Origin of the sequence: Novosphingobium sp. NDB2Meth1, assembly GCF_900117425.1 — a bacterium.
GTDB lineage: Bacteria > Pseudomonadota > Alphaproteobacteria > Sphingomonadales > Sphingomonadaceae > Novosphingobium.
Window position 1 is genome coordinate 1 of record NZ_FPEH01000014.1, and the last position, 108,053, is coordinate 108,053.

At 66.5% G+C, this 108,053-nt stretch carries 113 protein-coding genes, 2 tRNA genes and 1 other RNA gene (1 of these 116 running past the window's edge); 44 read left to right on the forward strand and 72 right to left on the reverse strand.

What is annotated here, in order from left to right; genetic code table 11:
- Positions 1–188 precede the first annotated feature (188 nt).
- Genes NDB2M1_RS06950 through arsH form a run of 4 tightly spaced genes read left to right on the forward strand, consistent with a single transcriptional unit; the run spans position 189 to position 2,443 of the window.
- Positions 189–548, forward strand: coding sequence for an ArsR/SmtB family transcription factor (locus NDB2M1_RS06950; RefSeq protein ID WP_054122184.1), 360 nt, complete (start codon positions 189–191; stop codon positions 546–548).
- On the forward strand, positions 541–1,047 hold the full coding sequence (locus NDB2M1_RS06955) for an arsenate reductase ArsC (RefSeq protein WP_072380873.1): 507 nt from the start codon (positions 541–543) through the stop codon (positions 1,045–1,047). Before NDB2M1_RS06950 ends, NDB2M1_RS06955 begins: the two co-directional genes overlap by 8 nt.
- On the forward strand, positions 1,044–1,706 hold the full coding sequence (locus NDB2M1_RS06960; protein ID WP_072380875.1) for an aquaporin: 663 nt from the start codon (positions 1,044–1,046) through the stop codon (positions 1,704–1,706). Before NDB2M1_RS06955 ends, NDB2M1_RS06960 begins: the two co-directional genes overlap by 4 nt.
- Positions 1,703–2,443, forward strand: coding sequence for an arsenical resistance protein ArsH (gene arsH, locus NDB2M1_RS06965; RefSeq protein WP_371328192.1), 741 nt, complete (start codon positions 1,703–1,705; stop codon positions 2,441–2,443). Before NDB2M1_RS06960 ends, arsH begins: the two co-directional genes overlap by 4 nt.
- A gap of 330 nt (positions 2,444–2,773) precedes the next feature.
- Here the strand turns inward: arsH and NDB2M1_RS22595 are convergent, their stop codons facing one another.
- Both NDB2M1_RS22595 and NDB2M1_RS06970 read right to left on the reverse strand, forming a co-directional pair.
- A complete protein-coding gene (locus NDB2M1_RS22595; protein ID WP_171955340.1) occupies positions 2,774–2,929 on the reverse strand; it encodes a hypothetical protein in 156 nt (51 codons plus the stop codon).
- 690 nt (positions 2,930–3,619) lie between these two features.
- Positions 3,620–3,706: transfer RNA gene (locus NDB2M1_RS06970), tRNA-Leu, on the reverse strand.
- 172 nt (positions 3,707–3,878) lie between these two features.
- Here NDB2M1_RS06970 and NDB2M1_RS06975 point away from each other — a divergent pair.
- The gene (locus NDB2M1_RS06975) at positions 3,879–4,844 is read left to right on the forward strand and encodes a complex I NDUFA9 subunit family protein (RefSeq protein WP_072380878.1); all 966 of its coding nucleotides are present in this window, start codon (positions 3,879–3,881) and stop codon (positions 4,842–4,844) included.
- 307 nt (positions 4,845–5,151) lie between these two features.
- Here NDB2M1_RS06975 and NDB2M1_RS06980 read toward each other — a convergent pair whose 3' ends face one another.
- The 3 genes from NDB2M1_RS06980 to NDB2M1_RS06990 all read right to left on the reverse strand — a co-directional run bounded on the left by NDB2M1_RS06980 (position 5,152) and on the right by NDB2M1_RS06990 (position 8,516).
- On the reverse strand, positions 5,152–6,756 hold the full coding sequence (locus tag NDB2M1_RS06980) for a DNA methyltransferase (RefSeq protein ID WP_072380880.1): 1,605 nt from the start codon (positions 6,754–6,756) through the stop codon (positions 5,152–5,154).
- Between the two features lie 456 nt (positions 6,757–7,212).
- Complete coding sequence (locus NDB2M1_RS06985) at positions 7,213–7,821, reverse strand: DUF3237 domain-containing protein (RefSeq protein ID WP_072380882.1); 609 nt, start codon at positions 7,819–7,821, stop codon at positions 7,213–7,215.
- 23 nt (positions 7,822–7,844) lie between these two features.
- A complete protein-coding gene (locus NDB2M1_RS06990) occupies positions 7,845–8,516 on the reverse strand; it encodes a glutathione S-transferase family protein (RefSeq protein ID WP_072380884.1) in 672 nt (223 codons plus the stop codon).
- A 122-nt stretch (positions 8,517–8,638) separates the two neighbouring features.
- On the opposite strand from NDB2M1_RS06990, the gene NDB2M1_RS06995 reads away from it, so the two are divergent.
- Positions 8,639–10,504: an ABC-F family ATP-binding cassette domain-containing protein gene (locus tag NDB2M1_RS06995; RefSeq protein ID WP_072380886.1), complete on the forward strand. Its 1,866-nt coding sequence runs from the start codon at positions 8,639–8,641 to the stop codon at positions 10,502–10,504.
- On the opposite strand, the gene NDB2M1_RS07000 is transcribed toward NDB2M1_RS06995, so the two are convergent.
- From NDB2M1_RS07000 to NDB2M1_RS07040, 9 genes are all read right to left on the reverse strand, one after another.
- Positions 10,494–11,258 carry a ParA family protein gene (locus NDB2M1_RS07000; RefSeq protein WP_072380889.1) on the reverse strand — a complete coding sequence of 255 codons (765 nt, stop codon included), beginning with the start codon at positions 11,256–11,258 and terminating at the stop codon, positions 10,494–10,496. The genes NDB2M1_RS06995 and NDB2M1_RS07000 overlap by 11 nt on opposite strands.
- Positions 11,259–11,375: 117 nt before the next feature.
- On the reverse strand, positions 11,376–11,645 hold the full coding sequence (locus NDB2M1_RS07005) for a hypothetical protein (RefSeq protein WP_231624979.1): 270 nt from the start codon (positions 11,643–11,645) through the stop codon (positions 11,376–11,378).
- 48 nt (positions 11,646–11,693) lie between these two features.
- Positions 11,694–12,137: a chemotaxis protein CheW gene (locus NDB2M1_RS07010; protein WP_072380891.1), complete on the reverse strand. Its 444-nt coding sequence runs from the start codon at positions 12,135–12,137 to the stop codon at positions 11,694–11,696.
- Between the two features lie 28 nt (positions 12,138–12,165).
- Complete coding sequence (locus tag NDB2M1_RS07015) at positions 12,166–12,537, reverse strand: response regulator (RefSeq protein ID WP_072380893.1); 372 nt, start codon at positions 12,535–12,537, stop codon at positions 12,166–12,168.
- A 21-nt stretch (positions 12,538–12,558) separates the two neighbouring features.
- On the reverse strand, positions 12,559–13,122 hold the full coding sequence (locus tag NDB2M1_RS07020) for a chemotaxis protein CheD (RefSeq protein ID WP_054121926.1): 564 nt from the start codon (positions 13,120–13,122) through the stop codon (positions 12,559–12,561).
- 4 nt (positions 13,123–13,126) lie between these two features.
- The gene (gene cheB / locus NDB2M1_RS07025) at positions 13,127–14,185 is read right to left on the reverse strand and encodes a chemotaxis-specific protein-glutamate methyltransferase CheB (protein WP_072380901.1); all 1,059 of its coding nucleotides are present in this window, start codon (positions 14,183–14,185) and stop codon (positions 13,127–13,129) included.
- On the reverse strand, positions 14,182–15,051 hold the full coding sequence (locus tag NDB2M1_RS07030) for a CheR family methyltransferase (RefSeq protein WP_072380903.1): 870 nt from the start codon (positions 15,049–15,051) through the stop codon (positions 14,182–14,184). The genes cheB and NDB2M1_RS07030 overlap by 4 nt, the downstream gene beginning before the upstream one ends.
- Positions 15,048–17,177, reverse strand: a complete 2,130-nt coding sequence (locus tag NDB2M1_RS07035) for a chemotaxis protein CheA (RefSeq protein WP_072380905.1) — start codon at positions 17,175–17,177, stop codon at positions 15,048–15,050. The genes NDB2M1_RS07030 and NDB2M1_RS07035 overlap by 4 nt, the downstream gene beginning before the upstream one ends.
- Entirely contained in the window at positions 17,174–17,434 is a 261-nt protein-coding gene (locus tag NDB2M1_RS07040) for a chemotaxis protein CheX (RefSeq protein ID WP_054121922.1), read from the reverse strand. The genes NDB2M1_RS07035 and NDB2M1_RS07040 overlap by 4 nt, the downstream gene beginning before the upstream one ends.
- 202 nt (positions 17,435–17,636) lie before the next feature.
- Here NDB2M1_RS07040 and NDB2M1_RS07045 point away from each other — a divergent pair, with 202 nt between their 5' ends.
- Positions 17,637–18,668 (forward strand): chemotaxis protein CheB, encoded by a 1,032-nt coding sequence (locus NDB2M1_RS07045; protein WP_072380907.1) that lies wholly within the window; start codon positions 17,637–17,639, stop codon positions 18,666–18,668.
- Between the two features lie 116 nt (positions 18,669–18,784).
- Here NDB2M1_RS07045 and NDB2M1_RS07050 read toward each other — a convergent pair whose 3' ends face one another.
- The 19 genes from NDB2M1_RS07050 to NDB2M1_RS07140 all read right to left on the reverse strand — a co-directional run bounded on the left by NDB2M1_RS07050 (position 18,785) and on the right by NDB2M1_RS07140 (position 37,435).
- Complete coding sequence (locus tag NDB2M1_RS07050; protein WP_083554716.1) at positions 18,785–22,135, reverse strand: S41 family peptidase; 3,351 nt, start codon at positions 22,133–22,135, stop codon at positions 18,785–18,787.
- A 125-nt stretch (positions 22,136–22,260) separates the two neighbouring features.
- Positions 22,261–22,641: a flagellar export chaperone FliS gene (fliS, locus tag NDB2M1_RS07055; protein WP_072380909.1), complete on the reverse strand. Its 381-nt coding sequence runs from the start codon at positions 22,639–22,641 to the stop codon at positions 22,261–22,263.
- Complete coding sequence (gene fliD, locus NDB2M1_RS07060; RefSeq protein WP_072380911.1) at positions 22,641–24,080, reverse strand: flagellar filament capping protein FliD; 1,440 nt, start codon at positions 24,078–24,080, stop codon at positions 22,641–22,643. Before fliD ends, fliS begins: the two co-directional genes overlap by 1 nt.
- Positions 24,081–24,110: 30 nt before the next feature.
- The gene (locus NDB2M1_RS07065; protein ID WP_072380913.1) at positions 24,111–25,244 is read right to left on the reverse strand and encodes an EscU/YscU/HrcU family type III secretion system export apparatus switch protein; all 1,134 of its coding nucleotides are present in this window, start codon (positions 25,242–25,244) and stop codon (positions 24,111–24,113) included.
- Positions 25,237–26,028, reverse strand: coding sequence for a flagellar biosynthetic protein FliR (fliR, locus tag NDB2M1_RS07070; RefSeq protein WP_072380915.1), 792 nt, complete (start codon positions 26,026–26,028; stop codon positions 25,237–25,239). The genes NDB2M1_RS07065 and fliR overlap by 8 nt, the downstream gene beginning before the upstream one ends.
- Before the next feature lie 148 nt (positions 26,029–26,176).
- Positions 26,177–26,449 (reverse strand): flagellar biosynthetic protein FliQ, encoded by a 273-nt coding sequence (locus NDB2M1_RS07075; protein ID WP_054121970.1) that lies wholly within the window; start codon positions 26,447–26,449, stop codon positions 26,177–26,179.
- Entirely contained in the window at positions 26,449–27,240 is a 792-nt protein-coding gene (fliP, locus tag NDB2M1_RS07080; protein WP_083554717.1) for a flagellar type III secretion system pore protein FliP, read from the reverse strand. The genes NDB2M1_RS07075 and fliP overlap by 1 nt, the downstream gene beginning before the upstream one ends.
- A gap of 4 nt (positions 27,241–27,244) precedes the next feature.
- Positions 27,245–27,514 (reverse strand): flagellar biosynthetic protein FliO, encoded by a 270-nt coding sequence (locus NDB2M1_RS07085; RefSeq protein WP_054121969.1) that lies wholly within the window; start codon positions 27,512–27,514, stop codon positions 27,245–27,247.
- Positions 27,514–27,774 (reverse strand): flagellar motor switch protein FliN, encoded by a 261-nt coding sequence (gene fliN, locus NDB2M1_RS07090; protein ID WP_054121968.1) that lies wholly within the window; start codon positions 27,772–27,774, stop codon positions 27,514–27,516. Before fliN ends, NDB2M1_RS07085 begins: the two co-directional genes overlap by 1 nt.
- 27 nt (positions 27,775–27,801) lie before the next feature.
- The gene (locus NDB2M1_RS07095; protein ID WP_054121967.1) at positions 27,802–28,686 is read right to left on the reverse strand and encodes a flagellar motor switch protein FliM; all 885 of its coding nucleotides are present in this window, start codon (positions 28,684–28,686) and stop codon (positions 27,802–27,804) included.
- Positions 28,687–28,694: 8 nt separating this feature from the next.
- Positions 28,695–29,300 (reverse strand): flagellar basal body-associated FliL family protein, encoded by a 606-nt coding sequence (locus NDB2M1_RS07100; RefSeq protein ID WP_054121966.1) that lies wholly within the window; start codon positions 29,298–29,300, stop codon positions 28,695–28,697.
- 31 nt (positions 29,301–29,331) lie between these two features.
- Positions 29,332–30,663 (reverse strand): hypothetical protein, encoded by a 1,332-nt coding sequence (locus NDB2M1_RS07105; protein WP_143146670.1) that lies wholly within the window; start codon positions 30,661–30,663, stop codon positions 29,332–29,334.
- Positions 30,664–30,706: 43 nt separating this feature from the next.
- Complete coding sequence (locus NDB2M1_RS07110) at positions 30,707–31,138, reverse strand: hypothetical protein (RefSeq protein ID WP_072380921.1); 432 nt, start codon at positions 31,136–31,138, stop codon at positions 30,707–30,709.
- Positions 31,135–32,457: a FliI/YscN family ATPase gene (locus tag NDB2M1_RS07115; protein WP_072380923.1), complete on the reverse strand. Its 1,323-nt coding sequence runs from the start codon at positions 32,455–32,457 to the stop codon at positions 31,135–31,137. The genes NDB2M1_RS07110 and NDB2M1_RS07115 overlap by 4 nt, the downstream gene beginning before the upstream one ends.
- Positions 32,451–33,050 carry a FliH/SctL family protein gene (locus NDB2M1_RS07120; protein ID WP_072380925.1) on the reverse strand — a complete coding sequence of 200 codons (600 nt, stop codon included), beginning with the start codon at positions 33,048–33,050 and terminating at the stop codon, positions 32,451–32,453. Before NDB2M1_RS07120 ends, NDB2M1_RS07115 begins: the two co-directional genes overlap by 7 nt.
- A complete protein-coding gene (gene fliG, locus NDB2M1_RS07125) occupies positions 33,043–34,059 on the reverse strand; it encodes a flagellar motor switch protein FliG (RefSeq protein WP_072380927.1) in 1,017 nt (338 codons plus the stop codon). Before fliG ends, NDB2M1_RS07120 begins: the two co-directional genes overlap by 8 nt.
- On the reverse strand, positions 34,056–35,762 hold the full coding sequence (fliF, locus tag NDB2M1_RS07130) for a flagellar basal-body MS-ring/collar protein FliF (protein ID WP_072380929.1): 1,707 nt from the start codon (positions 35,760–35,762) through the stop codon (positions 34,056–34,058). The genes fliG and fliF overlap by 4 nt, the downstream gene beginning before the upstream one ends.
- A 3-nt stretch (positions 35,763–35,765) precedes the next feature.
- A complete protein-coding gene (gene fliE / locus NDB2M1_RS07135) occupies positions 35,766–36,083 on the reverse strand; it encodes a flagellar hook-basal body complex protein FliE (RefSeq protein WP_371328193.1) in 318 nt (105 codons plus the stop codon).
- Between the two features lie 59 nt (positions 36,084–36,142).
- Positions 36,143–37,435 (reverse strand): sigma-54 interaction domain-containing protein, encoded by a 1,293-nt coding sequence (locus NDB2M1_RS07140; protein WP_083554718.1) that lies wholly within the window; start codon positions 37,433–37,435, stop codon positions 36,143–36,145.
- Positions 37,436–37,668: 233 nt separating this feature from the next.
- Between NDB2M1_RS07140 and NDB2M1_RS07145 the strand changes: the two genes are divergently transcribed.
- The gene (locus NDB2M1_RS07145; protein WP_072380935.1) at positions 37,669–38,544 is read left to right on the forward strand and encodes a flagellin N-terminal helical domain-containing protein; all 876 of its coding nucleotides are present in this window, start codon (positions 37,669–37,671) and stop codon (positions 38,542–38,544) included.
- 88 nt (positions 38,545–38,632) lie between these two features.
- On the opposite strand, the gene alr is transcribed toward NDB2M1_RS07145, so the two are convergent.
- Entirely contained in the window at positions 38,633–39,907 is a 1,275-nt protein-coding gene (gene alr, locus NDB2M1_RS07150; RefSeq protein ID WP_072380937.1) for an alanine racemase, read from the reverse strand.
- Between the two features lie 156 nt (positions 39,908–40,063).
- Here alr and NDB2M1_RS07155 point away from each other — a divergent pair, with 156 nt between their 5' ends.
- The 3 genes from NDB2M1_RS07155 to NDB2M1_RS07165 are packed head-to-tail and all read left to right on the forward strand — an operon-like array spanning position 40,064 to position 41,675.
- The gene (locus tag NDB2M1_RS07155; protein ID WP_371328194.1) at positions 40,064–40,366 is read left to right on the forward strand and encodes an ArsR/SmtB family transcription factor; all 303 of its coding nucleotides are present in this window, start codon (positions 40,064–40,066) and stop codon (positions 40,364–40,366) included.
- Between the two features lie 23 nt (positions 40,367–40,389).
- A complete protein-coding gene (locus tag NDB2M1_RS07160; protein WP_072380941.1) occupies positions 40,390–40,848 on the forward strand; it encodes an ArsI/CadI family heavy metal resistance metalloenzyme in 459 nt (152 codons plus the stop codon).
- A complete protein-coding gene (locus NDB2M1_RS07165; protein WP_072380943.1) occupies positions 40,845–41,675 on the forward strand; it encodes a transglutaminase-like domain-containing protein in 831 nt (276 codons plus the stop codon). The genes NDB2M1_RS07160 and NDB2M1_RS07165 overlap by 4 nt, the downstream gene beginning before the upstream one ends.
- A 47-nt stretch (positions 41,676–41,722) precedes the next feature.
- Here NDB2M1_RS07165 and NDB2M1_RS07170 read toward each other — a convergent pair whose 3' ends face one another.
- Genes NDB2M1_RS07170 through flgB form a run of 13 tightly spaced genes read right to left on the reverse strand, consistent with a single transcriptional unit; the run spans position 41,723 to position 51,340 of the window.
- Positions 41,723–42,562, reverse strand: a complete 840-nt coding sequence (locus tag NDB2M1_RS07170; RefSeq protein ID WP_072380945.1) for a flagellar motor protein MotB — start codon at positions 42,560–42,562, stop codon at positions 41,723–41,725.
- Positions 42,563–42,565: 3 nt separating this feature from the next.
- Positions 42,566–43,429, reverse strand: coding sequence for a flagellar motor stator protein MotA (gene motA / locus NDB2M1_RS07175; protein ID WP_054121512.1), 864 nt, complete (start codon positions 43,427–43,429; stop codon positions 42,566–42,568).
- 22 nt (positions 43,430–43,451) lie between these two features.
- On the reverse strand, positions 43,452–44,375 hold the full coding sequence (locus tag NDB2M1_RS07180) for a flagellin N-terminal helical domain-containing protein (RefSeq protein ID WP_072380947.1): 924 nt from the start codon (positions 44,373–44,375) through the stop codon (positions 43,452–43,454).
- Positions 44,376–44,382: 7 nt separating this feature from the next.
- Positions 44,383–45,723: a flagellar hook-associated protein FlgK gene (gene flgK / locus NDB2M1_RS07185; protein ID WP_072380949.1), complete on the reverse strand. Its 1,341-nt coding sequence runs from the start codon at positions 45,721–45,723 to the stop codon at positions 44,383–44,385.
- Positions 45,724–45,729: 6 nt separating this feature from the next.
- Positions 45,730–46,026 (reverse strand): rod-binding protein, encoded by a 297-nt coding sequence (locus tag NDB2M1_RS07190; protein ID WP_072380951.1) that lies wholly within the window; start codon positions 46,024–46,026, stop codon positions 45,730–45,732.
- Positions 46,023–47,135 carry a flagellar basal body P-ring protein FlgI gene (locus tag NDB2M1_RS07195; protein ID WP_072380953.1) on the reverse strand — a complete coding sequence of 371 codons (1,113 nt, stop codon included), beginning with the start codon at positions 47,133–47,135 and terminating at the stop codon, positions 46,023–46,025. The genes NDB2M1_RS07190 and NDB2M1_RS07195 overlap by 4 nt, the downstream gene beginning before the upstream one ends.
- Complete coding sequence (locus NDB2M1_RS07200; protein ID WP_072380955.1) at positions 47,135–47,869, reverse strand: flagellar basal body L-ring protein FlgH; 735 nt, start codon at positions 47,867–47,869, stop codon at positions 47,135–47,137. The genes NDB2M1_RS07195 and NDB2M1_RS07200 overlap by 1 nt, the downstream gene beginning before the upstream one ends.
- Positions 47,870–47,883: 14 nt before the next feature.
- Positions 47,884–48,672 carry a flagellar basal-body rod protein FlgG gene (gene flgG / locus NDB2M1_RS07205; RefSeq protein WP_072380956.1) on the reverse strand — a complete coding sequence of 263 codons (789 nt, stop codon included), beginning with the start codon at positions 48,670–48,672 and terminating at the stop codon, positions 47,884–47,886.
- Positions 48,673–48,704: 32 nt separating this feature from the next.
- On the reverse strand, positions 48,705–49,445 hold the full coding sequence (locus tag NDB2M1_RS07210) for a flagellar basal body rod protein FlgF (protein WP_072380958.1): 741 nt from the start codon (positions 49,443–49,445) through the stop codon (positions 48,705–48,707).
- A gap of 15 nt (positions 49,446–49,460) precedes the next feature.
- On the reverse strand, positions 49,461–50,270 hold the full coding sequence (locus NDB2M1_RS07215; RefSeq protein WP_072380960.1) for a flagellar hook-basal body complex protein: 810 nt from the start codon (positions 50,268–50,270) through the stop codon (positions 49,461–49,463).
- Between the two features lie 16 nt (positions 50,271–50,286).
- Positions 50,287–50,577 carry a flagellar hook assembly protein FlgD gene (locus tag NDB2M1_RS07220; protein WP_054121520.1) on the reverse strand — a complete coding sequence of 97 codons (291 nt, stop codon included), beginning with the start codon at positions 50,575–50,577 and terminating at the stop codon, positions 50,287–50,289.
- Positions 50,577–50,990 (reverse strand): flagellar basal body rod protein FlgC, encoded by a 414-nt coding sequence (flgC, locus tag NDB2M1_RS07225; RefSeq protein WP_072380962.1) that lies wholly within the window; start codon positions 50,988–50,990, stop codon positions 50,577–50,579. Before flgC ends, NDB2M1_RS07220 begins: the two co-directional genes overlap by 1 nt.
- Positions 50,991–50,992: 2 nt before the next feature.
- Positions 50,993–51,340, reverse strand: coding sequence for a flagellar basal body rod protein FlgB (flgB, locus tag NDB2M1_RS07230; RefSeq protein WP_054121522.1), 348 nt, complete (start codon positions 51,338–51,340; stop codon positions 50,993–50,995).
- Positions 51,341–51,539: 199 nt separating this feature from the next.
- Here flgB and NDB2M1_RS07235 point away from each other — a divergent pair, with 199 nt between their 5' ends.
- The 8 genes from NDB2M1_RS07235 to NDB2M1_RS07270 all read left to right on the forward strand — a co-directional run bounded on the left by NDB2M1_RS07235 (position 51,540) and on the right by NDB2M1_RS07270 (position 57,683).
- Positions 51,540–52,217 carry a MotA/TolQ/ExbB proton channel family protein gene (locus tag NDB2M1_RS07235; RefSeq protein ID WP_072380964.1) on the forward strand — a complete coding sequence of 226 codons (678 nt, stop codon included), beginning with the start codon at positions 51,540–51,542 and terminating at the stop codon, positions 52,215–52,217.
- On the forward strand, positions 52,214–52,636 hold the full coding sequence (locus tag NDB2M1_RS07240) for a hypothetical protein (protein WP_072380966.1): 423 nt from the start codon (positions 52,214–52,216) through the stop codon (positions 52,634–52,636). The genes NDB2M1_RS07235 and NDB2M1_RS07240 overlap by 4 nt, the downstream gene beginning before the upstream one ends.
- A gap of 94 nt (positions 52,637–52,730) precedes the next feature.
- Positions 52,731–53,201, forward strand: a complete 471-nt coding sequence (locus NDB2M1_RS07245; RefSeq protein ID WP_253185806.1) for a flagella basal body P-ring formation protein FlgA — start codon at positions 52,731–52,733, stop codon at positions 53,199–53,201.
- 117 nt (positions 53,202–53,318) lie between these two features.
- A complete protein-coding gene (gene flgM / locus NDB2M1_RS07250) occupies positions 53,319–53,624 on the forward strand; it encodes a flagellar biosynthesis anti-sigma factor FlgM (protein WP_072380970.1) in 306 nt (101 codons plus the stop codon).
- The gene (locus NDB2M1_RS07255; RefSeq protein ID WP_054121527.1) at positions 53,621–53,986 is read left to right on the forward strand and encodes a hypothetical protein; all 366 of its coding nucleotides are present in this window, start codon (positions 53,621–53,623) and stop codon (positions 53,984–53,986) included. Before flgM ends, NDB2M1_RS07255 begins: the two co-directional genes overlap by 4 nt.
- Before the next feature lie 95 nt (positions 53,987–54,081).
- Entirely contained in the window at positions 54,082–54,855 is a 774-nt protein-coding gene (locus NDB2M1_RS07260) for a lysozyme family protein (protein ID WP_253185807.1), read from the forward strand.
- A 6-nt stretch (positions 54,856–54,861) separates the two neighbouring features.
- On the forward strand, positions 54,862–56,955 hold the full coding sequence (locus NDB2M1_RS07265) for a flagellar biosynthesis protein FlhA (protein WP_072380974.1): 2,094 nt from the start codon (positions 54,862–54,864) through the stop codon (positions 56,953–56,955).
- Positions 56,952–57,683, forward strand: a complete 732-nt coding sequence (locus NDB2M1_RS07270) for a sigma-70 family RNA polymerase sigma factor (protein WP_072380976.1) — start codon at positions 56,952–56,954, stop codon at positions 57,681–57,683. Before NDB2M1_RS07265 ends, NDB2M1_RS07270 begins: the two co-directional genes overlap by 4 nt.
- 52 nt (positions 57,684–57,735) lie before the next feature.
- Here the strand turns inward: NDB2M1_RS07270 and NDB2M1_RS07275 are convergent, their stop codons facing one another.
- Positions 57,736–58,881: an AlbA family DNA-binding domain-containing protein gene (locus tag NDB2M1_RS07275; RefSeq protein WP_072380978.1), complete on the reverse strand. Its 1,146-nt coding sequence runs from the start codon at positions 58,879–58,881 to the stop codon at positions 57,736–57,738.
- A gap of 271 nt (positions 58,882–59,152) precedes the next feature.
- Here NDB2M1_RS07275 and NDB2M1_RS07280 point away from each other — a divergent pair, with 271 nt between their 5' ends.
- Complete coding sequence (locus NDB2M1_RS07280) at positions 59,153–59,938, forward strand: SDR family oxidoreductase (protein ID WP_054121532.1); 786 nt, start codon at positions 59,153–59,155, stop codon at positions 59,936–59,938.
- A 133-nt stretch (positions 59,939–60,071) separates the two neighbouring features.
- Here NDB2M1_RS07280 and NDB2M1_RS07285 read toward each other — a convergent pair whose 3' ends face one another.
- The 3 genes from NDB2M1_RS07285 to NDB2M1_RS07295 form a co-directional block, all read right to left on the reverse strand.
- Positions 60,072–60,680: a LysE family translocator gene (locus NDB2M1_RS07285; RefSeq protein ID WP_253185808.1), complete on the reverse strand. Its 609-nt coding sequence runs from the start codon at positions 60,678–60,680 to the stop codon at positions 60,072–60,074.
- Entirely contained in the window at positions 60,681–61,373 is a 693-nt protein-coding gene (locus NDB2M1_RS07290; protein WP_072380980.1) for a VIT1/CCC1 transporter family protein, read from the reverse strand.
- A gap of 67 nt (positions 61,374–61,440) precedes the next feature.
- Positions 61,441–62,178, reverse strand: a complete 738-nt coding sequence (locus tag NDB2M1_RS07295) for a L,D-transpeptidase family protein (protein ID WP_083554719.1) — start codon at positions 62,176–62,178, stop codon at positions 61,441–61,443.
- A 193-nt stretch (positions 62,179–62,371) separates the two neighbouring features.
- Here NDB2M1_RS07295 and NDB2M1_RS07300 point away from each other — a divergent pair, with 193 nt between their 5' ends.
- Positions 62,372–63,058 carry a retropepsin-like aspartic protease family protein gene (locus tag NDB2M1_RS07300; protein WP_083554720.1) on the forward strand — a complete coding sequence of 229 codons (687 nt, stop codon included), beginning with the start codon at positions 62,372–62,374 and terminating at the stop codon, positions 63,056–63,058.
- Here NDB2M1_RS07300 and NDB2M1_RS07305 read toward each other — a convergent pair.
- Together NDB2M1_RS07305 and NDB2M1_RS07310 are read right to left on the reverse strand one after the other, a co-directional pair.
- Entirely contained in the window at positions 63,000–64,238 is a 1,239-nt protein-coding gene (locus tag NDB2M1_RS07305) for a DUF418 domain-containing protein (RefSeq protein ID WP_072380982.1), read from the reverse strand. The genes NDB2M1_RS07300 and NDB2M1_RS07305 overlap by 59 nt on opposite strands.
- 6 nt (positions 64,239–64,244) lie before the next feature.
- Complete coding sequence (locus tag NDB2M1_RS07310) at positions 64,245–65,357, reverse strand: SPOR domain-containing protein (RefSeq protein ID WP_072380984.1); 1,113 nt, start codon at positions 65,355–65,357, stop codon at positions 64,245–64,247.
- Between the two features lie 294 nt (positions 65,358–65,651).
- Between NDB2M1_RS07310 and NDB2M1_RS07315 the strand changes: the two genes are divergently transcribed.
- The 3 genes from NDB2M1_RS07315 to NDB2M1_RS07325 are packed head-to-tail and all read left to right on the forward strand — an operon-like array spanning position 65,652 to position 68,309.
- Positions 65,652–66,380: a ParA family protein gene (locus NDB2M1_RS07315; protein ID WP_054121535.1), complete on the forward strand. Its 729-nt coding sequence runs from the start codon at positions 65,652–65,654 to the stop codon at positions 66,378–66,380.
- A 17-nt stretch (positions 66,381–66,397) separates the two neighbouring features.
- The gene (locus NDB2M1_RS07320) at positions 66,398–66,934 is read left to right on the forward strand and encodes a hypothetical protein (protein ID WP_072381670.1); all 537 of its coding nucleotides are present in this window, start codon (positions 66,398–66,400) and stop codon (positions 66,932–66,934) included.
- 28 nt (positions 66,935–66,962) lie between these two features.
- Positions 66,963–68,309: an SPOR domain-containing protein gene (locus tag NDB2M1_RS07325; protein WP_072380986.1), complete on the forward strand. Its 1,347-nt coding sequence runs from the start codon at positions 66,963–66,965 to the stop codon at positions 68,307–68,309.
- 63 nt (positions 68,310–68,372) lie between these two features.
- On the opposite strand, the gene NDB2M1_RS07330 is transcribed toward NDB2M1_RS07325, so the two are convergent.
- Complete coding sequence (locus tag NDB2M1_RS07330) at positions 68,373–69,602, reverse strand: dihydroorotase (protein ID WP_072380988.1); 1,230 nt, start codon at positions 69,600–69,602, stop codon at positions 68,373–68,375.
- Positions 69,599–70,627: an aspartate carbamoyltransferase catalytic subunit gene (locus NDB2M1_RS07335; protein ID WP_072380990.1), complete on the reverse strand. Its 1,029-nt coding sequence runs from the start codon at positions 70,625–70,627 to the stop codon at positions 69,599–69,601. Before NDB2M1_RS07335 ends, NDB2M1_RS07330 begins: the two co-directional genes overlap by 4 nt.
- 84 nt (positions 70,628–70,711) lie before the next feature.
- Here NDB2M1_RS07335 and sppA point away from each other — a divergent pair, with 84 nt between their 5' ends.
- The 4 genes from sppA to NDB2M1_RS07355 all read left to right on the forward strand — a co-directional run bounded on the left by sppA (position 70,712) and on the right by NDB2M1_RS07355 (position 75,468).
- The gene (sppA, locus tag NDB2M1_RS07340; protein WP_072380992.1) at positions 70,712–72,613 is read left to right on the forward strand and encodes a signal peptide peptidase SppA; all 1,902 of its coding nucleotides are present in this window, start codon (positions 70,712–70,714) and stop codon (positions 72,611–72,613) included.
- 86 nt (positions 72,614–72,699) lie between these two features.
- Positions 72,700–72,784: transfer RNA gene (locus NDB2M1_RS07345), tRNA-Leu, on the forward strand.
- A 114-nt stretch (positions 72,785–72,898) separates the two neighbouring features.
- Positions 72,899–74,482, forward strand: a complete 1,584-nt coding sequence (tig, locus tag NDB2M1_RS07350) for a trigger factor (RefSeq protein ID WP_072380994.1) — start codon at positions 72,899–72,901, stop codon at positions 74,480–74,482.
- A 260-nt stretch (positions 74,483–74,742) separates the two neighbouring features.
- Complete coding sequence (locus tag NDB2M1_RS07355; RefSeq protein WP_072380996.1) at positions 74,743–75,468, forward strand: hypothetical protein; 726 nt, start codon at positions 74,743–74,745, stop codon at positions 75,466–75,468.
- Here NDB2M1_RS07355 and NDB2M1_RS07360 read toward each other — a convergent pair whose 3' ends face one another.
- Complete coding sequence (locus tag NDB2M1_RS07360) at positions 75,469–76,968, reverse strand: amidase (RefSeq protein WP_072380998.1); 1,500 nt, start codon at positions 76,966–76,968, stop codon at positions 75,469–75,471.
- 193 nt (positions 76,969–77,161) lie between these two features.
- On the opposite strand from NDB2M1_RS07360, the gene clpP reads away from it, so the two are divergent.
- Both clpP and clpX read left to right on the forward strand, forming a co-directional pair.
- Complete coding sequence (clpP, locus tag NDB2M1_RS07365) at positions 77,162–77,872, forward strand: ATP-dependent Clp endopeptidase proteolytic subunit ClpP (protein WP_072381000.1); 711 nt, start codon at positions 77,162–77,164, stop codon at positions 77,870–77,872.
- Between the two features lie 147 nt (positions 77,873–78,019).
- Entirely contained in the window at positions 78,020–79,276 is a 1,257-nt protein-coding gene (gene clpX, locus NDB2M1_RS07370; RefSeq protein WP_072381002.1) for an ATP-dependent Clp protease ATP-binding subunit ClpX, read from the forward strand.
- 69 nt (positions 79,277–79,345) lie between these two features.
- Here clpX and NDB2M1_RS07375 read toward each other — a convergent pair whose 3' ends face one another.
- The 7 genes from NDB2M1_RS07375 to NDB2M1_RS07410 form a co-directional block, all read right to left on the reverse strand.
- Positions 79,346–80,047 (reverse strand): superoxide dismutase, encoded by a 702-nt coding sequence (locus NDB2M1_RS07375; protein WP_083554721.1) that lies wholly within the window; start codon positions 80,045–80,047, stop codon positions 79,346–79,348.
- Positions 80,048–80,113: 66 nt separating this feature from the next.
- Positions 80,114–81,070, reverse strand: a complete 957-nt coding sequence (locus NDB2M1_RS07380) for a cation diffusion facilitator family transporter (RefSeq protein WP_072381004.1) — start codon at positions 81,068–81,070, stop codon at positions 80,114–80,116.
- 58 nt (positions 81,071–81,128) lie between these two features.
- Positions 81,129–81,538: RNase P RNA component class A (gene rnpB, locus NDB2M1_RS07385), an RNA gene on the reverse strand.
- A 7-nt stretch (positions 81,539–81,545) separates the two neighbouring features.
- Positions 81,546–82,250: an N-acetylmuramoyl-L-alanine amidase gene (locus NDB2M1_RS07390; protein ID WP_072381006.1), complete on the reverse strand. Its 705-nt coding sequence runs from the start codon at positions 82,248–82,250 to the stop codon at positions 81,546–81,548.
- Positions 82,251–82,265: 15 nt separating this feature from the next.
- Positions 82,266–82,922 (reverse strand): histidine phosphotransferase family protein, encoded by a 657-nt coding sequence (locus tag NDB2M1_RS07395; RefSeq protein ID WP_072381008.1) that lies wholly within the window; start codon positions 82,920–82,922, stop codon positions 82,266–82,268.
- A gap of 143 nt (positions 82,923–83,065) precedes the next feature.
- Entirely contained in the window at positions 83,066–83,878 is an 813-nt protein-coding gene (locus NDB2M1_RS23405; RefSeq protein WP_371328195.1) for a Mov34/MPN/PAD-1 family protein, read from the reverse strand.
- A gap of 119 nt (positions 83,879–83,997) precedes the next feature.
- Positions 83,998–84,237, reverse strand: coding sequence for a GNAT family N-acetyltransferase (locus tag NDB2M1_RS07410; protein ID WP_083554722.1), 240 nt, complete (start codon positions 84,235–84,237; stop codon positions 83,998–84,000).
- Positions 84,238–84,443: 206 nt separating this feature from the next.
- On the opposite strand from NDB2M1_RS07410, the gene NDB2M1_RS23305 reads away from it, so the two are divergent.
- Entirely contained in the window at positions 84,444–87,098 is a 2,655-nt protein-coding gene (locus tag NDB2M1_RS23305) for a calcium-binding protein (RefSeq protein WP_072381012.1), read from the forward strand.
- A 21-nt stretch (positions 87,099–87,119) separates the two neighbouring features.
- Here the strand turns inward: NDB2M1_RS23305 and NDB2M1_RS07420 are convergent, their stop codons facing one another.
- On the reverse strand, positions 87,120–87,896 hold the full coding sequence (locus NDB2M1_RS07420; protein ID WP_072381014.1) for an SDR family oxidoreductase: 777 nt from the start codon (positions 87,894–87,896) through the stop codon (positions 87,120–87,122).
- 15 nt (positions 87,897–87,911) lie between these two features.
- Positions 87,912–88,529, reverse strand: a complete 618-nt coding sequence (locus NDB2M1_RS07425; protein WP_072381016.1) for an FMN-dependent NADH-azoreductase — start codon at positions 88,527–88,529, stop codon at positions 87,912–87,914.
- A gap of 107 nt (positions 88,530–88,636) precedes the next feature.
- Here NDB2M1_RS07425 and NDB2M1_RS07430 point away from each other — a divergent pair, with 107 nt between their 5' ends.
- The 3 genes from NDB2M1_RS07430 (at position 88,637) to rpoH (ending at position 91,647) form a co-directional block, all read left to right on the forward strand.
- A complete protein-coding gene (locus NDB2M1_RS07430; protein WP_072381017.1) occupies positions 88,637–89,551 on the forward strand; it encodes a LysR family transcriptional regulator in 915 nt (304 codons plus the stop codon).
- Between the two features lie 24 nt (positions 89,552–89,575).
- Positions 89,576–90,529, forward strand: coding sequence for an RluA family pseudouridine synthase (locus NDB2M1_RS07435; RefSeq protein WP_072381019.1), 954 nt, complete (start codon positions 89,576–89,578; stop codon positions 90,527–90,529).
- Positions 90,530–90,744: 215 nt separating this feature from the next.
- A complete protein-coding gene (rpoH, locus tag NDB2M1_RS07440; protein WP_072381021.1) occupies positions 90,745–91,647 on the forward strand; it encodes an RNA polymerase sigma factor RpoH in 903 nt (300 codons plus the stop codon).
- 235 nt (positions 91,648–91,882) lie between these two features.
- On the opposite strand, the gene NDB2M1_RS07445 is transcribed toward rpoH, so the two are convergent.
- Positions 91,883–92,638: an SDR family oxidoreductase gene (locus NDB2M1_RS07445; protein ID WP_072381023.1), complete on the reverse strand. Its 756-nt coding sequence runs from the start codon at positions 92,636–92,638 to the stop codon at positions 91,883–91,885.
- 107 nt (positions 92,639–92,745) lie between these two features.
- On the opposite strand from NDB2M1_RS07445, the gene NDB2M1_RS07450 reads away from it, so the two are divergent.
- The 3 genes from NDB2M1_RS07450 (at position 92,746) to NDB2M1_RS07460 (ending at position 94,349) form a co-directional block, all read left to right on the forward strand.
- Positions 92,746–93,120, forward strand: coding sequence for a winged helix-turn-helix transcriptional regulator (locus NDB2M1_RS07450; RefSeq protein WP_072381025.1), 375 nt, complete (start codon positions 92,746–92,748; stop codon positions 93,118–93,120).
- Positions 93,121–93,208: 88 nt separating this feature from the next.
- On the forward strand, positions 93,209–93,943 hold the full coding sequence (mtgA, locus tag NDB2M1_RS07455) for a monofunctional biosynthetic peptidoglycan transglycosylase (protein ID WP_072381027.1): 735 nt from the start codon (positions 93,209–93,211) through the stop codon (positions 93,941–93,943).
- 52 nt (positions 93,944–93,995) lie between these two features.
- Positions 93,996–94,349 (forward strand): putative quinol monooxygenase, encoded by a 354-nt coding sequence (locus NDB2M1_RS07460; RefSeq protein WP_072381029.1) that lies wholly within the window; start codon positions 93,996–93,998, stop codon positions 94,347–94,349.
- Here NDB2M1_RS07460 and NDB2M1_RS07465 read toward each other — a convergent pair.
- Complete coding sequence (locus NDB2M1_RS07465; protein WP_054121557.1) at positions 94,346–95,131, reverse strand: metallophosphoesterase family protein; 786 nt, start codon at positions 95,129–95,131, stop codon at positions 94,346–94,348. The two genes, NDB2M1_RS07460 and NDB2M1_RS07465, sit on opposite strands and share 4 nt — an antisense overlap.
- Positions 95,132–95,301: 170 nt before the next feature.
- Here NDB2M1_RS07465 and NDB2M1_RS07470 point away from each other — a divergent pair, with 170 nt between their 5' ends.
- Positions 95,302–95,520, forward strand: a complete 219-nt coding sequence (locus NDB2M1_RS07470) for a hypothetical protein (protein ID WP_072381031.1) — start codon at positions 95,302–95,304, stop codon at positions 95,518–95,520.
- A gap of 63 nt (positions 95,521–95,583) precedes the next feature.
- Complete coding sequence (locus NDB2M1_RS23310) at positions 95,584–95,718, forward strand: hypothetical protein (RefSeq protein WP_256374886.1); 135 nt, start codon at positions 95,584–95,586, stop codon at positions 95,716–95,718.
- A gap of 16 nt (positions 95,719–95,734) precedes the next feature.
- On the opposite strand, the gene NDB2M1_RS07475 is transcribed toward NDB2M1_RS23310, so the two are convergent.
- Positions 95,735–96,421: an SIMPL domain-containing protein gene (locus NDB2M1_RS07475; protein WP_054121559.1), complete on the reverse strand. Its 687-nt coding sequence runs from the start codon at positions 96,419–96,421 to the stop codon at positions 95,735–95,737.
- Positions 96,422–96,592: 171 nt separating this feature from the next.
- On the opposite strand from NDB2M1_RS07475, the gene NDB2M1_RS07480 reads away from it, so the two are divergent.
- Positions 96,593–97,030 carry a VOC family protein gene (locus tag NDB2M1_RS07480; RefSeq protein WP_072381676.1) on the forward strand — a complete coding sequence of 146 codons (438 nt, stop codon included), beginning with the start codon at positions 96,593–96,595 and terminating at the stop codon, positions 97,028–97,030.
- Between the two features lie 46 nt (positions 97,031–97,076).
- Here NDB2M1_RS07480 and NDB2M1_RS07485 read toward each other — a convergent pair whose 3' ends face one another.
- The 3 genes from NDB2M1_RS07485 to NDB2M1_RS07495 form a co-directional block, all read right to left on the reverse strand.
- Complete coding sequence (locus NDB2M1_RS07485; RefSeq protein ID WP_072381033.1) at positions 97,077–100,136, reverse strand: efflux RND transporter permease subunit; 3,060 nt, start codon at positions 100,134–100,136, stop codon at positions 97,077–97,079.
- On the reverse strand, positions 100,133–101,218 hold the full coding sequence (locus tag NDB2M1_RS07490; RefSeq protein WP_072381678.1) for an efflux RND transporter periplasmic adaptor subunit: 1,086 nt from the start codon (positions 101,216–101,218) through the stop codon (positions 100,133–100,135). Before NDB2M1_RS07490 ends, NDB2M1_RS07485 begins: the two co-directional genes overlap by 4 nt.
- Before the next feature lie 86 nt (positions 101,219–101,304).
- Positions 101,305–101,937 carry a TetR/AcrR family transcriptional regulator gene (locus NDB2M1_RS07495; protein ID WP_072381035.1) on the reverse strand — a complete coding sequence of 211 codons (633 nt, stop codon included), beginning with the start codon at positions 101,935–101,937 and terminating at the stop codon, positions 101,305–101,307.
- 48 nt (positions 101,938–101,985) lie between these two features.
- Here NDB2M1_RS07495 and NDB2M1_RS07500 point away from each other — a divergent pair, with 48 nt between their 5' ends.
- Together NDB2M1_RS07500 and NDB2M1_RS07505 are read left to right on the forward strand one after the other, a co-directional pair.
- A complete protein-coding gene (locus NDB2M1_RS07500) occupies positions 101,986–103,434 on the forward strand; it encodes an efflux transporter outer membrane subunit (RefSeq protein ID WP_072381037.1) in 1,449 nt (482 codons plus the stop codon).
- Between the two features lie 101 nt (positions 103,435–103,535).
- Complete coding sequence (locus NDB2M1_RS07505) at positions 103,536–104,444, forward strand: L,D-transpeptidase family protein (RefSeq protein ID WP_253185809.1); 909 nt, start codon at positions 103,536–103,538, stop codon at positions 104,442–104,444.
- Here the strand turns inward: NDB2M1_RS07505 and NDB2M1_RS07510 are convergent.
- Positions 104,441–105,346, reverse strand: coding sequence for a LysR family transcriptional regulator (locus NDB2M1_RS07510; RefSeq protein WP_072381042.1), 906 nt, complete (start codon positions 105,344–105,346; stop codon positions 104,441–104,443). The genes NDB2M1_RS07505 and NDB2M1_RS07510 overlap by 4 nt on opposite strands.
- 98 nt (positions 105,347–105,444) lie before the next feature.
- Between NDB2M1_RS07510 and NDB2M1_RS07515 the strand changes: the two genes are divergently transcribed.
- Positions 105,445–107,541: a malate synthase G gene (locus tag NDB2M1_RS07515; RefSeq protein ID WP_072381044.1), complete on the forward strand. Its 2,097-nt coding sequence runs from the start codon at positions 105,445–105,447 to the stop codon at positions 107,539–107,541.
- A gap of 16 nt (positions 107,542–107,557) precedes the next feature.
- A protein-coding gene (locus NDB2M1_RS07520; protein WP_072381046.1) for an FAD-linked oxidase C-terminal domain-containing protein crosses the window boundary here: on the forward strand, positions 107,558–108,053 show its 5' portion. 998 nt of this gene lie beyond the right edge of the window; only the first 496 of its 1,494 coding nucleotides appear in the window; its start codon is at positions 107,558–107,560; the stop codon falls past the right edge of the window.

Here is a 108,053-nt window from a genome sequence, read left to right on the forward strand (position 1 = left end):
TAGCTCGTCAGGCTCATAACCTGAAGGTCGTAGGTTCAAATCCTACCCCCGCAACCACACAGCATAACACACACGCCGCTCCACACACGCCCGTGCGCCTTTCTTGTGTCCAACGCAGACGCGGTTAGACCTATGTGGGATGCGAGCGACCGCTTGATCTGACCTATCACTTCCAATATCCATGAAATATGGAATCGAAACTCGCCGTCTCGGCCCTTGCCGCGCTAGCGCATGAGGGACGCTTGGCCGCCTTCCGCCTGCTGGTGAAGGCGGGCAGGGAAGGTATGGCAGCAGGCGTGTTGGCGAAGGCGCTTGGCGTGCTGCCAAACACGCTGTCCGCCAACCTAACCATCCTGAGCCATGCCGGACTGGTCGAGAATCGCCGGGCCGGGAAGTCGATCATCTACACCGTCCGCTATGCAGAGATGACCGCGCTGCTGCAGTTCCTGATGGAAGATTGCTGTGCCGGCTCCTCCGATATCTGTGCGCCGCTGGTGGACATTGCCCTGAGTTGCGGCTGCGAAGAGGAAGCCACTATCCATGCCTGACAGTCTCCCCGGCGTGCTGGTGCTGTGCACCGGCAATTCCGCGCGTTCCATCCTCGGCGAGGCCATGCTCGCAACACTCGGCGCCGGCAGGCTCCGCGCTTACAGCGCAGGCAGCAAGCCCAAGGGCGTGCCGCACCCCGGCGCATTGCGACTGTTGGCGCGGCGTGGGATCGATACCGCTGCGTTCTCGTCGAAGAGCTGGAACACATTCACCGCGCCCGGTGCGCCGCGGATCGACGTGGCCATTACCGTTTGCGATAATGCAGCGCAGGAAAGCTGTCCGGTGTTCATCGGCGCGCCGGTCAAGGGTCACTGGGGCCTGCCCGACCCCGCTGACGTGCACGGCACCGACGCCGATGTCGACGCTGCGTTCGAGGCAACGTGGCAGGCCCTCGAGGTGCGCGTGCATAGGCTGCTGGCCGCCCGCTTCGAGGACATGACGCAAGCCAAGCTTACGGAGTTCCTGTCGGCAATCGGCCAGATGGACAGCGCGGCATGAGCCGTGACGTCTGGGCCGAGGCGATCGGCAGTTTCTTCCTGTTCTGCACGGTCATCGGCTCGGGCATCATGGCCGACCGGCTCGCGGGCGGGAACACGGCGGTTGCCTTGCTCGGCAACACCGCCGCGACCGGAGCCATGCTGTACGTGCTGATCACGATGCTTGGGCCGCTTTCGGGCGCGCACTTCAATCCGGCAGTAACGATGGTCTTCCGCCTTCGCGGTGATCTCTCGACAGGCACGGCGCTGCGGTTGGTCGCCGGTCAGCTCGCCGGCGGTATCCTCGGCGTCTGGGCGGCGCACTTCATGTTCGCCGAACCGATCCTCCAGCTATCGACCAAGGTCCGCACCGGGACTGGTCAATGGGCAGGCGAGTTCATCGCCACCTTCGGCCTCGTTTTCGTTATCCTGGGCACGATCCGGCACCGTCCGCAGTCCGTTCCCGCCAGCGTCGCGCTCTACATCGTCGCAGCCTACTGGTTCACTTCGTCGACCAGCTTTGCCAACCCGGCGATCACGCTCGCGCGCGCCCTGTCGGATACGTTCGCCGGTATCGCGCCTGCGGATGTACCCGCGTTCATTGCCGCGCAGGCTGCCGGGGCACTCGCAGCCCTTGTCGCGGGCAGCTTGATCTTCGCGCACGAAGATCCCGCACCATGACCGCCATGCCATTCACCCGGCTGCGGCACTTGTCCGAGCCCACGCATCTGCCGGCCCTGCAGCCTGCCTATGTCCATAAGCGTCCCGCGCAAGGCCTCGGCGAACTCGATCCGCCGCCGCGCATTCTTCTGCTTTATGGCAGCCTTCGCGAGCGGTCGTACTCACGCCTGGTTGTGGAAGAGGCGGCCCGATTGCTCCAGTTCTTCGGCTGCGAGACACGCATCTTCGATCCTTCCGATCTGCCTTTGCCGGATCAGGTCAGCGGCGACGATCACCCCGCGGTCCATGAACTGCGCGAACATTCGCTGTGGTCGGAAGGACATGTCTGGTGCAGCCCCGAGCGGCATGGCCAGATCACCGGGATCATGAAGACCCAGATCGACCACTTGCCGCTCGCTTACAAAGGTCTGCGCCCGACGCAGGGCCGAACGCTGGCGGTGATGCAGGTCAGCGCGGGGTCGCAGTCGTTCAATTCGGTGAACACCCTGCGCATCCTTGGGCGCTGGATGCGGATGTTCACGATCCCCAACCAGTCGAGCGTCGCCAAGGCCTACGACGAATTCGATGCGGCAGGCCGGATGAAACCATCATCCTACTACGACCGCATCGTCGATGTTTGCGAGGAACTGGTGCGCTTTACAGTCATGCTGCGGCCGCACGGTGAGCGACTGGTCGATCGCTATTCAGAACGGGTCGACATGGGGCGACCCGTCAACTTGGCAGACGGCAGCCTCTAGATGTTTGGTCCCAAGATTTGATGATGGTGCGAACTTGATGTGAAGCGGTGCGCTGCATTTGTCCGGCAGTTGCAGATGAACTCGTGTGGGGTGAGGCCCTCGCTCTCCATTACCGCGAGGCATTCATTGGCGACCTGCTCGAAGCTGTTCTCTGCATTGAATTTGGCAGCCGCCTTCTCTCGTTTCCACTCTAGTGGCGAGTCCACTACTTGCTCGATCTGGGCGCGTGCGGCGTCACTGCGCTTTCTGGCGTCAGCGAGAGAGACGGCTGTCGTCGGGCAAAGCGATCGGGCACCTCCGACCACGCTGCGAACAAACTGCACCGGCGCGTCAGAACGCGACCGAGACCCCGATGCCCCCGGAATGGGTGATGTAGCCGGTGCCGAAGCGCCTGTCATATCCGAAGCTGACAGCCGCGGTGGAACTCAGCGGAACACTGAGGCGCGCGTTGAGCAGCGCGGTGCCGGGTTCGGATGCGCCCGTCATGGTCAGGTTGCGCGCCGGATACCTTCCTGCAAGGCATGGGACATCGCGCTGGTCGTCGGCGCTCCCTACATCAGCGGCATTCTGGCGGGCCGGACGCGCACACCGGGAGCCGCGCGCTATGATTGCGCGCCGGCACCCCAGCACTTGCTGGACAAAGTGCAGTGCATCGAGGCAGTCGCCTCGCGGCATGGGGCCACTTGCCGGCAGCGGCGCTGGCCTTTGTGCTGGCGCATCCCCAGGTGGTCAGCGTGATACCCGGGCTGTGCAGTGCAGAGCAGGTGCAACAGACGCTCAACTACTATCGGATGAGCATCCCTTCAGACTTCTGGTGCGAATTGCGAACGGAAGGCCTTCTCCGTCCAGATGCACCTGTCCTAGGAGACATTGCATGAGCCGCCCGGTGATCCGACTTGCAGCGCAAGACAATATCGGTGTCAGCGCTCCACCGTCGGCCTTCTTGACCGGCTTGTTCATCGCTCGAAACGCGCGAATCTCTGCGTCCTTCAGAGGCAACTGGGGGCATGGCCTTTCGCCAAAGCGATGCCGAATGCCTGTCATGCACCCAACGATGCCCCCAAATTGCGTGGATTGTGGGGGAACGATGGTAACCATCCAGCGACAACGCGAGACGCTAAATGGCAGATTTCTGAGGGTTTGGCGAGCCCCGAGGGGCAATCTGATACAGGAAAATGGTGCCCAGAAGAGGACTCGAACCTCCACGCCGTTTCCAGCGCCGCCACCTGAAGACGGTGCGTCTACCAATTCCGCCATCTGGGCACGGGAGCAATGGGCCGAAGCGCCGACTGCCGGGTAGGAGCGCGCCGATAGGGCAGGGATGTGCACCTTGTCAACCGCGGTTTGCATTTGCACCGATCAGGCTGCCTAAACCATTGAACCGGAGGGCGCGGCTGTGGCAAGGGGCGCGCGAACTGGAAGTGGAACGGAACGCATGAGCAAGGACGGTGGGCGCGATCTTGACGGGCAGCTGATCGCAGTCGTTGGCGGCAGCGGGTTCATCGGCACGCATGTGGCGCAGGCGCTGCTCTCGCGCGGGGCGCGGCTCAGGGTGTGCAGCCGCCATCCCGAGCGCGGGTACCGGCTCAAGACCCTCGGCGGGCTGGGCAAGGTCCAGCTTGTGGCAGTCGACGTGACCAAGCCGCACACGCTTGAGGTCGCGCTCACGGGCTGCGATGCGGTGGTGAACCTTGTCGGCGCCTTCACTGGCAAGCTCGATGCGGTCCAAGGTTCGGGTGCGGGGCAGCTTGCCGCCATCGCGCGCGCGAAGGGTGCCAAGGCGTTCGTTCATGTCTCCGCCATTGGCGCCGATGCGGGGTCCCCGGTGGCCTATGCCAGCACCAAGGCGGCAGGCGAGGCGGCGGTGCTGGCCGCGTTCCCCGAAGCGGTGGTGCTGCGCCCTTCGGTCGTGTTCGGCGAGGATGACGCGTTCATCAACCTCTTCGCAGGGCTGATCGCCAGTGCGCCGGTGATGCCGGTGTTCGCCGCCGATTCGCGGTTCCAGCCGGTGTTCGTCGACGACGTGGCCGATGCGGTGGCCAATGTGCTCGCCGCCCCGGCAGGCTTCGCGGGCAAGACTTTCGAGCTGGGCGGGCCGGACGTGATCACCATCGGCGATCTCAACCGCCGCATCGCCAAGGCAGCGGGCCGTTCGCCGAAGTTCCTCGAACTGCCCGACGGCGTCTCGGCGGCTTTTGCTTCGCTGACCGGCTGGCTGCCCGGCGCACCGATGAGCCGCGATCAGTGGACGCTGCTGCGGCAGGGCAATGTGGTGAGCGGAACGCTGCCGGGCCTTGCCGAGCTGGGCGTGCAGGCAAGGCCGCTGGACCTGTTCCTTGGCCGCTGGATGGTGCGCTTCCGCAAGGCAGGTCGTTTCGGGGTGCGCACCAAGGCGGCCTGAACCGGTGCGAAAAGCGACAAAAGCGACACCGTGTCGCCTTTGAGAGGCGCTGTTTTCCTGTTTATTGACAAGAGCTTGTGCGCCTGAAAGCGACAAGGTGACACATTTTGCGTGTGCGCGCCTGAACCGACCATTTCAAAGAGCGCGTGACCGCACGCGGCCACGCAGGATGTATCGCAGAATGGCGCGCTGTAGGAAAGCGGGCGCGGCTTGGCTCGTCCGGCGTGAGCCCGGTGCTCTTCGACTCGCTGTTCCAATCGGTGACGGATGCGCGGTTGTGGCCGAAACGGTTTGACCGCTGGCCCGTCTACAGCAAGCTCCCCTGCCGCCCGGTATCCTCGCGCTTGGCCGATTTCAGCACGCTGGCATCCACCCACGGAATATCGGGCCGCTTGCCCCGGAACAGCTCCGCCAGCGTCAGGATTTGCAGGCGCGGATGCTTGCGCCCGGTATATTCGTTCTCCCACACGCCGACCGCCGCCGCCTCGCGCTCCATCGGCCCGGTCGGCAGGCCGACGCAGATGAACACGCCGAACGGAGCCTTCTCGCGCTCCATCGCCGAATGCAGATCGCGGATCATCTTCACATCGACGTTCCTGCCACCTTTCACCGAAACGATGGCTTTCTCGGTGCGCTTCCCATCCGGCTTGAAATAGATGTAGCCGTCGATCCCGCCGTCCGCGCCCTTCTTCTTGCCGCCAAAGGGCAGGGCATCGACAAGGCTCACCGCCCACCACTGGAACTGGTACTTGTCGCGCTCCGCCAGATCGAGCGCGGATTGCAGGTCCTGCGGGCGGCCTTCGACATGGAACGCGAGGCCGGGGAAGGCATCCTTCATCCGCTTTTCGATCAGCGAGATCGCCAGATGCGTGACGTCGATGCCCAGCCACTGGCGCCCCATCTTCTGCGCGGCATGAACCGCCGTGCCGCAGCCGCAGAACGGATCGAGCACCACGTCGCCTTCGTTGGACGAGGCGGCGATGATGCGTTCGAGCAGGGCGAGGGGCTTTTGCGTGGGATAGCCTAGGCGTTCTTGCGCACGTGAGTTAATCGGGGGAATATCATCCCAAAGGTTTTGAAGGGGTCGGCCTTGCCTTTCATCCAGAAAGATTTTCAACCGGATACGACCATCAGCCTTCGATGGGAAATAAAGTAGGCCTTCGGCGTCATACCGCTCCATTAACTCTCGCGAAATCGACCATCCGTTCGGATGTGGCTTGTAGCCCTTATACTCATATGTGAGGTTTGGTCTCGGACTTGGGCTACGCAAATCCCGCGTCGTATAACGTCGGCCTTCTGCATCGACGTTTCCATACTTCTCCGATACATGCTTATCAGTCAAAGGCGAAAATTGGCGGTTCCAAATCGTCTTTTCCGACTTCGAGTAGTAAAAGATGGCGTCCGTTACATCGCCAAAGCCGACCGATGCGTCTCCATGGGCACTGGTTCGCTTCCAAATGATTTCATTTCTATAGTACTTCGCCCCAAACACTCCATCCAGCAACAGCTTCAGATAATGGCTCGCGGTCGGATCGCAGTGCAGATAGAGCGAACCCGTCGGTTTCAGCACCCGGTGAAGTTCCAGCAGGCGCACCGCCATCATGGCAAGGTATGCCATCATGTCGTTCGCGCCCAGAAACGCGCGCATGGCCCGCAGCAATTCGAACGCCGCCGTGTTCCCGCTGCGCATCACTTCGTCGAAGGCGTCCTCGGCCTTTTCGTTCCAGTGCCACGTATCCTCGAACGCTTCGATCTGCGCGTCCGCATTGTGCCCTTCGGGTGACTTGAACAGGATGTTGTAATTCGCGTTCGAATTGAACGGCGGATCAAGATAGATCAGATCAACGCTCTCATCCTTCACATGCTCGCGCAGCACATGGAGGTTGTCGCCATAGTAAAGGGTGTTCGTCATCGTCGCTCCCTGTCCTTGCCGAGATGCCCGCGATTGCCGTGCACTGCAAGGGCCAGCCACGCCGCCGATTGCCTTTGGTTCGAGCGTCGTTTAGCCTCGACACACCGCGCAACGTTTCGGACGTGGGTCTTTGGGCGCGCCTTTCGGGGCAGGGCATGTAGGAACGCGGTACTATCCCGGTTATCCTTCGCGGGGCGGTCGGGCATGGGGTTGGCCATGCGTTTCGGACGTGCACGGCTCTGGCCTTCGGGCAGGTGTGGTGGTGCAAGCCCTCGGGCCTTTCGGGCATGGGGCGGCCAGCTGTGCAGCGTGGCAATATGCGGGGGCAGGAATTTACCCCTCCGTCAGCCCAGCGGGCTGCCACCTCCCCATTTGTGCTCCGCAAAAATGGGGAGGAGCAAGGAAGCGCTGGCCCATTTGTGCTCCGCAAAAATGGGGAAGAGCAAGGAAGGGTGGTCAGGTCAGGCGAAAGACCTGGATCAGGCGGCCGTTGGCCTTGGGGCCGAAATCGGGGACGGGGATTTCCGGCGGAACCGGGTAGGTCAGCGTCGCGACGAAGACGGACTCGCGCAGCCAGGCGTATTTCTTGCCTGGCACGTTGAATGAGGGCAGCAGCCGGAACTTGTCGTCGGTGTAGCGCGGCCCCTGATTGTGGATGATGATCTGCACGCCGTCGTCGGTGCGCAGGCGGTAGAGCGCGTCGACGATCTGGACACCGTCGGGACGCGTGACCGGGAAATCACCGCCGCCGGGGATGACGGTGCCCTTGATGCCGCGCCCGTAGAAGATGCCGCCGACGATCGGCCAGACCACGTCGCGATCGCCATCAGCCGAAGTCTGGTCGGCGAGGTTACCCATGTTCTCGGGTTCGGTGCAGAAGGGCAGGATGTTCATCACCCATTCGAGGCCGACCTGATCGTAGATCTTCGGTGCGGGGCCAGCGGGCATGGGCGGGGCGGCGGGCTCGTAGGTATTGGGGGTGACGGCGCCGACGCGGGAGGCGGCACCTGCCAGGGGAACTGCGGCTCCGAGGAGGCCAAGGGCGCTGCGGCGGGAAATCGTCATCCTGGAGGTCTCTCCGGCTGGCTTCAGGCGTTGACGTCGGCGTAGTGCGACGGCGGCTGGATCACGTCCATGCGTTCGGTGAGGAGCGGGCGGAAGCTGGGGCGGCTCTTGAACACCGAGTACCAGCTGGCGGCCTGTTCGTGCAGCGACCAGTCGATCCCGCCGAGGTAGTCCGCGACCGAGATCTGCGCGGCGGCGGCGAGATCGGCGAGGCTCATCGTGGAGCCGGCGAGCCAGGGGCGGTTATCGATCAGATAGTCGATGTAGTAGAGGTGCTCGTTGGCGAGGCGCATCGCATCGCGCAAGATCCGGGAGTCAGGCGACTGGCGGTAGACGAGGCGCTTCTTCATGCGCTCTTCGAGCAGCGGCTGGGTGACGGCGGCATAGAAGTTTTCATCGAACATCGCGACGAGGCGGCGGATTTCGGCGCGGCCGACCGCCGTGCCATTGATCATCGGCGCCTTGTCGACCGTTTCCTCGAAATATTCGCAGATCGCGCGGCTGTCGGCGAGGGTGATCTGCTTTTGCGGGTTGTGCAGCACCGGGGTGCGCCCGGCGTGGTTGAGCATCTGGAACGCCTCGCGGTGCTCCCACGGGTTCTCGCGGATGAGTTCGTAGGGCACGCCCTTTTCGGCGAGGAGCAGGCGCACCTTGCGGCTGAACGGGCACAGCGGGAATTGGTAGATCTGCCACATGGTTCGTCTGCATGGACGAAGGGGGGGCGCGAAGTCCAGTGCGGGCGGGTGCGGGAGGGCTGATTTTCCGGAGGATTGTTGGCGGCTTTCGCGGCGGGCGCTGCCCTGCTAGGGGCGCGCGCATGTTGACAATTCAGGGCCTCACCGTGCGGCTGGGCGGGCGCACCATTCTCGACCGCGCCTCCGCGACGATCCAGCCGGGCTCCAAGGTGGGGCTGATCGGCCGCAACGGCGCGGGCAAATCGACGCTGATGAAGGCGATCATCGGCGAGATCGAGCCGGATGAGGGCGGGATCGAGATGCCCAAGCGGATGCGGCTTGGCTATATCGCGCAGTCCGCCCCTGCGGGTTCGGCGACGCCGTTCGAGACGGTGCTGGCGGCCGATACCGAGCGCGCCGCGCTGATGGCGGAAACGGAGACCTGCGAGGACCCGGACCGGCTGGCCGAGCTATACGACCGGCTGATCGCCATTGACGCCTATACGGCGGACGCGCGGGCGGCGCGGATCCTGATCGGGCTGGGCTTCGACGAGGCGATGCAGGCGATGCCGCTCGACAGCTTTTCGGGCGGGTGGAAGATGCGCGTGGCGCTGGCTTCGCTGCTGTTTTCCGCACCCGACCTGCTGCTGCTCGACGAGCCCTCGAACCACCTCGATCTGGAAGCGACGCTGTGGCTGGAGAACTTCCTCCAGAACTATCCCGGCACGATCGTGGTGATCAGCCACGAGCGCGATCTGCTCAACAACGTGGTCGACACGATCCTCCATTTGCAGGGCGGGAAGATCGCGCTCTATGCGGGCGGCTATGATGCGTTCGAGCGCCAGCGGGCCGAGCGTGCGGCGCAGATTGCCGCTGCGAAGGCTGCGCAGGATGCGCAGAGGAAGAAGCTGGCGGACTATGTGGCGCGCAATTCGGCGCGCGCCTCGACCGCAAAGCAGGCCCAGTCGCGCGCCAAGATGCTGGCGAAGATGCAGCCGGTGACGGCGATGCTCGAGGACCCTTCGCTGAGCTTTGATTTTCCCGATCCCGACGAACTGCGGCCGCCGCTGATCACGCTGGATCTGGCGGCGACGGGCTATGTGGCGGAGAAGCCGATCCTGCGGCGGCTCAACTTGCGCATCGATCCCGATGACCGGATCGCGATGCTGGGTCGCAACGGCAACGGCAAGACTACCTTGGCGCGGCTGCTGGCGGGGCAGCTGGCGGCGAGCGAGGGCGGGATGACGGCCTCGGGCAAGCTCAAGATCGGCTACTTCACACAGTATCAGGTGGAGGAACTGCCGGCGGATTCGACGCCGCTGGAACTGATGACGCGGGCGATGCCGGGCAAGACCCCGGCGGCGGTGCGCGCGCAGCTGGGGCGGTTCGGCTTTTCAGGGCCGCGCGCCGAATCGCAGACCGCGACGCTTTCGGGCGGCGAGCGCGCGCGGCTGGCGCTGGCGCTGGTAACGCGCGATGCGCCGCATCTCCTGATCCTCGACGAACCGACCAACCACCTCGACGTCGATGCGCGCGAGGCGCTGGTGCAGGCGCTGAATGACTATGCCGGCGCAGTGATCCTCATCAGCCACGACCGGCACATGGTGGAACTGACGGCGGACCGGCTGGTGCTGGTCGATGGCGGGACGGCGCAGGACTATCCCGGCAGCATCGAAGACTACATCGACTTCGTGCTCGGGCGGAACCAGCCCAAGGCGGATGCGGGCAAGGGCGCCACAAGCAAGCCGAAAGGCGGGGCCAAGAGCCGCGAGGAGATGAAGGCGCTGCAGAAGGCGGTCAGCGAGGCTGAAGCCGCGGTCGGCAAGGCCGAGGCGCGGCTGGCGGCGATCGATGCGGCGATGGCGGGCTCGGGCAAACCGGCGGCGGACCTCGCCGGGCTGGGCATGGCCGAACTGGGGCGCCAGCGGCGCGAGGTGGCAGATCAGCTGGAAGCGGCGGAAGCGCGCTGGATGGAAGCGGGCGAGGCGCTCGACGCCTTCATGAACTGAGAGATGCCTGCCCTAGCGAGGCCTGCATCGTCAGCTTGGCTTCGATCCCGTCCCACAGCTTCTGCAGGCGGGCGTTGACGTCGCTGGCGGCGGCAAATGTGCCGAGCGGGGCACGGCGGGCGGCGGTCTGCTCGATCGCGCTCGCCATCGGGATCACCGGCCAGCCGGCAGCAAAGCCCGACAGTACATCGCGGTGCAGCTTGCGGCGCGCGTCATACATTGAAAGCACCGGCAGGATCGGCGGATGGCGCGGGTGGTTGGCGAGGATCTCCGCCTGGATCATCGGCAGCGCGCGGGCGGACAGCGGCGAGGGTGGCAGCGGCACGATGAGCAGATCTGCGGCGGCGAAGACCTGCTCGCTGATCTCGTTGAGCGCGGGCGGGCAATCGATCACGATGCGCTCGTAGTCATCCGAGAGCGCGGCAGCAGTGCGCGCCATGCGTTTGCGCTTGCCGATCCGGGCGAGCGTGGCGGGCAAGCTGCGCATGCTGTCATCGGCCTGCAGCACGGCAAGGCCGGGATAGCGCGAAGGGACGATCAGATCGCTTTGCTTGCTGTCCTTGCGGAAGATTGACGCGGCATCGCTTTCGGCGCGGTCGGGCAGGCCGAGCAGCCAGCCCGCACCCCCCTGCGGATCGAGATCCCAGAGCAGGGTGGAATGGCCGGACAGCGCCGCCGAACGCCACGCCATGTCGACCGCGAGGGTGGTTTTCCCGACGCCGCCCTTGACGCTGTAGACTGCGATGACCGCCATTGCTCCCGCCGTTCGTTGATCTCGCGGCATTGTGAACAATCGAGCGGGAATGGCAACCTGCGCGCCAGCCCCGGTCCCGACATGGATGGTCCCGCCATGGGACGCCGGTCCCGCCCGTCAGCGCAGCAACCGCATCCTTTCGCGCAGGATATCAAGACCGATGCGTTCGACCTCGGTTTCGAGGCAGTCTGCATGGAGCAGCGTGGCGAGGCTGCGCTGCTTCTGGGCAATCATGTCGATCGCCTGCAGGCTGTCCATGTGGCGCATCGCGACGTCCATATCACCGCAGAGCGAGGCACCGAGTGCTTCGACTTCATGGGACAATTCCTCGAGCACCAGCGCGATCTGCCGGTGCGATGCGGTGTTGGCGGGGGGGCCTGAAGCCACGGGGGAGGCCATTGCGGCGGGTTCCTTGATGCGAAAGTGAGTGCAGGATCAGGCGGCAGCGGCGAGCTGCGCCCCGTCGCTCAAGGCGAAAAGGTTGAGGACCATCACCATCTTGTCCTCGATCGCGGCGAGGCCTTCGAGGAAGGGCACCACGCTATCGTTGCCGACGCCCGGGGGCGGCGCCTGCAGCGTCTGATCGGGCACGGTGACGATGTCGCTCACCGAATCGACGATCCAGCCGCCGACCTGCTGGCCCAGCTGCGTGACGATGATCGCGTGGCGCGGGGTCGGCTCGGTCGCGCGCCAGCCGAGGCGGGCGGCGAGATCGACGACGGGCAGCACGGTGCCGCGCAAGTTGACAACGCCCGCGACATAGTGCGGCACACGTGGCAGGCGTGTGGTCGGCGTCCAGGCGCGGATTTCGCGGATCGACATGATGTCGAGTCCGAAGACCTGGCCCTCGACCTCGAAAGTGATCAGCTCGCGGATCATCGTATGGGTTCCTTGGGGCAGGAGGAAATCAGTGCGTGACGCGGCGCACGGCGGCGACGAGCTTGGCGGCATCGAAGGGCTTGACGATCCAGCCGGTCGCTCCGGCCTCGCGGGCGCGGGCCTTCTTCTCGTCCGAGCTTTCGGTGGTGAGCACCAGAATCGGCCGGTCGCGGTGGCGGGTGCCCTCGCGCAGGCGCTCGATCAGGCCGAACCCGTCGAGGCGCGGCATGTTGATGTCGGTGATCACCACGTCGACTTCGTTGAGCGCGAGCCAGTCGAGCGCGGCGAGGCCGTCTTCGGCCTGCGCCACTTCGAAGCCTTGTGTCGAAAGAGCGTGGTTGAGGAGCGCCCGCATGCTCGGGCTGTCGTCTACAGTCAGGATTCGGGTGGTCTGGGTCATCGTGGGGCTCGCTTGTTGCAATCAGAACAGTTCGACATCGCCGGACGCGATGGCCGGGCGGGTGGTGGGTTTGACCGGCGGCGCGAGGCGATCCTCGACCGTGCGGCAGCGGATCTGGCCTGAGGCCGGGCGGAAATCGACACGGCGGGCGCTGGTGCCGCCAAGGTCCTCGCGCATGACCATGATGCCTTCGCGCTTGAGGAAGGCCTGCGCGAACTCGGCATTGGCGGTGCCGATGCGCATCATGTTGCGGTTGACGTTGGCGCCGCCGTAGAGATGCGCGCGCAGCCGCGATTTGCGTGCGCCCATGCCGAGCATCTGGTTGACCAGCAGCTCCATCAGATAAACGCCGTAGTGCTCGTCGATGGTGGTCGTGGCGGCAAGGCCGGCGGGCGGCTCGGATAGCAGGAAGTGGTTCATGCCGCCAACCCGCGCTTCGGGATCATAGAGGCACGAGGCGACGCAGCTGCCGAGCACGGTCGAGAATTCGATTGTGGCGTCATTGCTGACCAGCGCCTGACCTTGCATGACGGTCACGCGTTCGATCGGACGTTCGAGGCTTCCAAGGATGCGGCGTTCGAACATCGGATCAGGCCGCCTTGCTGAAGGCGTGGCGGGCAATCGTGCCGATCGGCGCGACGACCCCGGCGGCGCCAAGCGCGATCGCGGCGCGCGGCATGCCGAACACGGTGCACGTCGCCTCATCCTGCGCGATGGTGCGCGCGCCGGTCCGGGCAAGGGCAAGCAGGCCTTCGGCGCCGTCGGTGCCCATGCCGGTGAGGAGGATGCCGACTGCGCCCGCGCCGACCACTTCGGCGACCGAGTGGAACAGCACATCGACGCTGGGAAGGTGGCCGGAAACCGGCTCGCCCCGGCGCAGGCGCTGGTAGAGATGGCCGCTGCGGCCGCCGACGGAGAAATGGCGGTCGTCGCCCGGCGCGATGTAGACGTGGCCTTCAAGCAGCGGCAGATCAGGCTCCGCAATCACGATCTTCGGCGGACACGACTGGTCGAGCGTACGCGCGACGGCGGGCGCGAAGCGCGCGGAAATGTGCTGGACGACGACGGTTGGAGGGCAGTCCGCCGGAAAGCCGCCGAGCAGGACCTGCAGCGCTTCGACGCCGCCGGTCGAGGAACCGATGGCGATCAGACGGGGGCGCTCGACCAGGGTGGGGCTGCGCGGTGCGGTTGAGGTGCGCGGCGGAGTGGGTGGCGGCGGGGCAGGACGCGTGACGAAGCGAACCTTGGAGGCATCGCGGATAAGGTCCGCCAGCTTGCCCTGATCGTCGAACGAGTAGCTGCCGGCACCTTCGCTCTTGGCGTAGCAACTGACCGCACCGATCGCGAGCGCGCGCGCGGTGGTTTCGGCGCCTTCGTGGGTCGAGCCGGAGACGACGATGACGGGCGTGGGGCGCAGCGCCATGATCTTTTCAAGGAAATCGAGCCCGTTCATGCCAGGCATCTCGACATCGAGCGTGACGACATCGGGATCGAGTTCGCGGATCATCTGGCGGCCTTCCGCCGCATTGGCTGCGGCGCCGACGACGACGATATCCTCCTCGCGCTCGAACCGGGCCTGCAGGATCGCGCGCATCGTCGGCGAATCCTCGACGATGACGACCCGGATTGGCTTGCTCACTCGGCTCATGCCTCGCTCCGACGGTAGATGGTGGGGCCCGCGGTGGCGAGCATCTGGAGCGCCGGGCCGGTCACGCGTTCGCTGTGGCCGACATAGAGCCAGCCGCCGGGCACCAGCGCCTCGGCAAAGCGCGCGACGAGGCGCTCCTTGGTGGGATTGTCGAAATAGATCATCACGTTGCGGCAGAAGATTACGTCGAACTGGCCCTGCATCGGCCAGGGGCCATGCAGGTTGAGCGTACGGAACCGTGCCAGCGACCGGACCGTGGGCGCGATCTCCACTTCGTCACCGGCAGGCACGGTCCAGGTGCGCGAAAGGGCCTCCGGCACGACCTTCAGCTCCTCGCTGCGATAGCGGGCGGCTTCGGCCTTGCGCAGCGCGTGGGCGGCGATGTCGCTGGCGAGCAGGCGCACGTCACCGCGCGCGATGCGTTCGCCCGCGGTGCGGTCCGGCCCAAGCAGGGTCATCAGCAGCGACCAGGTTTCCTCGCCGCTCGAGCTGCCGGCGGACCACAGGCGCACTTTGCCGCCGCGCGCGAGGTTGTCGACGAGGCCGGGGCGGACCTGGCTGGCGAAGTGCTCGAAGTGATGCGCCTCGCGGTAGAAGAACGTGTGGTTGGTGGTCAGCGCCATGATCGCGCGGTTGCGCTCGGCGGCATCCTCGCGGATGCGCAGGATGTACGAACTGAACGTGGCGCAACCGGAATCGCGCACCAGCGGGGCGAGACGCGAATAGACCAGCATCGCCTTGCCCTCGGCCAGCACGATTCCCGCCTCGGCATGCGCGATCGCGCTCACCGCGGCGAAGTCGTCCGCGCTGTAGACGCCGGGGCTGATGCCCGGCAGCGTCTCGGCAGGGGCGAGCATGGCGCTCATGCAGCTTCCGCCAGCGAGGGGCCGGACAGGGACTGGCCGGAAAGGCTGCGCGCGACGAGGCTGTCGACATCGACGATGAGCGCGACCATGCCATCGCCAAGGATCGTGGCGCCGGAGACGCCTTCGACCGAGCGGTAATGCGTATCGAGGCTCTTGATCACGACCTGGCGCTGATCGCAGATGGCATCGACAAGCAGCGCGGCGCGCCCGGCGCCTTCGGTCTCGACCACGATGAGCACGCCTTCATGCGCCTGCTCGATGGCGCCCTGCGCGCCGACGGCGGCGTGGAGCGGGAGCACCGGGATGAACTTGCCGCGCACATTGATCATCGCGCGGTGGGCGCCGAGGCCCTGCACTTCTTCCTTGGTGGGGCGGAGGCTTTCGACGACGTTGGCTAGCGGGACAACCAGGGTCTGATCGCCCACATTGACGACCATGCCGTCCGAGATGGCGAGGGTGAGCGGCAGCGTGAGCGTGAAGGTGGTGCCGCTGCCGGGTTCGCTGTCGATAGTGATGCGGCCGCCGAGTTCCTTCACGTTCTGGCGGACGACATCCATGCCGACGCCGCGGCCGGAGATGTTCGAGACCTGCTGCGCGGTGGAGAAACCGGGCGCGAAGATCAGGTGGTCGATCTCCTCCTTCGAAAGCTGCGCATCGGCTGCGATCAGGCCCTTTTCGACGGCCTTGGCAAAGACGCGGTCGCGGTTGATGCCCGCGCCGTCGTCGGCAATGCGGATGAGGATGCGGCCCGAGCGGTGCTCGGCGGACAGGGTGAGTGTGCCTTCGGCGGGCTTGCCCGCGGCAATGCGCGTCTCGGCGCTTTCAATGCCGTGGTCGACCGCGTTGCGGATGAGGTGGGTGAGCGGTTCGCCGAGGCGTTCGATCACGGTCTTGTCGAGTTCGGTGCTTTCGCCCGACACTTCGAGGCGGACGTGCTTGCCGGTGCTGGCGGTGAGTTCACGCAGGATACGCGGCACGCGGCTGAACACCGAGCCGATCGGCTGGGCGCGGATCGACATGGCCGATTCCTGGATGTCGCGCGTCAGGCCTTCGAGGATCGTGAGCTCTTCCTTCACCGCGAGGCCATCGCCGGCGAGGCGCTGCGCCATCATTGCCTGCGCGATGACGAGTTCGCCGACTGCGTCGATCAGCTTGTCGAGCTTGCCGAGTTCGATGCGTATCGACTGGCCGAGCGCGGGGGGCGCCGGCGGAGCAGCAGCAGGCGCCGGTGCGGCTGCTGCAGCGACGGCGGGTGCGGCGGCGGCTGGCGCGGCAACAGGTGCGGGCGCAGGCGCGGGCCGGACTGGCGGCATCGGCGCGTCGCCCCCCACGGCGAGGCCGCAGTCGTCGCCGACAAATTCGAAGATCTCGCGCGCTGTGCCCTCGCTGACATCGGCGTCGAGCGCGAACGTCCAGCCAAGGTAGCCGGTGCCGGGATCGAGCGTATCGAGCAGCGGGACGCTGCCGCAATCGCATTCGATGCAGCGCGCGCCGAGGCCGGCCAGTTCGCGCAGGAGGAGCAGCGGCTCGCCGCCGTTCCGCATGGCGCCGGCGTGGGGGCGGACCTTGAGCAGCCAAGAAGGCGCGGGGGCGGGAGCGGGTTCAGGCTCGGGCGCTCCCATCGCGCCGGTGATGTCATCGAGCATGGCATCGAAGTCGAAGGGATCGCTGCCTTCTTCCTCCACGGAGGGAGCTGCCGGCGCAGCGGCGACCGGGGCGGGGACAGCCGGAGCTGGCGCAGTTCCCGCGTTGGCGGCCTGCGCGGCAGTCAGTTCGGCGAGCAGGCCCACGTCATTGGGCACGTCGACAAGCCCGCGCGCGGCGCCAACGTGATCGCTCAGCGTATCAAGCGCGCGCAGGAGGAGATCGACGAGCGGCTCGGTGATCGGCACCGCGCCTTCGCGCACGTCGGAAAGCAGCGTCTCGAACGTATGGGTGAATGCCTGCAGCGCGACATAGCCGAAGGCGCCTGCGCCGCCCTTGATCGAATGGACGGCGCGAAACACGGCGTTGACCGTATCGCTGTCCTGGGTGCCGGCCTTGCAGGCAGCGAGCCCGCTTTCGGCCGCCGCCAGCGATTCCTCGCACTCGGCAAAGAAGATGGCCTGGATTTCTTCGGCGTTCATGCAGCCGCTCCGTCGAACAGTTCCGCCTCAAGGCCGAGCTGGCGGGCGGTTTCGCGCAAATGGTCCGATGGCTCGATCACCGCGCCATCGCCGGTGCGGCGCGCGCTGACGAGGAGCTGGAGCATGGTCTGCCCGATCTGCGTGCAATCGCGCGCATTGATGTGGAGCGCGCCCGAACCGAGCCCGGCCACCATTTCCGGCAGCAGGGCCTCGGCTGCGGCGCGGTCGCACCGGGAGGGCAGGGTGATCGTCGGCATAGAGGCGGGGTCCCTCGCTGGCCCCCGATCCGGGAGCACGCTTTCCCGTCTGGCTTAGTCGGCAAGCGGCAAAGGTCGCCTTGCCTGGGGTTTACGGTGAGATACTTAACGGCCCGAGGAGAAATTGCAGGGAGGCGGCGGCGTATCACCCAGCCGAAGCAGCGCCCACAGGCGGCGCGCCAACAGGAAGGTAAGCCTCCCCATGCACGAAGCCCGGGTCCTCGTGGTCGACGATTCCGCCGCGATGCGCGCGCTCTTTTCCGATATCCTCGACGAGGCGAAGAACGTCCGCGTGGTGGGCGTGGCAGCGAACGCCGGCGCCGCGCGCGAACAGATCGCCGAACTGAAGCCCAACGTGATCACGCTCGACGTGGAAATGCCGGGCATGAGCGGGATCGAGTTCCTTGCGGAGATCATGGAGACCAATCCGCTGCCAGTGGTGATGCTCTCCAGCCTGACGCAGGCGGGCACCGAAACCTCGCTCAAGGCCTATGAACTGGGCGCCGTGGAATGCTTCCCCAAGCCGCTCAAGGCGACGCCCGAACAGTTCAGCAAGACGGTCGGCAAGCTCGGCAAGATCGTGCTCGCCGCGGCCAACAGCAACGTGCACGACCGCAAGGGCCGTGCCGAGCAGAAGGCCGCCGCCGATGTGCCCTTCACGTGGAACGGCCATATCGCGGCGTTCAGCGCCTCGATGGGCGGGATCGACGCGCTGACGACGATCCTGAGCGGTTTTCCTGCCAACTGCCCGCCGACGGTGGTGTGCCTGCAGGCCGAGCCGATGGTGGTCGAGACCTTTATCAAGCGGCTCGATACCGATCTCAAATGCAACGTGCGCGCCGCGAAGGACGGCGCCAACCTGACCCCCGGTACGATCCACATCGCCGCCGATCCGGATCGCCACGTGGTGGTCGAACCCGGCCAGCCGCCGCGCATCCGCCTGATGGAGCGCGATCCGGTCGACGGCGCGCGTCCTTCCGCCAACCTCCTGTTCGGCTCGATCGCGCGCGGTGCGGTGCCGGCAGTGGGCGCGGTGCTGACCGGCATGGGCAGCGATGGTGCGCGCGGGCTCAAGCTGATGCGCGATGCGGGGCAGGACACGCTGGTGCAGGACCGCGCGACCGCGATGGTGGCCGAAGCCCCCAGCGCTGCCATCGAAGCCGGCGCCGCCGCGCGCGAGGTAGGCCTCAGCGATCTGGGCATGGCCGTGCTGAAAGCCTGCGCGATCGGCTGACCGGCCCGACGACTTACCTCTGAGGCGTTCATCCCCCGTAACGCCCCTCTGGCCCGGAACCGTCTGGCGCGGTTCCGGGCCGTCTTTTTGGTGCTCGGCTGCCGGCGATCCCGGGGTTACGGCCGCGGCAAGGGTATCGGCGATTTCGCCGGCGTTCCAACCGGCGGGAGTGGTTTCGGCACAAGGGGAGCGGCGGGTTGCGTCGCCAACCTGTCCTTCAGATAGTCGACGGCCGCCTGCAACTGGGCATCACTGCCGGTGAACGAGGCATGCGGCGGATTGTCGACGACGATATCAGGTTCCACACCCCACCCCTCGATCAGCCATTCGCCATCGAGCCGGTACTGCGCAAACTCCGCGATACGCGCGATCCCGTTGTCGGTGAGCGTAGGGCGGCCGGTCAGCCAGATGCCCGCCCCGGCAGTGCGCTGTCCGATCAGCGGTCCAATTCCGAGGGACTTGATTCCGGCTGCAAAGGTTTCGCCATCGGAATAGGTCTGCTCATCGATCAGCACCGCGATCGGTCCGCGATAGGCGCCTTGCATGTTGGTATAGGGCTTGCCGCCGGGTGCTGCCCAGAAGGCCCAGGCGCGGCGCAGCAGAGCCCCGATGATCATGCTGTCGACATTGCCGCCGTTGTTGTCGCGCACGTCGATGATCATCCCCTCGCGCTCGGACTGGCCATAGAAATCGCGGGCGAATTCGGCGACATCATCTTCGACCATCGCGGCGAGCGCGACATAGCCGATCTTCCCGCCCGAGAGCCGGTCGACCGCCGCGCGGGTCCGGATCACCCGGTCGCGATACTCCGCGCCGATCTCGGCCACGAACGACACCGGCTTGATGATGGCGGAGCGTGCCACCCCGCCCCGGGTGAGATCGAGCCGCACTTCCTGTCCGACCTTGCCTGCCAGCGCGCGCGCGACATCGGCCTGGCTCGCGATGGCCGCACCGTCGATGCGGACAATCACGTCTCCTTCGCGGACATCGACGCCGGGCCGCTTGAGCGGAGAGCGCAGGGCGATGATATCGGGGTCTGAATCGTTGATTTGCGTGATCCGCATGCCCCCGCCCGCGTTGGCGGCGAGGCGGGCGCCGAGATAGCCCATTTCCGGGTTCTTGCCGTCGACAGGAACTTCGCCGGGGCCGATCTGGCTGTGAAGAATGCCGAGCGACCATGACATTTCGGAGAGGATCGCATTCAATTCCGCGCGGTGGCCGATGCGCGCCACGAACGGCTCCAGCCGGGCGCGCACCGCGTTCCAGTCCACGCTGCGCAACTTGGGATCATAGGCAAAATCGCGGTGCAGACGCCAGGCATCGAGAAACATCTGGTGCCATTCCTCGCGCGGGTCGATCTGCAAGCGCCAGTCGGCAAGGCGCACACGGTTCGGATCCAGCTTTTCGGGCAGTTTCTCGCCGGCGGGAACAAGCAGCAGCGCCAGCGTTTCGGGCGGCCCAGTGACGAGGAAAACGGTCTTGCGGTCCGCCGAAAGCGACGCGCCGAGGACCGACTTGGCGAAGGTCTCGATCTTGGGATCATCCTTGCTGATGGCAATCGAGATGAGTTCATCTTCGCCGCGCATGGCAAGCAGATGCTTTTCGGCGACCAGCAGGGAACCGGTGATGCCGGTGGCACCGGGCACCTTGTAGAGGCGCGCGGCGAGGCCATCCATCACCACGTTCGCAGGGGCAGGCTTCTTGCCCTTCCGGTCTGCCTTGCCGTCGTCGGCCTTTGCCTTGTCCGGCGTGGCTGCGTTGCTGGTCGCGGCGCTGTCGTCAGAGGCGGGTTTGGCAGCAGCCGTGAGCTCGGTATCGACGCTGAAGGGAAAATCGGCGGCGGGATCGAGTTGGACCGCGTAGATCTCACCGCGGTCCGGGAAGGAAACGCCCATGTTGCGGTCACCCCAAGGGTTGCCGGGACGAGGATCGAAATTGCGCTCCGAGACGAAATAGAGCCAGCGCCCGTCGGCCGAGAAGGCCGGCGAGGTGTCGTTGTATTTGCGCGAGGTGGCTTCCACCCGGCGCCCGTCGGACAGGGATTGCACCACGATCACGCCGCGCGGGGCCGCGCCGCCGTCCTGATCTTCCGAATAGGCGATGGTGCGCCCGTCAGGCGAGAAACGGACGTCGGTAAACGGCTGGTCGCTTCCCGCCTTGTTCTGCGCGAGCAGGGTCACGGCGCCGCTTGCCACGTCGAGCTTCTGGAGGCGCGCAGCCTTGTCGGCGAAGACGATGGTCTTGCCGTCCGGCGACACCTCGAAATTCCAGATATGGCTGGCGTAGTCCTTGATGATGGCAACGGGCGGTCCGGAGCCGTCTGCGGGCATGCGGAACACCCCGCCGGCGAGGTCCTTGTCAAGGAGCAGAAACACCGTCTTGCCGTCGGGCGAGACTTGCGCCTGGCGCGCGCGGGCATCGAGCGGAACCGGCAGTTCGACGCGGCGCCGATCCCTGGGAAAACCGAGCGCAACGCGGCCGCGCGCGGTGACGGCGACGCTTTGCCCGGACGGGGCGATCGTCGCGCCGGTGAAGAAGCGCAGCGGCTTGTCGAGCGCGCGCACGCGGGTTTGCGCCCGATCGGTGATGATCTGCAGATCAAGCTTGCGCAGCGCCTTGTCGGCGAGGCCGAAGACGTAGATGTCGGCCCCGTTCTGCAGGAAGATCCGGTCACCGTCGAGGCTGGCCTGCCGGATCGGGAAGGGCATCGTATCCGATTCCCGGCGCACCCCTGAGCCATCTACCGCGACGGACCAGATGGCATCGCCGCCGCTCTGGTCGGAGACGAAATAGATGCGGCCTCCATGCGCCATCGGCATGCTGACAGGGCCGTCGAAATCGGCGAGCAGACGGACCGCCTCGGCACTTGTGCCGAGCTCCCAGCGCCACAACTGACCCATCCCGCCGCCGCGGTACTGGACGGCGTTGTCATTGCTGGTGCCGATGCCCCGCCGCGTGAAGAACAGCGTCCGGCCATCGCTGCCGAAGGCGGCATCCTGCACCCGGGCCAGCGGGATCGCCACCGGATCGCCGCCGCGCGGATCGACGCTGTAGAGGACCTGGGTGAAACCGCCCTTCTCGAGCCGAGAGAGGAACAGGACTTTTCCGTCGGGAGTCCAGCCGATGGTGCGGACGCCGCCGCCGGCAAAGGTGAGCCGGCGCGGCGCGCCGCCGGCCAGCGGCATCACATAGATATCCCCGGCGCTGTCGTAGGCAGCGTTGAACGCGATCTGCTGTCCGTCGGGTGAAATGCGGGGATAGCTTTCCTCCTCGAGGTGATTTGTCAGGCGAATGGCCGTGCCGCCGCTGGTTTCCGCGCGCCACAGGTCGCCCTCACTGGCGAAGACCAGCGTCTCGCCATGCGCGACGGGGTACTGATAGAAGCCCGAGTCGGCCCGTGCCGCAAAGGGCAGTATCGCGGACCACAGCGCGGCCGAAATGATCGCCGCTTGACGCAAGAATTTCACCGATTTACCCCCGGGCTACTTTGCCGGGAAGCTGCCATTACTGCGCCGCATTGGCAAGGTGATCGCAAACAGCCGGGAACTCGCCGTGCCCCGTGACGGTTGGGGCAAGGCAGCCATCGCGGCGCTCAGCCGGCCGCCGTTCCCAGCATCGCCTCGCGGATATCGAGGAGGTCGGTGCGGATGGTTTCGAGTTGTGCGGGGTCGAAACGCAGCGCGTTGTCGAGGATCGTGCGGCGGGCGGCCTGGTAGAGCTGGAGAAGGGGCGCGCCGACGGGGTTCGAGCTGTCCACGCCGAGTTCCAGCGCGGTGATCGCCGCGACGGCGCGGGTGAGTGCGGCGCTCTTGGCGGCATTGTCGCCGTGCTCCTGCGCATAGATCGCGCGGCCGAGCGAGCCGGCGGCTTGCTCGAGGCACAGCGCGACGAGCTGGAGCGAGCTGGCGCCCTTGACGCGTGCATCGAAATCGACGCGGCGGTAGGTCTCTCCGGGATCACGGCTCAGCAGCATCAGTTGTTCTTCCCGTTCCACGCGTCGATCTGGGCCTGCAGGAACGACAGGGTCGATTTCGAGCCGGTGATGTTCGTATCAAGCTTCGCGAAGCGCGTGACGAGGCGCTGGCGCAGGTCTTCCTGCTTGGTCTCGATCGTGCTCTTCTGCGTCCCGAGCGTGGTCTGCAGCTTGGTCAGCCGGGCAATCGAGCCGCCGAGCGAGGACGCATCGCTGGTCGAACCGACCGTGCGCGCAAGTTTGTCGAACGTGGCGTAGACACCGTAGAGGCCATTGGTGAACATCGCGCCGGTGCCGATCGGATCGCGCTTGATCGTCGCGGCGAGGCGATCCGTATCGAGGCTGAAGCTGCCGTCGCGGTTGGTCTTGAGGCCGAGGTCGGCAAGCGTGGTGGGCGCGCCGGTGGTGTTGGCGGGCATGACCTGCGCACTGGCCAGCGTGGTGAGCTGGCGGCGCAGCGTACGCGCTCCGGGATCGTTGCTGAGGACGCCGCTGGTGGGATCGGTATCCTTGTTGAGTTCCGACACCATCTCGTTGAGCGCGGAGGTGAGGTCCTGCATCGCGCTGGTAATGGCCGCGCCCGGATCGCTGTAGCTGATCGTGGTGGGCGCGCCCGGATTGGTGCCGGTGAGCTTGAGCGATAGGCCCGGGGCGGCGTCGCTGATCGTGTTCGTCTTCGAAGTGCGGGACACGCCGTCGAGCAGGAAGGCGGCGTCGGTGGCCGGGGTTTTGAGCCGCGAAAGGTTCGTGGCCGGGTCCCATGCCAGCGCCGAAAGACCGGGGTTCAGGGGATCTTCCGTCGCCTCGAGCACGAAGCCGTTTGCCGCGCCGTCTTCGCCCTTGAGCACGAGCTGCGGGCCACTGGCGCCTGCCGCGACATAGGCGGTGACGCCTGCGCCCTTGGCGTTGATGGCGCTGGCGATATCGCCGAGCGTGGCGGTGCTGGAAACGGTGATGTCGACCTGCGCGCGCGATGGGTCGGCGGTGAACGTGCTGCCGGAAACGGTGCCGAAGCGCAGCGTCAGCGTGCCTGCGCCGACAGGGGCGGTCTCGCTGGCGAGCGCGGGGGAGACCAGCGTCTGCGCCTTGGCCAGCGCGGTGACTTCGAGCGTCGTCGTGCCGCGCCCGGTGGCCGCGCCCTTGCTGACCTGGGCCACGCTGGCATTGGCGATCTGCGGCGTCGCGGCAAGGTCGCCGGTGCGTACGCGGTCGCCCAGCGAGGACGCGAGGCTTGAAATCATGCTCCTGAGCGTGGAGGCGGAGGAGATCTGGGACGTGATCCGGTCCGTCTTCGCGGTGATCTGATCGAGCCGGGCCGCGTACTGCGCGGCAGCGAGCTGTTCCGCCAGCTGCGACATGTTGATCCCGCTGCCCGCGCCGAGCGTGGACACCAGGTTGGCGGTGGCCGAAGTCGAGGAGGTGGCAGACGTGGTCGGCATGTTTTCCAGAACGGTCGATGTGAGGCGGGCTTAAGCCGCTTCGGGTCGGCCTTCGGCGTCGAACCGCAGTTCCAGCGGGACATCGACCTGCGGCTGCGGCGGCGCATCGCCGCGCTTCAGCGCAAGGACGAAGGCGAGGACGGCGGCGACGGCGGCGTAGAGCTCCTCGCGGATCATCTGGTTCTCGCGCGTGGTGAAGTAGACCGAGCGTGCGAGCGCGGGAGACGAGAGCGTGGGAACGGCCATTTCCACCGCCATTTCGCGCATCGCCAGCGCCTTCTCGCCACGTCCTTTGGCGAGCACGACGGGGGCGGGGGCCTTGTCCGGATCGTAGGCGAGCGCGACGCTGAAGTGGGTCGGGTTGGTGATGACGAACTGGGCTTCCTTCATCGCCGAGGCGAGCCCGCCCATCGCGATCTGGCGCTGGCGCTGGCGGATTGCCGCCTTGCGTTCGGGCGAGCCTTCGCTTTCCTTGTTCTCGTCCTTGAGGTCCTGCAGCGACATGCGCAGGCGCATCATGCGGCGCAGGTACTGGACCGGGTAATCGACCAGCGCGATGACGACGAGGCCGCCGCCGAGGGCATAGAGCAGGGCGAGCATGGTGTCCCAGCTGTAGGCCAGTTGCCCGCGCAGTTCGCCGCTACCAAGGCCGGTGATGGCGGGGAGGCGGCCCTTGACCCAGATATAGGCGATCGTGCCGAGCAGCAGGAGCTTGGCGAGGCCTTTGCCGAGCTCGATCCAGCCTTGCGGGCCGAACATGCGCTTGAGGCCGGACAGTGGATTGAGGCGCGAGGCCTTGGGGGCGAGATTGCCACCGACCCAGCGGCCTTCGCCGAGGCCGAGTTGCGAGACGAGGGCCGCGCCCATGAGGACTGCGCCAAGCGTGAGCACGGGAGGCAGCGCAGTGATGAGGGCCGCGGTGATCAGCGGCGTGGCGTCGAAATGATCGAGGCTGGCGCGGTCCCACGTAAGGCCAGTACGCGCGGTGCGGCTCATGCTGTCGAGCAGCCACGGGCCCGCAAATTGCAGCCATGCCGCGCTGGCGAGCACGCCGACTGCGATGCCAAGTTCGCGCGGGCGCAGGACGTCGCCGTTCTTGGCGGCATCTTTGCGGCGTTTCTCGGTCGGGGCGAATGTCTTTTCGCCCGGTGTTTCCTCAGCCATTCTTCGGGCTCACCAATTGTGCCGACTGGGTGACAGCGGTGAGCGAGAGGTCGCTTAGCTTGTCGGTGAGCAGCGGTGCAGTCAGGATCAGCGCGGCGATGCCGGCAAGGACACCGGCAGGCAGGCCCAGCGCGAGAAGGTTGAGGCTGGGCGCAGAGCGGCTGATCACCCCGGTCATGACCTGCACCAGCAGCAGCAGCAGCGTGACAGGCAGCGCGATGGCGAGCGCGGCCGTGACCATCTGCGTCCCGAAGCTGGCGACCAGCAACATGCGGTCAGGCGTGAACCAGGCGGAGCCGGGCGGGAAGGTCTCGTAGCTCTGCACGATCAGCGCGAACCACGTGAGATGCGCGCCGAGACCGAGGAACAGCACGGTCAGGAGGACCGAGAAATACTGTCCCATGACCGGCGAATGGGCGCCGCTGACCGGGTCTGCGGTCGCAGCGATACTCATGCCCATCGAGCCGCCGATCACCTCGGCAGCCATCAGCGGTGCGGCGAAGCTCCACTGGAGGACGAAGCCGAGCGAGAGGCCGATGAGGATCTCCTGCGCGGTGATGAGGAGGCCGGAAAGTGTGAACAGGGCAGTCGGAGCGGCGACCGGAGTCCAGGCGCAGATCATCACGGCGACGGCACCGGCAAGGCAGACCCGCAGTTGCATCGGCACCGAATTGGCGCCGAACAAGGGGGCGGCAAAGAGCGCCGCACCGATCCGCGTCATCACGAAGATCATGCGCCAGAACTCCGCCTCCAGCGCGCCGAAACCGAAGTGGAGGGCGATCATGAGGTTTGCCCCCCTCCCCGGCGGGGAGGGGATGGGGGAGGGGGTACGGCGCTGGCGTGGTCGCGGGACTGGCGGGCCGGGGCTACCCCTCCCCAACCCCTCCCCATCGGGGAGGGGCTTTTCGGGACCGGCCTGATGCGCATCCCCCTCACTTCCCGGTCTGCGCAATCTGGGCGAAGATATCGACGAGGAAATCGCCGATCAGCCCCATCATCGCGCTGCCCAGCAGCACCAGCACAAGCGCGATGGTGGCAAGCTTGGGGACGAAGGTGAGCGTCTGTTCGTTGATCGAGGTCGCGGCCTGCACCACGCCGACGACGAGGCCGACGGCAAGGCTGGCGAGCAGCACCGGGGCGGCGACAAGCGCGGTGACCCAGAGCATGCGGTCGGCAAGGGCGAGCAGGGCGGAGGTGTCGTTCATCAGCCGAAACTCGCAGCAAGGCTGCCCATCAGCAGCGCCCAGCCATCAACCAGGACGAAGAGGAGGAGTTTGAACGGCAACGAGACCACCGTTGGCGACATCATCATCATGCCCAGACTCATAAGGACCGATGACACGACGAGGTCGATTACGAGGAACGGCAGGAACAGCATGAAGCCGATCTGGAACGCGGTCTTGAGTTCGCTGGTGACGAAGGCGGGAAGCAGGATCGAGAAGGGCACGTCCGCGGTGCGGGCAAACTTGGGCGCCTTGGCCATGGTGGCGAACATCTGGAGATCGTGCTCGCGCGTCTGGCGGATCATGAAGGCGTGGAATTCAGTGCCCGCGTTGCCGATGGCCTGCTCGGCGTTGATCGTTCCGGCGGAATAGGGCGCGATGGCATTGGCGTTCACCTTTTCGAGCGTGGGCGCCATGATGAACAGCGACAGGAACAGCGAAAGGCCGATCAGCACCTGATTGGGTGGCGACTGCTGGAGGCCGAGCGCCTGCCTGAGGATCGCCAGCACCACGAGAATGCGGGTGAAGCTCGTCATCATCAGCACGAGGCTGGGGAGAATCGTGAGCAGCCCCATGATGAGGAGCAGCTGGAGCGACAGCGAGAGGCTGCCGTTCGATTGCGCGCCGGCGATCTGGCCGAAGGCGCGGTCAAGAGCGCCTGGGATGGCGCTGCCGGTGGGGGCGGCGGCGGGGGCGAGATCCGCGGCTTGGGCGGGCAGCGCGAAGGCCAACGCGCCGATGGCGGCGAGTGCGAGGACAGGCTTGAGCTTCACCGGATCAGTCCTCGCCGCCCGCGCGCGCGGGCACTTCAGCGAGGCGGACAAGCCCCTGCTTGGTGGCCGAGACGAGTATCTCGCGTCCGCGGAATTCAAGCACCGCAATGCGTTGACCGGGGCCGAGCCACTGCGTCTCGATGATCTTCACCGACTTGGTGCCGCCATTCGGGCTGAAGCGCTGCTCCATGCGGCGTGCGAACTTGAGGCTGGCCCAGGCAAGACCGGCGATCAGCGGCAGGACGACCGCGAGCTTGAGGAGGTACCAAAGCATCAGGCCTGACCATCCTGACCGACCAGCTCGACGATCCGGAGGCCGAAGCGCTCGCCCTGCGCGACCACTTCGCCCCGGGCGATCAGCTTGCCGTTGACCATCACGTCGAGCAGCTCGTCCGTGAGCCGGTCGAGCGTGACCACGCTTTCCTCGGTGAGCGTAAGCACGTCCTTGAGCTTCATGTCGGTGCGGCCGAGCTCGACGGTGAGGCGCACGTCGACGTCCTTGAGGAATTCGAGGCCGCGGGTCTGAAAGGTCATGGGTCTGTCCTGAAAGGTGCCGCCGGGTCAGGCGAGCTGGGTGAGTTGAAGGGCAACGCGGTCGTCGACAGCGCCAACGGTGCCGAGACCGACGAGGCACTCGCCGATGCGCAGGGGCACATTGCGTGCGACCGGCACGGCGAGGACCTGTCCGACTTCGAGCGCCGAAAGCGTGGCAAGCGGGAGCGGCACGTCGACGAGCACGGCGCGCAGGGTGAGCGGCATGTCTGCGAACGGCGGTTCGAGCGGGTCTGCGGGCGTTGCTGTGCGGACGGGCTTGGGCGCGGGGCGGGCGGCGCCGGTCAGATCGGCGAGTGCAGCCATCGGGAAGCCGAGGCGCAAGGTCCATGCGGGCCGCGCCCCTTCACGGATCGTGAAGGTTAGGACGGCGAGCGCGGTGTCTTCCGACATGGCGGCGAGTTCAGCGGTCGAGGCGGCGCGGCGCAGCACGCGGATCGGACCTTCGAGGCCGAGCGTGGCGGCCAGCGGCGGGCCGACCAGCATCTCGATCCGCTGGACCATGAGTTCGGCGGAGAGGGGCAGTTCGCGCGGGAGCGGGGATGGCGCTTCGCCCGGGCCGCCGAACGCACGGTCAAGCAGGCGCAGCACGGTCTCGCCCTCCACGCAGGCCAGCAGCGGTTGGGCATCGGCAATGGCGGCAAGCAGGCCGATGGAAACAAGGCCGGGAGGGGCGAACGCACCGACAGTCAATTCCTCTGGCGCGCTGCAATCCACCACCGCCGCCTCGCCGCCATGGACCGGCGCGAGCGCGAGGCGCAGCTTGCGCGCCAGTTGCTCGCCGGCGCGGGCAAGCAGCGGCAGCAGTTCGGCTGCGGCGGGTGCCGGGCGGAGCAGCGCCGCACTGTGGCGGGCGAGCGGCCGCTGCGCGACGAGAGGGCGTTCGGGCTTCATCGGGCGCTTTACTGGACGATGAAGGTCTTGAAGTAGACGGCGTCGACCCCGCCAAAGCCTTCGGTGTCGGTGAGCACCTTGTTGATCGTGGCGACGAGACGCTTCCGCAGCCGGGCCTTGCCTTCGGCGGACTGGACTTCCTCTCCCGGCGTATCGGCGATCGCGGTGAGCAGGGCGGAGCGGATGGCTAGTTCGTGCTTCTGCAGCCACAGGATCACGCGGTAGTCGCGGTGGGTGGAGCAGGCGAGGCTGACCTGCACCAGCATGTCCGAATCCTTGAGATTCGATGTGAAATCATCGGTAAAGCTGAAGTAGGCGGTGCGGTATTCGCTGCCGCCCTCGCCATCGACTTCGTGACCGCCGCCGCCTTCCTCGCCGTGGCCGCCTTCCTTGGGCGCGGGGGCATAGGGGTCTTCCTCACCCTTGTGGATGAGCTTGGGGTTGTTGTCCTCATGCTCATCGCCATGGCCGCCGCCGCCGATGATCCCGGCTGCGACAAGGCCATAAGCCCCGCCGCCACCAGCGCCGAGCAACGCGACGATCGCACCGATCTTGAGCATCATGCCGCCACCCTTCTTCTTGGGCTTGGCGTCCTTGTCCTTCTTCTCGCTCATCAGGGGTCCTCAGAAACAGGCGTGAAAGGGATCAGGCGAAGATGCCGCCGCCGCGCTCGGTGCGCGGGACGGGCGATCCTGCCGGGTTGGCCGCGGGCTGCCGGATGGCGGGGGGCTGGCGCTGCTGGCTGGAGCCGGGGTCGGAATTGCTGCCGGACTGGCCTTGGGCGAGGCCTTGCTCGCGCGAACCTGGATGCTGACCGGTCGCGGTCGAGCGTGCCGGTTCGGCGACGGCAGCGGCATGTGCGGCAGCGACGGCAGGCGCAAAGGCCGGGTCGGGGCTCGCCATCGCGACCGATAGGCCGGTCGCATCGCTTTCGATCCGCAGCGAGATACGACCAAACTCGCCGTGATGCAGCGCAACTGCAACCGGGCCGCCCTGATCGGCGCCATCGCGCGCACGGGCGATCGAATCGACGAGCTGGTCGAAGCTGAGCGGCTGCGGCGTGGGAGTTGCGGGGGTTTGCAGAGGTGCTGCGGCGGGGGCGCTTCCCGGTTGAGCCAGCGCCAGCGCACCGGCGGTGTCGGGCAGAAGGGCGGGCTTTGCGGCGGGAAGCGCAGCTTCGCTCTCGCCGCGCAGCTTGCGTGTGGCCGGGCGTTCGGAAGTACCTGTCAGCGCCGCCAGTGTCGACGGTTGGGCGCGAGCGGCGATGTCTTGTGCCGCAGCCGGGGTTTTCGAAGCGGTTTCGGGTGGTGGCGCTGCTGGTTCGGCGGGCGCGGCAACGGTGTCGCGTTCGAAAACAAGCTGGGCGGCGGCAAAGGCAGCGGGTTGCGGCGCATTGACCGGGGCAGCCGTCTGCGTGGCCTCGTCCGCGCGCGGGGCGGTCGGCGTTGCGGGGGAGGCGACCTGTCTGGTGGATGCGGTCCGGGGAGGCTGCGAGGTCGCTGCGGACGCCTGCAATCCAGCGGTCGGTGCCTGCCCCGCAACCGGCAGTGCTGCAAGCAGGGCCGGCAGGGGCGAGGCCGTCTCGGCCGATCGATCCGCTTCCGTCTGGTCGCTTGCTGCCACTGCGGTGTCGGCGGTAGTGTCGGCGGTATCGTCCTTGGCTCCCGCCGCGATGAGCAGTCGAAGTGCGGCAACCGGAGCGGCAAGGCTTTGCCGGATCACCGGCAAGGTCTTGCCGGGCTCCTCGGCAGCCGCCGCCTGATCAACGGGAGCTTCGGCGCCAGTCCGGAGCGGTTCCGGTTTTGTGGTTGCGGCAGGGGCGGACTGTCCGGCGGGCCGCGCGTCTTGTGCCAGAAAGGCCGCAAAATCTGACGATTGGCCCCGATCCGTATCGGCATTAGATGCCGCAGGAGCGGTGTCCCGGGCAGGTGCGCGCACCTCTGTGCGCGAAAGCGGGATCGGAGCGGGCGCAGTCATCGCGGGGGGCACAGTCCTTGGCGAGCGGTTTGGTTAACGGCTGCTATTCAAGAGGCGTGCCAAGTGGGCTGGCCGGCTTCGCGGGGTGTGCGGTGTCAGCCGATTTGCGGGCGATACGCTGGCGGGCGGCTTCGATGCGGTCGTCGACCGCGGCACGGCGGCGCTCGGCTTCGGCAGCTTCGGCGGCGCGAGTATCGGCGGCCTCGCGCGCGCGGGCGAGATCGGCGGCGGTCTGGTCCGCGATGCGGGTGAGGCCTGCCACGAACCGCTGCGACTGCCTGAGGTCCGCCCCGGTGGTGGCATCGCGGCGCAGGCGATAGGCATCGATCAGAGCGGCCGTCCGCGTCTGGAGATTGGCGACTTGCGCCAGCGCAGCTTCCGCCCGCGCCGCTTCCGCCAGCGCTGTCTGGCGGGCGATGCTGCGCAGGCGTTCGAGGCGGCGCAGGCGTTTGAGCTTTGTCTTCTCGGCACTCATGCAGCCATCAGTTCGGCGAGTTCAGCAATGCTGCGGTCCATGGGGATCACTTCGCGCTGCGATTGGCTGAGGAACTGAGTGAGCGCGCCGTGCATGGCGATGGCGCGGTCGAGCTGCGGATCGGCCCCGGCGCGGTAGGCGCCCATCAGGACGAGATCGCGGTTGGCCTCGTAGTTGGCGATCAGCGCGCGGAAGGCGCGGGCGTCGGTCTGGTGGAGCGGATCGATGATGTCGTTCATCACGCGGCTGAGCGAGGCGGCGATGTCGATCGCCGGATACTGGCCGCGCTGGGCAAGATCACGGCTGAGCACGATGTGGCCGTCGAGAATGGCGCGCGCGGTATCGACGACGGGGTCATCCTGGTTGTCGCCATCCGCGAGCACGGTGTAGAGCCCGGTTACCGAGCCGCCGCTGGCCGCCGAATTGCCCGCGCGCTCGACCAGCTTGGTGATCGTCGCAAGCGCGCTGGGCGGATAGCCGCGCGCGGCACCGGGTTCGCCGAGCAGAAGCGCGATCTCGCGCCCCGCGTGGGCGACGCGGGTGAGGCTGTCCATGATCAGCAGCACCTGATGCCCGGCGGCGCGGAAGTATTCGGCCATCGAGGTCGCCAGCATCGCGCCGCGGATGCGCAAGTTGGGCGCGTGATCGGCCGGGACGGCAACGACCACGGAGCGGGCGCGGCGTGGACCGGACATGTGCTTTTCGACGAAATCGGAAACTTCGCGGGCGCGCTCGCCGATCAGGCCGACGACCACGATCTCGGCTTCGGTGCCGTGAGCGATCATGTCGAGTAGCACGGACTTGCCGACGCCCGAACCCGCCATCACGCCGATGCGCTGGCCGACGCCGAAGGTGGTGAGCGCGTTGAGGGCGCGGACGCCGACATCGAACGGTTCACGCACGGGGGCGCGGTCGAGCGCGCTGCCGCGAATGCCGCCGGAAGGCCATTCGGCGCGTGCCGCGATGGGCGGGCCGCCGTCGATGGGCAGGCCCTCGCCATCGACGGCGCGGCCGAGGAAGGCTTCGCCGACGGGGAGCATGCCGGGCTTGCCTTCGGGCCGCACACGCGCGCCGGGGCGGAGCAGGACGGTATCGCCAAGCAGCATCATCAGCATGCGCCCGGCGCGAAAGCCGATGGTTTCGGCCAGCAGCGAACCGCCGCCATGTGCGATGCGGCACTGCGCGCCGATGGGGAGCGAAAGACCGCTGACTTCAAGCAGGCCGCCGTCGCAGGCGGTGACGAGACCATAGCGACGCGGGGCAAAATCGGGCTGGGCTTCCTCGCAGCGGACGAGGAGGGGGAGAGCAGCGTTCAGCATGAAGACAGCGCGTCAGAGAGCGCGCGGGTCCAGGTGCCGGGGCCATCCTCGACACCGCCGGCCGTGCCTTCGATGCGCAGCGCGCCGCGTTCGAGCGACGGATCGGGTTCGAAGTGCCAGTCTTCGGGCAGGCGGGCAGCAAGCAGCGCAAGATCTTCGGGATGGAGGCGGATCACGCGTTCATCTGCCGCGCGCGCAAGCATGCCGGCAGCGGTTTTGACGCGGTCGGCGAGCGCATCGGGATCGATGGCATAATCGCCAAACAGCGGCATGCACAGCGCAAGGACGGTATCACGCAGGCGCGCCTCGAGTTCGCGCGTGAGATCGGCGTCGAGGCGGCCAAACGCGAGTTCGAGTTTGGCGCGGGCGGCATCCTGCTGGGCAAGAGCCTCGCGGAAAGCCGCTTCGGCATCGGCAGCGCCTTGCGCATAACCGGCGGCAAAAGCGCGGGTTTCGGGGTCTTCCTCCGGTTCCGGTGGCGGCGGAGCCGGTTCAGGCGCAGCGGCTCCGCGCACAAACCGGTGATCCTCCCGGAAACCGCCGGGCGTGAGGCCCAGCTCGGCCAGCGACAGTACACGTACCGCGCTAGACATAGTCGTCGTCGCCCGCGCCGAATACGATCGTGCCTTCGGCGGCGAGGCGGCGGGCGGCGGTGACCACCGCCTTCTGCGCTTCGACCACTTCGGCCATCTTCATGCGGCCGCGCGCCTCGATCTCGTCGCGCACCCCTTCCGCCGCGCGGCTCGACATCGCGCGGAAGAAGCATTCGCGGGTTTCCGGCGCGATGCCCTTGAGCGCGGCGATGAGCGTATCGGAATCGACCTCGCGCAGCAGCGAGCCCATCGATTTTTCGTCGAGCACGAAGAGGTGCTCGAACTTGAACATCTCGTTCTCGATGGCCTTGGCGAGCGCTTTGTCCTGCTTGGCAATCTCGGGCATGACGCGCTTCTCGACCGCGCGGACCGAGGCGTTGATGATGTCCGCCGCCTCGCGCGGGCCGCCCATGGTGAGCGCAGCGCTGCCGTGGCATTCGGTGATGCGCTGGGCGAGAAGGTCTTCGAGCATCGCGATCGCCTCCGGCGCGACGGGGCCAAGCGTGGCGATGCGCTGGATCACTTGCGGCTGGAGCGGCTCGGGCAAGGCATGGAGCACGCCCGCCGCGACATCGGGATCGAGCTGGACAAGCAGCACGGCGAGCGCCTGCGGATGTTCGCCCTGCACCAGTGGAACCAGCGCATGCGGTGTGAGCCAGCGTGCGAGTTCAAGGCTGGAGCCGGGGCGCGGCGCATCGGGGGCGATGCGCTGCATGAGGTTGTCCGCCTTGAAATCGCCGACAGCGCTGGTCATCAGCTGGCGCACCTGATTGACGCGATCAGTAGCGCCGATGGTGACGGCAGCGGCATTGTCGACGAAGCCCTGCAGTGCCTGCGTGATCGCATCGGCGTCGATCTCGCCGATCTCGCACATCTTCGCGCCGAGCAGCCGCAGCTCGGCGGGTTCGAGCTGGGAAAGCAGCGTGGTGGCGAGCTGATCATCGAGCAGCATCATCATGACTGCGGCACGAGTGGGGCCGCTGATCTCGGGTGGGGCCTCGGTGGTCATTCCAGTCCCTCGGGCGCGGGTTCGTTGAGGAGCTGGCGCAGCGCGTTGAGCGCCGAATCCGGCTGTTCGACGACGATGCGCTGGGCGACGCCGACCTGGCGGCTGAGCGCATCGGGATCGATTTCGCCGGTTTCGGGATCGATGATCGGCTCGATCTGCTGGATCTTCTTGCGGCGGCGGCGGACGGGGGTTTCCTCACCGTTCTCGTCGATCTCGCCTGCTTCGCCGGCCTGGTTCTCCGCAGTCTCCTCAGTGTCCTTGACGACAACGGGGGCCGGGTCGCGCTTCAGTGCCTTGATCAGCGGGCGCACGCCGAGCAGCAGGGTCAGCAGCACCGCGAGCAGCGCGACGACATTGCGCACGATCATCGCGAACCACGGCGTTTCCCAGAAGGCGGGCGGGGTGACCGCGACTGGGCTGAAATTGCGGACGACCACCGCGACCTGATCGCCGCGGGCGGTATCCGCGCCCACCGCGGCGGCGACGAGCTGCTTGATCTGGTCGATCTCGGCGGGCTTGGCCTTGGCCATGATCGCGCCGGACAGCGCGACGGCGACGGAGAGCCGCTTGATCTTGCCGGGCGTCTGGTTGGTGACGGCGACTTCGCGGCCGAGTTCATAGGTGCGCGCGGAGGAGCTTTCGCCGCTGGCTGGCGTGGCACTCGGGGCCGGAGTCGGAGCGGGCGTGGGCTGCGCGCCGGGTGCGCCGGGCTGGGCGGTGGTCGGCGGCGGCGGCGTATTGGAGAGCACGCCGGGGACGCCCACGGCGGACGCCGCACCTCCACCCTGCGAGGCGGACTGCGTTTCCGAGCGGACCACGCCCTGCTTGTCATAGCTTTCGCGCGCGGAGGTCAGCTGGTCCATGTCGAGATCGACCTGGATCTCGCTGGAGAAGTTGCCTTCGCCGAGCATGGGGGTGAGCAGTTGCGAGACTTGCGTGCGCAGCTTTTCTTCCATGCGCGATTGGAGGTCGAGCCGGTCGGTATCGCCGTCCTTGCCAGAGGACAGCAGGCGTCCGTGCTGGTCGATCACCTTGACGGCATCGACCGAGAGGGAGGGCACCGAACCGGCAACGAGATTGACGATGGCGCCGACCTGGCTGTCCGCAAGCTGCCGCCCACGTGCGAGCTTGACCATCACGGACGCGGTGGGCGCGGCATTGTCGCGCACGAATACGGACCTTTCGGGCTCGGCGAGGTGGACGCGGACTGCCTCGACGCCATCGATCTGCATGATCGTGAGCTCAAGCTCGCGTTCGCGCGCGGCGAGCAGGCGCTCGCCTTCCAGGGTGCGGCTCGCGCCCATCGGCAGTTTGTCGAGCATCTGCGGGCCGGTTTCGGGCGTCGCGATCGCGCCATCGGAGGCAGCGACCATGCGCGCCTTGTAGAGATCGTTCTCGCCGACCGAGACGGCGCCGGTCGAGTTGTCGATGGAGTACGCGATCGAGGCCTTGTCGAGTGCGGCGACAACCTGCGCCCGCTCGCTGTCGCTGAGATCGCTGTAGAGGACGCGCTGGGGGGCGGGCGCCATGGTCATGTAAAGGAGCGCGGTGAGGCCCGCAGCGGAGACGCCCGCAAACCACGGCAGCGCGCGGCGCACCGGCGGCTGGCCCAGGAACGCGCCGGTGCGCGCAAGCATCGAGCCACCCGCCGGATCGGTGAGCGGGGCAAAGAGGGACAGGCTCGGATTCGCTGGATCGGCCATTTATCAGACCCCCATTCTCATGATGTCCTGATAGGCGGTGAGCAGCTTGTTGCGCACCTGCAGCGTAGCTTCGAAGGCGACGCCGGCTTCCTGCCGCGCGAGCATGACCTTGGCGATGTCGGTCACTTCGCCCTTGTCGTAGCCTTCGCTCAGCTTCGAGGCGTTCTCCTGCACCGCGTTGACGTTATCGAGCGCCGACTTCAGCGCGGAGGTGAAGCCATTTGCAGGCGCTTCGGGTGCAGCTTCGGTCGCGCCCGAGGCAGGCGTGCGGACTTGCTGGAGGAGCTGCGAGCGATCGATAATCTGCTGGCGCAGCGCCATGATCTGCTGGAGCCCCCCGGCTCCTCCGCCAATCCCCCCCCCAAGGGCATTTGGCCCGCTCATCGCCGGCTACCTGCCACGGCAATGCCGTTCTCGCGAAATTCGGCGAGGCGGTAGCGCAAGGTGCGTTCCGAGATACCGAGCTTGCGCGCTGCGGCGACGCGGCTGCCGCCGCAGCTGTCAAGCGCGGCGAGGATCGCGCGGGTTTCCGAGAGCTGGACGATGTTCGACAGCTTGCCGCCGGGGACCGTTCCTGCGTTCAGCGGCACGATATCGGCAGGAGTGTTCTCACCGGCGGCGCGGACCGGGCGGTCGAACACCACGTGCTGCATGCCGATTTCGGCCGCATCGCCTGCCAGAAGCAGCGCGCGGCGCATGACGTTTTCGAGTTCGCGCACATTGCCAGGCCAGGCATGGGCTTCGAGCATGGCCAGCGCGGCCTCGCCGATCCACGGCACCGCCCGGCCCTGAGGGACATGGCGCAGCACCATGGCGAAGGCGAGCGGGGCGATATCGGCCGGGCGGTCACGCAGTGCGCTGAGCTCGAGCGGGAAGACGTTGAGGCGGTAGTAGAGATCGGCGCGGAAGCGGCCTTCCTCGACTTCGCTGGGCAGGTCGCGGTTGGCGCAGGCAATCACGCGGACGTCGACCTTGACCGGCTTGGTCGCGCCGATGGGAACGACTTCGCCTTCCTGCAGCACGCGCAGCAGCTTGGCCTGCAGCGCCAGCGGCATCTCGGCGATCTCGTCGAGCAGCAAGGTGCCGCCGTGGGCAGCGCGGAAGAAGCCTTCCGAGGCGGCGTTGGCGCCGGTGAACGCCCCCTTCTGGTGGCCGAACAGCATGGCCTCGAGCATGGTCTCGGGCATCGCGGCGCAGTTGATCGCGATGAAGGGGGCAGCGGCGCGGGGCGAGCGCATGTGGATGAAGCGGCTCAGCACTTCCTTGCCGGTCCCGGTCGGGCCGTTGATGAGGACCGGGATCTCGGCTCCGGCAAGGCGTTCGGCCAGCGCGAGGACCGAGAGCGTTTCGGGATCGGCGGCGACGGGGCTGCCGGCAGGAGCGGCGCAGGCGACCAGCGCGGCAAGCACCGCGGGATCGGCGCTGTCGGCATAGGCCAGATCGTGGCGGCCGCCGTGGCTGCGGGTAATGGCATTCACAGCGCTGCGCGAAAGCAGCACGGTGCGATCGAACAGGCCGGGGCTGGCAGGCTCTTCCGCGCCGCGCAGGGTATAGGTTCCAGCAGCGGTGAAGCTCCCCAAAACCGACCGCGCCCGTGCAAGCAAGGCGGCATGTGGCGAAGATGGGGTGGCGGCGCTTCCTCCTGTCGTGCGCACTGCCTGATCCGTGTTCATGAATATCAGCCCTGTCTTAACCATCGTGACGGGCTGTTTTTCGCGCGAAAACGTCAAGCCGACCGAAACTTTAAGCTCCGCGCCTGCCCTAAGGGCTACTACTTGGATGCGGCAGATCGCTGCCGACCGCCCCCTTAAACCCGGCAGCTTCTTGCCGGTCTTTGCCGTGGCTGCCGCGTCGATCCCCGACCGGCGTCAACCGGGGAACGACCCCTCTCATACGGAGACAGACCATGGCGGTTATCAATACCAACATCGGCGCCATCAAGGCGGCCAACGCTTCCAACTCGGCGGCCAAGATGGCCGGCACGGCAATGGAACGCCTCTCGACCGGCAAGCGCATCAACGGCGCGAAGGACGACGCGGCGGGCCTCGCCATCGCCACCACGATGACCTCGCAGATCAAGGGCATGAGCCAGGGCGTGCGCAACGCCAACGACGGCATCAGCCTTGCGCAGACCGCGGAAGGTGCGCTCAACGAAGTGACCAACATGCTGCAGCGCGTCCGCGAACTGGCCGTCCAGTCGAAGTCGGGCACCTACCAGCAGTCGGACCGCGACGCGATGCAGTCGGAAGTCGGCAATCTCAACGCCCAGATCTCGGACGTGCTCAACAACACCAAGTTCAACGGCAACAACGTGTTTGCGGTGGTCGGCGCGACGCCGGCGGCGACCGATGATGTCACGTTCTCGATCCAGACCGGTGCGAACACCACCGACACGGTCGACATCGTCTCGAAGGCCTTCGACGGCACCAAGTTGTTCGGCGGCACCGACACGGCCTATGACGCCGCTTCGACCACGCAGGCGCTCGACGTGACCGACGCTGCCAAGGCTTCGACCACGATCGACAACGTCGACGACGCGCTCGCCAACGTCAACTCGACCCGTGCGACGCTCGGTGCCGGCCAGAACCGTCTGGAATCGGCCGTCAACAACCTGAACGACAACATCACCAACCTGTCGGACGCCCGTTCGCGTATTCAGGACACCGACTACTCGGCTGAAACGACCGCGATGGCCAAGGCCCAGATCCTGAGCCAGGCTTCGACCGCGATGATCGCGCAGGCCAACCAGAGCCAGCAGAACGTCCTCTCGCTGCTGCGCTAAGTCCCAGCTCCCCCCTGCAAGCCCGTTCTCCACCGGGCTGGCACCTTCGCCCGGCGATCCCTCCACGGATCGCCGGGCTTTTTCCTGTTCAGAGCGGCTTCAATACGCGGGGCAGGGTTGCGCCGAGCACGGCGAGCATTTCAGGAGCATAGGCGCTGGAATTGGCCTCGAACTCGGCCTGGGTGATCCGGTCCGCACCCTGCGCGCCGAACAGCACGACTTCATCGTCGAGCGAGACATCGCGGTGCTCGGTCACGTCGACCATCAGCGTGTTCATGGTGACCCGGCCGACAATGGGCGCGCGGCGCCCACGGATCAGGACCTCGGTGTGGTTCTTGCTTTCGGCCGGAAATTCGGGCCGGTTGGCATGGCTGAAGCCGCGCCGCACGCCATCCGAATAGCCGATCGGCACATTGGCCAGCCAGCTTTCGCGCTCCAGCCGGAACGTGCGGTCGTAGGCCACCGTCTGTCCGGCGGGGTAGTGGTTCACGGCGGCCACGCGCGACTTGATCGTGGGGACGGGAATGAAGGCGCTCGTCTTCACCGAGCCGGGATCGCCATAAAGCGCGCCGCCGACGCGGACCATGTCGAGCCGGGTATCGGGCTGGGTGAGCGTAGCGAAAGTGTTGGCGGTGTGGCGGGTGAGGCCTTCGGTCTTGAGGCCTTCGCCTTGCAGCCACGCCAGATCCTCCTTGTAGCGCGCCAGCTGACCAAGGATGTCGGGTGCTTCCTCGCTGGGGTAATGCGTCATCGCGCCGGCAATCCGCAGTCCCTTGAGCGCCAGCAGCGCGCGGGCATCGGTCTTGCCGTACTCCGTGGATAGCTCCACCCCGTTGCGCGACATGCCGCCCGCGTTGAGCGCAAGGTGGACCGGCAGCGGAAACCGCGCCCGGCGCTTCAGCCAGATCGCCTCGAGCCGCGCGGCCGCCTCGGGATTGCCGATCAGTTCGACCAGGCCGAGGCCCAGCGCGTCCTCCATTTCCTCCGGATGCGCGAGGCGGATGCGGTAGAGCCGCCCGCGATAGCCCAGCTGGCGGACAACGCGGGCCTCGTCGTTCGAGGTGATCGCGACGTCGGTGATGCCGGCCTTGATGATCGAGGGGATCAGCAGCGCAATACCGTTCCCGTAGCCGTCTGCCTTCATCACCGCGCAGATGCGGGAAGGGGCGACCATGGCGCGCAATGTCGCGATATTGGCCTCGAACGCGGCAGCATCGACTTCGATCCACCCGTTTCGGCGCTGGGCCTGCGCGAGCGTGAGGCCGAAGTTGGTGGCCGAGAGGATGGGTGCGGCAGCGGCGCGGGCGGCGAGGAGGCCAGTGCCAGCTGCAGCCGCGCCCAGAAATGCGCGCCGCTTGATCATGTCGTTCCCCTCCCTGCTGGTGATGGGAGACGCTAGGCGTCTCGAAAGCAAGGGTGCAAGCCTGCGATTTGCACCGATCCGGATATCGACAGGCTTGACATCATTCAATTATTCGATATTTCCAGAAATATGGAATCAAAGAAAGCTATAGAAGCCTTGGCTGCGCTGGCCCACGAAGGTCGGCTTGCCGCATTCCGATTGCTGGTGCGGGCTGGTGACGAGGGCTTGCCAGCTGGAGAACTGGCCCGCCTGCTTGCATGTCCTGCCAATACGCTCTCGACCAATCTCGGCATTCTTTCGCGCGCCGGGTTGGTCACCTCGCACCGCGAAGGCCGCTCCATCGTCTATGGCGCCAACTATGACGGCATGTCGAAGCTGGTCACCTTTCTCACCAAAGACTGTTGCGAAGGGCGCGCCCGGGTGTGCGAGCCGGTGGACGTCGTTGCCCTTTCACTTTGATCTTCCTGTGAGGAGAAGCATCCATGAAGCGCCTGCATGTTCACGTGTCCGTCGATGAGCTCGCCTCCTCGATCTCCTTCTATTCCGCGTTGTTCGGAGCTGATCCGGTGGTCAACAAGCCGGATTATGCCAAGTGGCTCCTCGATGATCCGCGAGTGAACTTTGCCATCTCGCGCAAGGATGACAACGCAACCGGCCTCAATCACCTTGGCGTCCAGGTGGAAACCGAGGACGAACTCGCCGAGGTCTACGAACGGCTCGGTCGCGCCAACATCGCGTCACAGCCCGAGACGTGCGCCCGATGCTGTTACGCGGAGTCCGACAAGCACTGGGCCGTCGATCCCAGTGGCATCGTGTGGGAAGCCTACCGCACGATGGGGGCGATCGCGGTCTATGGCGAGGACCGGGGGCAGAGCATTGTCGAGGCGCTAGCTGCCGCTCCCGCGCCGGAGACAACGCCTTCATCCTGCTGCTCCGCATGATCGATCTCGCACCGGGGTCTGCGACTATCGAGTTCAAGGCGAGCCCGGGTGAGCTATTTCTCCTCCCCGGCCCGCTCGATCTGTTTGGGCTCACCTCGGAACTGACGGTCGAGGGTCTGGAATTGCTGGATCTGGTACCGGGAAATTTCGGCCCGCAGCGCGCTGTGGTGGCGCGCGCCACGTGCAGCGCGCCGTCCGCCCGCTATGACTGGATGAGGACAGATGAAAAGCGGGACCAAAGCTGGCTGTGGCATCCGCCGGAGCATGCACTTTCCCGCGCGTCACCCGGCCTGGCGCACCATGTCAGTCGATTGGTCGCAGGACTTGACGAAGCGGGACAGGAGAGAGCGGTGATTGCACATGCCGCCTCGTCGTTTCGGTACGGTCACGGCAAGGGCCGCTTCACCGATGGAACCAGTGCGGTTCCGGTTTTGTCTTGCGGGGTGACTCGGGGCAGCTGTGTGGACATCCACACGTATGCAGTGGCAGCCCTGCGCAGTGCCGGATTGCCCGCCGCCTATGTTGCCGGGGTGTTCTGGCCGGAAGGCGAAACCACCGCCAACGACATGCATTGCTGGATCGCCACAGGCCTGGAGGGCGGTCGCTACTGGGACTTGTCGCACGACATCATTGTCGGACGAAAACCACAGCCCGATCTGCTGGCAAGACCGGGGCGGCGGCTACCTCTCTCCATCGGTCGCGGTTTGCACTTCATGTGGCAGGGTCATGAAGTCGAGATCAGCCATTTCGCGCTCCCACATCGGCTGTCGGCCGATGGAGCTTTCGAAGTGCCGGCTCAGCTGTTTCTCGGTGGAAGTGCTGCCTAGCCGGGCTTGCAAACAAGAACGGCGTTTCTCGCCGCGCGTGCTTGGGCTCAATTCATCAGCAGAATGCTCATCCGCCGGTTGCGCGGATCGGTCGGCTTGTCCGCGATCAGCGGCTCCTGATCGGCAACGCCTTCGATGCGGCGGAAGCGGCCCTCGGCAACGCCGCTTTTCATCAGGGCCTGGCGCGTGGTTTCGGCGCGGCCGGCGCTCAGCGACCAGTTGTTGGCCGGGTCTCCGGGCTTCCACTGCAGCGCATCGGTGTGGCCGCGCACGGTGAGGGCGGAATTGTCCGGCCCGAGCGCCTGCCCGATCGCGCGGACCAGTTCTGCGGCATCAGGCGTGAGGATCGTCGTGCCGAGGCGGAACATCGAGAACTTGGCATCGTCCATCAGATCGAGCCGGATGCCCTCGGGCGTTTGGCTGACGTGGACCTGCTTGGCGAGCTTGCGCAAGTTGGCGCTCGCCGCCAGCTTCTGCTGCAGCCGCTGCTGCAGACTGGCGGTCCGCTTGGCCTTGGTACCGCCGTCCTTGGGGCCGCCGGTCGCATCGCGCGGGATCGTCAGCGTCTTGGTCCCGGTCTGCCCGGCGCGGTACTGATAGCTGTCGGTATCGGTGAGCGAGGAGCCGCCGAGCAGGCCATAGGACCCGGCGCTGCCTTCCTTCATCTTGACGAGTGTGGGCGTGAAATAGTCGGCGATGCCCTTGCGCTGCTTTTCGGTGGTCGCGCCGAGCAGCCACATGAGCAGGAAGAACGCCATCATCGCGGTCACGAAGTCCGCATAGGCAACCTTCCACGCGCCGCCGTGGTGACCGCCTTCGACGACGGTGACTTTCTTGACGATGATTGGGCGAACGGGTTCATTCTTGCCCTTGGCTGGCTTGGCCATGGCTTATCGGCCGCGCAATGCGTCGAGCAGTTCGGAAAGGCCCGGGCGGAACGAGTGGCCCAGCCCCGAGCGGGCGCTTTCGACGACGAGCGGCTGCGGCCATCCGTGGAGGCTCGCGATGATCACCTGCTTGACGGCCTGGAAGATCATCTCGTCCTGATCGAGCACCTGCTTGAGGCGTCCTGCAAGCGGGGCGACGATGCCGTAGGCGAGCAGCACGCCCATGAACGTCCCGACCAGCGCCGATCCGATCATCGCGCCGAGGATCGAGGGCGGCTTGTCGATCGAGCCCATCGTTTTCACCACGCCGAGCACCGCCGCGACAATGCCCAATGCGGGCAGTGCGTCGGCGAGGTTCTGCAAGGCGTGCTGCGGCTCGCTCATTTCATGGAAATGCGTCTTCATCGAATGGTCCATCACGTCCTCGACGGCGTGGACCTCGAGCGTGCCGGAGGACACGACGATCAGCGTGAGCGTGTCGCAGATCAGCGCGACGAGCGGCTTGTTGGCGAGGATCTTGGGAAACTCGGCAAAGATCGGCGAGTTGGCGGGGTCGGTCACGTGACTTTCAAGCGCGACCGGGCCATCACTGCGCAGGATCTTCATCAGACGCGTGCAGAGCACGATGGCATCGACGTGGTCCTGCTTGCTGTGCCGGGGGCCCTTGAACACCTTGCCGAGGCCGCCGCCGATCGCCTTGATCTCATGGAGCGAATTGCCGGTGACGACCGCGCCCAGCGCGGCGCCGCCGATGATCAGCATTTCGTGCGGAATGGCTTCCATCACCGGCCCGAGCGCGCCGCCGGTGATGGCGAAGCCACCGAACACCATAACGAGGAGAATGACGATACCGATGGCTGCATACATGGCTTGGGTGGTCCCGGTCGGATCAGCGCAGGAAGTCGAACAGCGATAGGTTGGCGAGCTTGGTGAAGCTGGCCTGGCTCGCTTCGAGCACGGTGGAAAGCTGCTGCAGGCGGGCGAGCGCGGAGCCCAGCTCAGGCGTGCCGATATCCTCCTGCTGCGAGGCACGGGCCTCGCTCATCGCCTGCTGACGCTCGGTCGAAAGATCGATCCAGCTGAGCCGCGAGCCGACGACGGTCTGCGCGGTGGTGATCGCATCGAGGCCATTGGCGAGCGAACCCAGCGCCGCCTGTGCCGTGGCGGCGGTGCTGGCGCCGCCCCCGGCAAGCGCGTCGGAGAGCGACTTGATCACGGTCATCAGATCGGTCTGGTTGCCCGCCGGATCCTTGAACGAGAGGAACTCGGGGCCGGTCAGGCTACGGCTGACGGTCTGGCCGTCGCCCAGCGAAAGCTGGCCGGCGCTTCCGCTGCCGATGTATTGCGCCTGGCCGGCGGCGTTGATCTGGTAGGCATCGCCGGGGCTGTCTCCACCGAACAGCGCGTGCCCGGCGCTGTCGCGCGTGTTGGCGAGGCCGACGAGGCCCTTGTGGATCTGGGCGAGCTCCGAGGCGATGCTGGCGCGCTGCGCGGCGGGGAGCAGCGAGGAGGCCGCCTGCGTCGCCAGTTCCTGCGCGCGGCTGACATACGTCGCGAACTGGTTGAGCGCGGTGTCGGTGAGGTTGAGATCGACCGTGGCGCGGTTGGTCGCTGCGGTGTCGATCGTGCCGATGCTTTCCGCGCGGGCCAGCGCGCGCAGCTGCGAGGCGGCGAGCGGGTCGTCGGACGAGCGGGTGATCTTGCTGTTCGAGCTGATCTGGTTCTGCAGATCTTCAGCCTGCCCGCGCAGCGCGGACAGGTTCTGCGTCGAGCGGTCGAAGAAGGCAGCGGTGCTGGTGGCGAAGATGCTCATGCGCGTTCTACCGGATCTGGAGCAGCGAATCGAAGATCGACGCCGCAACCTGCATCACCCGGCCCGAGGCCTGGAATGCCTGCTGGTAACGGACGAGATTGACGCCCTCGGCATCGAGATCGACACCGGTCTGCGCGGCCAGCGCGGTCTTGGCGGCATCCGAGATCGTCGCGAGCGCATCGCGGGTGACGGTGCGGCCCGAGACGGTGGCCGAAATATCGAACAGGATCGCGTCCATTTTGCCCGCCGGATCGGCGGTGGAAAGCGCGCTGCGCAGGGCATCGAGATTGCTCGCATCGCGGCTGTTCTTGGGCGCGCCGGACGGGGCGGTGGCGATCTTGGCCGGATCACCCGTTGCAAGCGCGATGGTTGCGGCGCTGCTGCCCGAGAGCAGGTTTGCGCCCGGATTGCCATCACGGTCGGTGCCGCCGCCTTGCGCGCTGTTGACGGTGGTGACGATGGACCCGGCAAGGCCGTCAAGATCGCCGCGCAGCTGCGCCAGCTTGTCCAGCGCCTGTTGCTGTCCCGCGAGCGATCCGCCGGCGAGGGCAAGGGGGGTGCCGCCAAGCGTATAGTCCACGGTGCCATCGGCGGCGGTGGTAAGCGCGAGCGCAGTGGTGCTGCCGCCGCTTACCAGCGTCGTGGCGGGTGAAGTGCTGCCAAGCGTGACGGTGACGCTGCCGTCCTGCGCCAAGGTGGTGCCGATATCGCCGTACTGGCTGAGGTCGGCGAGCAGCTTGTCGCGCTGGTCGAGGAGGGCGGTCTGGTCCGAGCTCGCATCAGCGGCGCGCGCGAGGCGCAAGTTGGTACGCGCGAGCTCGCCCGCGATGCGGTTGATCTGGGTGACGCCGTCGGCCGCCTCGAACTGCAGGCCCTTGCCAACCGCGTCCATTTCCTTCGACGCGATCTGGAACGTGGCGGTCATCGTCCGTGCGGCCTCGATCACCGAGGCGCGCAGCGATGTATCGACCGGGTCTTCCTTCAGCTTCTGCAGCGCGGATTCAAAGCCGGTGATGGCGGGGTAGACGCCGGACTGCTCGAGCGCGGATTCGATATTGCCCAGGCCCTTCACTTCGGCATTGGCGCGTGCGGTTTCCGCACCGGTGCGGCGGACCTCGCTCTGGCGGAAGGCATCGGCGTTGCGCACGATCCTTTCCACCCGCACGCCCGAAAGCGAGACGTCCCGCACGTTCTGGTTGTAGCCGGTAGAGGCGACCTCGGCGAGGCCGATGGCGCGGCGGACATAACCGTCCGTCCCCGCGTTGGAGATGTTCTGCGCGGTGACATCGAGCCCGATCCTGGCCGCTTTGGCGCCGGACAGGCCGATCGAAAGGAGGTCTGAGGCCATGGTGGCTTACTCCGCTTTCGCCGGGGGCAGCAGGCGCGCGAACTGCGCTTCGAGCTGCCTGGCGAGGCCGAAGGTGCCGGCCTGTGCCGCGATGTCCGCGAAACGCTCGTCGCGCATCTGGGTGAAGGTTTCCTGTGCTTGGCCGCCGAAGATCGGATCATCGCCGGCGAGGCTGGTCGCGCGCGCGGCGGCGAGCATCTGGCGCACGAAGATCGCCTCGAAGCCTTGCGCGGCCTTCTTGAGCGCGGCGCGATCTGATGCGGATGGGGCTGCGGGTGCGGGGACCGGGGCGAGCGGGCTCATATGATCTCCATCTCCGCGCGCAGCGCGCCAGCCTGCTTGAGTGCCTCGAGGATCGCGACGAGATCCGACGGGGTGACGCCGAGCTTGTTGAGCGCATCGACAAGGCTGGAGAGCGAGGCGCCGGGCTTGAACAGCGCGACATGGGCCTGGCCTTCCTCGGCGCTGATCTGGCTCGACGGTGTAATCGCAGTCTGGCCGCGGCTGAACGGGGCGGGCTGCGAGACTTGCGGCTTCTCGTCGATCTTAACGACGAGCTTGCCATGGCTGATCGCAGCGGGAGATAGCCGCACGGCGCTGTTGATCACGACCGTGCCGGTGCGGCTGTTGACGATGACCTTCGCGGCCTTCTCGGCAGGGTTCACCTCGATCATCTCGATCGCGGCCATCATCGTCGCGCGGGTGTCGGTCGCTTGGGGCAAGCGGATGGCGAGGGTGATGCCGTCTTCAACCGTCGCCGCGCCGGGGAAGCGCGCGTTGACCGCATCGCGGACGCGGCTGGCGGTGAGGAAATCGGCGGTGAACAGGTTCCAGCGCAGCACGTCGCCGCTGTCGAAGCCGGTCGCGACCGCGCGCTCGACGCTGGCGCCTTCGGCAATGCGGCCAACGGTGGGGACGTTGACCGTGAGCTGGCTGCCATCCTTGCCGGTGATGCCGAGGCCGCCGACGGCGAGGTTGCCTTGCGCCATCGCGTAGATCTGCCCGTCCGCGCCGTAGAGCGGGGCGAGGATGAGCGCGCCGCCGCGCAAGGACTTGGCCTTGCCGATGGTCGAGACCGTCACGTCGATGCGCTGGCCGGGCTTGGCGAAGGCGGGGAGATCGGCGGTGATGAGCACGGCGGCGGCGTTCTTGAGGCCGGGCGAGATGCCCTGCGGCAGCTGCACGCCGAGACGGCCCGAGACGCCGCGCATCGCCTGCGTGATGTATTCGAGGTTGTCGTCACCCGTGCCGGGAAGGCCGACAACGACGCCGTAACCCGTCAATTGGTTGGTCCGCACGCCCTGAAACGCGCCGAGATCGCGCACGCGGTCGGCATAAACGGGCGTCTGGGCGAGCATGAGCGCCGCAAGGAGGGCCAAAAGGCCGCGAAAGAGGGGGGAAAACGGCATCATCAGAACGGATTGATCACGCTGAAGAACTTTGCGAGCCAGCCCTCGCGGCTGGCGCGGCCGATCGAGCCGTTGCCGGTGTAGTTCACCCGCGCATCGGCGACCTGGGTCGAGCGCACGCGGTTGTCCGCATCGATATCGCCGAGGCGGACGATGCCGGAAAACTGCACCCATTCCTGGCCCTGGCTCAGCAGCAAGCGCTTTTCTCCTACGACCAGCGCCGTACCATTGGGGCGCACTTCGGCGATGGTGACGGAAACCTCGCCGCCGAGCGTGCTCGTCTGCGTGGCATTCCCCTGCCCGTTGAACGACGATCCGCCCGAAGCTTTAAGGGCGTTGGGATCGAGGAACGACAGCGGCCCGGCGCTGGGCGGGACGATGTTGAAGCCACCGTTCTTCTGGGTTTTCGAAGCGGCGGTCTTCGACGAATTGAGGTTTTCGGTGAGGATGATCGTCAGCGGATCGCCCACCGCATGCGCGCGTCGGCCTTCGGCGAGGCCGATATAGCCTGCCGCAACGTTGAAGATCGCGCCGTCCGCCGGGCGCGGCGCGGGGGCCTGCGGCAGCACGGCGCCAAAGCCTTCGGCGGGGCGGGTCGGCTTGCCGTGTGCGTGATCTGGCGCGATAGCGGCGAGCACCACGGCGGGCGGCACGAGGAGGCATACAAGAAGCTTCATGCCAAGGGGCTTGCCATCGACAGTAGCGCGGAAGGCGGCTTCGAAGGGGGAATCCATCATGCTGGGTGCTTCCGTCAGAGGGTCTGGTTGGCGTTCTTGAGCATTTCGTCGACCGCCGAGATCATCTTGGAATTGACCTCGTAGGCGCGCTGGGTCTCGATCATGTCGACCAGTTCCTCGACGACGTTGACGTTGGAGCTTTCGAGGAAACCCTGCCGAATGCGTCCGCGCCCGACTTCGCCGGCAATGCCGATCTGTGCGGCGCCGCTGGCCGCGGTCTCGGTCAGGAAGTTGTCCCCGCCCGCCGCGAGCCCCGCGGGATTGGCGAAGCTGGCGATAGTGATCTGTCCAAGCTGTGAAGGTTCGGCAGTCGCAGGAAGCGTGGCAGAAACAGTTCCATCAGGCGCGATCGTGATCGAAGTCGCACCTTCCGGGATCGTTATGGGGGGCTGCACGACAAAGCCTTGCGCTGTCACAAGCTGGCCTTCTGCGGAACGGCTGAAATTGCCCGCGCGGGTATAGGCGAGCTGGCCGCCCGGCAGCGTGACCTGGAAATAGCCGTCGCCATCGAGTGCGAGATCGAGTGCGTTGCCGGTTGTCTGCATCGGCCCCTGCGTGGTGATCCGCGTGGTCGACTGGATGCCGACGCCGGTGCCGAGATTGAGCCCGGTGGCATAGGCCGTTTCACCCGAAGACTGCTGCCCGGCGGTGCGCGCGTCCTGATAGGCCATCGTCGCGAAATTGGCACGGTCGCGCTTGAAGCCGGTGGTGCCGACGTTGGCGAGGTTGTTCGCGATCACGCGCATCCGCGTGTCCTGCGCTTCGAGACCGGTGCGGGCGACGTGAAGGGCGGAGGAGGGCATGGGGCTTAAGTCCTTGACTGGATGGGGTCAGATCAGGTGAGGCGCATCAGGCCGGAGCCGCCTTCATCAAGCTCCTTCGCGGTGGAAATGAGCTTGGTGCGCATGTCGAAAAGGCGCTGTGCCTCAACCATTTCAACGAGAACGCGGGTTGGCTCGACGTTGGATTGCTCGAGGCTGCCGGGCTGGAGCTTCGCTTCCTCGTCCGCGGGGAGCGCGCCGCCACCCTGCACTCGGAAGAGCCCATCAAGGCCCTTCTCGATAGCCGAGCCGGCAGTGCTGACGAGCTTGATGCGGCCGACTTCCTGCGGGGGCTGGTCCGGATTCTCCGGCGCGGCGGCCAGCACGCGGCCGTCGGGCGCGATGCTGATGCGCGCGCCGGGCGGCACCGTCACGGGCCCGGCATCGCCCACCACGGGGCGACCATCGCCATTGGTGAGGACGCCGGTCGCATCGACCGAGAGATCGCCGCGCCGGGTATAGGCTTCCTCGCCGTTCGCGCCCTGTACCGCGAGCATGGTGCGTCCGGTGAGCGCGATATCGAGCGGATTGCCCGTCTCGATCACCGCGCCTTGCTTCATGTTGGCGCCCCGCACTTCGCCGCGCGTCATCGCGCGGGCCTCGATGCTGGGGCCTTTCAGCGTCATCGGATCGGCGTTGAGCATCTCGGCGCGAAAGCCGATGGTCTGCGCGTTGGCCATGTTGCTGGCGATCACCTGCTGGGTGACCATCGAGCCGGCCAGGCCGGAGTAGGCGGTGTAGATCAGGCGGTCCATGGTGCCGGTTCAGCCTCAGGTGCGCAGGTTGATGATGGTCTGCGAGATCTGGGTGGCGGTATCGATCGCTTTGGCATTGGCCTGGAAATTGCGCTGCGCGGTGATCAGGCCGACCATTTCCTCGGAGAGATCGACGTTCGAGCGCTCAAGTGCGCCCGACGTGATCCCGCCGTAGAAGCCTTCGTCAGGCTGGCCATAGGTGGCGGCGCCGGAGATGCCGGTGGCGCTCCAGTTGGCCGCACCTTCCTGGCGCAGACCGCCCGGCGAAATGAATGTCGCGAGCGCGACCATGCCGATCGCGGTGTTGTTTCCATCCGCATAGGAGGCGGTGATCACGCCGTTCTTGCCAACGGCAACCCCGGCGAACTGCGCGCCGGCGGCATTGACCGCGGGGACCTGCACCGATTGCAGCGCTGTGCCGGTCACCGCGCCAGCCGGATCGGTCGGGAAGACCTGCAGCCGGTTGCCGCCGCGCAGCAGATAGCCGTTCTCGTCGATCTCGAAGGCGCCATTGCGGGTGTAGAGCGTATCGCCGGTGATCGCGGAGCGGGTGGTGAAGAAGCCGTCGCCGTTGACGACGAGATCGAGCGCGTTGCCTGTCTGCTCGACCGGGCCCTGCTTGAAGTTCTGGTTGATCGCCTCGACCGTCGCGCCGATGCCGATCAGCAGCTTGGGGTTGGTGAAGGCGCTGCCCGCGACGATGTCCGAGAAAGCCACGGTGCTCTTCTTGAACCCGTTGGTTTCGGCGTTGGCAATGTTGTTGCTGATCACGCCGAGATCGGTCTGGGCGTTCTTGAGGCCGTTGAGCGAGGTGTAAAAAGACATATGCGGGGGTCCTTTCTCAGATCTTCTGGCCGGTGAGCTTGTCGAGCTTGGCTTCGATCGATTTCAGCGTGTCGGACGTGCTGTTCGCCGCGGAGAGGCTGGAGAACTGGGCGAGCTGGGCGATCATCTGGCTGTTGTCGACCGGCGCGGTGGGGTCCTGGTTCTGCAGCTGCGCGGTGAGCAGCTTGATGAAGTCGTTGGCTCCGAGGGAACCCCACGCGCTTTTTGCGGTGCTGACAGCAGCCTTGGCGGCGCCGGTGGCGGTGGAGGCGGCGACTGCCGCGGTGTAGGGATTGATCGGGATCATCACTTCATCCTCATCGTTTCGAGCATCAGTTGCTTGGCGGTCTGCATGGCCTCGACCACGTTCTGGTACTGGCGGGCGCTTTCCATCATCTCGACCAGCTCGGCGTTCTCATCGACCGGTGCCTCCCAGATGTCGCCATTGGCATCTGCGAGCGGGTGATCGGGATCATGCATGCGCACCGGTGCGGCATCGCTGCGGTAGACCCCGGTGACGCGCACGGTGGCGAGGCCGCTGGAGCGATCGAGCTCTTCGGCGAAGACGGGGCGCAAGGGGCGGTAGGCCGCGTCCTTGCTGGCGGCGACATTGCCCGCATTGGCGAGGTTGGAGGCGGAGGCGTTCATGCGCACGAGCTGCGCGGACATGGCGCGGGCAGTGACGTCGAACAGCGACAGGGGTTGACCATTGCCCGCCATGGTCATTCACCCTTGATGGCGCGGGTGAGCGTCTCGACCCGGCCGCGGATGAAGGAAAGCGTGGCGGAATAGCCGACGGCGTTCTCGGCGAAGGCGGTCTGCTCGGTCGCCATCTCGACGGTGTTCCCATCAAGGCTGGGCATCACCGGCATGCGGTAGCGCGTAGCGGCAGACATCGCCTCTGCCTCGCTTGCGCCGCCGGTGCGAGCCTTGAGCGCAGCAGCGAAGTCGATGTCCTTCGCCTTGTAGCCGGGGGTCCCGGCGTTCGCGAGGTTGGATGCGAGGAGGCCCATGCGCTGCGAACGCAATTCGAGCGCTGCGCCGTGGATACCGAAAAGAGTGTCGCTCATGGATCTTGCCTTGGGGACGGTTTTTCCTGCCAGGTGGTCAGCAAAGGCCGTGCCAAGCGCCGAAATGCGGGGTTTCGTGCGCAGTCGGCGCGGCGAACCGGCAAGCACTTGCCGGGTGTCGGCAAATTGCTTCCGGCGCCCCTGAAGGTTGTCCGCCTTCCGCCGTTCTTGGGAGAAGCAAGAGCGAGGCAGGACAGCAATGGACTTGGCGCATATGTTCGATCCCGTCGCGGCGGGGATTGTCATCGGCGGAACGCTGGGCGCGACGGTGCTGCGCAGCGGGCTGGCGGATTGCCGCGCGGCCATCCGTGCCGTGCGCGCCTTGTTCGAACCAAAGTTTCAGGACGACATCGTGCGCGGTGCGCTGGCGCCGATGGTCGCGCAGGCAGAGCGCGAGGGACTCATGCGGCTCTCCCTCAGGCCCTGCGGCGAAGCCTCGATCGATGCCGCGCTGACGGCGCTGGTCCAGACGCGCAGCCTGGCCGCCTTTGCCAGCTGTGACGATAGCGCGCGCGAGATCCGCGTCGCGCATGCGCTGCGCGCGGTGCGCACGCTGGCACTGGGGGCGGAACTCTCCCCCGTGTTCGGCCTCGCCGGGACGCTCGTCTCGCTCAGCCAACTGCCGGCCGAGGGCCTTGCACGCGGGGCGTTCATGGGTGCGATCTCGATGGCTGTTCTGACGACGCTCTATGGCCTGCTGCTCGGCAATCTGCTGCTGGCGCCGCTTTCGCGCGCCGTCGAGCGCCGGGTGGAAAGCGAGGAAGCCGCGCGGCGCGACATCACCAACTGGCTCATCGCCAAGCTCGCACCCGTTTGCCCACCGGCGCAGAGCGGCAGCGGCGCGGCCCGCCGCGCCTATCTGCGCGAGGCGGGATGAGCGCGCCGCCACACGGCCTCTATGGCGCGCCGATCGCGATGCCTTGGCAGACGATCCTCGCCGACCTTGCGCTGATCCTGTTCATGATGACCGCGGCCGCGCTTGCCAGCGCGCCCGATACGCCGCTGCTGCCGAAGGCGCCGCCACCCGCGCCTTCCGTGCGGGGGGAGCCGGTCGGCGTGTGGCGCGAAGGACCCGGCATGCCGAGGCTTGCCGATTGGCTGGCGCAACAGGCGCGTGATCCCCGGCTCAGGGTTTCCATTCTGGTCCGCCACGTGGCTGGACACGAACAGGCTGCACTGGCGCGGGCGGAAGCGCTCGTGGCGGCTGCGAGCACGCGCGGCGCGGGCGCGCGGATCGTGATCGAGCCCGGACGCGAGGACGGCGCGAGCGTGGTCCTCGCTTATGACACCGAGTAAGGTGGCACGATGATTGCAGCGCTGCGGGCATTGCCTCTCGTCACGAAAGTGCTCTGCCATGCCTTCTGTTCGCCGTGCTCTTCCCCTTGCGCTGATGTTTGCGCCGCTGCCGGCCGTGGCCGCGCCGCTGACCGATCTTGCTGCCATCGACCGGGCCGTAGCATCCTTCACCGGACAGCAGATCGGCGTGCCGGGCGGCGCCGCACAGCCGGTGGACCGGCGGCTGCGGCTGGCGGCTTGCTCGGCGCCGCTGGCGCTCTCGTGGTATGGCAATGCGCAGACAAGCGTGCTGGTGCGTTGCCCGGATGCGGGCGGCTGGCGCGTCTTCGTGCCGGTGAGCGCGGAGCGGGCGGCGCCTGCGGTGGCTCCTGCCGCAATGGCCGTGATGCGCGGCGAGGGCGTGACGGTGACCGTGGCGGGCGATGGCTTCTCCGTCTCGCAGCCTGGCGAAGCGCTCGATGCTGGCGCAGTGGGCGCATGGATCCGGGTGAAGACCGCAGCCAAGGCCGATCCTTTGCGCGCCCGCGTGGTGCGCCCGGGCTTGGTCGAACTGCCGGTGGACTGAGCCGCCAGACGGCAAGAACCTGCGCACCGCTGCCGCCTGCGGCAAATTTTTTCCGCCCCCGCTTAAATTCCCTCTGCAACACCCGTTCTGGTTTGCAGGAAACGCGAGGAGCGGACCATGTCATCCTTCGAAATCGGTGCATCGCGCCCGGTCAGCGCGGTGCAGGTCGCGAATGTTGGGACCGGCGGCAAGCCTGTCCAGACCGAAGCCACGTCTGAAACGGCAAAGGCGCCGACCCCGGCGGCAGCCGCTGCACCGCAGGTGGAAACCAGCGATGCGGTGAAGGCGGGAGCCGCTCCGGTCGATCAGGAGCGGGTGCAGACGATCCGCCATGCCATCGAAACCGGCACATACCCCGTGCTCCCGACCAAGATCGCCGATGCGATGATCGCGGCCGGGATGCTGTTGAGGAGCCCGAAGTGAGCCTAGCTGTCGATACTGTCGAGCCGATCCGCCGCCCCACCCAGCTGCGCGATACCTTGCGGCAGATGCTGGCCGTTCTGGAAGACGAACGGCAGGCGCTTGCCGGGCTCGATGTCGACGCGATCATGGGCTGCGCGGTGGACAAGAATGCGCTCTGCGGCCGTCTCGACACCACTGCCCCCGAAGCGATCGACGAGGAATGCCGCGGTCTGCTGGAGGCTGCGCGCCGCGTGAACGAGGCAAACCGCCGCGTGCGCAACCTGATCGCGGCCAATGTCTCGGCGCGCCTCGATGCGCTGACCGGCCAGCCGGCGCTCTATCGCGCGCAGGCCGCCCATGCCCGGATCGGCCGCGCGCGCTGATTTGGCACGCTGTTTGCTGATGCCCTTCCGACCGCCCCGAACCGGCGGTCTGGAAAGGGACCCAAGTGAGCGAGCCTACCCCAATTGCTGCTGGGATGCCGCGCCCCGCGCCAGACGTGAAGGGCGCGATCGCGCGTGCGGCAGCAGCGACCGGCACCGACTTTTCCTACCTCATGGCGCAGGCGCGGCTGGAATCCGGACTCAACCCGAATGCGCGCGCGGCCACTTCGAGCGCGACAGGGCTCTACCAGTTCACCGGGCAGACCTGGCTTTCGATGCTCGACAAGCATGGCGCGGCCTATGGGCTGCCTGGTGCAAGCGACGCCGCCTCGCGCGGGCAGCTTCTGGCCATGCGGTCCGACCCGGAACTCTCTGCGCTCATGGCCGGCGAACTGGCGAACGACAACCGCGATTTCCTCTCCGGCATTCTGGGCCGCGAACCCGATCCGAGCGAACTCTATCTGGCGCACTTCCTCGGCGCGGAGGGGGCAGGGCGCTTCCTCGGCGCGCTGGGCAGCAACCCGGCACAGAGCGCGGCGGCTCTGCTCCCCGCTGCAGCGGCGGCCAATCGTGCGATCTTCTTCGGCCCCTCCGGCGCGCGCTCGGTGGGTGAGGTCATGAGCCTCCTGCGCGGCCGCATGGCGAGCGCCATGAATGCGCCCGATGCGCCGCTGCCGTCCTACACGGCGGAGGCGCCGAAGGGCGGGCCGATCCAGCAAGCCTTCCATGCCGCCGCCACTTCGTCCGATGCGCCGCCGGCGCGCTCGATGGCCGATACTCTGCGCGATGCCTTTGCCCTGGCGCAGCCTGGCTCTGCCCCCGCCCATGTCCGCGCGGCCTATGGCCAGCTGCGGTCGCTGGGAATCTGACCGGCCATGCTGAAACGCTTCGGTTCTCCCGGCGCATTGGCGCTCCCCGGCGGTATCCTGATCCTCATCGCATTGATGATCATGCCGATCCCGTCGTTCCTGCTCGACGCATTCTTCGTGCTCAATATCGCGCTTTCGGTCGCGATCCTGATGGCGGCGATGAATGCGCTGAAGCCGCTCGATTTCTCCTCGTTCCCCTCGGTGCTGCTGTTCGCCACGCTGCTGCGGTTGGCGCTCAATGTCGCCTCCACGCGCATCGTGCTGGTCAACGGGCATGAGGGCGGCGCGGCGGCGGGGCACGTGATCGAAAGCTTCGGCGAATTCCTCATCGGCGGGAATTTCGCGGTCGGCCTGTTCGTGTTCATGATCCTGATGATCATCAACCTGATGGTCGTCACCAAGGGTGCGGGCCGCGTCTCGGAAGTCTCCGCGCGCTTCACCCTCGATGCCTTGCCCGGCAAGCAGATGGCGATCGACGCAGACCTTGCCGCAGGCCTGCTGACGGCGGACGAAGCCAAGGCGCGGCGGCGCGAAGTGGCGACCGAGGCCGATTTCTACGGATCGATGGATGGTGCCAGCAAGTTCGTGAAGGGCGATGCGGTCGCCGCGCTGCTGATCCTGGGCGTCAATATCATCGCGGGTTTCTGCCTCGGCATGCTGAGCCATGGGCTCACGGCGCAGGAATCGGCCAGCCGCTACATCACGCTGGCGGTGGGCGATGCGCTGGTGGCGCAAGTCCCCTCGCTGCTGCTCTCGATCGCTGCCGCCGTGATCGTCACGCGCGTTTCCGATACGCGCGACCTTGCCGGCCAGATCGGTGGGCAGTTTGCCGCCCCCGGCACGTGGTTGCCGGTCGCCGTCATTCTTGGCGTGATCGGGATGATCCCGGCGATGCCGCAGATGGTGTTCATGCCTGCCGCCGCCATGGCCGGGTGGATCTGGTGGAGCCTCAGGAAGCGCGAGGCGCGCCTGGCCGTGCCGCCGCCGGTAGTGGTGGAACAAGTGGACCCGGCCAAGATCACGCTGGAGGAGGTCTCCGACCACACGCTGGTGACCATCGAGCTCGGCTATGGCCTTGTCCATCTGGTCGACGAGAAGCGCGGGGCGCCGCTGGTGGCGCGCATCACCGGGGTGCGGAAGCAGCTCTCGCAGAGCTTCGGTTTCGTGGTGCCGCAGTTCCGCGTGCGCGACAGTCTGGACCTCCTGCCCGATGCCTATCGCATCGTGCTGGGCGGCGTCGCGCTGGGCGGAGCGAGCATCAAGGCCGAGAAGGTGCTCGCCATTGATGCGGGCGAGGCCAATCCCGATCACAGCCTGCGCGGCGAGGCGACGGTGGACCCCAGCTTCGGCTGCCCGGCGCTGTGGATCGAGCCCGGCCAGCGCGATCACGCGATTGCCGAAGGGTTCCTGACCGTCGACGCCTCCACCGTGGTCGCCACCCATCTCAACCAGGTGCTGGGCGAGCGGCCGCAGGCGCTGCTCGGGCCGGATGAAGTCCGCGCGATCCTTGATGGCGTGCGTGAACGCGCGCCGGGGCTGGTCGAGACCGTCCATCCCGCGCCGATCACGCTGGGCGCGATGACGCGGCTGTTCCATGCGCTGCTCGAAGACGGCGTGAGCATCGCGCACCCGCTGCCGATCCTGTCCGCGCTCGCCGAAGCGGTGCTGCAGACGAGCGAGTTCGACAAGCTGGTCGATCTCGTCCGCGCGTCGCTCGGCGGGCTGCTTGTCTCGCGCATCTGCGGTCCTTCCGAGCGGCTGGCGGTGCTGACGCTCGATGGCGCGCTCGAACAGATGATCGTGGGCGGGATGCACGATCCCGTCACCGGGCAGCCGGTGATCGAGCCCGATCTGGCGCGCTCCATCGGCGAGCGCATTGCCGCGATCATTGCCGAGCGGGGGCCTGCCGCGCCGCCGGTCGCGCTCATCGTCCAGCCGCGCGCCCGCCGCGCGCTTGCCGCGCTGCTGCGCGCCCGCGCGCCGCAATGCGCGGTGCTTTCGATTTCCGAACTGCCGCCCAGCCAGCCGATCGAAGTGATCGAGGTGGTCGGCGCTGCCGAAGACCCATCCGCACATCCCCCACAGGATCTTGCCGCATGAACTATGATCACCGCAGCTTTGCCGCCGCGCGCGCCTATCAGGGCGGGACGGCGGACCGCATCCGCCGCTTCCTGCCGATGGTGCGCCGCCTTGCCTGGCACGTCCACGGATCGGGCCGGGCGGGCATCGAGATCGAGGATCTGGTGCAGGCCGGGCTCGTCGCGCTCACCGAATGCGCGCAGAAGCACAGCGGCCCGACCGAGGACGGCTTTGCCGCCTATGCCAAGCTGCGCGTGCGCGGCGCGATGGTTGATCTGGTGCGGCGCTCCACGCCCCTTTCGCGCAGCGCCAGCGACCGGCGGCGTCTGCTGGCAGGCGCGGCGCAGGCGCTGACGACGACGCTGGGGCGCGTGCCCACCGAGGACGAACTGGCCGAAGCGATGGGCATGACCACGGCGGCGCTGGGCGAACTGCGCGCCGCGAGCGAGCCGATGCGCTTCGAGCCCATCGACGATACCTATTCGGACAGCGACATGGCCTTCGCCGACGACCGGCCGGACAGCTTCGAGATCATTGCGGACGAGCAATCCCGCGCCTCGGTTGTCGCGGCAATTTCAGGACTGCCAGAGCGGCTGCAGCGGGTGATCCAGCTCTATTTCGTGGAGGAACTGAACCTCGCGGAGATCGCGGAGGTGCTGAGCGTGAGTGTGCCGCGTGTGCACCAGCTGAAGGCGCAGGCGCTGGACAAGCTGCGGGCGGCGCTGGGGGATGAGTTTGATGTGCTTTAGGGGGTGGCTAATGTCGCACGTGAAAGATTGTATGACGACGAGATATCTTCGCCTATTGGTTCGCAACGAGCGGTCGATCTGGTCTTTGTAGGCCAAAGAGCAGCCATAGGTTCTCGGCGAAAGGCCGCAGTCGCTCTTCCTCGATTCTTTCGAAGACCTGCTGTCCTAATAGAGCTCGGTTGCGGAAAGCCGGGGCACTCTGAAAAAAGCGATCCCTCATCACTACGAATCCTTGGACATCAATGACCGTGGCAAGAACTACCCAGGGTCCTTCAATGCCAAATTGTCTTAGCCGGTTCTGCGTTGCGTTAACCATTTGAAGGAGACCCTCTTCAAATTGTTCTGGCCAAACCAGTCGATGCTGCTGACCGTTGTTCCCATCGCACAACCTGCCAATGGTAAAGGCGCAATCTACACGGCCAGATCGATGTGTAAGGGCAAAGGAGGAGGTCTCCCCTGTTTCGCGATTGGGTGCGCTGCACAGCAACACGCCTTCTATCATGTCAGTACCACTGTATCCGTCATTACGAAATGGAACGACCGCATGTTCGCGTTGAATGGCGATCCTCCTCTCTTCGCGAAACAACCCGAGCGGAGCGATTGTAATGACAGCAGTGGGGCCAGCCTGAACTGCGAAGGGCATATCCGTTCCACGCGCCATTGCTATCGCCTGTTCATGCAACTGCCGGAATTTGTGGGGCAGTTGCTCTGATTGCGTGAATGCGTGGCGCAACTCGTGGACGTCCATCTCGTATTTCCCTCGGCTGCTTCTCCCCCAAAAGCGGCGGCTGTTCTTGAAAACCACCTGATGGGGTGCGTTCATACTTCCGGGTACCCGCATTAACAACGCACCGCGCCCATCGGCTAGCGGGATCCAATGGCTTTGGACACCAATAAGGCGCGGCGCGACGTTGGATCGCAGCGAGTTCTCAAGTCTAAGAATTTCCGCATCTTGGTCGCCGGTTTCTACCCCGACAAGTTCGCTGGCCACGCCGTCTGCTTCGTTCATTCCGAAGAGCAGGTCTCCGCCTTGGGCGTTCGCTAGCGAGGTAACGTCGGCGAGAAACTCCTTCACTTCTTCATCGCCTCGACCCGGCAGATCGCGCTTGTATTCGAGGTCGCTGCGTTCACTGACCTGATTATCCACCAATGAACGGAGCGCGGCTTCGTTAATAGCATCGAGAGCATATGGCAGCATAAAGTCACCCTAAATCACAAACTTGGTATCCGGCAATGCTTGCTACTGCTGGAATGGGTCTAACCCACATGTTGATCACTTTAGGTCATATATAGCCATTCCGTTTGCTGCTCGAAATGTTGCGTAGCGGCCATCAGTTGGCCTCGCAAAATGCTCTCTGCGCCGTGCTTCGATAAGCGCAGGATGAACAGCGAAGCGCCCCGTTAGCATTTGTGCCACTTGCACCGTCCTCCACTCCCGCTTAATCGCGCGGTTAAAGGAGAACGATGCCATGAAGATCGAACAGGGTATGGCTGCCGTCGTGACCGGCGCGGCTTCGGGTCTGGGGCGGGCGACGGCCTATGCGCTGGCGGCGGCGGGCGCGAAGGTTGCCATTTTCGATGTGAACGACGAGGCCGGCGAGGAAGTCGCCAAGGCGATTGGCGGGCTGTTCTGCCATGTCGATATCACCAGCGAAGAGTCGGTTGTCGAAGGCTTTGCCAAGGCCCGCGCGGCGCATGGGCAGGAGCGGATCACCGTCCACTGCGCGGTGGTGCACCGCAAGGGCAAGACCGTGGGCCGCAACAAGGAAACCGGCGAGTTCACCCGCCTTTCGACCGAGGACTATGCCTTTGCCGCGAACGGCGTGCTGATCGCCAGCTACCGCGTGGCGAGCCTTTCGGCGCTGGGCATGGCGCATGCGGAGCCGCTCGAAGGCGATGGCGAGCGCGGCACGATCATCCTGACGGGTTCGGTCGCGGCGCAGGATGCGCAGATCGGGCAGGTGGCTTATGGCTCGCTGAAGGCGGGCGTGGTCGGTCTCGTACTGCCGATGGCGCGCGATCTCATGGACCTTGGCATCCGTGTCAACGCGATCCTGCCGGGCATCTTCGATACGCCGCTGCTGGGCCGCGTGCCTGAGAAGGTGCGCGCGGGCCTCAATGCCTCGGTGCCGTTCCCCAAGCGGCTCGGTCTGCCGGAAGAGTTTGCCAGCCTTGCGATGGAGCTGGTGCGCAATTCCTACTTCAACGCGCAGGCGATCCGGCTGGATGGCGGGATCAGGATGGCGCCGCGTTGATGCGCTGACCACCTCTCCACCATCCCGTCGGCCCGTGCTTGACACGGGCCTTGGCTTTCCTTTTCGGGCGCGGCGCTGGAAGAAAAGCCCAGCCCCGTGTCAAGCACGGGGCGACGGTGAGGGGTGTTGTGGCCTAGCCTGATTTGATCGCGAGGAACGAGGCGGCGACGCAGAGCATCACGACAGCAAACCCCCGCCGCACCCATTTGGTGCGGGCAGGGTCTGCCAGCCAGGCCTGCGCGCGGCTCCCGGCGAGCACGATGGCGAGGTGGATCAGGGTGGCGATGCCGGTGCTGACGAGCGCGAGGGTGAGCGCTTCGGCGAGGCCGAGCGTTCGGCCGCCAAGGAACTCCGGCGCGACGACCACGAAGAACAGGTAGGCCTTCGGGTTCAGCAGGTTGAGCAGCGCGCCGGTGGCGAAAGCGCGGCGCGTGGCGGTGGGCGGCGGGGCCTTCTCCGCGCCGCGCCATGCCTCGATCGCCAGCCAGACCATCATCGCCGCGCCTGCTATCCGCAGGCCGTGAAGCAGCGCAGGCATGGCCTTGAGCAATGTTGCAAGGCCCAGCGCGGCAAGCACGCCATTGGCGAGGAGGCCCAGCGCGATCCCGGCGACGGCGGAGAGCCCGCTGCGCTTGCCTTCGGTTGCGGCAAGGCCCGCCAGCCACGCCATGTTGGGCCCCGGCGTCAGTTCGATCAGCAGGACGGCGGCCGCGAACCCGGCAATATCGAGAGTTCCTGCCACCTAGACCGCGGTCCCCACCATGCGGCCAATTCCGGCAGTGATCGCCATGGCCAGCGCGCCCCAGACAACGACGCGCAGCACCGGTTTGCCCATGGCCGCGCCGCCCGCGCGCGCACCGAATGCGCCGAGGAGCGCGAGGAAGAGGATCGAGCCACCAGCGGTGCCCGTCACCATCAGCCCTAGCGGCAGGATCGCGGCGAGCAGGAGCGGCAGCAGCGCGCCGCCGGTGAACATAGCTGCGGAGGCCATCGCGGCAAGCACGGGCTGCGCGGCGGTCGTCTCGTTGAGATGCAACTCGTCGCGGGCGTGGGCGCCAAGCGCGTCCTTGGCCATCATCTGGCGGGCGACTTCCTTTGCCGTCACCGGATCGACGCCGCGCGCCTCATAGATCGCAGCAAGCTCTGCGGCTTCGTGGACCGGACCGGCGGCGAGTTCGGCGCGTTCGCGGGCGAGGTCTGCCGCTTCGGTATCGGCCTGGCTGGAGACCGAGACATATTCGCCCGCCGCCATCGACATCGCGCCCGCGACAAGGCCCGCGGCGCCCGCGACCAGCAAGGCCTGCCGCTCCGCGCCCGAGGCGGCGACGCCGAGGATCAGGCTGGCGGTGGAGACAATCCCGTCATTGGCGCCGAGCACGGCAGCACGCAGCCAGCCGATGCGGCTGACGAGGTGGCGTTCATCGTGGGGGCGCATGCTGCCGTCTCCTTGCGTCGTTCATGCGCCTGATGGCACGGCAAGGACAGGCGAAAAACGATCTATATCAATCCTGCCGCGCGAGGACCGTCTGGCCCGTCGGCGCGGGCGCCGCGTTCTCGATGATCGGCTGGCCAACGCCGAGCCGCTTGCCGTCGGTCACGATCACCTTGTCGCCAAGGCTGGCAACGCCGAACAGGCGTTTGGCGAAACCGTCGGGCACGCCGATGCAGCCGTTGGTGGCATAGCCGCGCTCGACCTTGCTGCCGTGGATCGAGACGCCGTCATTGGTCAGGCGTAGCATGTAGGGCATCGGCGCTTCGTAGATGTTGGAGACGTGGTCGGCGTCCTTCTCGCTGATCGGGAACACGCCGGTGGGAGTGGGCTTGTCGCCGTAGCCCTTGAGAATGGCGGCGGCGCCGATCTCGTGCCCGTCGCGGAAGACCGAGATGGTGCGCGCCTCGAGATCGACCGTGACGACGATGGGGCCGGTGGCGGCGGCGCTTTCGTCCCAGAAGTACTGGCCGAACTTGATGGGCTCATCGATCTTGAGGATCGACTTGACCACAAACGCGCTGTTCACCGGCGCGGAGGCGGGCGTGAGCGTGACGGGCTTGGCGAGTGGCTTGGTGGCAGGGACAGCAGCGACATGGGCTTCGGCCTGCGAACCGCCGAACAGGACTTGCGCGACATCCTTGCCGACATTGAACGCGAGCAGCGAGGCGAGCGACATGGCCACGAAACCCAGCGGCGCGCTGACCCAGCGGGAGCGGACGAGATCGAGGGGGGACTTCAGGCCGGACATGACGAATCTGCGCGCTCCTTTCGCGTTGCAAAATAGCGTAAACGCGAGCCCGCGCGAGCCTCATTGCAAGGCCGTCCCGCCTAGGGACGGCGGGTGTTTCGGGGCTTAACGGGCATGGTTAAGCGGGGTTCGATCCGGGCCTCTGCAATTGGCGCAATGGTGCAGCAAGGTTCGCTCGGCTAGGATTTGCAGCATGACGCAGATCTACATCTGGCTGGAACGTGAAGCGCCCTGGCTGGGGTATCTTTCGCCGCTGTTTGCCGCCACTTGCGCGGCGCTGCTGCTGGTGGTGGTCGGCGGGGCCGTGGCTTCGCGCGGGGTGCGGATCGGCGGCGCGGTGCGGTTTGCGGGCAACTTGCTCATGCTGGCCGTCTTCGCGCTCGCGGTCATGCGCTTCGTGCGGATGGACCCCAGCTTCGATGCGGCGCTGCACAGCGTGGGCGGCCCGGCGCAGACCGTATCGGGCGGGGAGACGCGCATTCCGCTCTCGGCGGACGGGCATTACTGGATCAAGGCGAAGCTCAATGGTGTGCCGCTGCGGCTGATGGTCGATACCGGCGCGACCGTGACGGCTCTTTCGGGCGATGTGGCGGAGGCGGCTGGAGTCGAGCCGGACCGGTTGCGCCCGGATGCCGTGGTCGAGACCGCGAATGGTACGGTCCCGGCCGCTCCGGCGCGGATCGACGAACTGCGGTTCGGCTCGGTGGTGGCGCGCGATCTCGATGCCATCGTGATGCCGGGCGAGGGCGGGCCGAACGTGATCGGCATGAACGTCCTGACCCGGCTCAAGGGGTGGCGTGTGGAGGACGGCGTGCTGATCCTTACACCGCACCGGCCGCAGGTGGAATCGTCGGCGAGCGGGGAACCCCCAGCCAGGTAAGCTTGCGCCATAGGGCTTCCAGCGGCCCCTGCCCGAAGCGCGCCAGCCACCACTGCGGCCAGGCCAGCATCAGCGCCCAACCGCCAAGAACCACCACCGGCAAGGTGCCGCGGGGCAGCACACCGCCGAGGCCGAGGCCCCAACCAGCAAAGAGTGCGCACATCACGAAGGTGGTGCCGAGGTAGTTGGTGAAGGCGCAGCGGCCCGCCGCGACGAGGCGCTGGCCGACAGGGGTATCTTTCAGGCGCGGGTACAGCAGGAGCAGGACAGCGAGATAGCCCAGCGTCATCGCAAGGTGCGGGATCGCGGCGAGCGACCCCATCAGCGCGAACATCATCGCGGGCGGGAACCCCCGTGTGGCTGCCCAGCCGATGAGCGCCGCGCTGATCGAGCCGCCCATGCCGATCCCGAACAGGGCCATGCGGCGCAGACTGCCGCCCTCCCATTCGCCGGTGAACAGGCCGAGCCGGAGTAGCGCCATGCCCAGCAGCATCAGCGGAAAGGTCTCGAAGAACGTCGCGCCGAGATTGGCGATGGGGAGCGCGGGGGCAGTCGTCAAGCGGATGCGGACGGCGTCGAGGAAGGAAGCGTGGAGGACTTGCATGTCCGCCGTGATCGAGGCGGCGATGCGGCCCATCATCGCGGCCTGATCGGCCACTTCGGCGGGCGCGCCGTGGCCCGCAAGCACGCGGTTCTCCGCCGCGATGGAGGCCAGATCGCCAACCATCTCCAGGCCATGGCTCGCAAGGAAAAGCAGCAATGCGGCGGCTGCCAGCGGCTCTGGCGCGAGGCGGCGCAGGCTGAAGGCGAGCATGCCGCATACGGCGTAGGGCAGCAGGATATCGCCCCACCACAGCAGCGCGAAATGCGCATAGCCGAAGGCCATGAGCAGCAGCAGACGGCGGACCTGCATGAGGTCGGGATTGGCACCGCGCCGCTCGGCCGCATCGGCAAACAGCATCATGCTCGCCCCGAACAGCAGCGTGAACAGGCCGCGCATCTTGCCTTCGAACAGCACATAGGCAGCGGCGAACCAGACTGCGCCGCCGGGTTCGAGGCTGGGCATCGCCGGGCTGAACGTGGCGAGCAGCGGTCCCCACAAACCGGTCACGTTGATCGCGAGGATGCCGAGCACGGCAACCCCGCGCACGAAATCAAGCGCGCCGATCCTTTCCGGCATTGGGCGTCAGGGCGCCACCACGAGGCATGCAAGACCTCCGGCCTTGAGCGCCGCACAAGCCCGATTGGCGCCATCCTGCGAGTAGCCGGTGGCGAGCAGGCGGGTCACCGTGCCGGGAATATCCTGTCGCGCATGGCCGGAAAGTTCGGGTCGTCCGCGCACCCGCGTCCACAGCGCATCGGCATTGGTCTTCACTCCGAAGGCTCCGAGCTGGATGCGGTAGGTGCCGCTGCTGGACATCGGGGCCGGAGCTGGCGCCGCAACCCTGACCGGAGCCGGCTTCGGCGGTGCAGGTTTGGCCGGGGCGGGCTTCGGTGGCGCCGGCTTCGGCTGGGGAGCAGGTTCCATCGGCGGGGGCAGATAGGAAGCCACCGGCTCCGCAGGCGTCGAAGGCGGCAGATCGACCGTCTCGATGGCGCCAGGGGGAGCCTTTGATGCCGGTGCGGCAGGCACATTGCTGCCGAGGTCTGCCGCCGCAAGTTCCCGTCCGCGCGCCTCGGCGGCCTTCTGGTCGAGTTCGTTGGCGAGACTGACGCCCATCTGGCGCTGCGCCAGCGGGATCGTCTGGTTCATCGTGGCAAGGCTGCCGGTCGCCTGCGGCAGGCCGGCGGCGGCGGCGCGGGTGATCAGCGCATAGGCGCGGACCCAGTCCTTGGGCGCGTAGTCACCATTGTAGGAGGCAATGCCCAGCACATACATCGCGCGCGGCTCGCCCCGGTCAGCGGCGGACTGCAGCCAAGGCATCGCGGCTTGCTGGCGGTTGGTCTGGAACAGCAGGATGCCGTAATTGTCCGAGGCGGAGATGTGCCCGAGCCTTGCGGCCTTGCCGTAATAGCCCTCTGCCTTGGCGAGGTCCTTGTCCACGCCCCGCCCCAGCTTGTAGGCTTGGCCGAGGTTGAACAGCGCGTCCGCATCGCCCTTGGCGGCAGGTGCCTGCCACGCCTTCACCGCCGCTTCATAGTTCCCGGCCGACCACGCATCCACGCCGGCACGCACCGCAGCAGCGGTTGCAGCATCGGGCGGTGCGGGCAGTGTGCGGGGCGGTTCCTGCGCCGAAACTGCAGCCGCGAGGCCCGAACAGCCCAGCATCGCTGCTGCAAGGAGAGCAAATCCGCGCATGTCCGGTCGAATCTCCCCAAATGCAAAAGTGCCTGAAAAGCAGAGTTAACGATGCCGTGCTGCACTGCGGTGTGCAAGGGCAACTACGCATCGCACAGGTGCGCATTCTTATTCCGAGTTGTTAGCGCAATTGGTTAATACTGAAAAGACAGCGGGTTGAAACTCCTTCAAGCGGCCGCTTGCGCAGAATCACCTGCTCCCGAGACGCCGATGTTAACCAAAATTTGAGGGTCTTCTGCGATCCCCCACCAAGAGACCAAGCTGTCTTTTCGTTTTGCCCATAGGGGGGTTACTTTGCGCGTACTGGCTTTGGCATCGCAGAAGGGAGGGTCTGGCAAGACCACCTTGTCCGGTCACCTTGCCGTCCAGGCGCAGCGCGCAGGGGCTGGTCCGGTCGTTCTGATCGACATTGATCCGCAAGGTTCGCTGTCTGATTGGTGGAACGAGCGCGAGGCGGAGTACCCCGCATTTGCCCAGACCACCGTTGCCCGCCTTGCCAGCGATCTTGCCGTGCTGCGCCAGCAAGGCTTCAAGCTTGCGGTGATCGATACGCCGCCTGCCATCACCATGGCGATCCAGTCAGTGATCTCGGTCGCCGAACTGATCGTCGTGCCGACTCGCCCCAGCCCGCATGACCTGCGCGCCGTGGGTGCCACCGTCGATCTTTGCGAACGCGCGGGCAAGCCGCTGATCTTCGTCGTCAACGCAGCGACGCCCAAGGCGCGCATCACCTCGGAAGCCGCCGTCGCGCTCTCCCAGCACGGCACCGTTGCGCCGATCACGTTGCACCACCGCACCGATTTCGCCGCCTCGATGATCGATGGCCGCACCGTCATGGAAGTCGATCCATCGAGCAAGTCGGCGGCAGAAGTCGCGCAGCTGTGGACTTATGTCTCCGAGCGGCTCGAGAAGAACTTCCGCCGCACCGTGTTCGCGGTCCCGCAGCCCGGCCACCCCATCTCCGCCATGCCCGGCGCCGCCCGTCCCGCCGGTGGTTTCGGCCGCCGCGTGATCGGCTCGTGAGCGAAGGACGCGCCAGCATGAGCGAACCCAAGCCTTTCGCCTCGCTGAGCCCGAGCCTGCTCGCCCGCAAGGGCGCGGCACGCCCGGCGATGCGCCCCCAACTTCTGCCGCTGACTGCACAGGATCGGCAGTGGATGGGCTTCGGCGACGCGGTTGCCACTGCCGAAGCACCTCCGTTCGATGCGGACGATCTCGGCTGGAACGATCACGGCGAAGACCTCGCCCCCGCCGCCGCGGTGGTCCCGATCGCCGCTGACCCGCTGCCCGAGCCTTCGCAGCCCGAAGTGCTGCGACGGATCGAATCCCTTGCCGATGTGCTGAGCGTTCCGGCGGCTGCCGCGTCCGCCAACCGCCGCGAGCGTGGCACTGCGCTCAAGGAAGGGCGCAAGGCCGCTTTCACGCTGCGTCTCGATGCAGCCCGCCATCTTCGCCTGCGCCTTGCTTGCACGCTCGACAATCGCAGTGCCCAGCAACTCGTGGTCGAAGCCCTCGACCGTTTCCTCGAAGCCAAGCCGGGTCTCGACGACCTTGCCCGCCGCGCCCTCCGCTCCTGAAGCCGCATACCAACCGGGACATCACGCCATGACCATCGCCCATGACAGCAAGACCGACCGGAAGGCCACTTTGAGGCTCGCCCGGATCTGCGTGACCACCGCCTTGGCGGCTGGTCTTCTCTCCGGTTGCGCTGCAGCCGGGCCTACCCATGCCAAGTTTGCCTCCGGCGCCGAGACCGCGCTGGGCAAGGGCAGCCTGGAAAAAGCGATCGCGCTGGCCGAACAGGCCGTGCTCGCCGATCCGCGCAACGCTTCCTATCGTACGCTGCTGGGCTCGGCCTATCTGCGCGCGGGGCGGTTCGAAGCCGCGCGTCAGGCCTTTGACGAAGCGATGCAGCTTGGTGAAGACAGCGGCAAGGCCGCACTGAGCCTTGCGCTGGCCGATGTGGCGCTGGGCCGCGGCAACGAAGCCGTCGACACGCTCAACACCTATCGCGACAGCATTCCGGCTGCGGACTACGGCCTTGCCATGGCGATGGCCGGGCAGACCCAGACGGGCATCGCCACGCTGACCGAAGCGCTGCGTGCCGGCGAAAACACGCCCAAGGTGCGCCAGAACCTTGCTTATGCCTATGCGCTTGATGGCAGCTGGAGCGAAGCCAAGCTCATGGCCCAGCAGGATGTGCCGGCGGACAAGCTTGCCGAGCGCCTGCAGACCTGGGCATTCATGGCGCGTCCAGAAGACACCCGCCGCCGCGTCGCCACGCTGCTCGGCGCTCCGGCTACGGCCGAAGGCGGTCAGCCGACCGCGCTGGCGCTGGCGAACTTCCCGGCGCCGCAGCAGCTCGCCGAAGAGGCCGTGGCCATGGCCGCGACCGACAAGGCCGCGAACGGTGACGGCGCTGACCTTGCCAAGGCCGCTGCGGCCGCATTGCCCGCGCCGCCGGCCGATGCCGTTGCCCCTACCGTTTCGGATGCGTCGAGCGCGCCGATCGAAGCCAAGATTGCCGCCATCGACGTCGCACCGTCGGCAGCGGCGCCCGCACCTGTCCAGCCAGTAGTCTCGCAGCCGGTGGTCCAGCCTGTGCGCGGCGCCCGCACCCTCCGCGCAGCGGCGCCGGCTGTTGCTCCGGCGCACGGCAGCCATGTCGTCCAGCTCGGTTCATTCTCCTCGGCCGAAGGCGCACAGCGGGCATGGAAACACTTCTCCACCCGCAATCGCAGCTTGGCTGGCTATCACAGCCAGACGACGCAGGTCACCGTGAACGGTCGGCAGTTCTGGCGCGTCCAGGCCGTCGGCTTCAACGGCTTCGCTTCGGCCCGGCAGATGTGCCAGTCGGTCAAGGCCAAGGGCGGTGTGTGCCTCGTGATGGCCGATCCGGCGATGGTGACCCCGCAGGGCCGACCGGCCACGACGCGGATGGCGCAGCGCTGAACCTCAGCGTTTCGTGATCAACGCCGGCCCGCTCCCAGCAAGGGGACGCGGGCCGGTTTTGTTTCATGCGATGCGGTTTCCGCCCTTGAACAGCGCGGTGACGCGCCCTTCGACCGGGCGGCGGTCGAACGGAGTGTTGCCGGCGGTGGCCGCCATCTTGCTGCGGTCGACGATCCACGGCCGCTCGGGCTCGACCAGCGCGAGATCGGCTTCGAGACCCGCTTCGAGCTTGCCGGCCTCGACGCCGAGCAGCGCGGCGGGATTGCCCGCGAGCAGCGCGAAGGCGCGCGCCATGTCGATGTGGCCATCCCGGACGAGCGTGAGCGTGAGTGGCAGCAGCGTTTCGGCGCCAGCCATGCCGGGTTCGGCATCGGCGAAAGGCAGGCGCTTGTCTTCCGCGCCGCGCGGATCGTGGCCCGAGGCGATGACGTCGATCGTGCCGTCGGCAATGGCGGAGATCACCGCGTGCCGGTCCGCATCGCTGCGCAGCGGGGGCGAGAGGCGACAGAACGTGCGGAAATTCGCCAGTTCGAGATCGGACAGCATGAAATGTGCGGGCGTGACCCCTGCGGTCACTTTCACCCCACGTGCCTTGGCTGCGCGCACCAGATCAAGCGCGGCAGTGGTCGTGACTTGCCGGAAGTGCAGGCGGCAGCCGGTGAGTTCGGCGAGCGCGAGATCGCGGGCAACGGCGAGCGATTCTGCTTCGGCAGGCGCGGCAGGCAAGCCCAGTCGGGTCGCCATTTCTCCGGCGGTTGCAACGGCAGTCCCTGCAATCCCGGCATCCTCGGCGTGCGTGACGAGGACGAGGTCCAGCATCGCGCAGTAGCTCATCAGGCGCAGCATCACGCCCGAATCGGCGATCCAGCGGCGGCCGGTCGCGACGGCCTTGGCGCCCGCATCGCGCATCAGCGCAATCTCGGCGAGTTCGACGCCTTCGAGGCCGCGCGTCGCGGCGCCGAGCGGGTGGACCCACATGTCGGGCTTGCCTGATTGCGCGGCGAAGCGGACGCGTGCGGGGTGATCGAGCGGTGGGCCCTGATCGGGCATCAGCGCGGCGCGGGTGATCCCGCCGAAGTGGAACGCGGGCTTGTCGATGGCGAAGACGCCGAGGTCGACGAGACCCGGCGTGATCAGCGCGCCCTTGGCATCGAGCACGTCGTCACCGGGTTCGGCGCTGATAGCCCCGAGCGCGACGATGCGGCCATCAGCGATGCGCACAGCGCCCGGCAGCGGCGCGCCGGTGGGGAGAACCAGCTTGCCGCCGGTGATGGTGAGCGGACGGGGGGTCATGCCGCAGCTCCTTCTGCAGCGGCCCAGCCTGGAACACCTCTGGCGCGGCGGGTCAGCACGTCGAGGCAGGCCATCCGGATCGCGACGCCGCTTTCGACCTGCCGGGTGATCAGGCTCCGCGTGGGGTGGTCGGCAACCTGGCTGTCGATCTCGATCCCCCGGTTCATCGGCCCTGGATGCATTACGAGCACGTTCGGCGGCAGCTTGCCGAAGCGTTCCAGCGTCAGACCGTAAAGGTGACGGTACTCGCGGGGGGAGGGGATGAACTGGCCCGACATGCGCTCCAGCTGGAGCCGCAGCATCATCACCACGTCGGCGCCTTGCAGCGCCGCGTCGAAATCATGGCTGGGCGTCACGCCCATCGCCTCGATCTCGGCGGGCATCAGCGCGGGCGGGGCGCAGACCGTGACATCGGCGCCCAGCGCGGTCAGCGAGAGGATGTTCGAGCGCGCGACACGGCTGTGCAGGATATCGCCGCAGATCGTCACCTTGAGGCCGTTGAGATCGCTGCCCGGCGCGAGGCCCAGCGCATGACGGATGGTGAGCGCGTCGAGCAGCGCCTGCGTCGGGTGCTCATGGCTGCCGTCGCCCGCGTTGAGCACCGGGCAATCGACCTTGTCGGCAATCAGCTGCACCGCGCCCGAGCTTGCATGGCGGATGACGATGGCATCGGCGCGCATGGCATTGAGCGTCATCGCGGTGTCGATCAGCGTCTCGCCCTTCTTCACGCTGCTGGTGGCGGCATGCATGTTGACGACGTCCGCGCCGAGGCGCTTGCCCGCAATCTCGAACGACAGCAGCGTGCGGGTCGAATTCTCGAAGAAGGCGTTGATGATGGTGAGGCCCGAGAGCACTTCGGCCCGCTTGTGGCGCTGGCGATTGAGCGCGAGCCACTGCTCCGCCTCGTCGAGCAGGTAGAGGATCTCGTGCCGCGCGAGGTGCGAAATGCCGGTGAGATCGCGGTGCGGGAAGGCGAGGCCGCCTTCGGGGTACCGGCTCTGGGCTGGGAAGTTCGATTCCGTCATCGAAGACCACCCCCTATGGCACCTCTTTAGGGCACTCAAGTGTTTCGGCTGGCATCCGTCCCTTGCGAGACCTAGATATCCCCCATGAAGTTCGCCCGCTCGGTCTGGAAGATCCTCGTCGCCATCAAGGACGGCCTTGTGCTGCTCCTGCTCCTCCTGTTCTTCGCCGGGCTCTATGGCTTGCTCACGCTAAGGCCAACGCCGGGCTCGGTGCAAACGGGCGCGCTCTACATCGCGCTCAATGGGCCGGTGGTGGAGGAGCGCGCGAAGCTGCGGCCCTCGCAGCTGCTGTCCGGCGGCGCGCAGGCGAAGTCCCTGCAGGAGCGAGATATTGTCCACGCGCTGGAGGCGGCGGCGGGTGATGACCGCATCAAGGCCGTCGTGCTCGATCTCGAAAGCTTCGGCGGTGGCAGCCAGGTGGCAATGACCAATGTCGGCGCGGCGATGGACAAGGTGCGCGCCGCGAAGAAACCGGTGCTGGTCCGTGGCGGGCTCTACACCGACGACGGCGTGCAGATCGCGGCCCATGCCAGCGAGGCCTGGGTCGATCCGCTGGGCGGCGCGGTGGTCGCAGGCCCGGGAGGCACCAGCCTCTACTTCAAAGCGCTGCTCGACCGGCTCAAGATCAAGGCGCACGTGTTCAAGGTGGGCACCTACAAGAGCGCGGTGGAGCCGTTCACGCGAGAAGACGCTTCGCCGGAATCGAAGGAAGCGCTGAAGGCGGTCTATGCCGCCCTGTGGGATGCCTGGCAGGCGGACGTGAAGAAGGCGCGGCCCAAGGCAGACCTTGCGCTGGTGACTGGTGATCCAGTCAAGTGGATCGCGGCTTCGGGCGGCGATGCGGCGAAGGCGGCGGTCGCGGCGGGGCTGGTCGACCGCGTGGGTGACAAGATCGCGTTCGGCAAACGCGTCGCCGAGATTGTCGGCAAGGACCCTGCGGGCGGCGAAGGCGATTTCAAAGGCACCGCGCTCGATACCTATCTCGCCGACCGCACCCCTTCGACCGACGGCAAGGCGATCGCGGTGGTTACGGTGGCCGGCGAGATCGTCGACGGCGATGCCGGACCGGGCAGGGCGGGCGGCGACCGCATTGCTGATCTCGTCGACAAGGCTTCGGCCAGCGGGAACTATTCCGCGCTCGTGGTCAGGGTCGATTCTCCCGGTGGGTCGGTGACGGGGGCCGAGCGCATCCGCGCTGCCATCGCGCGGATGAAGGCCAAGAAGATCCCGGTCGTGGTTTCGATGGCGGGGCTTGCAGCGAGCGGCGGCTACTGGGTCTCGACCCCCGCAGACCGCATCTTCGCCGAGCCCGCCACGATCACCGGTTCGATCGGCATCTTCGCGATCATCCCCAGCTTCGAGGAAGCGCTCGGCAAGATCGGTGTGGGCACCGACGGCGTGAAGACGACGCCGCTTTCGGGTGAGCCTGATGTGTTCGGCGGCTTTTCGCCCACGGCGGAGGCGCTGATCCAGCAGCAGATCGACTCGGGCTATGCGCGTTTCCTCGGCCTCGTGGCGGCCTCGCGGCACAAGAGCCCGGCGGAGATCGACAAGATCGCGCAAGGGCGCATCTGGGACGGCGGCACGGCACGGCAACTGGGGCTCGTCGACGAGTTCGGTGGAATCGACGCTGCGCTCGCGTGGGCGGCGAAGGCGGCGGGCGCGCAGAGCTGGCATCCGGTCTATCTGGGCGGGGACGCCGATCCGTTCAGTGCGCTGCTGGCCAAGATTGCGGACAGCCAAAGCGATGCCGGTGAGGCGCATGTGCTTGGCGGGAAAGGCCTTGGCACCGATTTCGCAGCGCTCGCGGCGCAGCGGCAGGGTGCTTTGGCGCAGCAGCTGATGGGCGATCTGTCGCGCCTGCTGGGGGGCGAGGGCGCTCAGGTTTATTGCCTTGAATGCACTGGCCTTGCGCCATCACAGGCGGCTACTCCAGCAGCACCGCAAAGCACCTGGCTGGCTCTGCTGGCGCGGCTTGCCGGATAGGGACAGGCGGCCGCGACATACCCCATCGGCAACACTTGCCCTTTGCCCGGCGCTGCGATAGGGGCGGCGCTCGTTTTTCGCCGGATGCGGGCGTGGCGGAACTGGTAGACGCGCTGGATTTAGGTTCCAGTATCGCAAGATGTGGGGGTTCGAGTCCCTTCGCCCGCACCAGAACCGTCCCGCTTCGGTCGGCAGCGTGGCCTTGCCATTCACGGGTGGCGGGGCCTGAACAGTTTATGACGCTCCATGGATTGCGTGGGGTCGTACAAGAAGGTTGGATCACAGATGCAGATCGTCGAAACCAGCAACGAGGGCCTGAAGCGCGCCTACGCCCTGACCATCGCCGCGAATGATATCGCCGCGCTTGTCGAGGGTGAGGTCAAGAAGATCACCCCGCAGGTGCGCATGCCCGGTTTCCGCCCCGGCAAGGTGCCCGCGAACCTCGTGCGCAAGATGCATGGCCCGGCGCTGCACCAGCAGGCGCTGGAAACCTCGATCCGCAATGCGATGGACAAGCTCGTCGCCGAGAAGGGCCTGCGCCCCGCGACACAGCCCGACGTCTCGCTCGCCGAGGGCTATGCGGAAGGCAAGGACGCCGAGCTGACCGTGGCGCTGGAAGTGCTGCCCGAGATCACCGCGCCCGCCATCGATGGCCTCAAGCTCGAGCGCCTTATCGTCGAAGTGAGCGACGCGGAAATCGACGAGGCCATCGGCCGCATCGCGCAGGGCCAGAAGCGCTTCAACGATGCGCCGGAGGGCACTGTTGCCGCTGACGGCGACCAGCTGATCATCGATTTCGCCGGTTCGATCGACGGCGTCGCCTTCGACGGCGGCACGGCCGAAGACCAGCCGCTCGAGCTCGGCTCGGGCCGCTTCATCCCCGGCTTCGAGGAACAGCTCGTCGGTGTGAAGGTGGGTGACGAGCGCACGATCACCGTGACGTTCCCCGCCGACTATCCCGCTGAAAACCTTGCCGGCAAGGACGCCCAGTTCGCCTGCACCGTCAAGGCGGTCAAGCAGGCTGCGGAATTCACTGCGGACGACGAGTTCGCCAAGTCGCTCGGCCTTGAGAGCATCGAGCAGCTGCGCGGCCTGATCAAGGGCCAGATCGAGCAGGAAAACGGAGGCCTCACCCGCACCGCGATGAAGCGTTCGCTGCTTGATCAGCTCGCCGCCGGCCATGACTTTGCCGTGCCGCCGTCGATGGTCGATGCCGAGTTCGAGCAGATCTGGCAGCAGCTGACCACCGAAGCAGCCAAGGAAGAAGATCCCGCCGCCGCGCTCGCCGAGATCGAGGGCGAGAAGGACGATTACCGCAAGATCGCCGAGCGCCGCGTGCGCCTCGGTCTGCTCCTCTCGGAAATCGGCCAGGCCAACGGCGTTGTCGTGACCGCGCAGGAAATGGAAATGTTGATGCGTCAGGCCGCGCAGCAGTACCGCGAGCAGGACCGCCAGCGCTTCATCGACTACATCCGCTCGGACGCACTCGCCGCCGCCCAGCTGCGCGCGCCGCTCTATGAGGACAAGGTCGTCGACTTCCTGTTCGACAAGGCCGAAGTCACCGAGCGCAGCGTGACCCGCGAGGAACTGCAGTCGGTGATCGAAGCCGACGAGAGCGGCAAGCCGGCTGAAGCCGCGCCTGCCAAGGTGGCGCCGAAGAAGGCGGCCAAGAAGGCCCCAAAGGCTGAGGCTGCAGAGGAAGCTCCGGCTGAGGAAGCGGCTCCGGCTGAAGAAGCGGCTGCTCCGAAGAAGAAGGCCCCGGCCAAGAAGAAGGCTGCCGAGGCTCCGGCCGAAGAAGCCGCTTCTGCCGAGGAAGCTGCTGCTCCGAAGAAGAAGGCCGCGCCCAAGAAGAAGGCCGCCGACGCCTGATTGCTGCCGCAAGGCACTGAAAAACAAAGGGGCGCTCCGGCAACGGGGCGCCCCTTTTGGTATGCGCGCGGCATCCGTAATCGCCCGCAATTGACCCTACGAATCGGCGCATGAGAGATTCGGGCAGGATCGGCTCCTGGGAGGGACCCCCGATGCATACCGTTCGCAATCGCCTCGCTTCGCGGCCCCCGGTCGCAGTGCCTTCAGCATGCGTTTCCAAGCTTCCTGCACCGGCCGCCAGAGGGCCAAAGTCTGAACCGATGGCGCGCGGCTCCATGGCCATTCCGCTTGCCGCGGCGGACGAATGCGGCTTGATCGAACAGCGCCCACCGAAGCGCCGCAACGCCAAGGGCAAGAAGGCCCGCAAGGCCGCTGCGAAGCTGGCGGCAGCGCAGGAGGCGCAGGTTCTGGAACCGGCCGATTGCGCGGTGATCGAAAAACCTCGGCGCGCAAAGGCCGCCGCGAAAAAGGGCAAGGCGCGCGGTAAATCTCGCAAGGCGGTCAAGCCTGAACAGCTCCCGGCTATCCCGGCAGCGAAGGTTGTTCTGGGGACCTACAGCCCTCCGACACAAGTCCTTGTACAACCTGCGCTGACCCTGCCGGTTCGACCTGAACCGCTGGTAGAGGGTGTAGAGGAGCCCCAGCCGGCGCTGCTGCTCCCAGCTCCCGCGCCACATCTTGAAGCACCATCAGAACCTGCCGAGCCCCGGGTCGCACCACAGCCGGAACCAGAGCCAGAACCCGCCATCGCGCTTGCCGACGTACCCTTGCCGCGCGCCCGCGCATTGGTCCCGGCGCGGCGGCAGGGGCTGGTCGATGCTATCGCTTTCTTCTTGCGCGATTCCGGAAGGCGGCTCGCCCGCTGGTCGGCCCGCCGCCACAAGACCCGCGAGGAACAAGCGGCCCTGCGCCGGGCCGAGGCACAGCAGGTCAACCTGCAGCGCGAGCTTGAAGCGCTCGATATGCTGCGCCGGAACCGGGGGTGATTACTCCCCCCAGCGCTTCAGCGAGGGTTTGGGCACAGGCACCGTCCGTGCGCGTTCATAGGCGGCTCCGGCTTCCAGCACGCGCTTGTCGTCCCACTTGGTGCCCATGAACGAAAGCCCCATCGGCAGGCCTTCGACCGCCCCCATCGGCACGGAGAGGTGCGGATAACCCGCGATCGCGGCAAGGCTGCCCATGCCGACGTCGATCGAATGGTCGCCTGTCACCAGATCGATCGCCCACGCGGGCGGGGCGGTCGGGGCGACGAGGAACGAGACACGATTGTCCGCCAGCAGCTTGTCGATCCCGTCCACCCCGGCCAGCCGCAGCGAATTCTCGCGCGCCTTCTCGTAGGCGGCCTTGTCGGTCGTTGCTTCGGCTTCCTCGAATTCGTTCTGCCCGAACCAGCGGAGCTCCTTGGGTTGCGCCTTGTTGAAGGCGATGACATCCGCCAGTGTCCGGGCCGGCGGCGTATCCTTGAAGGAAGTGGCGGGCACCGACTGAAGGTAGGCCGCGAGATCGGTACGCAACTCGTAGAGCAGCACAGTGTATTCATCGCGGCCCATTTCTTCAGGCGGCGTGTAATCGATATCGACCAGCTCGGCGCCCGCCGCCTTGAGGTCGGCCAGCGCCTTGTCGAACAGCGCGATCACCTTGGGGTTGCTCCCCACCGCCTTGCGCAGGACGCCGAGCCGCACACCCTTGAGGCTGGAGGTGGCAAGGCCGGCGGCAAAGTCGGTCTTGTGCGCATTGGCTTCGGCGGTGGCGGGATCCGCCGGATCGCTGCCCGCCATCGCGGTAAGCATCAGTGCCGCATCGCGCACGCTGGTGGTCATCGGGCCGACGGTATCCTGGCTGTGGCTGATCGGCACGACATGGGTGCGGGTGATCATGCCGACCGTGGGTTTGAACCCGACGATGCCATTCACCGAGGCCGGGCAGGTGATCGAGCCATCGGTCTCGCTGCCGATGGCGCCCCACGCCAGCCCCGCCGCAATCGCCGCGCCGCTGCCGGAAGAGGAGCCGCAGGGCGAGCGATCAAGCGCATGGGGGTTGCGCGTCTGTCCGCCGACCGCGCTCCACCCGCTGGAGGACTGGCCGGAGCGCATGTTGGCCCATTCGGAGAGGTTGGTCTTGCCCAGCACGACCACGCCCGCCGCGCGCAGGCCCACCATGAAGGGTGCATCGCGGCCCGCGTAGTTGTCCTTGAGGAGCAGGCTGCCGGCCGTCGTCGGCATCCGGTCGGCGGTCTCGATGTTATCCTTGACGAGGATGACCTTGCCGGCGAGCGGTCCGGTCACTGTTTTGGCCGCTGCCTCGGCCTTGGCGGCATCCGGATTGAGCGCGATCACGGCATTGATCTTCGGCCCTGCCTTGTCGATCGCCTTGATCCGGGCAAGGTAGGTGACAAGGCTGTGCTGTGCGTAGGTTTTCGCTTCTCCGGGAGTGGCGGCGGCGGCGAGCAGGACGGCAGAGATGGTCGCGGCGGCAAGTCTGGACATCGAACACCCTTTGCTGTTTTGCGAGGCATCTGGTGCCAACGATGCGCCGGCGCAATGGACTCGAAGGACATTGCTGGCCGATTTTGCCGATCTTGCACCACTTTTCATGGCTGATAGCGCGGATGCGCGGTTAACGCCCTTGAACATCCCGCCGTGGCACGCGACATAGGCACGGCTTAGCAAAGAGGACTCCATGCTCGATCTTTACGGCGCCCACGGCGCATCGGTTTACGGCAATCAGGGACGTTTCACCCAGGATCCCATCACCGGGGCGCTCGTGCCAGTGGTGGTCGAGCAGACCAGCCGCGGCGAACGCAGCTTCGACATCTTCTCGCGCCTGCTGCGCGAACGCATCGTTTTCGTGACGGGCGAGATCGAGGACAACATGGCCTCGCTGATCGTGGCGCAGCTGCTGTTCCTTGAAAGCGAGAACCCCTCGAAGGACATCGCGATGTACATCAACTCGCCGGGCGGCGTGGTGACGGCGGGCCTCGCGATCTACGACACCATGCAGTACATCCGCCCGCGCGTCTCGACCGTGTGCATCGGCCAGGCCGCCTCGATGGGCAGCTTCCTGCTGGCAGCGGGTGAGCCGGGCATGCGCATCGCGCTTCCCAACGCGCGCATCATGGTCCACCAGCCCTCGGGCGGCGCGCGCGGCATGGCCTCGGATATCGAGATCCAGGCGCGCGAAATCCTGCGCATGAAGGCGCGGATGAACGACCTCTACGTGAAGTTCACGGGTCGTTCACTCGAGGAGATCGAAAAGGCGATGGACCGCGACACGTTCCTCGAAGCCGACGAGGCGCTGAAGTTCGGACTCGTCGACAAGGTGTACGAATCGCGGCCGGCGTCCGACCAGATCGGAGTCGAGGACGGTACGGGCGGTGCGCCCTCTGCATGATTAAGGCCTGATTCCAGTATTTTGCATAATAATGACAGGATGCTGGATCAGGGATTGTTCGCTATTTTCGTGTCCGGTTGATTAATGCCCTCCGGGTAGTAGGATAATCGGGCCCGCCCCTCGTGGAGGGGCGTCTGGGATACAGGAATGACCAAGCTTTCCGGATCGGATACCAAGAGCACGCTGTACTGCAGTTTCTGCGGCAAGTCGCAGCACGAAGTGCGCAAGCTCATCGCCGGCCCCACCGTGTTCATCTGCGATGAATGCGTCGAGCTGTGCAACGACATCATCCGCGAGGAGACCAAGGCCGGTCTTGCCGGAAAGAAGGATGGCGGCGTCCCCACCCCGCGCGACATCTTCGTCACGCTGAGCGACTACGTGATCGGGCAGGACCGCGCCAAGCGCGTGCTCTCGGTCGCGGTGCACAACCACTACAAGCGCCTCAAGCACAGCGGCAAGGGCGGCGATGTCGAGCTGTCGAAGTCGAACATCCTGCTCGTCGGGCCGACCGGTTCGGGCAAGACGCTGCTGGCGCAGACGCTGGCCAAGACCTTCGACGTGCCCTTCACCATGGCCGACGCGACGACGCTGACCGAAGCAGGCTATGTGGGCGAGGACGTCGAGAACATCATTCTCAAGCTGCTGCAGGCCAGCGACTACAATGTCGAGAAGGCGCAGCACGGCATCGTCTACATCGACGAGATCGACAAGATCAGCCGCAAGGCCGAGAATCCCTCGATCACGCGCGACGTGTCCGGCGAAGGCGTGCAGCAGGCGCTGCTCAAGCTGATGGAAGGTACCACCGCCTCCGTGCCGCCGCAGGGCGGGCGCAAGCATCCGCAGCAGGAATTCCTGCAGGTGGACACGACCAACATCCTGTTCATCTGCGGCGGCGCCTTTGCGGGTCTCGAAAAGATCATCTCCGACCGCCTGCAGAAGCGGTCGATCGGCTTCGGCGCGCATGTCGCCGATCCGGACAAGCGCAAGGTGGGCGAACTGCTCCAGAAGGCGGAGCCGGAGGACCTTCTCAAGTTCGGCCTGATCCCCGAATTCGTCGGCCGCCTGCCGGTGATCGCCACGCTCAACGACCTCGACATCGAGGCACTGGTCAAGATCCTGCGCGAGCCCAAGAACGCGCTGATCAAGCAGTACCAGAAGCTGTTCGACCTCGAGGACGTGCAGCTTACCTTCACCGACGAGGCATTGGAAGCCATCGCCAAGAAGGCCATCGAACGCAAGACCGGCGCGCGCGGGCTGCGCTCGATTGTCGAGGGTCTTCTGCTCGATACGATGTTCGATCTGCCCACGCTGGAAGGCGTGACCGAAGTGGTGGTCGACCGCGATGTGGTCGATGGCCGCAAGGAGCCTGTCCAGGTGCACAAGGGCAAGGAAGAAGCGGCCTGATCAGCCGCGTCAGCCAACTGAATCTTGATCGCCCGCTGGTGAAAGCCAGCGGGCGATCTGCTTTTAGGCCTAGGATGCGGCAACCTTCGCGAACCGCGCATCCGCCGCCGTCCACGTCGCGGCGGCCATGAAGGCATCGACATAGGCCGCCGCTTTCGCGCCGTAGTCCATGGCGTAGGCGTGCTCGTACATGTCCATCGCGAGGATCGGCACGCCGCCTGCCAGTGTCTGGGTGTGGTCGCTCGCCCATTGGTTGGTGAGGCGGCCGTCGTGCGGGGACCATTGCAGGAGGACCCAGCCCGAGCCGCCGCCGAGCGCCTTGCCCATGGCGGAAAACTCGGCTGCCCAGCGGGTGAAGCTGCCGAAGTCGCGTTCGATCGCCGCGCCGAGCTTGGCGCCGGGCTTGCCGCCGGTTCCGAGGCACGAGAAGTAGACTTCGTGGAGGATCATCGAATTCCACGCGATGAGTTCCTCGCGCTTGAGGCCGTTGAGCATGAAGCCGGGCACGGTCGCCATGTCGAGCTTGGCGAGTTCGCCCTTGATGGCGCCGATGCGCTTCACCGCGCTGACGTAGTTGTTGTCGTGGTGGCTGGTGAGAAGCTTGGCGGACAGGCCGGGGATCGTGGCTGGATCGAACGGCAGCGGGGCCGGAGTAGGCGCGAAGACCGGGCCTGAGGGGGCAGCGGCGGTCGTCTGGGCCGCGGCAGGAAGCGCGCTGGCGGCAGCGGCGGTGAGAGCGGCGGTCAGGGCGGTGCGGCGATCTAAGGACATGGGGAGGCTCCTTCCAAGGGCGTGGACAGGAGAGTATCGGTCCGCGCTGGCTTGTCCAGCGGCCTCCTAAGCCACCTTGGTGCGCGGCTGGCAGGCCGGGGCGCAGGCATGTCCGGCGTGGTCGGTCGTCTCGATCTGCACGGTTGCGTGGCAGATGCCGAAGTCATGTTCCAGCGTGTGGGCGAGGCTGGTCAGAAAGGCGTCGCCTGGGTGGCCTGCGGGCATCACGAGATGCGCGGTCATCGCGGTTTCGGTCGTGCTCATTGGCCAGATGTGAAGATCGTGGACGGCGCTGACGCCGGGCAGGGCTTCGAGATGATGCTCGACCGCATGCCCATCGACCGAGGCGGGCACGCCGTGAAGGCCCATCTTCAGCGAATCCTTGGCAAGGCCCCACGTGCCCCAGGCGATCACGCCGACGATGACAAGGCTGGTGACGGGATCGATCCACCACGCGCCGGTTACCGAAATCAGCGCGCCAGCGGCCACCACACCGGCGGACACCGCAGCATCCGAGGCCATGTGCAGATAGGCGCCGCGGATGTTGATGTCGTGTTCGCGCCCGCGCAGGAACAGCAGCGCGGTGGCGGTGTTGATTGCGATGCCGATGGCGGCGACGACCATGACTGGCCCGGCAGCGACTGGTTGCGGTGCGATCAGGCGGTGGATCGTCTCGACCAGAATCGCCCCGAGCGCGATCATCAGCAGTGCGGCATTGAACAGCGCGGCGAGGATCGAGCTCGACTTGTAGCCATAGGTAAAGCGTGCCGAGGGCGGGCGCGTCGCCAGCACGCTGGCGGCCCAGGCGACGGCGAGGCTGAGCACATCGGAAAGGTTGTGTCCCGCATCGGCAACGAGCGCCATCGAGCCCGCAAGCACACCGTAGACCGCCTCGACCGCCACGAAGGCGGTGTTGAGCGCAATCCCGATGGCAAAGGCGCGGCCGAAGCTGGCGGGCGCATGGTGGTGATGTGCGTGCCCGTGCCCGTGATCATGGTCATGATGATGGTGTGCGCCGGACATGTGCCGCTTCCTAGCGCCTCAAGCCCCGGTAGGAAAACAGTTTGATCATGTACAGGTACTTGCCAGGGGGCCTGTAAGCCGGGTTCTGTGGCGCGGACGGTATCGCACGTGTCGACCGTATCCGCGTCGGCAGCCATTCCTCTAGGCGGCCCGTTGCCGGGCGCGCTCAAGCGACCAACCCGGACTGCCGGCCCGAAACAGGCCTGCCCTTTTGGGGCGCGCAGTCCCTATTCGGTCTTGCTCCGGGTGGGGTTTGCCTTGCCGCTTCCGTTACCGGTCGCGCGGTGCGCTCTTGCCGCACCCTTTCACCCTTGCTGCCCCGGACCTGGATCCGGGGTTAGCGGTCTGCTCTCTGTGGCACTTTCCCTTGATCCTTGCGGACCCGGCGGGCGTTACCCGCCACCCTTGTTTCGTGGAGCCCGGACTTTCCTCGGGATCTTGCGATCACGCGGCTGCCCGGCCCCCTGGCGAGAGGTTATCTAGCACGCCCGACGTCGCGTTCCAACAGCAGCTCGAACAGCAGCGCACCGATCTGGCCATCCACCTCGCCATCGATGCGCGAGGGGCGCCAGCGGCGCTGGAAGGCGCGGACGGCGGCGCTGGGATCGGTGATGTCATATCCGAAGCGTTCGAGCGCGAGGTAGAAGGCGCCGGGGTTGTCGAACACCAGCTGGATGGCGAGCTTGGGCTTGGCGAGCGCCAGCCGGTAGCGGGCGAGGAGGTCCCAAGGGAACAGCTCGCCCGGATCTTCCTTGCGCGCCGGGGCAACATCGGAGTGGCCGACCACGTTGGCGCGGGGGATGTCGTGCCGCTTCACGATGTCGGCGAGGAGCGGGATCAGCGCTTCCATCTGGGCTTCGGGAAACGGGCGATAGCCGAATTCGTGGCCGGGATTGACGAGCTCGATGCCGATGCTCGCCGAGTTCACATCGGTGATCCCGCGCCATGAGGAACGGCCGGCATGCCAGGCGCGTTTCTCTTCGGCGACTAGGCGGGTGACGGTGCCGTCCTCGTCGATCATGTAGTGCGCCGAGACTTCCGCAGCCGGATCGCACAGGCGCTCCAGCGCTTCGTCCGCCGTGCGCATACCGGTATAATGCAGGACCACCATGGAAACGGGCAACTTGCGCTCGTTCCAGTTAGGCGAGGGGACCTCGCGGTGGACCAGCCAGCGGTTCATCGGCGCTCTTGATCCTCAGGCCGAGACGGGCAGCATCGCCCCCATGACGAGTGCCTCGGGCGCGGCGTGGTACTGGAGCGTGCCGCCCAGCATGTCGACCAGGCCGCGCAGCATCGCGGCGGGCGCGGTGCGGCTGGAGAGTTCCTCCGCCGGCAATTGGCCTTCGAGCGCGAGGCCGATAGTGCGATCGAACACCACGCGGGCGCCAGTGGCGCGGATCACGATCTCGCTGCTGGGCTTCGCACCATCGGTGCGCAGTTCCGCCGCGATATCGAGCGTGCCGCCGCGAACCAGCGCCTCGATGCCGATCAGCGCGAGGTTGAGCAGGGTCTTGACCGCGGGCTTGGGCAGGCTGTCTCCGGCGAGCGCCCAGTTGGCCTGGATGCGTCCGTTGTTGCCGACCAGCGCGTCGATCAGCTGGCGTGCTTCGGCGAGCGGCACCATGTCGCCAAAGCCGCCCGCCGCGCCGAAGGCGAGGCGGAAGAAGCGCAGCTTGTCCGCCGAGATGCGCGCGCTCTGCTCCAGCAGTTCGAAGCACTTCTGGCGCATCTCGGGGTCCTTCTCGTCGGCGAGGAGTTCAAGACCATTGGTAAGTGCGCCGACGGGGGAGAGCATGTCATGGCACAGCCGCGAGCAGAGCAGGCTGGCGAGTTCGAGCGAATCGGGGGTCATGTTCAGAATTCAGGCCTTTTCGCTGAAGAGGTTGACACGGTTGACACAGTCCTGAGCGAAATGCGCAAAGCCCCGGTCAGAGCCATCTGGAAGCCATCACGAAGCATGGAGGGATGGGGCAGGCGTGACATCACTTACCAGCCTTAACCCTCCTTGAAGCGGTAGGAAAGCGCTTCGAACCCGGATGGGGCATCGCGCCACAGGCTGACGTCTCCCCCCGCGGCAATCGCCCAGATGCGGCCATCGCCGGAAGCCATGGCGGCATCGGTCTCGGAGGGGCAGGCAAGGCCATTGGGGTGCGAATGGAAGTAGCCGATCAGCTCTGGTCCACCCGCGCGCGCGGCCTTGTGGGCGGCGATCAGCGCGGCAGGATCGATCTCGAAATGGCGATGCGGTTGGGGGTGTACGTTGGCTGCGCGCTCGGCGGCGATGATGTGGCTGGCCGTGCCGAAGAGCAGGCCGCAGGCTTCGTTCGGGTGGGCCTGCGTGGCGGCATGCAGGATAGCGGCATGGGCTTGGGGTGAGAGGGTGGTTTGCACTGGTGCTGAAGTTTTGTTCGGCTGTTCGCCCTTTGACAAGCTCAGGATGACCTCATCAAGAGCAGCGGATCTTTCTTCCCCCAAGGATCCATCCCCACCCCGCTCATCCTGAGCTTGTCGAAGGATGGTGGCGCGACCTTGCCGATTACGGGCAAGCTCCGAAACCAATGCCCAATCTCCCGCAATCAGTGCTTCCTTCTTGGCTCGGCTCCAGCCTTTGATCTTCCGCTCCGCTGCAAAAGCATCATCGCGGCTGTCGAAACGTTCGCACCACACCAAAACCAAAGGCCGGCGGCGCGCAGTATAGCCGCCGGTCACGCCGGTCTGGTGCTGTCCGATGCGCTGTTCGAGGTTGTCGGTATGACCGGCGTAGTATGAACCATCGGCGCAACGCAGCAGGTAGGTGTGAAAGCCCATGCTGCTGGGCTAGCGTTGTGAATGGTGCTTCGACAAGCTCAGCACGAGCGGTTTTGGTTGGAACCGGGATGGGATAGCATCCGCTTGTCCTGAGCCTGTCGAAGGATGCTACCTGTCCATCAGCCGCCCAGCCGCTTCCAGAGGACGATCTTGTCGTTACCGTCCTCGTAGAAGTCGCGGATGCGCGCTTCGCGGGTGAAGCCGAGCGCGGCATAGAACGCCTGCGTCGCCGTGTAGCCCTCGAGGCTGGACGTCTCCACGATCAGCACCCGGTTGCCCGCTGTGACGAGCCGTGTGGCCAGTTCGGCGATGAGGGCGGTGCCCACCCCCTCATTCTGCCGCGCGGGATCGACCGCGATGCCGGGTCTGGTCGGGAACCGCTCCCCGCAAGCGGGGGAGCGCGCATCAGAGGGTCATCTAATCACCATCGCCGGGTCGTTGCCCGACGTCGGAGGGCTGATGTGGGGGGGCAAGCGGCGGTCAATCGTTCCACCCTGAGGGCTGACATAAAACGGTATCAATCCGCTGGAATGGTCGAAATTGGTTGTGGTCCGGGGGAAATGTCATGGCGGTGTACAATAGTCTCGGGACCACATGGTCCAACAACGACCCCTTGGCGACCGAGCAGCAAACCATGATCGGGCGGCTTTCGGGCGGCCGGTACGTGGTGGTGTGGGTCGATGGAAACAGCGGCGCGAACAATATTCTCGCGCAGGTTTTCAATGCCAACGGCACTACCGCAGGCGGGCAGTTCTTGGTCAATGACCCGCCCAATCCCGCCGAGCAGCGCTTCAAGCTCAACCCCAGCGTAACGGCGCTGGACGACGGCAAGTTCGTGATTGCGTGGGAGGAGAGCGGCAGGGGCACGAATGGCAGCGGCATCGTCGCGCATGCCTATGACGAGGATGGTACGTCGCTCGGCGATCCCTTCCTTGCGGGAAGTTATTCGAGCGCGCTCATTTCCGGTGCTGCGGCTCCGCGGATCGTCGCGGCCGGGGGCGATCAGTTCTATGTGCTGTCGCGGACGTCGCTGCCCAACGAAAACATCAATGTCTTTGCGCAACTGGTCGATTCATCCGGGACGATCCTGAGCGGGTTCACACAGATCAGCACGACGCCGACAAGCCAGTCGCAAATCATTGCTTTTGACGCTGCTCGGCTCACCAGCGGGTCCTTTGCCGTTTCCTATCTGAAGTTTGATGGCCCGCCAGCGTCCCCCACCGCGTCAATCGTCGTCCGGATTGCCGACGCGGCGCTGCAGGTGCTCGGTCCCGAAATCGTGGTCGATGGATCTGCGTCTTACGCCCTCGGCACGGCCAGGGAATCCGTATCGATCGCCGCGCTTGCCGATGGCGGCTTCGCGGTGAACTGGGTGGAGAATTCCGCGCGAGCCGGCTTTGCGACCGATGTCTGGGTTCAGCTCTATGGCAGTTCCGGCACTGCAGCGGGCGCGCCGATCCTCGTGCAATCCGTTCCTGGCGGTTCCATCAACTCGGATGTCGCCGCGCTCGACGACGGCAACTTTCTGGTTACGTGGCAAAACAGCGCTTCGAGCAACGGAGCCGGCTTGTATGGTCAGGCCTTTGACGGGACCGGAACCAGAGCCGGCCTGACGTTCCAGCTTGACCCGGGTTCCCACACCTCGGTGCAGATAACCGGCGTCGATGGCGGCGGGTTTGCGGCAACCGCGCTCGACTCCCGGACGAGCAGCGGCTCCGCCATCGCCCGACTGTTCAGCACCGGCAGCGTGCAGGCGACGAGCGGCAACGATATCATCGTGGTGCGTCCGGATCACATCGGTGCGATCTCCGGCCTTGGCGGCGATGACCTGATCTATGGTGACGACACCGACAATATCCTGCGCGGCGGCGCGGGCGACGACACGCTGGTGGGCGGACAAGGCAACGACATTCTGGATGGCGGCGCAAACAATGACACCGCGGTGTTCGGCGGAGCGGCCAGCAACTACCAGATCGTGCAGACCGGCACCGCCCAGTTTGAGGTGAGCCTGCGCAATGGCGGTTATACGGGCGTGCGGACGGTGATCAATGTCGAGCATCTGCGCTTTGCCGACAAGACCATCGATCTGATTTCGGCCGGTGCCGGCACCGGCACCACCGGCAACGACGTGCTGACAGGCGGCACGGGCGATGATGTGCTGCGCGGGCTCGGCGGCAATGACCAGCTGATCGGGCTGGGCGGCAACGACAGGCTCGATGGCGGGACCGGCAACGACACCATGACCGGCGGCAGCGGCGATGACACCTATGTGGTGGACAGTGCCACCGACAGGGTGATCGAACTGGCCAACGAGGGAACCGACACGGTGCAGACCGCGCTCGCGACCTACCGGCTGGGCAGCTTCGTCGAGAACCTGACGTTCACCTATGCCGATGCCGGCACCTACAGCGGCTACGGAAACACGCTGGATAACGTGATAACCGGCGCTGCGGGAACGGACTCGCTGTTCGGCGTGGACGGCAATGACGTGCTGAAGGGGCTTGGCGGTGCCGACACGCTCAACGGCGGCGCCGGCAATGACACGCTGGATGGCGGCACAGGCATCGATACGCTGATCGGCGGCACGGGGGATGATCGCTACATCGTCGACAACAGCCTTGATATCGTGCGCGAGGGCGTGGCTGCCGGGACCGACACAGTCGAAGCGTCGGCCAGTTTCACGCTCGCGATCAATGTCGAGAACCTGATCCTGACCGGCACCGCCGCGATCGACGGAACGGGAAGCAGGGACGCCAACGTGCTGACCGGCAACGCGGGCAACAATGTCCTGTCCGGTCTGGGCGGTGCGGACACCATCGACGGTGGCGCGGGCAACGATATGCTGGACGGTGGCACCGGGCAGGACCGGCTGACGGGCGGGCTGGGCAACGACACCTTCGTCTTTTCGACGCTTTCGAGCACGACCCTTGGCAGCTCTCTCGATATCGTGACCGACTTCACGGCCAGCGACGGCGACAAGCTCGCCTTCAGCAAGACGGTGTTCACGGCGCTGGGCGCAGTTGGTGCGCTGGGTGCCGACGCGTTCTATGCGGGTACGGCGGCGCACGATGCGACGGACCGGATCATCTACAACCAGGCCACCGGGAACGTGTTCTACGATCCCGATGGCACCGGCAGCAGGGCCGCCGTGCTGATCGCGACGCTCGGCGATACGGTGCGCCCGGCGTTGTCGTTCACTGACATTCTGATTGTTGCCTGAAGGCTGGCGCGCGCGTCCGGTTCAGGCGGCGAGGCGGTCCAGCCCTACGAGGCGGCGGCCTTCTGCGGTCTTGATCGAGAAGTCGGTGCCGAGGAACGGGTCTGCCGCCGGGGTGCAGAGCCACGCTACGGCTTCGGCAGCCGCTTCGGCCGAAATGTAGGCGCTGTCGGCAAGGCGGCTGACCGGATTGAGGCCGGAGGAGCGGATCGCTGCCTGCATCTCGCCCGCGACCGGACCCGGCGAGAGGCCGATCGAGCGCAGGCCCTGCTCGCCATACTCCTTGTGGAGGTGGCGGGTGAGCATCTGCACCGCCGCCTTGGTCGCGCAGTAGTGGCTCCAGCCTTCCATCGGGGCATTGGCCGCGCCCGAGTTCATCGCGAGGAACGTGCCGCGGCTGTCCAGCAGCGCGGCGAGCGCGGCGCGCGCGGTGTTGTAGACGCCCTTGAGGTTGACGTCGACGACCGCGCTCCACGCGGCGGGATCGCTGTCACCCAGCCGGGCGATGGGTTCGATCGAGCCGGCATTGGCGATCACGATATCGAGACGGCCATGGTGGGCCAGAGTGGCGGCCATCGCGGCCTCGACAGCCGTGTAGTCAGTGACGTCGACGGCGAGCGCATCGGCGCTGCCACCAGCGGCGCGGAGCGTGGTGGCGGTGGCTTCGGCGGCTGCGAGGCTGCGCGCGGTGGCGACGACGTGGGCACCAGCTGCGGCAAGACGGGCGGCGATGGCGGCGCCGATACCGCGATTGGCGCCGGTGATGAGGGCCACGCGGCCAGTGAGATCGATGGGGTTCATGGGGTCAGTCTCCGTTCAGGCGGCGAACGCTGCGATCACGCGGCGGGTTTCGACCATGGCAGCTTCGAGCATGACGGCATCGCCCGTGGTTGCCTCGACGCTGACGACGTGGACTTCGGTGAAGCCAAGGAAGCCGAACAGGGTCTGGAGGTAGGGGCGCACCAGATCGAGCGCGGCAAGCGCGCCATCCGGGCCGTAGCCGCCGGCGCCATAGGCAATTGCGATGGTGACTCGCTTGCCGGTGACGAGGCCGGTGAAGCTGGTGCCATCATAGCTGAAAGTGGCGTTGATGCGCACGATCTGGTCGACCCAGGCCTTGAGCGCGGCGGGAATGCTGAAGTTGTACATCGGCGTGGTCACCAGCACGTCGTCTGCGCCCATGAGTTCGGCAATCAGCGCATCGGAAAGGGCGGTGGCGGCGCGCAGCTCGTCGGTCATGGCATCGGCGGGGGTGTAGAACCCGGCGATGGTCGGCGCGGTGATCTGCGGGATCGCGCTCGCGGCGAGATCGCGGTGAACGACGGTGCCGCCGGGGTGGGCCGCGCGCCAGGCGGCTTCGTAGGCGTGGCCGAGGTCGCGCGAATGCGAGCCTTCGGTGCGGGCGCTGGCGTCGATACGGAGAAGTGTGGTCATAGGGAGGGCCTTCTCTGGAGTGGATGGCTCGCAGGTATTGCCGCTCGTGAAATTGAAAAAGGCGGGCGTTTGCGATATACCTTTGCGCAATACGCAAAGGTGGGCGCATGGACATCGAGACGCTGCGGATATTCGCCGAGGTGGCGCACCGGGGGAGCTTCTCCGAAGTCGCGCGCACCAGGGGTACCGAGCCATCGTCGATCTCGCGCGCGGTGGGGGTGATCGAGGCGGAGCTGGGCGAGCGCCTGTTTCACCGCACCACGCGCAAGCTTTCGCTGACCGAGGCGGGCGCGCTCTATCTCGCGCGGATCGAGCCGCTGGTGGCGCAGCTGGAGGAAGCCGGGGCGGAAGCGCGGGCGATCGGACGCGGGCCGGTGGGGACGCTGCGGCTTTCGGTCTCGGTCGCCTACGGGATGGTGCGCGTGATGCCGATGCTGGCGCGCTTCCGCGCGCGCTATCCGGAGCTGACGGTCGAGCTGCTGATGAGCGACACGCAAGTCGATCTGGTGCGCGAGGGGATCGATCTGGCGGTACGGCTGGCTCCGGCGGTGGAAGCGAACCTTATCGCGACGCGGCTGGTATCGACGCGCTACAGGGTGGTGGCGGCGCCGGAATGGCTGGCTGCGCATCCGCTTGCTGTTCCGGCTGATCTGGCGGCTTGCGAGGTTTTGCGGTTCACGTTGGCGGGCTTTCGTGACCGCTGGATTTTCCGCGATGAGAGAGGTGCCGAAGAAGTGGTGCCGGTCGGCGGGCGGCTGCTGATCTCAAGCGCGCTGGGGCTGCGCGAGGCGGCGCTGGCGGGGATGGGGCCGGCGTTGCTGGCGGACTGGATGATTGCGGACGATCTGGCTGCGGGCCGACTGGTCGATTGCTTTCCGGCGCATGATGTGGCGGCGACCGACTTCGACACCGGCGTCTGGGCGATCTATCCGAGCCGGAATTTCCTGCCGGGCAAAGTCCGCGCGATGCTCGATTTCCTGCGGGCGGAACTGCCGAAGCCCCAGGTTCTTGCGGGGCGCTGACACGCTTCCCATATCGCACGAACCATGGGGGCATGCGAGACGATCATCGAGGGCGTGATTCCGACCGGCGGGCTGCGGCTCGACCGGGCGCTCGCCGATGTCTCGGGCCTCTCGCGCGAGCGGATCAAGGCGCTGATGGACGAGGGGCGGGTTGCGCTGGCGGGCAAGACGGCGGCGCAGGCCTCGCTCAAGCCCGCCGAAGGGACGCCGTTCTCGATCCGCGTGCCCGAAGCCACACCGGCCGAGGCGGCGGCGCAGGATATTCCGCTGAGCGTGGTTTACGAGGACGCGCACCTCATCGTCGTCGACAAGCCGGCGGGGCTGGTGGTCCATCCGGCGGCGGGCAATCCCGATGGGACGCTGGTCAACGCGCTTTTGCATCATTGCCGGGGCCAGCTCTCGGGCATCGGCGGGGTGGCCCGGCCGGGGATCGTCCACCGGATCGACAAGGATACCTCCGGGCTGCTGGTCGTCGCCAAGACCGATGCGGCGCACGAGGGGCTGGCCAGGCAGTTTGCCGACCATTCGATCCACCGCGTCTATCAGGCGGTGACGACCGGGGTGCCGGTGCCGGCGGCGGGCACGGTGCGCGGGGCGATCGGGCGCAGCGAGCGGGATCGCAAGAAGATGGCGCTGGTCTCGGAAGGACGCGGCAAGCACGCGGTGACGCACTACCGCACCATTGAAGTCTTGAGCGGCGCGGCACTGGTCGAATGCCGGCTCGAGACCGGGCGAACCCACCAGGTGCGCGTTCACCTTGCATCAATCGGCCATGCGCTAGTGGGGGATCCGGTCTATGGACGCACCTCTTCCCAGCACAAGCCCTTGCTCGCCCGGCTCGGCTTTCGCCGGCAGGCACTGCACGCCGCCGAGCTTGGCTTCATCCACCCGGCGAGCGGCGACTCGGTGCGCTTCGCCAGCCCGACGCCCGTCGATCTCAGGACGCTCATCGTCGAACTGGGAGGGCACGGTGGCTGACACTGCACTAGGGAACAAAGGTGCAATGCCCCAAAAACGCGCTGTATCGAACGGCGCTACGCGGGCGAATAGTTTTGCTGTGTGGCACGACTCGACCGGCTTGGATATATCGGAACAAGCCGCGAACGTATCGCGACACAGCCTTGGCCGGGTCAGGCCGATGAGGTTCGCGCCCCCTCCCTCTCCCAGCGGGCGCGGCGAAAGGATGTGTTCTGGTGTCTGAGAAGAAATCGACCGCGCTGGTCCCTGCCCTTGGCGGCGGTGAAGCGGGGCTCAATCGCTATCTCGCCGAGATCCGCAAGTTCCCCGTGCTCACGGCCGAGCAGGAATACATGCTCGCCAAGCGTTATCAGGAGCATGGCGATCCGGAGGCCGCTGCGCAGCTGGTGACCAGCCACCTGCGGCTCGTGGCCAAGATCGCCATGGGCTATCGCGGCTATGGCCTGCCGGTCAGCGAGCTGATCTCCGAAGGTAACATCGGCCTGATGCAGGGCGTCAAGAAGTTTGAGCCCGACCGCGGCTTCCGCCTCGCGACCTATGCGATGTGGTGGATCAAGGCTTCGATCCAGGAGTTCATCCTGCGCTCGTGGAGCCTCGTGAAGATGGGCACCACCGCGGCGCAGAAGAAGCTGTTCTTCAACCTCAGGCGGATGAAGAAGAACCTTGAGGCGTTCGAGGATTCGGATCTGCATCCGGACGACGTGAAGAAGATCGCGACCGACCTCGGCGTGTCCGAGACCGAAGTCGTCAACATGAACCGGCGCATGATGATGGGCGGCGATGCCAGCCTCAACGTCTCGGTGCGCGAGGACGGCGAAGGTTCGTGGCAGGACTGGCTGGTCGACGACAGCCCGCTTCAGGACGAGACCGTGGCCGACGCCGAGGAAGCGCATCTGCGCCATGCCCTGCTGGTCGAGGCGATGGACAGCCTTTCAGAGCGTGAGCGTCATATCCTGACCGACCGGCGCCTGATCGACGAGCCCAAGACGCTGGAGGAACTGAGCCAGGTCTACAACGTCAGCCGCGAACGCGTGCGCCAGATCGAGGTGCGCGCGTTCGAGAAGCTGCAGAAGGCGATGCAGCGCATCGCCGGCGAGCGGCATCTGCTGACGGCCTGATCGGGCGGAGTTTGGATGCAAAGGCGGCCGGGGGTGACCCCGGCCGTTTTTTGTTTGAGGAGCCCTGCGCCGTTCGTTGTGGCAAGTGGAGCGAAGCAATCCAGGGGCGCAGTGCGTGACGCTCTGGGTTGCTTCGCTGCGCTCGCAATGACGAGATGTGGGTGACGCTGTGGGTGACGACGCGGGTGACGAGGCTTGGCTGACGAGGTGGCTGAAGAAGGCCGGGTGCGGCGCTTCAGTTGTGCCCGAAATCGCGGTTCAGCACGGCGAACGCGGCGGCGTAGCGGCCTTCGGCTTCGGCATTGCGCAAGAACAGGACGTTGGGGACGAGGATTTCCGCCGGCGTCGGCTGCTGCTCGAACAGCGCCATGGTCTGGTCGATGAAGGTCTCCAGCGGCAGGTAGTTCGCGCGGGTGGACTGGCCGGGGGTGAGGTCGGTCTGCACCGCGGGCGGGGCGAGTTCGATCACTTCGACCTGGCCCGCCAACTGATGGCGCAGCGACTGGCTGTAGGAATGAATCGCGGCCTTGGTGGCGTTGTAGGTGGGCGTGACGGCCATCGGCACGAAAGCGAGACCGGAGGAGACCATAACGACGGCGGCATGGTCCTGCGCTTTGAGATGAGTGATCAGCGCATCGGTCAGGCGGATCGGAGCCGTCAGGTTGGTCGCGATCGTCGCCTCGACATCGCCCATGTCGCGCGGGGCGGTGAGGTCTTCGAAGCGCATGATGCCCGCGTTGTTGACGAGGATGTTGAGCGCGGGAAACTCGGCGGTGATGCCGGCTGCGCAAGCGATGATGGCAGCCGGGTCGGTCACGTCAAGCACGCGGGCGTGGAGATTGGGCCGGCCCGCGATGGTTTCCTCGAGGCTCGCGAGGGTGCGCCCGGTGACGATGACCGTATTGCCGGCATCGTGCCAGCGCTGGGCGAGACGGCGGCCGATGCCGGTGCCGCCGCCGGAAAGGAGGATGGTGTTGCCGGAGATCTTCATGGGCGCGAATCCAGTGCTTGCGGGGTCGATGGCGCTGTTCTAGTCCTGTGCTCTCTTTTGGAAAGTAGGCACCTTTTTGTGCGGTACTAACTGCGGAGTAAGTGTCGATGCGCAGCGAAGCGGAGGTGATGGCCGACGAGCGGGTCAGCGCGCTGGTCGATGATCTGATCGGGCGGGTGGCGGACAAGTGGACCATGCTGGTGCTTGAAGCACTGGAGGAGCATGGGCTCCAGCGCTTCACCCAGCTGGGGCGGCGCGTGCCCGGCATCAGCCAGAAGATGCTGACGCAGACCTTGCGCCAGATGGAGCGCGACGGGCTGGTCGAGCGGACGGTGCATCCGGTGGTGCCGCCGCACGTCGACTACTGCCTGACCTCGCTCGGCAGCAGCCTCAGCGAGGCGTTCTGCGGCGTGTGGCTGTGGGCCGAGGCGAATCTGCGCAAGGTGGAGGCGGCGCGGACCGCATTCGATCGGCGCGAATGATGCACAGGGAATCGACCTGCATGTGCTAGTGCAAACCCGTTCCGCACCCGATTGCAAGCCGCGCCGCGCCGGGTAATATTCGCGCCCGATGGATGATGAACTGAAACAGCTGCGGAATGAAGGCTACTTTCCCGCGCGCCGCCGCCGCCCGGGTCTGCTGTATCAATCTGCCTGGCTGCTGACACGGCTGGTCGCGGCGTTCCTGTTCCTCAGCGTGACGATGGTGGTGGTCTACCGCTTCGTGCCGGTGCCCGTCACGCTGACGATGATCTTCGATCCCAACGGCATCACCAAGGAATGGGTGCCGCTTTCCCGGATCGACCGCAACATGGTCGATGCCGCGATTGCCGGCGAGGACGGCAAGTTCTGCGAGCACCACGGATTCGATCAGGAGGCGATCCTGAAAGCATGGGAACGCAACCAGCAAGGCGGGCGCATTCGCGGCGGCTCCACGATCAGCCAGCAGACCGCCAAGAACGTGTTCCTGTGGCAGGGTGGCGGCTATCTCAGGAAGGCGCTGGAGGCCTGGTTCACCGTGCTGATCGAGACGATCTGGGGCAAGCGGCGGATCATGGAAGTCTACCTCAATGTCGCCGAGACGGGGATCGGGACTTATGGCGTCGAGGCCGGGGCGCAGCGCTATTACAGGAAATCCGCCGCGCAGCTGAGCCGGGTCGAGGCGGCGCGGATTGCTGCGGCCTTCCCGCAGCCCAAAGTGCGCGCGGTGACGGGGGCGACCGGCTTCACGCGGCGCCATGGCAACGTGATTGCCAAGCGGGTCACGACGGTGCGCGCGGACTACGACACCTGCGTTTATCAATAGGGGCGCCTCCGGGCGCACTGTGCTTGACTGGCGGGCGAGAGGAGATTTCGCCATGCCGCAGGTCGTCATCCACGCCTATCTGGAGTTTGCCGACGAGGCCACGCGGGATGAAGCGGTGCGGGCGACGGGCCCGATCCAGTGGAAGACGCGCACCGAGGAGCCCGGCTGCCTCGAGTATTGCTTTGCCGCCGATCCCTGCGTACCGAACCGGGTGACAGTGCACGAGCTGTGGGAGGACCATGCCTCGCTCGTCGCGCATTTCCAGCACACCTATTATGCGCAGATGCGCGATGCGCTCGTCGGGCTGGGGCCAACAGCGACGTGGAACCGGATGTACGAAGTGAGCCGTGATTCGCCCGTGTACCGGGCGGACGGCGCGGTGCGCACCGTCCTGTTCGACGACTAGGCCGCTTCCGCTGCCGGTTCGCCTTGCACCGAAATCAGCCAGCGCGCGGTTCCTTCGAGACCGATGGCTGAAAGCAGGCCGGAAGAATAGGCGCCCGTATCGAGACTGATGCGCAGCGGCGAGACGTGCGGGGTCTCGAGGATCGTGTGGCCATGGACGACCGCGAAATTGCGCGTTTCCGGGCCTTCGATGAACTCGCCGCGGATCCAGCGCAAGTCCGAGACCTTCTGCTCCTCGAGCGGAACGCCCGGGCGCACACCGGCATGCACGAAGACGTAGTCGCCGATCTGGATACGGTCTTCCATCGACATCATGAACTCGACATCTTCCGCCGGAACCACCTCGCGCATGATTGCGCGCAATTCCTCGAGCGTGGCGCGGCTGTAGACGTCGGGCTCGATGGGGTAGCTGAGCAAGGTTTCGCGTCCGCCATGGCGGAGGAAATGGCGCAGCGTATCATCGCGCTCGAAGCTGCCGAGGAACATTTCCTCGTGATTGCCGGCAAGGATGCGCACCTTCCGGCGCTTGGCCCATTCGCGTGCGGTGGCGATCACGCCCGCGCTGTCCGGCCCACGATCGACAAGGTCGCCAAGCAGGATGACAGTCGTATCCGCAGCGGGGCGACCGACTTCATCGGCTTCGATCCGCGCGATCATCCGGCACAGCAAGTCGTAGCGGCCGTGTATATCGCCGATCGCGTAGACGCGCTGACCGTCCGGGACCGATGGAGTCACCTCCGGCTCGGTGCGGTAGTCGAGAAGGGAACGCAGCAGTTTGAGCATCAATAACCGGCCTGACTAAAGATATATGGGCCTTCGTTTTGGCCATACAAGGCGAGCGTGTTGCATGGTGCGGAATTGCAACAGACCGTGGGAAAGGCGCGACCAGCCGTTGGCACGCTCTGGTGCGGGCGGAACGACGCGAACCACGGAACAAGGGAACCCGCATGCGTATGTCCAGCAAGGCCCTCATGGCCGCAACCTTTGCTGCCCTGTGCCTCGCCGTAGCGGCGCCCGTGCAGAACGTGCTCAACTGTAACTTCACGTCGCCCCATCGCGGCAATACCTATGTCTATGCCGAGCTGGGCTGCGCGATCCTGGGCACTCCGTTGAGCGTCCATTCGCACATCGCGCACACCGGCGGCGGCTTCCCGAAGGAATCCACCGATTAGAACGTCGGGATTACCGCAAGGTATATGAACCTCGCGCTCAATGCCTGAGTAGTCGGCACATGCATGACCCGCAGCGACTTTGCCGGGCGCGGTCTGTGCAGCCGTGCCTCCTCGCCCGCCCTGATCGCGGCGTGCTCGAACGTCTACTTCCGCACGACCAAGCCGGTCGGCGTGGTCTCGCTGACCGCCTCGTTCTGAGCCCGTTGCAGTTCGGTCAGCGCAGATAGAAATCGATCGTGGTGACGACGCGGACTTTCTTGAACGGCGTGTCCGACACACCCCAGCCGCCGCCGCCATCCCCGTCGCGCGCGCTGACTTCGAAGTAGCCCTGCGTCGCGTTCTTGATTCCGCCGACGCCGGTGCCGCTGTCTTTGGCGAACTGTTCGGCGGACCGGCGGGCGTCCTTGGTCGCCTCGGCCACCATGGCGGGCTTGATCTTGTCGAGCCCGGTGAAGGTATAGGCCATGCCGGACCCTTCCTCGAGCATCACGCCGCGCCGGACGAGGTCGAACTGGCGGCGCACGGCATCCTGCGCGCGGCGGATGTCGGTGGTGCGCAGCGCCATGCGCTGGCGGACGGTGAAACGCGTAACGCCGTTGTCGGTGCTGGTGCTGACGTTGACGCCGGTCGGCTGGAGTGCTTCGGCGGGGAAGCCGAGGCCGGCGAAGAAGGCGCGGATTTCCTGGCTGTCGTGATCGACGCTGGCCTGCGCGCTGCCCATGTCTTCGGCCGTGGCGGAGTAGGCGATGGTCCAGGTGGCGAGATCGGCGGTCACTTCGCGCTCGGCAAGGCCGCGCACGGTGACGGCACGGTCCGCCTCCCGGCTGCGGCGCAGGCCGTCGCCGAGGAGATAGCCGCCGACAACCATGCCGACCGCAAGCACGCCGGCAGCGGCCAGCATCGGGCGCGCAATGCCTGACGGGGCGAGGCGGCCAAGAAAGGATTGGGAATCGGCGGCGGGCTCACTATCGGTAGTCATGGCTGCATGGTCTCCCTGTCGGGCGTCTCGCCCTGCGATGAACTGTGCGATTCTGTCGATGAACCGAGTTTGAATGACCAAGGAGACACTACGGTGACCAAGTTCCTCCATGCGATGATCCGCGTGACCGACCCGGAGGCGACGATCGCCTTCTTCGAACTCTTCGGCGTGAAGGAAGTTCGCCGGTTCTCCAGCGAGAAGGGCCGCTTCACGCTGATTTTCCTTGCGGCGCCGGGCGAGGAAGGCGTGGCCGAGGTCGAGCTGACCTACAACTGGCCGCCCGAAGACGGCAGCGCGGGCGAAGTATACACCGGCGGGCGCAACTTCGGCCACCTCGCCTACCGGGTGAGCAACATCTACGAGACTTGCGCGAAGATCCACGCGGCGGGCCACATCATCCACCGTCCCCCGCGCGATGGGCACATGGCCTTCGTGAAGAGCCCCGACGGCATCTCGATCGAGTTGCTGCAGGATGGCCACCTCGAACCCGCCGAGCCGTGGGCGAGCATGGAGAATACCGGCAGCTGGTGAGGGCCGTTCCCCTCTCCCAACCCTCTCCCCTCAAGGGGAGAGGGCTTCAGCGCCGCACCATCCACAGCGCGTAGAGCGCGGGGAGGAAGAACAGCGTGAGGGCGGTGCCGACAAGTGTACCGCCGATCAGCACGACCGCGAGCGGGCCCCAGAAGCTGGACAGCGTCAGCGGCAGGAAGGCGAGCACGGCGGCGAGCGCGGTGAGCAGCACCGGCCGCGCGCGGCGGACGGTCGCCTCGATCACCGCTTCTTCAAGGCCCAGCCCCCGCGCGCGTTCGCTGTCGATCTGGTCGACGAGGATCAGCGTGTTGCGCATGAGGATCCCGGCGAGGCCGATCAGGCCAAGGATCGCGTTGAACCCGAAGGCGAACCCTGTGACGAGCAACGCCGGGATCGCGCCGAGCAGGCCCAAGGGAGCGGTCGCGAAGACGAGGCCGGTCATGCGGAACGAGCGGGTCTGCAGCATCAGAACGAGCAGCATGAAGCCGATCATGATCGGGAACAGCGGTGCCAGTGCGGCGTTGGCCTTGCCCGCCTCCTCGACCGAACCGGCGGTGACGATGGCATAGCCGGCGGGCAGCTTGTCGATCAGTGGTTGCAGTTTGGGCTGGATCGCTGCGGTGACGTCGGCGGGCTGGATGCCCTTGGTGATATCGGCGCGTACGGTCATTGTCGGCGCGCGGTTGCGGCGCATGAGCAGCGGGTCCTCGCTGGTGGGCACGATTTTCGCGACTTGTGAAAGCGTCACGCCTGTCCCGTTCGCCGTGCCGATAACGAGGCTGCCGAGATCGCCGAGCGCATGCCGTTCGGCGCCCGGGGTGCGCACGACGACATCAGTGGTGCGGTCGCCGTAGCGGGCCTGGCTGACGGTGGCGCCCGAGATCAGCGCATAGACTTGCCGGGAAACACTGGCCGGATCGAGCCCGAGCAGGCGCAGGCGGTCGTTGTCGAACTGAAGCGTGACGGACGGCGTGCGGTCACCCCAGTCGGTGTTGACGGCGACGGTGTTCGGGTTGGCGCGGACAACCTCCGAAACCTCGGCGGCGATGCGGCGCAGCTGGTCGGGGTCCGGGCCGGTAACGCGGAAGGCCACGGGATAGGGCACCGGCGGCCCGAACAGGAGGCTCAGCGCGCGGACGCGGGCGCCCTGGTAGGCACCTTCTGCGGCGCGCTTCTGCACCGCCAGGCGCAGCCGGTCGCGAGAGGCGGGGCTGTGGGTGAGCACGATCAGCTTGGCGAACGAAGGGTCGGCGGGTTCGGGATTGAGCGAGAGAAAGAAGCGCGGGGCGCCGCCGCCGAGGTAGCTGTTCACATAGCGCGCTTCGCCCTTCATGTCGGGCCGGGTGAGGAGATCGTGCTCGATCTTCTCGACCACGCTGCGGGTGGCAGCGAGGCTTGAGCCATGGGGATTGTAGACCTCGATCAGCAATTCCGGCCGGTCCGAGATCGGGAAGAACTGCTTGGGGATGGCGACGACAAGGAGCACGCCCGCAAGCACCATCGCGAGCACCACGCCGATGGTCAGCCGCCCGCGCTGCGCCACGCTGCGGGTGATCCAGTGGCGCAGCTGCTGGTAGCGCGGTGTTGCGTAGATGGCATCGTGGCCGCCTTCGACCGGCTTGATATCGGGCAGCAGCTTCACGCCGAGATAGGGGGTGAAATAGACCGCGACGATCCACGAGACGAGGAGCGCGAAGCCGACGATCCAGAAGATGTTGCCGGCATATTCGCCCGCGGTGGAGCGCGCGAAGCCGACGGGTAGAAAGCCGACGATGGTGACAATGGTGCCCGCCAGCATCGGCCCGGCGGTCGCACCCCAAGCGAAGGTGGCGGATTCGACGCGGCTCATGCCTTCCTCCAGTTTCACCACCATCATCTCGATCGCGATGATCGCGTCGTCGACAAGCAGGCCGAGGCTGAGGATCAGCGCGCCCAGGGTGATGCGGTCGAACTGGCGGCCGGTCATCAGCATGATCACGAAGACGGCGGCGAGCGTCAGCGGCACCGAGAGCGCGACGACGATGCCCACGCGCCAGCCGAGCGCGATGAGGCTGACGACCATGACGACGCTGAGCGCGACCGCGAATTTCAGCATGAACTCGCCGTAAGCCTCGCTGATGTTGGCGGCCTGATCGGCGACTTCGGTGACGGTGACGCCAAGCGGCAGCCTTGCGCGCACGTCCGAGAGCTTGGCACTGAGTTCGCCGCCCAGCGCGAGGCCATTGTACTTGTCCTGCATGACCACGCCGAGCATGACGGCCTCGCCGCCCTGATGGCGCACCTGATAGGTCGGCGGGTCCTCGTAGCCGCGCTTCACTTCGGCCACGTCGCCCACGTGCAGCACGCGGCCACCGGCGGCGATCGGCGTGGCGCGCACGGCATCGAGATCATCGAAGGCGCCAGTCACGCGGATCGGCACGAGGCGCGAGGAGGTCTCGAACTGGGCAGCGGGTTGGATCAGGTTCTGGTTCGCCAGCGCGCCCAGCACGGCGTCGGCGCCGAGGCCCAATGTCGCCAGCTTGCGGTTGGAAATCTCGACATAGATGCGCGGGCGCTGTTCGCCGATGAGGACGACCTTCTTGACGCCCTTGACCTGCTGGAGTTCGCTGCGGATCGCCTCGGTCCGCTCGATCAGCGCGCGGTGGGGGAGGCCCTTCGCTTGAACGGCGATGAGCGAGAAGAAGACGTCGGAATACTCGTCGTTGACGATCGGGCCGATCACGCCGCGCGGGAGATTGATCGCTTCGTCGCTCATCTTCTTGCGCGCCTGATAGAGCATTTCAGGCACCTCGCTGGGCGGCGTCTTGTCGCTGAAGACGACCGTAAGGGTGACGAGGCCGGGGCGGGCCTGCGTCTCGATGCGGTCCGACCAGGGCAGTTCCTGGATGCGCTTCTCGAGCCGGTCGGCGACCTGGTCCTGCATCTCGCGCGCGGACGCACCGGGCCAGACCGCCGTGACGGTGAGCACCTTCAGGGTGAAACTGGGGTCCTCCGCGCGGCCGAGCTGGAAGAAGGCGAAGATGCCGGCCGCCATCGCGGCAAGCAGCAGGAACAGCGTGACCGACGGTTCCTTGACCGCGATCGAGGAGAGGTTGGGGCCCTTCACCGGACTTGTCCTTCGATAAGGTGGACTTTCTGGCCGGGGCGCAGCAGCTGGCCGCCCAGCGCGACGACGCGGGTGCCGGGAGGCAGGGCTGAGGCAGGGAGGAAGGCTTCTTCTTCGGTCAGGCGCAAGGGCTGGGCCGGGCGGAAGAGCAGGCTGCGGTCGGGCTGGATGACCCACACGCCCTGGCCTTTGCCCAGATCGACCAGCGCGCCGAGCGGTACGCGGCTGGTGGCGGATGAGGCGCCGGGCAGGCGGACGGTGATGGTCGCACCGAGCGGAGCGTCTTCCGCGGCACCGGAGAGGACGTAGCGCGCGGCAAATGTGCGGGTCAGCGGATCGGCGGCCCCGGCAACCTCGCGCAAGGTGGCGGTGACGGGGGCGCTCCGACCGTAGACTGCGGCCTGCGCGGACTTCGGCAACGCGGCGAGCGCGGTTTCGGGCACGGCAACGAGCGCTTCGCGGGCGCCGCTGCGGGCGAGGCGCAGGACCGGGGTTCCGGCGGCGACGACTTGTCCGGCCTCGGCGAGCAGTTCGGTTACGATACCGTCAGCATCCGCAACCAGCACAGCATAACCGCGTTCGTTCGATGCGTTGCTGGCGGCGGCGCGGGCGGCGGAGAGCGTAGCGGCTGCAGCATCGCGCGCCGCGCGGGCGCCGTCATAAGTGGAGGGCGAGATGGCGCCGGTGGCGACGAGCGGGCGCAGGCGGGCTTCGTCTGCCGCGGTGCGTGCAGCATCGGCCTGTGCAGCGCGGACCCTGTCGGCAGCGGCGGAGGCGGCAAGGCCGAGATCGCGCGCGTCGAGCCGGTAGAGCGGCTGTCCCGCGCGGACATGGGCACCCGCATCGACGAGGCGGGCGACGATCTTGCCGGGGACGCGGAAGGCGAGCACGCTTTCAGTGCGGGCGTGGACCGTGCCGGTATAGGCTTCGCCTGCCGCGCCGCCTTCGCCTTGTGCCACCGCTGTTGCGACAAGTGGCTCGGCGGTCTGGGCGGAAGGAGCGCCCGAGCAGCCGGCGAGGAACGTGCTGCCGGCAAGCGCGGCGAAAAGGACGAAATGCCGGGATCTGGACTGCGACCGCATCAAAGCCTCCATGCCCCTCGGGGCGCTGACGACTCCGATATAGTCGCAGTGAGGCTTTTAGAAAAGATGAAAAGAAATATCGTTTTTCATTTTTCTGATTGGAGGGCGTTCAGCACGAGTCGCGTGAGCGCCGCTGTCTCGCTTTCGAGATCTGCAACGCCAAAGGTGTCGAGCATGACCGGGTGCCACACCTTGACCATCGCGCTTACCACCGTGGCCGATGTCTGCTCGAGCGGGAGGTCGGCGCGCATCACGCCCTGGCGCTGGCCTTCGGCGATGACGTGGCGGATCACGCCGTGCAGTGTGTCGGTGAAATCACGCACCGGCGGCCAGTGGCCGCGTGTGGCGGCCAGGCAAAGATCGCTCGCACGGCCACTTCGGAACAGAATGTCACTCATTTTCAGAGCGATATCACTGCAGAGCTGGCGGAACGCGGCGATCGGGTCAGCAGCGGCAGTGCGCGCGACCTGCCAGGCGGCGTCTTCCACCGTGGCGAGCGTGCGCTTGGTTACCGCCTCGTCGATCGCCTGCCGATTGGCGAAGCTGCGATAGAGATTGGCCGGCGACATGCCGAGCACGCGCGCGACGTCGGTCACCGTGACTTTCTCGAACCCCATCGCGTCATAGAGCTGCTCGGCCGCGTCAAGGATCTCGTCGCGGCGATCCACGGTCGGGCGACCAGCCTTGCGTTTTTCTGAAACAGCGGGATTGATTTTCATGAAAACGGATATATTCTTTCATCATTCACAGGTCAAGGACTCTATCCGATGCGGACTTTTCTTGCCGCAACCACTGCCCTCCTTCTGCTCGGCGCAGCAACGCCCGATGCGTTGGCTGCGTCGCACCGCGTGCCCCCGCCGCCTGCGTTGAGTACGGCGTTCCGCAATGCACCGGTTGCTGCGGACAGCGTGCCCCTTGCCGAGGGCTGGTGGAAGAGCTTCGGGGATCCGGTGCTGGACCGATTGGTGGACACGGCGCTTTCCGGCAATCTCGATATCGCCGCTGCGGCCGCGCGGCTGGAGCAGGCGGCAGCGGGGCTGAAGGCGGCCAAGGGCGCGCTGCTGCCGAAGGCCTCGCTCGACGGATCGGGCGGGTTCAAGCAGCAATCGATCGAGGACGTGCAGGGGCGCGCCTTCTCGCGTTTTCCCGGCTTCAAACGTACCGTCGAGCAATATGGCCTCAATGGCGCGGCTTCGTGGGAGCTTGATCTGTTCGGGCGGCTCTCCGCCGGGGCGCGTGCGGCGCGGGCGGAAGCAGGCGCGGCGGATGCGGGCCTTGCGGGCGCCCGGCTGACGATCGCGGCGGAAGTGGTGAACACCTACATCGACGTGCGCGCGATCGAGGCGCGGCTTGCGCTCGCCAAGGCGCGTGTCGATGCGGCACGCGACGCGGATGCGCTGCTTCGCCAGCGGGCGGAGCGCGGGGTTGCGGCGCTGACCGAGACCGACCGCAGCGGCGCGGAACTGGCGGGCGCGACATCGGCGGTGCCGGCGCTGGAAACGGCGCTGGAAGTTGAGCGAAACCGGCTTGACGTGCTGCTTGGCCGCGCGCCCGGGCAAGCTGCGGCAGAGACGGGCAGCGGCGCGATCCCCGCCGTGCGTGCACCTGCGGTGCCCGATGGTCCGGCCTCGCTGCTGGCGCGGCGGCCCGATGTGGTCGCGGCGGAGCGGCTGGTCGCGGCGAGCGATGCGCGCGTGGCCGAGGCGATCCGGGCGCGCTATCCGCGGTTCACGATATCGGGGTTTGCCGGGTTCGTCGCCAACGGGATGAGCAACCTGTTCACCGGCGGTGCTGTGCAGACAGGGGCAAGTGGGGGCTTCAGCGTGCCGGTGTTCACTGGCGGGCGGCTGCGGGCGCAGCAGAAGGCGGCCGAGGCGCGGCTCAAGGAAGCGGTGGCGCAATGGCAGCAGACGGCGCTGCAGGCTGCTGCCGAAGGCGAGAATGCGCTCCTCGCGCTGACCAAGCGCAGCGAGCAGGCCGATGCAGCAGCTACCGTCGCCGCGCGGCTGGGCGACAGCCGGCGGCGAATCGAGACAGCGTTTCGCGCCGGAGCGGTCAGCCGTGTCGAGGCGCTGAACGTGGAGCGGCAGCGGCTTGACGCCGAGGATTCCGCGATCGCCGCCAGGGCTGAAGCTGCGCGGGCTGGTGTTGCGGCATTCCGCGCGCTGGGCGGTGGCTGGCAGGCGGGCGGCGAGCGGCTGGCGCTTTCCCGTTAGGGCAGGCGGCGCGCCCCGGTGCGGCGCAAAAAGCAGTGTCGCGTAAGGTAACGATCCGTTAACCATAAACCATGGGGTGGGCTAAGGGACGAGTCTCCGTCATGACGGCAATGGCGCTGGCGCTGCTGGGATGCGGCGGGCTGGCGCTTTTCGCGTTTTCCGACCGGGCGGCCGTGGCGGCAACTCCGGTGCAGTTTGCAACGAGTGGCGCGCAATGCGGTCCCGATCCGGCGCTTGACGGTGCGCCGCAGGCGCCGCCTCCGCCGACGCCGGCGTCTGCCGCGCACCGGGGGGTGCTGATCGTGGTGAGCATCGCGTCGCAGCGGCTCTTCGTGTTCAAGGATGGCGCGGAGTGGGGCTCGACCACTGTCTCCACCGGGAAGCGCGGCTATGGCACGCCGGCAGGGACGTTCACGATCCTGCAGAAGCATGTGAAGCATCGCTCGCGCACCTATGGCAACGCGCCGATGCCCTATATGCAGCGGCTGACCTGGCGCGGGGTGGCACTCCATGCCGGGCGGGTGACAGGCTATCCGGCCTCGCACGGCTGCATCCGCCTGCCGATGGACTTCGCGCGGCAGCTCTATGCGCTGACCAATCCAGCTTCCACGTCGGTGGTGATCCTGCGTGAGCCGTTGGCCTATGCCGAAGCCGCGAAGAGCGCGGCGCTGGGGCTGCCTCCGCCGTTTCGCGAACCGCCGGTGCGGCAGGCCTATTTGCCCCCGCCGATGGATGCACCCAAGCCCGTACATGGACCCGCGCCGCAGCCAGTTCAGGGCCAGCGCCAGACGATCCAGCTGGCCGCAACGCCCGATGTCGAGGGCGCGGACGACCTGTGGCAGGAGCTCTCGGAAAGCGAACCGGAACTGCAGGCGCTCGATCCGGTGATCATTCCCGCGGTGGTCCGCCAGATGCAGGTCTACCGGCTGCGCGCCTCCGGGCCGGATGCCTTTGCGATCTGCTCGCGGCTGACGGCGCGGGGGATCGCCTGCATGAAAGTCACCGCCTAGAAATCTGGGGCCTGACCAAGGCCGCTGCCCGCCTGCAGGTGGGCGCCAAGATGCGCGATAAAGGCTTCGATCCGCGCAGGCAGGGCGGGCGTTGGCGCATGGACGGCGTAGATGCCGACATCCTGCGAGCCTTGGTATTGCGGGAGGACGCGGGCCAGAGCGCCTGATTCCAGCGCTTCGTGCACATCCCACAGCGAGCGCAGCGCGATGCCGCAACCGCCAAGCGCGAGTTCGCGCACGACTTCGCTGGAATTGGTGCGGACGTGGCTCTGGCCGGAATGCGTGACGGTGCCTTCGGGGCCATCGAGCTGCCAGGGGAGCTGGCTGACGGTGGCCAGCACGCGGTGGTGCCGCAGGTCTGCCAAGGTCTTTGGCGTGCCGAACTGGGCGAGATAGGCGGGCGCGGCGCAGAGCACGCGGTGGCTGGTGCCGAGGCGGTGGCCGACAAGACCGTTGCCGATCCGCGCGCCGATGCGGATGGCAAGGTCGCAGCTGCCGTCGAGCAGGTCGGCGAACTCGTCGGAGAGATCGAGCTGGAGGCGGACGTCCGGATGGGCTGCGAGGAAGGTGGGCACGTGGGGGACGACATGCATGCGGCCGAACGAAGTGGGGGCGGTGACGTTGAGAGGGCCGCGCACATGGGCGTGGCGACCGCTGACGCGCTCTTCGGCGGCCTTGAGACTGGTGCGCAACGGAAGCAGGGCATCGTGCAGGTCCTGCCCGGCCGGGGTGAGCGCGAGGCGGCGGGTAGTGCGGTTGACGAGGCGGGCGGAGAGACGCTCCTCGAGGCGGACGAGGCGCTTGGAAAGCGCGGCGGTGGAAATGCCGCGCGCGCGGGCCGCAGCGGAGATCGAGCCGGCTTCGACGATGCCGAGGAAGAGATCGTAGTCGGGATCGAACATTGTTAACCTGCAGGATAAGCTGCGTTGAATTATTTCCTTCTACCGCATGAGCAGGTGCGGGCCTAGGGAGAGGCAACAGATTTTCAGGAGTCGGTGCGATGAGCGGATATGTCGAGCGTTCGGGGCTGCAGGTGGCGGAGAGCCTTGCCTCATTCATCGAGGCGCGCGCACTGCCGGGGACGGGGCTGACGGCGGATGCCTTCTGGGCCGGAGCGGCCGATGTCTTCGCGAAGTTCGCGCCGCGCAATGCCGCGCTCTTGGCGAAGCGCGAGGACCTGCAGACGAAGATCGACGCCTGGCACAAGGCGCGCGCCGGACAGCCGCAGGACATGGCGGCCTACAAGGCGTTCCTGACCGAGATCGGCTATCTGGTGCCGGAGCCCGCGCCGTTTTCGGTCTCGCCGCAGAACGTTGACGCGGAACTGGCGACCACCGCAGGGCCGCAACTCGTGGTGCCCATCCTCAATGCGCGGTTTCTGCTGAATGCGGCGAATGCGCGCTGGGGCAGCCTCTATGATGCGCTCTATGGCACCGATGCCATTCCGGGCGCGGCGGCGGGCAAGGGCTATGATCCGGTGCGCGGCGCAGAAGTTATCAAGTGGGCCAAGGCGTTTCTGGATCAGGCGGTACCGCTGGCTTCGGGCTCGTGGACGGACTGGACCGGCGGCGAACCGGCGCTGATGGACGCAGGCCAGCTGGTCGGCAAGGCCGGCGCAAACCTGCTGTTCAAGCACAATGGCCTCCACATCGAAGTGGTGATCGATCCCGCTCATTCTATCGGCAAGGATGATCCGGCAGGCATCGCCGACGTCGTGCTGGAAGCGGCGATTTCTACCATCTGCGACTGTGAGGATTCGGTCGCGGCGGTGGATGCCGAGGACAAGGTCATGGCCTATGCCAACTGGCTGGGGCTGATGCAGGGCAATCTCGAGGACACCTTCGAGAAGGGCGGTGAAATGATGACGCGGCGGCTGAATGCGGACCGCGTCTATACCGCGACTGATGGCAGCCCGCTGACGCTGCACGGCCGCTCGCTGCTGCTGGTCCGCAATGTGGGCCACCTGATGACCAATCCGGCCGTGCTGCTGCCGGGCGGCGGCGAGGCGCCTGAGGGTATCCTAGACGGCATCGTCACCAGCCTGATCGCGATGCATGACATCAACGGGGCGCGCCGCAACAGCCGCACCGGCTCGGTCTATATCGTGAAGCCGAAGATGCATGGGCCGGAAGAAGCCGCCTTCGCCAACGACCTGTTCGATGCGGTGGAGGACTTGCTCGGCCTCGCGCGCCACACCCTCAAGATCGGCGTGATGGACGAGGAGCGCCGCACCAGCGCGAACCTTGCCGCCTGCATCCACGCGGTGAAGGACCGGATCATGTTCATCAACACCGGCTTCCTCGATCGCACCGGCGACGAGATGCACACCTCGATGCAGGCCGGGGCGATGCTGCGCAAGGGCGACATGAAGACGACTCCGTGGATCACTTCCTACGAGGATCGCAACGTGCAGATCGGCCTCGCTTGCGGGCTTTCGGGCAAGGCACAGATCGGCAAGGGCATGTGGGCAATGCCCGACCGCATGGCTGACATGCTGGTGCAGAAGGTGGGGCACCCCAAGACCGGCGCGAACACCGCATGGGTGCCTTCGCCGACCGCCGCGACGCTGCATGCCACGCACTACCACAAGGTCGACGTGTTCGCCCGGCAGGTGGAGCGCCGCGCGGAAGGCATCGCCAGCCTCGATGCGCTGCTGACCATTCCGGTGGCGGCGGGGCAGAACTGGTCGGAAGCGGATATCCAGGCCGAGATCGACAACAATGCGCAAGGGATTCTGGGCTATGTCGTGCGCTGGGTCGATCAGGGGATCGGCTGCTCCAAGGTGCCCGATATCAACGACGTCGGCCTGATGGAGGACCGCGCAACGCTGCGCATTTCGAGCCAGCATATCGCCAACTGGCTGCTGCATGGAGTGGTGACGCCGGAGCAGGTCGATGCCGCCCTGCTGCGCATGGCTGCCAAGGTCGATGCGCAGAACGCGGGCGATCCGCTCTACAAGCCGATGGCGAGCGATCCCGAAGGCAGCTTGGCCTTTCAGGCGGCGCGGGCGCTGGTGTTCGATGGTGTATCGCAGCCGAGCGGCTATACCGAACCGCTGCTGCATGCGTTCCGCCAGAAGGTGAAGGCAGCCGCCTGAGCCGGAGACCCCGCCGATGTCGATTGCCATGCCGGTGCCCGATGCCGAGACGCTCGCCAAGCGCGAGCGGATCGCGCGGGCGCTGCGGGCGATCGTGCCGGGAGAAGGCGTGATCGATGCGCCCGAGGCGCTGCGGCCGTGGGAATCGGATGGGCTGACCGCCTATCGCCAGCCGCCGATGCTGGTGGTGCTGCCCGAAACGACAGCGCAAGTCTCTGCCGTGCTCAAGTGGTGCCATGCCGAGGGCGTGAAGGTCGTGCCGCGCGGGGCGGGGACTTCGCTATCAGGCGGCGCGCTGCCGCTGGCGGATGCAGTGCTGCTGGGGCTGGGCAAGTTCAAGCGCGTGCTCGAGGTGGATTACGAGGACCGCGTGGCGGTGGTGCAGCCGGGCGTTACCAACCTTGCGATCACGCAGGCGGTGGAGGGGCGCGGGTTCTACTATGCGCCCGATCCTTCGAGCCAGATTGCCTGCACGATCGGCGGCAATGTCGCGGAGAATTCCGGCGGGGTGC

Bases quoted from the DNA above. Each gene is read 5' to 3' on its own strand.
- motA (WP_054121512.1), bottom strand. From the start codon at position 43,429: ATGTATGCAGCCATCGGTATCGTCATTCTCCTCGTTATGGTGTTCGGT.
- flgC (WP_072380962.1), bottom strand. From the start codon at position 50,990: ATGGCGGGCAATGGTCAACCCCTGTCGCTGTTCGACGTCACTGCCCGC.
- alr (WP_072380937.1), bottom strand. From the start codon at position 39,907: ATGATCAAGCGGCGCGCATTTCTGGGCGCGGCTGCAGCTGGCACTGGC.
- NDB2M1_RS07040 (WP_054121922.1), bottom strand. From the start codon at position 17,434: ATGCCGACGATCACCCTGCCCTCCCGGTGCGACCGCGCCGCAGCCGAG.
- NDB2M1_RS07075 (WP_054121970.1), bottom strand. From the start codon at position 26,449: ATGAACGACACCTCCGCCCTGCTCGCCCTTGCCGACCGCATGCTCTGG.
- flgM (WP_072380970.1), top strand. From the start codon at position 53,319: ATGTCATCCTTCGAAATCGGTGCATCGCGCCCGGTCAGCGCGGTGCAG.
- NDB2M1_RS22595 (WP_171955340.1), bottom strand. From the start codon at position 2,929: ATGACGGGCGCATCCGAACCCGGCACCGCGCTGCTCAACGCGCGCCTC.
- NDB2M1_RS07275 (WP_072380978.1), bottom strand. From the start codon at position 58,881: ATGCTGCCATATGCTCTCGATGCTATTAACGAAGCCGCGCTCCGTTCA.
- tig (WP_072380994.1), top strand. From the start codon at position 72,899: ATGCAGATCGTCGAAACCAGCAACGAGGGCCTGAAGCGCGCCTACGCC.
- NDB2M1_RS07170 (WP_072380945.1), bottom strand. From the start codon at position 42,562: ATGGCCAAGCCAGCCAAGGGCAAGAATGAACCCGTTCGCCCAATCATC.
- NDB2M1_RS07120 (WP_072380925.1), bottom strand. From the start codon at position 33,050: ATGTCTAGCGCGGTACGTGTACTGTCGCTGGCCGAGCTGGGCCTCACG.
- NDB2M1_RS07465 (WP_054121557.1), bottom strand. From the start codon at position 95,131: ATGCTCAAACTGCTGCGTTCCCTTCTCGACTACCGCACCGAGCCGGAG.
- NDB2M1_RS07270 (WP_072380976.1), top strand. From the start codon at position 56,952: ATGAACTATGATCACCGCAGCTTTGCCGCCGCGCGCGCCTATCAGGGC.
- NDB2M1_RS07450 (WP_072381025.1), top strand. From the start codon at position 92,746: ATGCGCAGCGAAGCGGAGGTGATGGCCGACGAGCGGGTCAGCGCGCTG.
- NDB2M1_RS07325 (WP_072380986.1), top strand. From the start codon at position 66,963: ATGACCATCGCCCATGACAGCAAGACCGACCGGAAGGCCACTTTGAGG.
- NDB2M1_RS07035 (WP_072380905.1), bottom strand. From the start codon at position 17,177: ATGAACGCCGAAGAAATCCAGGCCATCTTCTTTGCCGAGTGCGAGGAA.
- NDB2M1_RS07065 (WP_072380913.1), bottom strand. From the start codon at position 25,244: ATGGCTGAGGAAACACCGGGCGAAAAGACATTCGCCCCGACCGAGAAA.
- fliG (WP_072380927.1), bottom strand. From the start codon at position 34,059: ATGACCACCGAGGCCCCACCCGAGATCAGCGGCCCCACTCGTGCCGCA.
- NDB2M1_RS06960 (WP_072380875.1), top strand. From the start codon at position 1,044: ATGAGCCGTGACGTCTGGGCCGAGGCGATCGGCAGTTTCTTCCTGTTC.
- NDB2M1_RS07000 (WP_072380889.1), bottom strand. From the start codon at position 11,258: ATGGCGGTCATCGCAGTCTACAGCGTCAAGGGCGGCGTCGGGAAAACC.
- NDB2M1_RS07240 (WP_072380966.1), top strand. From the start codon at position 52,214: ATGAGCGCGCCGCCACACGGCCTCTATGGCGCGCCGATCGCGATGCCT.
- NDB2M1_RS07100 (WP_054121966.1), bottom strand. From the start codon at position 29,300: ATGAGCGAGAAGAAGGACAAGGACGCCAAGCCCAAGAAGAAGGGTGGC.
- NDB2M1_RS07180 (WP_072380947.1), bottom strand. From the start codon at position 44,375: ATGAGCATCTTCGCCACCAGCACCGCTGCCTTCTTCGACCGCTCGACG.
- NDB2M1_RS07295 (WP_083554719.1), bottom strand. From the start codon at position 62,178: ATGTCCGGCCTGAAGTCCCCCCTCGATCTCGTCCGCTCCCGCTGGGTC.
- NDB2M1_RS07140 (WP_083554718.1), bottom strand. From the start codon at position 37,435: ATGAACACGGATCAGGCAGTGCGCACGACAGGAGGAAGCGCCGCCACC.
- NDB2M1_RS06985 (WP_072380882.1), bottom strand. From the start codon at position 7,821: ATGACGATTTCCCGCCGCAGCGCCCTTGGCCTCCTCGGAGCCGCAGTT.
- NDB2M1_RS07330 (WP_072380988.1), bottom strand. From the start codon at position 69,602: ATGACCCCCCGTCCGCTCACCATCACCGGCGGCAAGCTGGTTCTCCCC.
- NDB2M1_RS07425 (WP_072381016.1), bottom strand. From the start codon at position 88,529: ATGACCACACTTCTCCGTATCGACGCCAGCGCCCGCACCGAAGGCTCG.
- flgB (WP_054121522.1), bottom strand. From the start codon at position 51,340: ATGAGCGACACTCTTTTCGGTATCCACGGCGCAGCGCTCGAATTGCGT.
- NDB2M1_RS07010 (WP_072380891.1), bottom strand. From the start codon at position 12,137: ATGATCCGCGAGCTGATCACTTTCGAGGTCGAGGGCCAGGTCTTCGGA.
- NDB2M1_RS07390 (WP_072381006.1), bottom strand. From the start codon at position 82,250: ATGAACCGCTGGCTGGTCCACCGCGAGGTCCCCTCGCCTAACTGGAAC.
- NDB2M1_RS07265 (WP_072380974.1), top strand. From the start codon at position 54,862: ATGCTGAAACGCTTCGGTTCTCCCGGCGCATTGGCGCTCCCCGGCGGT.
- NDB2M1_RS06980 (WP_072380880.1), bottom strand. From the start codon at position 6,756: ATGACGAACACCCTTTACTATGGCGACAACCTCCATGTGCTGCGCGAG.
- fliF (WP_072380929.1), bottom strand. From the start codon at position 35,762: ATGGCCGATCCAGCGAATCCGAGCCTGTCCCTCTTTGCCCCGCTCACC.
- NDB2M1_RS07165 (WP_072380943.1), top strand. From the start codon at position 40,845: ATGATCGATCTCGCACCGGGGTCTGCGACTATCGAGTTCAAGGCGAGC.
- sppA (WP_072380992.1), top strand. From the start codon at position 70,712: ATGAAGTTCGCCCGCTCGGTCTGGAAGATCCTCGTCGCCATCAAGGAC.
- NDB2M1_RS07310 (WP_072380984.1), bottom strand. From the start codon at position 65,357: ATGCGCGGATTTGCTCTCCTTGCAGCAGCGATGCTGGGCTGTTCGGGC.
- NDB2M1_RS07220 (WP_054121520.1), bottom strand. From the start codon at position 50,577: ATGATCCCGATCAATCCCTACACCGCGGCAGTCGCCGCCTCCACCGCC.
- NDB2M1_RS07195 (WP_072380953.1), bottom strand. From the start codon at position 47,135: ATGATGCCGTTTTCCCCCCTCTTTCGCGGCCTTTTGGCCCTCCTTGCG.
- NDB2M1_RS07510 (WP_072381042.1), bottom strand. From the start codon at position 105,346: ATGTTCGATCCCGACTACGATCTCTTCCTCGGCATCGTCGAAGCCGGC.
- NDB2M1_RS06950 (WP_054122184.1), top strand. From the start codon at position 189: ATGGAATCGAAACTCGCCGTCTCGGCCCTTGCCGCGCTAGCGCATGAG.
- NDB2M1_RS06995 (WP_072380886.1), top strand. From the start codon at position 8,639: ATGTTGACAATTCAGGGCCTCACCGTGCGGCTGGGCGGGCGCACCATT.
- NDB2M1_RS07395 (WP_072381008.1), bottom strand. From the start codon at position 82,922: ATGACCCCCGATTCGCTCGAACTCGCCAGCCTGCTCTGCTCGCGGCTG.
- arsH (WP_371328192.1), top strand. From the start codon at position 1,703: ATGACCGCCATGCCATTCACCCGGCTGCGGCACTTGTCCGAGCCCACG.
- fliS (WP_072380909.1), bottom strand. From the start codon at position 22,641: ATGCTGCTGAGCCGTGATCCCGGAGAGACCTACCGCCGCGTCGATTTC.
- NDB2M1_RS07355 (WP_072380996.1), top strand. From the start codon at position 74,743: ATGGCGCGCGGCTCCATGGCCATTCCGCTTGCCGCGGCGGACGAATGC.
- cheB (WP_072380901.1), bottom strand. From the start codon at position 14,185: ATGAGCCGAGTGAGCAAGCCAATCCGGGTCGTCATCGTCGAGGATTCG.
- NDB2M1_RS07490 (WP_072381678.1), bottom strand. From the start codon at position 101,218: ATGCGGTCGCAGTCCAGATCCCGGCATTTCGTCCTTTTCGCCGCGCTT.
- NDB2M1_RS07235 (WP_072380964.1), top strand. From the start codon at position 51,540: ATGGACTTGGCGCATATGTTCGATCCCGTCGCGGCGGGGATTGTCATC.
- NDB2M1_RS07300 (WP_083554720.1), top strand. From the start codon at position 62,372: ATGACGCAGATCTACATCTGGCTGGAACGTGAAGCGCCCTGGCTGGGG.
- flgG (WP_072380956.1), bottom strand. From the start codon at position 48,672: ATGCCCTCCTCCGCCCTTCACGTCGCCCGCACCGGTCTCGAAGCGCAG.
- NDB2M1_RS23305 (WP_072381012.1), top strand. From the start codon at position 84,444: ATGGCGGTGTACAATAGTCTCGGGACCACATGGTCCAACAACGACCCC.
- NDB2M1_RS07115 (WP_072380923.1), bottom strand. From the start codon at position 32,457: ATGCTGAACGCTGCTCTCCCCCTCCTCGTCCGCTGCGAGGAAGCCCAG.
- NDB2M1_RS07245 (WP_253185806.1), top strand. From the start codon at position 52,731: ATGTTTGCGCCGCTGCCGGCCGTGGCCGCGCCGCTGACCGATCTTGCT.
- NDB2M1_RS07145 (WP_072380935.1), top strand. From the start codon at position 37,669: ATGGCGGTTATCAATACCAACATCGGCGCCATCAAGGCGGCCAACGCT.
- NDB2M1_RS06990 (WP_072380884.1), bottom strand. From the start codon at position 8,516: ATGTGGCAGATCTACCAATTCCCGCTGTGCCCGTTCAGCCGCAAGGTG.
- mtgA (WP_072381027.1), top strand. From the start codon at position 93,209: ATGGATGATGAACTGAAACAGCTGCGGAATGAAGGCTACTTTCCCGCG.
- NDB2M1_RS07190 (WP_072380951.1), bottom strand. From the start codon at position 46,026: ATGAGCCCGCTCGCCCCGGTCCCCGCACCCGCAGCCCCATCCGCATCA.
- NDB2M1_RS06955 (WP_072380873.1), top strand. From the start codon at position 541: ATGCCTGACAGTCTCCCCGGCGTGCTGGTGCTGTGCACCGGCAATTCC.
- NDB2M1_RS07160 (WP_072380941.1), top strand. From the start codon at position 40,390: ATGAAGCGCCTGCATGTTCACGTGTCCGTCGATGAGCTCGCCTCCTCG.
- NDB2M1_RS07280 (WP_054121532.1), top strand. From the start codon at position 59,153: ATGAAGATCGAACAGGGTATGGCTGCCGTCGTGACCGGCGCGGCTTCG.
- NDB2M1_RS07460 (WP_072381029.1), top strand. From the start codon at position 93,996: ATGCCGCAGGTCGTCATCCACGCCTATCTGGAGTTTGCCGACGAGGCC.
- NDB2M1_RS07445 (WP_072381023.1), bottom strand. From the start codon at position 92,638: ATGAAGATCTCCGGCAACACCATCCTCCTTTCCGGCGGCGGCACCGGC.
- NDB2M1_RS07380 (WP_072381004.1), bottom strand. From the start codon at position 81,070: ATGTCCGGCGCACACCATCATCATGACCATGATCACGGGCACGGGCAC.
- NDB2M1_RS07105 (WP_143146670.1), bottom strand. From the start codon at position 30,663: ATGACTGCGCCCGCTCCGATCCCGCTTTCGCGCACAGAGGTGCGCGCA.
- NDB2M1_RS07500 (WP_072381037.1), top strand. From the start codon at position 101,986: ATGCGGACTTTTCTTGCCGCAACCACTGCCCTCCTTCTGCTCGGCGCA.
- NDB2M1_RS07375 (WP_083554721.1), bottom strand. From the start codon at position 80,047: ATGTCCTTAGATCGCCGCACCGCCCTGACCGCCGCTCTCACCGCCGCT.
- NDB2M1_RS07335 (WP_072380990.1), bottom strand. From the start codon at position 70,627: ATGACGGAATCGAACTTCCCAGCCCAGAGCCGGTACCCCGAAGGCGGC.
- NDB2M1_RS07305 (WP_072380982.1), bottom strand. From the start codon at position 64,238: ATGCCGGAAAGGATCGGCGCGCTTGATTTCGTGCGCGGGGTTGCCGTG.
- fliN (WP_054121968.1), bottom strand. From the start codon at position 27,774: ATGACCTTTCAGACCCGCGGCCTCGAATTCCTCAAGGACGTCGACGTG.
- clpP (WP_072381000.1), top strand. From the start codon at position 77,162: ATGCTCGATCTTTACGGCGCCCACGGCGCATCGGTTTACGGCAATCAG.
- NDB2M1_RS07515 (WP_072381044.1), top strand. From the start codon at position 105,445: ATGAGCGGATATGTCGAGCGTTCGGGGCTGCAGGTGGCGGAGAGCCTT.
- NDB2M1_RS07260 (WP_253185807.1), top strand. From the start codon at position 54,082: ATGCCGCGCCCCGCGCCAGACGTGAAGGGCGCGATCGCGCGTGCGGCA.
- NDB2M1_RS07045 (WP_072380907.1), top strand. From the start codon at position 17,637: ATGCACGAAGCCCGGGTCCTCGTGGTCGACGATTCCGCCGCGATGCGC.
- NDB2M1_RS23310 (WP_256374886.1), top strand. From the start codon at position 95,584: ATGACCCGCAGCGACTTTGCCGGGCGCGGTCTGTGCAGCCGTGCCTCC.
- NDB2M1_RS07095 (WP_054121967.1), bottom strand. From the start codon at position 28,686: ATGAAGCCCGAACGCCCTCTCGTCGCGCAGCGGCCGCTCGCCCGCCAC.
- NDB2M1_RS07435 (WP_072381019.1), top strand. From the start codon at position 89,576: ATGGGGGCATGCGAGACGATCATCGAGGGCGTGATTCCGACCGGCGGG.
- NDB2M1_RS07110 (WP_072380921.1), bottom strand. From the start codon at position 31,138: ATGAGTGCCGAGAAGACAAAGCTCAAACGCCTGCGCCGCCTCGAACGC.
- NDB2M1_RS07320 (WP_072381670.1), top strand. From the start codon at position 66,398: ATGAGCGAACCCAAGCCTTTCGCCTCGCTGAGCCCGAGCCTGCTCGCC.
- NDB2M1_RS07085 (WP_054121969.1), bottom strand. From the start codon at position 27,514: ATGCTTTGGTACCTCCTCAAGCTCGCGGTCGTCCTGCCGCTGATCGCC.
- fliR (WP_072380915.1), bottom strand. From the start codon at position 26,028: ATGATCGCCCTCCACTTCGGTTTCGGCGCGCTGGAGGCGGAGTTCTGG.
- NDB2M1_RS07020 (WP_054121926.1), bottom strand. From the start codon at position 13,122: ATGTTCGAACGCCGCATCCTTGGAAGCCTCGAACGTCCGATCGAACGC.
- NDB2M1_RS07360 (WP_072380998.1), bottom strand. From the start codon at position 76,968: ATGTCCAGACTTGCCGCCGCGACCATCTCTGCCGTCCTGCTCGCCGCC.
- NDB2M1_RS23405 (WP_371328195.1), bottom strand. From the start codon at position 83,878: ATGGGCTTTCACACCTACCTGCTGCGTTGCGCCGATGGTTCATACTAC.
- NDB2M1_RS07505 (WP_253185809.1), top strand. From the start codon at position 103,536: ATGACGGCAATGGCGCTGGCGCTGCTGGGATGCGGCGGGCTGGCGCTT.
- NDB2M1_RS07290 (WP_072380980.1), bottom strand. From the start codon at position 61,373: ATGCGCCCCCACGATGAACGCCACCTCGTCAGCCGCATCGGCTGGCTG.
- NDB2M1_RS07495 (WP_072381035.1), bottom strand. From the start codon at position 101,937: ATGAAAATCAATCCCGCTGTTTCAGAAAAACGCAAGGCTGGTCGCCCG.
- NDB2M1_RS07215 (WP_072380960.1), bottom strand. From the start codon at position 50,270: ATGTCTTTTTACACCTCGCTCAACGGCCTCAAGAACGCCCAGACCGAT.
- fliD (WP_072380911.1), bottom strand. From the start codon at position 24,080: ATGCCGACCACGTCTGCCACCTCCTCGACTTCGGCCACCGCCAACCTG.
- NDB2M1_RS07015 (WP_072380893.1), bottom strand. From the start codon at position 12,537: ATGACCCAGACCACCCGAATCCTGACTGTAGACGACAGCCCGAGCATG.
- NDB2M1_RS07210 (WP_072380958.1), bottom strand. From the start codon at position 49,445: ATGGACCGCCTGATCTACACCGCCTACTCCGGCCTGGCCGGCTCGATG.
- fliE (WP_371328193.1), bottom strand. From the start codon at position 36,083: ATGGCGCTGCGCCAGCAGATTATCGATCGCTCGCAGCTCCTCCAGCAA.
- NDB2M1_RS07475 (WP_054121559.1), bottom strand. From the start codon at position 96,421: ATGCTGGCCGCTGCCGGCGTGCTTGCGGTCGGCATGGTTGTCGGCGGC.
- NDB2M1_RS06975 (WP_072380878.1), top strand. From the start codon at position 3,879: ATGAGCAAGGACGGTGGGCGCGATCTTGACGGGCAGCTGATCGCAGTC.
- NDB2M1_RS07200 (WP_072380955.1), bottom strand. From the start codon at position 47,869: ATGATGGATTCCCCCTTCGAAGCCGCCTTCCGCGCTACTGTCGATGGC.
- NDB2M1_RS07030 (WP_072380903.1), bottom strand. From the start codon at position 15,051: ATGAGCGCCATGCTCGCCCCTGCCGAGACGCTGCCGGGCATCAGCCCC.
- flgK (WP_072380949.1), bottom strand. From the start codon at position 45,723: ATGGCCTCAGACCTCCTTTCGATCGGCCTGTCCGGCGCCAAAGCGGCC.
- NDB2M1_RS07420 (WP_072381014.1), bottom strand. From the start codon at position 87,896: ATGAACCCCATCGATCTCACTGGCCGCGTGGCCCTCATCACCGGCGCC.
- NDB2M1_RS07470 (WP_072381031.1), top strand. From the start codon at position 95,302: ATGTCCAGCAAGGCCCTCATGGCCGCAACCTTTGCTGCCCTGTGCCTC.
- clpX (WP_072381002.1), top strand. From the start codon at position 78,020: ATGACCAAGCTTTCCGGATCGGATACCAAGAGCACGCTGTACTGCAGT.
- NDB2M1_RS07430 (WP_072381017.1), top strand. From the start codon at position 88,637: ATGGACATCGAGACGCTGCGGATATTCGCCGAGGTGGCGCACCGGGGG.